General features: G+C 65.5%; 95 protein-coding genes and 1 tRNA gene (1 of these 96 running past the window's edge). 55 read left to right on the top strand and 41 right to left on the bottom strand.

Translation table 11 applies throughout. The annotated features are described in order from the left end of the window. Positions 1-79 carry the end of a helix-turn-helix domain-containing protein gene (locus H292_RS28495; protein ID WP_020110102.1) on the top strand. 167 nt of this gene lie to the left of the window's left edge, so 79 of the gene's 246 nt are visible here — the last part of the coding sequence; its start codon lies off the left edge, out of view; its stop codon occupies positions 77-79. A gap of 16 nt (positions 80-95) precedes the next feature. Here H292_RS28495 and H292_RS0100490 read toward each other — a convergent pair whose 3' ends face one another. Then, a complete protein-coding gene (locus H292_RS0100490; protein WP_026348001.1) occupies positions 96-671 on the bottom strand; it encodes a TetR/AcrR family transcriptional regulator in 576 nt (191 codons plus the stop codon). A gap of 182 nt (positions 672-853) precedes the next feature. Beyond that, entirely contained in the window at positions 854-3658 is a 2805-nt protein-coding gene (acnA, locus tag H292_RS0100485; protein ID WP_027498517.1) for an aconitate hydratase AcnA, read from the bottom strand. A gap of 391 nt (positions 3659-4049) precedes the next feature. Here acnA and H292_RS0100480 point away from each other — a divergent pair, with 391 nt between their 5' ends. The 8 genes from H292_RS0100480 (at position 4050) to H292_RS0100445 (ending at position 12847) form a co-directional block, all read left to right on the top strand. Beyond that, on the top strand, positions 4050-4583 hold the full coding sequence (locus H292_RS0100480; protein ID WP_020110100.1) for an Rv1476 family membrane protein: 534 nt from the start codon (positions 4050-4052) through the stop codon (positions 4581-4583). 392 nt (positions 4584-4975) lie between these two features. Continuing rightward, positions 4976-6466 carry an NlpC/P60 family protein gene (locus H292_RS0100475; RefSeq protein WP_020110099.1) on the top strand — a complete coding sequence of 497 codons (1491 nt, stop codon included), beginning with the start codon at positions 4976-4978 and terminating at the stop codon, positions 6464-6466. A gap of 136 nt (positions 6467-6602) precedes the next feature. Then, on the top strand, positions 6603-8045 hold the full coding sequence (locus H292_RS26645; protein ID WP_442978511.1) for an AAA family ATPase: 1443 nt from the start codon (positions 6603-6605) through the stop codon (positions 8043-8045). Then, positions 8042-9031 (top strand): DUF58 domain-containing protein, encoded by a 990-nt coding sequence (locus tag H292_RS0100465; protein WP_020110097.1) that lies wholly within the window; start codon positions 8042-8044, stop codon positions 9029-9031. The genes H292_RS26645 and H292_RS0100465 overlap by 4 nt, the downstream gene beginning before the upstream one ends. Beyond that, positions 9028-10020: a VWA domain-containing protein gene (locus H292_RS0100460; protein WP_019666325.1), complete on the top strand. Its 993-nt coding sequence runs from the start codon at positions 9028-9030 to the stop codon at positions 10018-10020. The genes H292_RS0100465 and H292_RS0100460 overlap by 4 nt, the downstream gene beginning before the upstream one ends. An 84-nt stretch (positions 10021-10104) precedes the next feature. Continuing rightward, entirely contained in the window at positions 10105-10827 is a 723-nt protein-coding gene (gene fabG1, locus H292_RS0100455; protein WP_019666324.1) for a 3-oxoacyl-ACP reductase FabG1, read from the top strand. Positions 10828-10872: 45 nt separating this feature from the next. After that, positions 10873-11697 carry an NADH-dependent enoyl-ACP reductase InhA gene (gene inhA, locus H292_RS0100450; protein WP_020110096.1) on the top strand — a complete coding sequence of 275 codons (825 nt, stop codon included), beginning with the start codon at positions 10873-10875 and terminating at the stop codon, positions 11695-11697. A gap of 67 nt (positions 11698-11764) precedes the next feature. Continuing rightward, the gene (locus H292_RS0100445) at positions 11765-12847 is read left to right on the top strand and encodes a ferrochelatase (protein ID WP_019666322.1); all 1083 of its coding nucleotides are present in this window, start codon (positions 11765-11767) and stop codon (positions 12845-12847) included. Between the two features lie 37 nt (positions 12848-12884). Here H292_RS0100445 and H292_RS0100440 read toward each other — a convergent pair whose 3' ends face one another. Further along, positions 12885-13730, bottom strand: coding sequence for a hypothetical protein (locus H292_RS0100440; RefSeq protein WP_196806144.1), 846 nt, complete (start codon positions 13728-13730; stop codon positions 12885-12887). Between the two features lie 194 nt (positions 13731-13924). Between H292_RS0100440 and H292_RS0100430 the strand changes: the two genes are divergently transcribed. From H292_RS0100430 to H292_RS0100420, 3 genes are all read left to right on the top strand, one after another. Beyond that, positions 13925-14737 (top strand): DUF3097 domain-containing protein, encoded by an 813-nt coding sequence (locus H292_RS0100430; protein ID WP_019666319.1) that lies wholly within the window; start codon positions 13925-13927, stop codon positions 14735-14737. Between the two features lie 117 nt (positions 14738-14854). Further along, positions 14855-15286, top strand: a complete 432-nt coding sequence (locus H292_RS0100425; RefSeq protein WP_026347998.1) for an NfeD family protein — start codon at positions 14855-14857, stop codon at positions 15284-15286. A gap of 6 nt (positions 15287-15292) precedes the next feature. Next, positions 15293-16498: an SPFH domain-containing protein gene (locus tag H292_RS0100420; protein ID WP_019666317.1), complete on the top strand. Its 1206-nt coding sequence runs from the start codon at positions 15293-15295 to the stop codon at positions 16496-16498. Positions 16499-16541: 43 nt separating this feature from the next. Here H292_RS0100420 and H292_RS0100415 read toward each other — a convergent pair whose 3' ends face one another. The 3 genes from H292_RS0100415 to H292_RS0100405 are packed head-to-tail and all read right to left on the bottom strand — an operon-like array spanning position 16542 to position 18499. Beyond that, positions 16542-17111, bottom strand: coding sequence for a hypothetical protein (locus H292_RS0100415; RefSeq protein ID WP_020110093.1), 570 nt, complete (start codon positions 17109-17111; stop codon positions 16542-16544). Positions 17112-17148: 37 nt separating this feature from the next. Continuing rightward, positions 17149-17766: a hypothetical protein gene (locus H292_RS0100410; protein ID WP_019666315.1), complete on the bottom strand. Its 618-nt coding sequence runs from the start codon at positions 17764-17766 to the stop codon at positions 17149-17151. A gap of 31 nt (positions 17767-17797) precedes the next feature. Beyond that, the gene (locus tag H292_RS0100405) at positions 17798-18499 is read right to left on the bottom strand and encodes a TVP38/TMEM64 family protein (protein ID WP_027498514.1); all 702 of its coding nucleotides are present in this window, start codon (positions 18497-18499) and stop codon (positions 17798-17800) included. Positions 18500-18663: 164 nt separating this feature from the next. Between H292_RS0100405 and H292_RS0100400 the strand changes: the two genes are divergently transcribed. The 3 genes from H292_RS0100400 to meaB are packed head-to-tail and all read left to right on the top strand — an operon-like array spanning position 18664 to position 23845. Then, complete coding sequence (locus H292_RS0100400) at positions 18664-20553, top strand: methylmalonyl-CoA mutase family protein (RefSeq protein WP_020110091.1); 1890 nt, start codon at positions 18664-18666, stop codon at positions 20551-20553. Between the two features lie 2 nt (positions 20554-20555). Next, positions 20556-22838 (top strand): methylmalonyl-CoA mutase, encoded by a 2283-nt coding sequence (gene scpA, locus H292_RS0100395; protein ID WP_020110090.1) that lies wholly within the window; start codon positions 20556-20558, stop codon positions 22836-22838. Positions 22839-22840: 2 nt separating this feature from the next. After that, positions 22841-23845: a methylmalonyl Co-A mutase-associated GTPase MeaB gene (gene meaB / locus H292_RS0100390; protein ID WP_020110089.1), complete on the top strand. Its 1005-nt coding sequence runs from the start codon at positions 22841-22843 to the stop codon at positions 23843-23845. An 8-nt stretch (positions 23846-23853) separates the two neighbouring features. Here meaB and H292_RS0100385 read toward each other — a convergent pair whose 3' ends face one another. Further along, positions 23854-24915: a nucleoside hydrolase gene (locus H292_RS0100385; protein WP_170947573.1), complete on the bottom strand. Its 1062-nt coding sequence runs from the start codon at positions 24913-24915 to the stop codon at positions 23854-23856. Positions 24916-25130: 215 nt separating this feature from the next. Between H292_RS0100385 and proP the strand changes: the two genes are divergently transcribed. Beyond that, positions 25131-26615, top strand: a complete 1485-nt coding sequence (gene proP / locus H292_RS0100380; RefSeq protein WP_019666309.1) for a glycine betaine/L-proline transporter ProP — start codon at positions 25131-25133, stop codon at positions 26613-26615. 25 nt (positions 26616-26640) lie between these two features. On the opposite strand, the gene H292_RS0100375 is transcribed toward proP, so the two are convergent. The 5 genes from H292_RS0100375 to H292_RS0100355 form a co-directional block, all read right to left on the bottom strand. Continuing rightward, positions 26641-27906, bottom strand: a complete 1266-nt coding sequence (locus tag H292_RS0100375; protein ID WP_020110087.1) for a saccharopine dehydrogenase family protein — start codon at positions 27904-27906, stop codon at positions 26641-26643. 20 nt (positions 27907-27926) lie between these two features. After that, positions 27927-28307 (bottom strand): DUF2784 domain-containing protein, encoded by a 381-nt coding sequence (locus H292_RS0100370; RefSeq protein WP_019666307.1) that lies wholly within the window; start codon positions 28305-28307, stop codon positions 27927-27929. A 16-nt stretch (positions 28308-28323) separates the two neighbouring features. Beyond that, positions 28324-29820 carry a glutamate-cysteine ligase family protein gene (locus tag H292_RS0100365; RefSeq protein ID WP_019666306.1) on the bottom strand — a complete coding sequence of 499 codons (1497 nt, stop codon included), beginning with the start codon at positions 29818-29820 and terminating at the stop codon, positions 28324-28326. 83 nt (positions 29821-29903) lie between these two features. Continuing rightward, the gene (locus H292_RS0100360) at positions 29904-31412 is read right to left on the bottom strand and encodes an SDR family NAD(P)-dependent oxidoreductase (RefSeq protein WP_230594247.1); all 1509 of its coding nucleotides are present in this window, start codon (positions 31410-31412) and stop codon (positions 29904-29906) included. A gap of 130 nt (positions 31413-31542) precedes the next feature. Further along, positions 31543-31631: transfer RNA gene (locus H292_RS0100355), tRNA-Leu, on the bottom strand. A 128-nt stretch (positions 31632-31759) separates the two neighbouring features. On the opposite strand from H292_RS0100355, the gene H292_RS0100350 reads away from it, so the two are divergent. Both H292_RS0100350 and H292_RS0100345 read left to right on the top strand, forming a co-directional pair. Then, entirely contained in the window at positions 31760-33121 is a 1362-nt protein-coding gene (locus H292_RS0100350) for a M20/M25/M40 family metallo-hydrolase (RefSeq protein ID WP_080733931.1), read from the top strand. Positions 33122-33148: 27 nt separating this feature from the next. After that, positions 33149-33676, top strand: coding sequence for a YbhB/YbcL family Raf kinase inhibitor-like protein (locus tag H292_RS0100345; RefSeq protein ID WP_019666303.1), 528 nt, complete (start codon positions 33149-33151; stop codon positions 33674-33676). Between the two features lie 90 nt (positions 33677-33766). Here the strand turns inward: H292_RS0100345 and H292_RS0100340 are convergent, their stop codons facing one another. From H292_RS0100340 to H292_RS0100330, 3 genes are all read right to left on the bottom strand, one after another. Continuing rightward, complete coding sequence (locus tag H292_RS0100340) at positions 33767-34834, bottom strand: quinone-dependent dihydroorotate dehydrogenase (protein ID WP_020110086.1); 1068 nt, start codon at positions 34832-34834, stop codon at positions 33767-33769. A gap of 15 nt (positions 34835-34849) precedes the next feature. Further along, positions 34850-35068: a DUF5703 family protein gene (locus H292_RS0100335; protein ID WP_051127716.1), complete on the bottom strand. Its 219-nt coding sequence runs from the start codon at positions 35066-35068 to the stop codon at positions 34850-34852. A 118-nt stretch (positions 35069-35186) separates the two neighbouring features. Next, positions 35187-36215, bottom strand: coding sequence for a YncE family protein (locus tag H292_RS0100330; protein WP_020110084.1), 1029 nt, complete (start codon positions 36213-36215; stop codon positions 35187-35189). A 194-nt stretch (positions 36216-36409) separates the two neighbouring features. Here H292_RS0100330 and H292_RS0100325 point away from each other — a divergent pair, with 194 nt between their 5' ends. Next, positions 36410-36787 (top strand): hypothetical protein, encoded by a 378-nt coding sequence (locus H292_RS0100325; protein WP_020110083.1) that lies wholly within the window; start codon positions 36410-36412, stop codon positions 36785-36787. Here the strand turns inward: H292_RS0100325 and H292_RS26640 are convergent. The 4 genes from H292_RS26640 to H292_RS0100305 form a co-directional block, all read right to left on the bottom strand. Next, a complete protein-coding gene (locus H292_RS26640; RefSeq protein WP_020110082.1) occupies positions 36784-37644 on the bottom strand; it encodes a heme ABC transporter ATP-binding protein in 861 nt (286 codons plus the stop codon). The genes H292_RS0100325 and H292_RS26640 overlap by 4 nt on opposite strands. Next, entirely contained in the window at positions 37635-38702 is a 1068-nt protein-coding gene (locus tag H292_RS0100315; RefSeq protein WP_019666297.1) for a FecCD family ABC transporter permease, read from the bottom strand. Before H292_RS0100315 ends, H292_RS26640 begins: the two co-directional genes overlap by 10 nt. Further along, a complete protein-coding gene (locus H292_RS0100310) occupies positions 38702-39670 on the bottom strand; it encodes a heme/hemin ABC transporter substrate-binding protein (RefSeq protein WP_230595727.1) in 969 nt (322 codons plus the stop codon). The genes H292_RS0100315 and H292_RS0100310 overlap by 1 nt, the downstream gene beginning before the upstream one ends. Before the next feature lie 97 nt (positions 39671-39767). Further along, a complete protein-coding gene (locus H292_RS0100305) occupies positions 39768-40700 on the bottom strand; it encodes an aldo/keto reductase (protein WP_019666295.1) in 933 nt (310 codons plus the stop codon). Between the two features lie 207 nt (positions 40701-40907). Between H292_RS0100305 and H292_RS0100300 the strand changes: the two genes are divergently transcribed. From H292_RS0100300 to mshC, 5 genes are all read left to right on the top strand, one after another. After that, positions 40908-41750, top strand: a complete 843-nt coding sequence (locus tag H292_RS0100300) for an undecaprenyl-diphosphate phosphatase (protein ID WP_170947582.1) — start codon at positions 40908-40910, stop codon at positions 41748-41750. A gap of 30 nt (positions 41751-41780) precedes the next feature. Then, a complete protein-coding gene (locus H292_RS0100295; protein ID WP_019666293.1) occupies positions 41781-42512 on the top strand; it encodes a histidine phosphatase family protein in 732 nt (243 codons plus the stop codon). A 200-nt stretch (positions 42513-42712) separates the two neighbouring features. Further along, the gene (locus H292_RS0100290) at positions 42713-43306 is read left to right on the top strand and encodes a DUF3090 domain-containing protein (protein ID WP_026347991.1); all 594 of its coding nucleotides are present in this window, start codon (positions 42713-42715) and stop codon (positions 43304-43306) included. Between the two features lie 35 nt (positions 43307-43341). After that, complete coding sequence (locus tag H292_RS0100285; protein WP_170947581.1) at positions 43342-44127, top strand: SCO1664 family protein; 786 nt, start codon at positions 43342-43344, stop codon at positions 44125-44127. Positions 44128-44170: 43 nt separating this feature from the next. Next, positions 44171-45412: a cysteine--1-D-myo-inosityl 2-amino-2-deoxy-alpha-D-glucopyranoside ligase gene (mshC, locus tag H292_RS0100280; protein ID WP_026347989.1), complete on the top strand. Its 1242-nt coding sequence runs from the start codon at positions 44171-44173 to the stop codon at positions 45410-45412. A gap of 33 nt (positions 45413-45445) precedes the next feature. Here the strand turns inward: mshC and H292_RS0100275 are convergent, their stop codons facing one another. The 9 genes from H292_RS0100275 to H292_RS0100235 all read right to left on the bottom strand — a co-directional run bounded on the left by H292_RS0100275 (position 45446) and on the right by H292_RS0100235 (position 59100). After that, entirely contained in the window at positions 45446-46672 is a 1227-nt protein-coding gene (locus H292_RS0100275; RefSeq protein WP_230621017.1) for a DUF2399 domain-containing protein, read from the bottom strand. Continuing rightward, the gene (locus H292_RS0100270; RefSeq protein WP_020110081.1) at positions 46662-50828 is read right to left on the bottom strand and encodes a TIGR02680 family protein; all 4167 of its coding nucleotides are present in this window, start codon (positions 50826-50828) and stop codon (positions 46662-46664) included. The genes H292_RS0100275 and H292_RS0100270 overlap by 11 nt, the downstream gene beginning before the upstream one ends. Continuing rightward, positions 50829-52235, bottom strand: a complete 1407-nt coding sequence (locus H292_RS0100265; protein WP_026347988.1) for a TIGR02678 family protein — start codon at positions 52233-52235, stop codon at positions 50829-50831. Beyond that, positions 52232-53692: a TIGR02677 family protein gene (locus H292_RS0100260; protein ID WP_027498511.1), complete on the bottom strand. Its 1461-nt coding sequence runs from the start codon at positions 53690-53692 to the stop codon at positions 52232-52234. Before H292_RS0100260 ends, H292_RS0100265 begins: the two co-directional genes overlap by 4 nt. 134 nt (positions 53693-53826) lie before the next feature. Next, the gene (locus H292_RS0100255; RefSeq protein ID WP_019666284.1) at positions 53827-54126 is read right to left on the bottom strand and encodes a Rieske (2Fe-2S) protein; all 300 of its coding nucleotides are present in this window, start codon (positions 54124-54126) and stop codon (positions 53827-53829) included. Then, entirely contained in the window at positions 54123-56618 is a 2496-nt protein-coding gene (gene nirB, locus H292_RS0100250) for a nitrite reductase large subunit NirB (RefSeq protein WP_020110079.1), read from the bottom strand. The genes H292_RS0100255 and nirB overlap by 4 nt, the downstream gene beginning before the upstream one ends. Next, entirely contained in the window at positions 56618-56965 is a 348-nt protein-coding gene (locus H292_RS0100245) for a hypothetical protein (RefSeq protein ID WP_019666282.1), read from the bottom strand. Before H292_RS0100245 ends, nirB begins: the two co-directional genes overlap by 1 nt. Positions 56966-57055: 90 nt before the next feature. Continuing rightward, a complete protein-coding gene (locus H292_RS0100240; protein WP_020110078.1) occupies positions 57056-58192 on the bottom strand; it encodes an MFS transporter in 1137 nt (378 codons plus the stop codon). Beyond that, the gene (locus tag H292_RS0100235; protein WP_051104939.1) at positions 58189-59100 is read right to left on the bottom strand and encodes a PAC2 family protein; all 912 of its coding nucleotides are present in this window, start codon (positions 59098-59100) and stop codon (positions 58189-58191) included. Before H292_RS0100235 ends, H292_RS0100240 begins: the two co-directional genes overlap by 4 nt. A gap of 172 nt (positions 59101-59272) precedes the next feature. On the opposite strand from H292_RS0100235, the gene metH reads away from it, so the two are divergent. From metH to hisG, 4 genes are read left to right on the top strand one after another with little or no spacing between them, the layout of a single operon-like run. Next, positions 59273-62842, top strand: a complete 3570-nt coding sequence (gene metH, locus H292_RS0100230; protein WP_027498510.1) for a methionine synthase — start codon at positions 59273-59275, stop codon at positions 62840-62842. Further along, on the top strand, positions 62835-63527 hold the full coding sequence (locus H292_RS0100225) for an HAD family hydrolase (protein WP_019666278.1): 693 nt from the start codon (positions 62835-62837) through the stop codon (positions 63525-63527). Before metH ends, H292_RS0100225 begins: the two co-directional genes overlap by 8 nt. Continuing rightward, on the top strand, positions 63524-63805 hold the full coding sequence (locus tag H292_RS0100220) for a phosphoribosyl-ATP diphosphatase (protein ID WP_094620656.1): 282 nt from the start codon (positions 63524-63526) through the stop codon (positions 63803-63805). The genes H292_RS0100225 and H292_RS0100220 overlap by 4 nt, the downstream gene beginning before the upstream one ends. Positions 63806-63855: 50 nt before the next feature. Further along, on the top strand, positions 63856-64707 hold the full coding sequence (hisG, locus tag H292_RS0100215; protein WP_020110075.1) for an ATP phosphoribosyltransferase: 852 nt from the start codon (positions 63856-63858) through the stop codon (positions 64705-64707). Positions 64708-64716: 9 nt separating this feature from the next. On the opposite strand, the gene H292_RS0100210 is transcribed toward hisG, so the two are convergent. Beyond that, positions 64717-65586 (bottom strand): thioesterase family protein, encoded by an 870-nt coding sequence (locus tag H292_RS0100210; RefSeq protein ID WP_020110074.1) that lies wholly within the window; start codon positions 65584-65586, stop codon positions 64717-64719. Next, positions 65565-66425 carry a RecB family exonuclease gene (locus tag H292_RS0100205; RefSeq protein WP_027498509.1) on the bottom strand — a complete coding sequence of 287 codons (861 nt, stop codon included), beginning with the start codon at positions 66423-66425 and terminating at the stop codon, positions 65565-65567. Before H292_RS0100205 ends, H292_RS0100210 begins: the two co-directional genes overlap by 22 nt. A 155-nt stretch (positions 66426-66580) precedes the next feature. Between H292_RS0100205 and H292_RS0100200 the strand changes: the two genes are divergently transcribed. Continuing rightward, positions 66581-67537, top strand: coding sequence for a tRNA (adenine-N1)-methyltransferase (locus tag H292_RS0100200; RefSeq protein WP_020110072.1), 957 nt, complete (start codon positions 66581-66583; stop codon positions 67535-67537). A gap of 4 nt (positions 67538-67541) precedes the next feature. Here the strand turns inward: H292_RS0100200 and H292_RS0100195 are convergent, their stop codons facing one another. After that, on the bottom strand, positions 67542-68042 hold the full coding sequence (locus H292_RS0100195) for a hypothetical protein (RefSeq protein ID WP_020110071.1): 501 nt from the start codon (positions 68040-68042) through the stop codon (positions 67542-67544). A 180-nt stretch (positions 68043-68222) separates the two neighbouring features. Here H292_RS0100195 and arc point away from each other — a divergent pair, with 180 nt between their 5' ends. The 5 genes from arc (at position 68223) to prcA (ending at position 73567) form a co-directional block, all read left to right on the top strand. Continuing rightward, positions 68223-69995 (top strand): proteasome ATPase, encoded by a 1773-nt coding sequence (gene arc / locus H292_RS0100190; protein WP_026347981.1) that lies wholly within the window; start codon positions 68223-68225, stop codon positions 69993-69995. Positions 69996-70091: 96 nt separating this feature from the next. Next, a complete protein-coding gene (dop, locus tag H292_RS0100185) occupies positions 70092-71591 on the top strand; it encodes a depupylase/deamidase Dop (protein ID WP_019666270.1) in 1500 nt (499 codons plus the stop codon). Positions 71592-71688: 97 nt separating this feature from the next. Next, positions 71689-71883, top strand: coding sequence for a ubiquitin-like protein Pup (locus tag H292_RS0100180; RefSeq protein WP_019666269.1), 195 nt, complete (start codon positions 71689-71691; stop codon positions 71881-71883). Continuing rightward, complete coding sequence (gene prcB, locus H292_RS0100175) at positions 71880-72779, top strand: proteasome subunit beta (protein ID WP_019666268.1); 900 nt, start codon at positions 71880-71882, stop codon at positions 72777-72779. The genes H292_RS0100180 and prcB overlap by 4 nt, the downstream gene beginning before the upstream one ends. Then, a complete protein-coding gene (prcA, locus tag H292_RS0100170) occupies positions 72776-73567 on the top strand; it encodes a proteasome subunit alpha (protein WP_020110070.1) in 792 nt (263 codons plus the stop codon). The genes prcB and prcA overlap by 4 nt, the downstream gene beginning before the upstream one ends. Before the next feature lie 118 nt (positions 73568-73685). Here the strand turns inward: prcA and H292_RS0100165 are convergent, their stop codons facing one another. Beyond that, on the bottom strand, positions 73686-75155 hold the full coding sequence (locus H292_RS0100165; protein WP_231383728.1) for a bifunctional phosphatase PAP2/diacylglycerol kinase family protein: 1470 nt from the start codon (positions 75153-75155) through the stop codon (positions 73686-73688). Between the two features lie 229 nt (positions 75156-75384). Between H292_RS0100165 and pafA the strand changes: the two genes are divergently transcribed. The 7 genes from pafA (at position 75385) to H292_RS0100125 (ending at position 83804) form a co-directional block, all read left to right on the top strand. Next, positions 75385-76743 (top strand): Pup--protein ligase, encoded by a 1359-nt coding sequence (pafA, locus tag H292_RS0100155; RefSeq protein WP_026347980.1) that lies wholly within the window; start codon positions 75385-75387, stop codon positions 76741-76743. A gap of 54 nt (positions 76744-76797) precedes the next feature. Then, a complete protein-coding gene (locus tag H292_RS0100150) occupies positions 76798-77787 on the top strand; it encodes a helix-turn-helix transcriptional regulator (RefSeq protein ID WP_020110068.1) in 990 nt (329 codons plus the stop codon). Beyond that, positions 77784-78779: a helix-turn-helix transcriptional regulator gene (locus H292_RS0100145; RefSeq protein ID WP_020110067.1), complete on the top strand. Its 996-nt coding sequence runs from the start codon at positions 77784-77786 to the stop codon at positions 78777-78779. The genes H292_RS0100150 and H292_RS0100145 overlap by 4 nt, the downstream gene beginning before the upstream one ends. 74 nt (positions 78780-78853) lie before the next feature. Further along, a complete protein-coding gene (gene tatA / locus H292_RS0100140; RefSeq protein ID WP_020110066.1) occupies positions 78854-79111 on the top strand; it encodes a Sec-independent protein translocase subunit TatA in 258 nt (85 codons plus the stop codon). A 65-nt stretch (positions 79112-79176) separates the two neighbouring features. Further along, positions 79177-80133 carry a twin-arginine translocase subunit TatC gene (gene tatC, locus H292_RS0100135; protein ID WP_019666260.1) on the top strand — a complete coding sequence of 319 codons (957 nt, stop codon included), beginning with the start codon at positions 79177-79179 and terminating at the stop codon, positions 80131-80133. Between the two features lie 9 nt (positions 80134-80142). Then, the gene (locus H292_RS0100130) at positions 80143-82872 is read left to right on the top strand and encodes a DEAD/DEAH box helicase (protein WP_020110065.1); all 2730 of its coding nucleotides are present in this window, start codon (positions 80143-80145) and stop codon (positions 82870-82872) included. A gap of 50 nt (positions 82873-82922) precedes the next feature. Next, positions 82923-83804 (top strand): DUF4333 domain-containing protein, encoded by an 882-nt coding sequence (locus H292_RS0100125; RefSeq protein ID WP_020110064.1) that lies wholly within the window; start codon positions 82923-82925, stop codon positions 83802-83804. Positions 83805-83844: 40 nt separating this feature from the next. Here H292_RS0100125 and H292_RS0100120 read toward each other — a convergent pair whose 3' ends face one another. Beyond that, on the bottom strand, positions 83845-84816 hold the full coding sequence (locus H292_RS0100120; protein ID WP_019666257.1) for a 5'-3' exonuclease: 972 nt from the start codon (positions 84814-84816) through the stop codon (positions 83845-83847). A 29-nt stretch (positions 84817-84845) separates the two neighbouring features. On the opposite strand from H292_RS0100120, the gene H292_RS0100115 reads away from it, so the two are divergent. Further along, a complete protein-coding gene (locus tag H292_RS0100115; protein ID WP_020110063.1) occupies positions 84846-85991 on the top strand; it encodes a M24 family metallopeptidase in 1146 nt (381 codons plus the stop codon). On the opposite strand, the gene H292_RS0100110 is transcribed toward H292_RS0100115, so the two are convergent. Then, on the bottom strand, positions 85969-86385 hold the full coding sequence (locus H292_RS0100110; protein ID WP_020110062.1) for a PPOX class F420-dependent oxidoreductase: 417 nt from the start codon (positions 86383-86385) through the stop codon (positions 85969-85971). The two genes, H292_RS0100115 and H292_RS0100110, sit on opposite strands and share 23 nt — an antisense overlap. A gap of 23 nt (positions 86386-86408) precedes the next feature. Between H292_RS0100110 and H292_RS0100105 the strand changes: the two genes are divergently transcribed. Genes H292_RS0100105 through H292_RS0100095 form a run of 3 tightly spaced genes read left to right on the top strand, consistent with a single transcriptional unit; the run spans position 86409 to position 89136 of the window. After that, complete coding sequence (locus H292_RS0100105; RefSeq protein ID WP_019666254.1) at positions 86409-87170, top strand: SDR family NAD(P)-dependent oxidoreductase; 762 nt, start codon at positions 86409-86411, stop codon at positions 87168-87170. Then, on the top strand, positions 87167-88390 hold the full coding sequence (locus tag H292_RS0100100) for a bifunctional cobalt-precorrin-7 (C(5))-methyltransferase/cobalt-precorrin-6B (C(15))-methyltransferase (protein WP_027498508.1): 1224 nt from the start codon (positions 87167-87169) through the stop codon (positions 88388-88390). Before H292_RS0100105 ends, H292_RS0100100 begins: the two co-directional genes overlap by 4 nt. Next, complete coding sequence (locus H292_RS0100095; RefSeq protein ID WP_020110060.1) at positions 88369-89136, top strand: cobalt-precorrin-6A reductase; 768 nt, start codon at positions 88369-88371, stop codon at positions 89134-89136. Before H292_RS0100100 ends, H292_RS0100095 begins: the two co-directional genes overlap by 22 nt. On the opposite strand, the gene cobJ is transcribed toward H292_RS0100095, so the two are convergent. Genes cobJ through H292_RS0100075 form a run of 4 tightly spaced genes read right to left on the bottom strand, consistent with a single transcriptional unit; the run spans position 89127 to position 93875 of the window. After that, positions 89127-90641: a precorrin-3B C(17)-methyltransferase gene (gene cobJ, locus H292_RS0100090; protein ID WP_020110059.1), complete on the bottom strand. Its 1515-nt coding sequence runs from the start codon at positions 90639-90641 to the stop codon at positions 89127-89129. The two genes, H292_RS0100095 and cobJ, sit on opposite strands and share 10 nt — an antisense overlap. Then, positions 90638-91264, bottom strand: a complete 627-nt coding sequence (locus H292_RS0100085) for a precorrin-8X methylmutase (RefSeq protein ID WP_020110058.1) — start codon at positions 91262-91264, stop codon at positions 90638-90640. Before H292_RS0100085 ends, cobJ begins: the two co-directional genes overlap by 4 nt. Positions 91265-91295: 31 nt before the next feature. Next, positions 91296-92468 (bottom strand): precorrin-3B synthase, encoded by a 1173-nt coding sequence (gene cobG / locus H292_RS0100080; RefSeq protein WP_027498507.1) that lies wholly within the window; start codon positions 92466-92468, stop codon positions 91296-91298. A 9-nt stretch (positions 92469-92477) separates the two neighbouring features. Further along, positions 92478-93875, bottom strand: coding sequence for an alanine--tRNA ligase-related protein (locus tag H292_RS0100075; RefSeq protein WP_020110057.1), 1398 nt, complete (start codon positions 93873-93875; stop codon positions 92478-92480). Positions 93876-94067: 192 nt separating this feature from the next. Between H292_RS0100075 and cobN the strand changes: the two genes are divergently transcribed. The 4 genes from cobN (at position 94068) to H292_RS0100055 (ending at position 100415) form a co-directional block, all read left to right on the top strand. Next, positions 94068-97742 (top strand): cobaltochelatase subunit CobN, encoded by a 3675-nt coding sequence (gene cobN, locus H292_RS0100070; protein ID WP_020110056.1) that lies wholly within the window; start codon positions 94068-94070, stop codon positions 97740-97742. 16 nt (positions 97743-97758) lie between these two features. Continuing rightward, entirely contained in the window at positions 97759-98136 is a 378-nt protein-coding gene (locus H292_RS0100065; protein ID WP_020110055.1) for a PPOX class F420-dependent oxidoreductase, read from the top strand. Positions 98137-98218: 82 nt separating this feature from the next. Beyond that, entirely contained in the window at positions 98219-99844 is a 1626-nt protein-coding gene (locus tag H292_RS0100060; protein WP_037187895.1) for an amidohydrolase, read from the top strand. A 145-nt stretch (positions 99845-99989) separates the two neighbouring features. Next, positions 99990-100415 carry a VOC family protein gene (locus H292_RS0100055; RefSeq protein ID WP_019666244.1) on the top strand — a complete coding sequence of 142 codons (426 nt, stop codon included), beginning with the start codon at positions 99990-99992 and terminating at the stop codon, positions 100413-100415. Between the two features lie 10 nt (positions 100416-100425). On the opposite strand, the gene H292_RS0100050 is transcribed toward H292_RS0100055, so the two are convergent. From H292_RS0100050 to H292_RS0100040, 3 genes are read right to left on the bottom strand one after another with little or no spacing between them, the layout of a single operon-like run. Then, a complete protein-coding gene (locus H292_RS0100050; protein WP_020110053.1) occupies positions 100426-101784 on the bottom strand; it encodes a metallopeptidase TldD-related protein in 1359 nt (452 codons plus the stop codon). Next, positions 101781-103346 (bottom strand): TldD/PmbA family protein, encoded by a 1566-nt coding sequence (locus H292_RS0100045; protein ID WP_051127714.1) that lies wholly within the window; start codon positions 103344-103346, stop codon positions 101781-101783. Before H292_RS0100045 ends, H292_RS0100050 begins: the two co-directional genes overlap by 4 nt. Further along, a complete protein-coding gene (locus H292_RS0100040) occupies positions 103328-104095 on the bottom strand; it encodes a TSUP family transporter (RefSeq protein WP_020110051.1) in 768 nt (255 codons plus the stop codon). The genes H292_RS0100045 and H292_RS0100040 overlap by 19 nt, the downstream gene beginning before the upstream one ends. A gap of 17 nt (positions 104096-104112) precedes the next feature. On the opposite strand from H292_RS0100040, the gene H292_RS0100035 reads away from it, so the two are divergent. From H292_RS0100035 to H292_RS26635, 6 genes are all read left to right on the top strand, one after another. Further along, positions 104113-105273 carry a sensor histidine kinase gene (locus H292_RS0100035; protein WP_020110050.1) on the top strand — a complete coding sequence of 387 codons (1161 nt, stop codon included), beginning with the start codon at positions 104113-104115 and terminating at the stop codon, positions 105271-105273. A 15-nt stretch (positions 105274-105288) separates the two neighbouring features. After that, entirely contained in the window at positions 105289-105948 is a 660-nt protein-coding gene (locus H292_RS0100030) for a response regulator (RefSeq protein ID WP_027498505.1), read from the top strand. A gap of 99 nt (positions 105949-106047) precedes the next feature. After that, positions 106048-106533, top strand: coding sequence for an FxsA family protein (locus H292_RS0100025; protein WP_179275334.1), 486 nt, complete (start codon positions 106048-106050; stop codon positions 106531-106533). A gap of 17 nt (positions 106534-106550) precedes the next feature. Beyond that, a complete protein-coding gene (locus tag H292_RS0100020) occupies positions 106551-108146 on the top strand; it encodes an amidohydrolase (protein ID WP_020110048.1) in 1596 nt (531 codons plus the stop codon). Continuing rightward, complete coding sequence (lnt, locus tag H292_RS0100015) at positions 108136-109737, top strand: apolipoprotein N-acyltransferase (RefSeq protein ID WP_020110047.1); 1602 nt, start codon at positions 108136-108138, stop codon at positions 109735-109737. Before H292_RS0100020 ends, lnt begins: the two co-directional genes overlap by 11 nt. Before the next feature lie 569 nt (positions 109738-110306). Then, positions 110307-115343: non-ribosomal peptide synthetase (locus H292_RS26635; protein WP_020110045.1), on the top strand; the 5037-nt coding region annotated here is incomplete at its 3' end.

Raw genomic sequence — 115343 nt, 5'->3', positions numbered from 1 at the left:
GCTGGGGGAGTCCGGCACCGTCCTCAGATCACGCGGCGGGCCCAACCGAAAACCCGCAGTGCGTCGTCTCCCGGGGTGAGTCGGGTAGCACTCGATCAGCCGGCGGTGTCGGGCTTACGAACGGATTCCTCGACGAGGTCGAGCACCGCAGCAAGATTGTGACCGTCCTGACCGGATGCGATTCGCGCGACCAGGCCGTCGAGCACCAGATCGAGGTACTCGACCATGACGTCCGGCGCGACGTCGTCCCGTAGGCGGCCGGCTGTCTTCTGCCGCTCCAAGCGGGCGAGCGTGGCGTCCGTCAGTTCGGCGGACTGTTGAGACCAGCTGTTCCTGAACTCGGGATCGGTGCGCAGGCGTCGGGCGATCTCGAGCCTCGTTCCCAGCCATTCGAATCGATCCGGCTCCTCCAGAATGTCGCGCATGACCTGGACCAGACCTTGGCCGGCGGCGACCTCGGCCATACGGCGAGCGTCTTCCCGCGCGAGAGCCAGGAACAGACCGTCCTTGTCCTTGAAGTGATGGAAGATCGCGCCGCGGGAGAGGCCGGTGGCCTCTTCGAGACGTCGAACGGTGGCACCTTCGTAGCCGAACTCACCGAAGCACCTGCGTGCGCCGTCGAGAATCTCGCTGCGCCGCGCGGCCAACTGGTCTTCACTGACCTTGGGCACGTGCACGCCTCCTTCGTCGGACTGCCGGTGCGCACGGACGGTGCGCACGGGGGACCTGCTGGCAAGCGCAGAACGCGCACGAGCACCGCAGTCGCCGGGCATGAGCCCGACGCGTGGTGGTCGTGCGCGTTCTGCTGTCCTGGTCGGTGATGGAACCTCCAGGGATCGAAATCCAGTGGCGTCTAGCCGCGGATCATGTTGCGCAGCACGTACTGCAGGATGCCACCGTTGCGGTAGTAGTCCGCCTCGCCGGGGGTATCGATGCGCACCACTGCGTCGAACTCGACCTTGGTTCCGTCGGTCTTGGTGGCTGTGACAGCCATGGTCTTCGGCGTCACGCCCTCGTTCAGCTTCTCGACGCCGACGATGTCGAACGTCTCGGTACCGTCGAGCTTCAGCGACTTCGCGCTTTCGCCTGCCGGGAACTGCAGCGGAACGACGCCCATACCGATGAGGTTGGAACGGTGGATTCGCTCGAACGACTCGGTGATCACGGCCTTGACACCGAGAAGCGAGGTGCCCTTGGCAGCCCAGTCACGCGACGAGCCCGAACCGTACTCCTTGCCGCCGAGGACGACGAGAGGAATGCCTGCAGCCTGGTAGTTCTGCGACGCGTCGTAGATGAACGCCTGCGGACCGTCTTCCTGCGTGAAGTCGCGGGTGTATCCGCCCGAGACGTCGTCGAGGAGCTGGTTCTTCAGGCGGATGTTCGCGAAGGTTCCGCGAATCATGACCTCGTGGTTACCGCGGCGCGATCCGAGCGAGTTGTAGTCCTTGCGCTCGACGCCGTGGGAGTCGAGGTACTGGGCTGCAGGTGTACCGGCCTTGATGGGACCTGCCGGGCTGATGTGGTCGGTGGTGACCGAGTCGCCGAGCAGTGCGAGGACGCGGGCGCCCTTGATGTCCTTGACCGGAGCCGGCTCCATCTCCATGCCGTCGAAGTACGGCGCCTTGCGAACGTAGGTGGAGTTCGGGTCCCACTCGAAGGTGTCGCCCTCGGGGGTCGACAGGTTCTGCCAGCGGCCGTCCCCGGCAAAGATCGTTTCGTAGGACTTGCTGAACATGTCCCGGCTGATCGCGGACTGGATGGTCTCCTCGATCTCCTGCGAGGACGGCCAGATGTCCTTCAGGTAGACGGGATTGCCCTCGTGGTCGGTGCCGAGCGAATCGGACTCGAAGTCGAAGTCCATGGTGCCCGCGAGGCCGTAGGCGATGACGAGAGGAGGCGACGCGAGGTAGTTCATCTTCACGTCGGGGGAGATGCGACCCTCGAAGTTGCGGTTGCCCGACAGCACAGCAGTGACCGAGAGGTCGTTGTCGTTGATGGCCTTGGAGATCGGCTCGAGCAGCGGGCCGGTGTTACCGATGCACGTGGTGCATCCGTATCCGCCGAGGTAGTACCCGAGCTTCTCGAGGTAGGGCCACAGCCCTGCCTTCTCGTAGTAGTCGGTGACGACCTGCGAACCGGGTGCCATGTTGGTCTTGACCCACGGCTTCGTGGACAGGCCCTTCTCGACGGCGTTGCGCGCGAGCAGTGCGGCGCCGAGCATGACGGACGGGTTCGAGGTGTTGGTGCAGGACGTGATGCCTGCGACGACGACCGCACCGTGATCGAGCACGAATTCGCCTGCTTCGTCGGTGACGACGCGCACGGGCTTGCTCGGGCGTCCCTCGGAGCCGTACGCGGCCGACTGGACGTCGACTGCTCCGTCGTCGGCGAAGGACAGCGTCGCCGGGTCGGACGCGGGGAAAGACTCCTCGATGGCCTCGTCGAGCTGGGTGTGGTCCGTCGGGTAGTTCTCCTCCACGTAGTTGTGGATGTCCTTGCGGAAGGCCACCTTCGAGTCCGACAGGAGGATGCGGTCCTGCGGGCGCTTCGGTCCGGCGATCGACGGAACGACGTCGCTCAGGTTCAGCTCGATGTATTCGGAGTACACCGGCTCCTTGTCCGGATCGTGCCACATGCCCTGTTCCTTGGCGTACGCCTCGACGAGTGCCAACTGCTCGTCGCTGCGGCCGGTGAGGCGCAGGTAGTTGATGGTTTCCTCGTCGATGGGGAAGATCGCCGCGGTGGAACCGAACTCGGGGCTCATGTTGCCCAGGGTCGCGCGGTTCGCCAGCGGAACCTCGGAGACGCCCTTGCCGTAGAACTCGACGAACTTGCCGACCACACCGTGCTTACGGAGCATCTCGGTTGCAGTGAGCACGACGTCGGTAGCGGTCACGCCTGGCTGGATCTCGCCGGAGAGCTTGAAGCCGACGACGCGGGGAATGAGCATGGAGACGGGCTGGCCCAGCATGGCCGCCTCGGCCTCGATGCCGCCGACGCCCCAACCGAGCACGCCGAGGCCGTTGACCATCGTGGTGTGCGAGTCCGTGCCGACACAGGTGTCGGGGTAGGCCTGGCCCTTGCGGGTCATGACGGTGGGGGCGAGGTACTCGATGTTGACCTGGTGGACGATGCCCATGCCGGGGGGGACGACCTTGAAGTCGTCGAACGCGCCCTGGCCCCAGCGAAGGAACTGGTAGCGCTCGCCGTTCCGCTCGTACTCGAGGTCGACGTTGCGCTCGAGCGCGTCGGCGCGACCGAAGACATCGAGGATGACCGAGTGGTCGATGACCATGTCGGCAGGCGAGAGCGGGTTGACCTTGTTCGGGTCGCCGCCGAGAGTGGTCACTGCTTCACGCATGGTTGCGAGGTCGACGACGCAAGGAACGCCGGTGAAGTCCTGCATGATGACGCGGGCGGGGGTGAACTGGATTTCGATGCTCGGGTCGGCCGAGGGGTCCCACGACGCGATCGAACGGATGTGGTCGGCGGTGATGTTGGCACCGTCTTCGGTGCGGAGGAGGTTCTCCGCGAGAACCTTCAGTGCGTAGGGCAACTTCTCGGCGCCAGGGAGGGCTGACAGGCGGAAGATCTCGTAGGAGTTGTCTCCGACTTCGAGGGTGCCCTTTGCACCGAACGAATCATTACTGGCGGTCACTTCAGCTCCACTCGTCTTGAGGCACACCGCCGACGGGGCTGTGTCGACGGTTGAAGCGAGACGCACCTCGCAGGCATGTGCCGCTGGCTTGTTCGTCTCGCGGTCGAGTCTAACAGTACGCTTGTCCTGTTGAAAACGAAGGGCAGCCTACATTGCTGGTCGACGGCCCTCGACAGTCGATCTTCGTCCAGCGAACCTGGCTACGCAATGCAGGGGAACCTCACTCGCAGGCGAGTCTCCCGGTAAGTCGCGAACCCGTCGGCCGGGGCGTCACGTAGTGTTCGTTCGTCGAGCGCGCTCCGATCACCCACAACGTCGGAAACGCTCGTGACCCCGAGTGTGACGGGGCGCTCGACCGTCCCGACGCAGCTAGTGAACTGGAACCTTTCTGATGCCTGTACCCGGTCTTGCCTTCACGCCGATGTCGGCCGACGTACCTCCCGGCGTCGACGTCGACACGATCGTCGCGGAAGTCGCGGCGACCGGCGTCAGTGCACCGGCTTCGATCGAGAGCCGACTCGAGTCCGCAGTGGACCGCGCCGAGGAACACGGCATCGATCTGTCCATCGTCGTGGTGGAGGACAACCCGCGGCACGACTCGCAATTGCGCGATCTCGCCACTGCCGTCGGCGCCGAGGACGGCGGGACAGTCTTGGTGCTGAGTCCGAATCAGGTGGGCTCGTTCAGTGACAGTGTCAGCCGAGTCGTTCTCGAAGCCGGTCAAGACCGCACGTACACCGGTGATCCTGTGGTCGCCGCGGACAACTTCGTCGACACCCTGATCGAGCCGAGTGCACCCTGGACCGCAATCACTGCCGTCATTCTCGTCGTGGTTGCCGGTGCGTCCGCGGCCACCGCCTGGGTCAAGATCAAGCGGCGGCGATCGGCGGCCGACACGCCCTCGTCGACGGCCCCTCAGGCCTGACGGTCACCCTCTCCGAGGGTTGCTCGCGCAGCGCGCGAAAAAGTCGAAAAAAATGTTTCGGGCGAACGCCCGAGTTCAGCGCGTTTTCACAGCTGAAATCACAAATGTGTCATTTGTGACTGGAGTTTCCTTAGTGCTCAAAGTGTCGTACGGTGCCTTTGGCACTGCTGGGGAAGGAGTGTCGCAGAGGGCAGAGGTGTATCCGAGTTGCCTCGGGTGGCCGATGCTTCGGGTGTGACCGGCGTGGTCTGCATCTGACGTGGTGCTGCGTGCTCTCTCCCTGCCCGGCGGAACGACGAGGACATCTGGGGAAGGCTGTCCAGCCGGTCCGTCCGGCGTCGGCTGCTTCCTCGTGAAGCGGTCGCGAGCGCCGGGACCGAGGGAGACTTTTTGTGAGGCGTCGAGCTGATCGCGGCATTCGCCGTGGAGCGTTCTCTGCCACTGCACGACTACTGGTCGGGTCCGGACTGGTGATAGCGCTGCTCGGTGCCGTGTCCGGCACTGCCGCGGCGGTGCCACCACCTCCGCCGAATCCGTCCGACTCGGACATCGCCGCTGCCGGCACACGGGTGGAGCAGCAGCTCGGTGCGGTCGGTGAACTGATCAACCAGGTAGCCGCAGCCAATCAGCAACTTGCTCAGCTCGACGCCGATGTCGCGATCAAACGCGAGGACGTGAACCGGGCGCTCGTCGACCTGCAGAATGCCCGTGATGCTGCCGACGTCGCCGCGCAACTGGTCGGCGTCGCACAGCAGGCACTCGCCGACGCAGGTACACAGATTCAAGCTGCTCAAACCAAGTTCAACGATTTCGCGGTGTCGAGCTACACGCAGGGCACGGGCGTGGCATCGATCTCGTCGTTCCTCGGGTCGACCGGGCCGGACGATGTACTCGACCGAGCGCAGGTCCTCAAGGTGTTGTCGTCCAGCCAGAATGCGGTTCTCGATGGCTTGCAACGTGCACGCACCGAGCAGGCGAACAAGGATTCCGCCGCCCGTGAGTCCAAGCAGGAGGCCGACGCCGCTGCCAGCGACGCGGAGAACAAGAAGGCCGCGGCGGAAGACGCCATTGCCACCGCGCGTGCAGCCCTCGCCGCCCAGGCCGAGCAGAAGACGGCGATCGAGGCTCAACGCGATTCCGCGCAGTCACAACTGGACTCCGCGCGATCCGAGGTCGCAGGATTGGAGGGCCAGCGCGACGCGTACTCCGCATGGGAGCAGCAGAAGGCGGCCGAGGACGCCGCGATCGCGGCAGCTGCAGCCGCCGCGCGCGACGCAGCCGTACAGGCCGCTGCACGCGTCGCCGCGAACCAGGCGGCTGCGGCAGCAGCGGCGGCCGCAGCCGCCGGCCAACGCTCGCACACCGACATCGACGATTCGGACTCAACCCCGTCGCCGTCCACGTCCACGACACCGAAGAAGCCGCGTAGCGGTGGGCAGAGCAATCCATCTCTGACCGGCAGTGCCGCAGTGGAACTGGTCATCGATCGCGGAATGTCGCAGTTGGGTGTGCCCTACTCGTGGGGAGGTGGAGACGAGAACGGGCCGACCAAGGGAATCCGTGACGGAGGTGTCGCCGACAGTTACGGCGACTACAACAAGGTCGGCTTCGACTGCTCCGGGTTGATGATCTACGCGTTCGCCGGTCTGGGGATCTCACTCCCGCACTACACCGGTTACCAGTACACCGCGGGCAAACAGGTTCCGTCCTCGGACATGAAGCGCGGAGACATGCTGTTCTACGGTCCGAACGCGAGCCAGCACGTCGCGCTGTATCTCGGTGACGGAAAGATGCTCGAGGCCCCTCAGTCCGGCAGCGTCGTGAAGGTCTCGCCGGTCCGGTACGACGGTATGACCCCGTACGCAGTGCGCATGGTCTCCTGAATCGGTGTGCATGGTCTCCTGACCGCAGTACCGATAGGCTCGCCCGTGCGCGCCGGTAGCCTGGGGCGGGACCGTCGGCGCATTCCGTCGTCACCTGCAATAGTTGGTGGCGGACATGGAGGAACGTGCCCGCGAAATGTCGAGTGGAAGCGGTGGATTGTTGGTGGCATCACGTGACGGCGTGTCGAACGGTGACGCATCGAAGGCCGACCTGTCGAAGGGCGACGGATCGAACGGGGGAGTGTCGAACGTAAGTGCTTCGCACGGCACCGAACCGAAGACCACGGAGCGGAACGCTTCGGTGGATGCCGTGAACGATCTGCAGCAGGACGTACGCATTCTCGAAAAGGCCGTGTACGAGGTCAAGCGCGTCATCGTCGGCCAGGATCGGCTTGTCGAGCGTATTCTCGTCGGGTTGCTCGCCCGCGGACACGTTCTGCTCGAGGGCGTTCCCGGAGTGGCCAAGACGCTCGCCGTGGAGACGTTCGCCAAGGTGGTCGGCGGTTCGTTCTCTCGTGTGCAGTTCACCCCGGACCTGGTGCCGACGGACTTGATCGGTACCCGCATCTACCGACAGGGACGCGAGGAGTTCGACACCGAACTGGGCCCTGTCGTCGCCAATTTCGTACTGGCGGACGAGATCAACCGTGCCCCGGCCAAGGTCCAGTCCGCGCTTCTCGAGGTGATGGCCGAACGGCACGTCTCCATCGGCGGCAAGACGTTCCCGATGCCTGATCCGTTCTTGGTGATGGCCACACAGAACCCGATCGAGAACGAAGGCGTGTACCCGCTTCCGGAAGCCCAGCGGGACCGATTCCTGTTCAAGATCGTGGTGGATTACCCGTCGGTCGAGGAGGAGCGGGAGATCGTCTACCGGATGGGAACCGCGGTCCCCACGCCGAAGCAGATACTCGACCCGGCTGAGCTCGTCCGCTTGCAGAAAGTCGCGAGCAACGTCTTCGTGCATCACGCTCTCGTCGATTACGTCGTCCGAGTCATCGCGGCAACTCGAACACCGGAGCAGCTCGGTCTCGACGACGTCGCCAGTTGGATCGCTTACGGTGCATCCCCTCGTGCGACGCTCGGCATCATCTCGGCGTCTCGTGCACTTGCACTGCTCCGCGGACGTGACTACGTCGTTCCGCAGGATGTCCTCGAGGTCATTCCCGACGTGCTCCGGCACCGGCTCGTCCTGTCCTACGACGCTCTCGCCGACGAGGTCACGCCGGAGGACGTCATCACTCGCGTCCTGCAGACCGTCGGGCTTCCGCAGGTCGCGCCGCAAGCCGTCGGAGGAGGGCCGCAGCCGACACCGCCGCCGGTTCCGAACCCGCAGCACAGCCCCAACTCCCAGCAGCCACCCTTTGCGCAGCAGCCGTCGTTCGCGCAGGCGCCGCAACCGCACCAGCCGCAACCGCCTCAGCAGCAACCGCATCCGCACGCAGGTCAGTTCCCGGCGCCGGGCGGGCAGGGACCAGGACCAGGTAACGGTGCACCCCAGGGTCAGCAGGTTCATCAGGGCCAGCAGGGGCAACAGCCGGCCGGCAACGAGTCGACCGCGGGTAACCAGAAGCAGTGAGTGGACCGGCCGAAGGTGCGGTACGGCGGCACGCGGCTCGCCCTCCGTCCTTCCGCAGCGGGGAGCTGCGGGACCCGTCGCTCGCCGCGGCGCTCCGGACGCTCGAACTGACGGTTCGGCGTCGGCTCGACGGTGTGCTGCACGGTGATCACCTCGGGTTGATCCCCGGTCCCGGGTCCGAGCCTGGGGATGCTCGCGAGTATCAGCCGGGCGACGACGTCCGTCAGATGGACTGGTCGGTGACGGCACGCACGACGCATCCGCACGTACGCCAGTCGGTGGCGGACCGGGAGCTGGAAACGTGGATGGTTCTCGACCTGTCGGCAAGCCTCGATTTCGGAACCACCGGATGCGAGAAGCGCGACCTCGCCGTTGCTGCCGCCGCTGCGATCACACATCTGACCGGGGGAGGCGGTAACCGGATCGGCGCGGTCGTTGCCACCGGCTCCACACTGACGCGAATTCCCGCGCGCGGTGGGCAGATTCACGCACAGTCGATGCTACGGACGATCGCGACCACTCCCAGTGCAGCGGACGGTGTCCGAGGCGATCTGGTGGGCGCGATCGAGTCGCTCCGGCGGCCGCAGCGCAGGCGCGGAATGGCGGTGATCATCAGCGATTTCCTCGGGCCGATCGACTGGGAACGGTCGCTGCGAGCCATCGCGGCGCGGCACGATGTCCTCGCCGTCGAAGTACTCGATCCGCGCGACCTCGAACTTCCCGACATAGGAGATGTGGTGCTGCACGACCCCGAATCAGGGCGCACCCGAGAGTTCAGCACCACCCCGCGATTGCGGGCGGATTTCGCGGAGGCCGCGGCAGCGCACCGGAGCGACGTCGAACGCGTGTTGCGCCGTTGTGGGGCGCCCCGCCTGACATTGCGGACCGACGGTGACTGGATCGCCGACGTGGTTCGCTTCGTGTCCTCGCGAAGGCACACGCTCGGGGCAAGTGCCGCCAACACTGCACGGGCGGGTCGCCGGTGAGCTTGTCCGACTTCACCTCTCCGTGGTGGCTGCTGTTTCTGTTGGTCGTCGGCGCTCTCGTCGCCGGATATGTCGTCGTGCAGCGTCGCCGTCAGAAGAACACGCTGCTTTTCTCCAACATGGAGTTGCTCGAGAAGGTAGCGCCGAACCGGCCCGGATACTGGCGGCACGTTCCGACGGCTCTGGTGCTGGTGGGCCTGCTTCTGCTCACCGTCGCGCTGGCCGGCCCGACGTCGGATCAACGGGTTCCGCGCAATCGCGCAACCGTCATGCTCGTGATCGACGTGTCGCTGTCCATGGAAGCGACCGACGTCGAACCGTCACGTCTGGCGGCAGCGCAGGAAGCCGGTAAATCGTTCGCCGACGGTTTGACTCCAGGCATCAATCTGGGATTGGTGGCGTTCGCCGGCACTGCTTCGGTTCTGGTGTCGCCCACCGCGAATCGCGAAGCGACCAAAGCGGCGATCGACAAACTTCAGCTCAGCGAGCGCACGGCCACCGGCGAAGCGATCTTCACATCGCTGCAATCGATCGACACTCTGGGCGCGGTACTCGGCGGCGGGGACGCTGCCCCACCTGCCCGCATCGTGCTTCTGTCGGACGGCAAGCAGACGGTGCCGGAAAACCCGGACGATCCGAGAGGCGGTTACACCGCGGCGCGTGCTGCTGCCGAGAAGGACGTACCGATATCGACCATCTCGTTCGGAACGAGTTACGGGACCGTCGACATCGAGAGCGAATCGGGTTCGGAGAGAGTGCCGGTGCCGGTCGACGACCCGTCGCTCAAGGAAATCGCCACTCTGTCCGGCGGCAGTTTCTTCACGGCCTCGTCTTTGGAGGAACTACGGGCCGTCTACGACACTCTCGAAGAGCAGATCGGCTTCGAGATGACTCGGGGCGACGCGAGTAGACCGTGGCTGATTCTCGGCGTCCTGTTCACAGCGGCGGGGCTCGGTACGGCTTTGGTACTTCGACAGCGTTTGCCCTGATTTACCGAATTCGTACCTATTCACTGTTATTACTCATGAGTAACACTGCTTTGTCATTCCAGCACGAACAGATAGGTTGCAGGCATGTCCACACCCGACTTCATCGCTCGTTCCGTACTTGTCACCGGAGGTAACAGAGGCATCGGCCTTGCCATCGCTCAGCGGCTCGCCGCGGACGGCCACAAGGTCGCCGTCACGCACCGCGGCTCGGGCGCGCCGGAAGGTCTGCTCGGCGTCGTGTGCGATGTCACCGATTCTGCATCCGTCGACGCTGCGTTCAAAGAGGTCGAGGAGAAGCAAGGGCCCGTCGAGGTACTGGTGGCCAACGCAGGGATCACCGACGACACACTGTTGATGCGCATGACGGAGGAGCAGTTCGAGAGAGTTCTCGACGCCAACCTCACCGGTGCATTCCGCGTTGCCAAGCGTGCCAACCGCGCAATGTTGCGCGCCCGGTGGGGCCGAATGGTGTTCCTCAGTTCCGTCGTCGCACTGGGTGGTGGACCCGGCCAGATCAACTACGCCGCGTCCAAGGCGGGCGTCATCGGTATGGCGCGGTCCATCACGCGTGAACTCGGGTCGCGGTCCATCACCGCCAACGTCGTCTCGCCCGGTTTCATCGAAACGGACATGACGGCCGAGCTTCCCGACGACCTTCGCAGCAAGGCGAAGGAGTTCATTCCGCTGCAGCGACTCGGTCAGCCGGAGGATGTGGCGGCCGTCGTGAGCTTCCTGGCCGGCCCCGACTCCGCGTACGTGTCGGGTGCGGTCATCCCGGTCGACGGTGGCATGGGCATGGGTCACTGATTTTCTTCGTTTTCTCTTTTTCGATTCGATCTGTAAGGAATACACATGGGCGGACTGCTCGAAGGCAAGACAATTCTCGTGACCGGCATCATCACCGATGCCTCGATCGCGTTCCACGCTGCCGCGATGGCGCAGAACCAGGGCGCGAAGGTCATCATCACCGGATTCGACAGGCTCCGCTTGATCGACCGCATCGCGCAGCGGCTCCCGCAGCCGGTGCCCCCGGCGATCGAACTCGACGCAACCAACGAGGAGCACCTGGCCGCTCTGGCCGACCGCGTTCGTGAACTCGCACCCGAGGGTGTCGACGGCGTACTGCACTCCATCGCTTTCGCGCCGCGCACTCTGATGGGACCGGACGCCAAGCCGTTCCTGGACGGGCCGGGCCCCGACGCCTCGCGTGCGTTCGAGATCTCCGCATGGAGTTACGCCTCGCTGGCCCGCGCTGTGCTCCCCGTCATGAACGAGGGAGGATCGATCGTCGGAATGGACTTCGATCCGCGCACCGCCATGCCGTACTACAACTGGATGGGCGTGGCCAAGGCCGCGCTCGAGTCGGTCAACCGGTACGTCGCTCGCGAGGTCGGTCAGGCCAAGCGTGTTCGCTCCAACCTCGTTGCCGCAGGCCCTATCCGGACTTTGGCCGCCAAGGCCATCGCCGGAACGGCTACGGGTGACGCCGCGAAGATGCAGCAGCTCAACGAGTACTGGGACGGTGCATCGCCCATCGGCTGGAACTACGACGACCCGACGGCAGTTGCCAAGTCGATCGTTGCGCTTCTGTCCGATTGGCTGCCGGGCACCACCGGCTCGATCATCTACGTGGACGGTGGCGCGAGCCACAACACGTACCTGCCGGACAACGTCTGATTTTTCTGTTCGTACGCCCGGGGAGGGGCGTGTTCGGTCACATCCTCCCCGGGCGCACAATGGACCGATGACCGACTCTCGTGGTGTCGATGGTTTCGACGCGCTGCTGTTCCTGTCCTTCGGTGGCCCAGAGGACCCGTCACATGTCCGGCCGTTCCTCGAGAACGTCACCCGTGGACGCGGGGTACCACCCGAGCGCCTCGACGCGGTGGTCGAGCACTACATGCATTTCGGTGGGGTCTCTCCCATCAATTCACTCAACCGCGACATCATCGCGGCGGTCGAATCCGAATTGGCATCGGCCTCTATCCCCCTACCGGTGTATTTCGGCAACCGGAACTGGCATCCGATGGTCGAGGACACGGTCGGCCGGATGACCGCGGACGGGGTCCGCCGCGCGCTGGTGTTTCCGACGTCCGCATGGGGCGGATATTCCGGGTGCAGGCAGTACCACGAGGACATCGCGCGTGCGCGTCGGTCGGTAGGGGGTAGCGCACCCGAGTTGGTCAAGATCCGGCAGTTCTACGATCATCCTCTGATGATCGACTCCTTCGCCGACGCGATCACCGTCGCGCTGGAACAGTTGCCGGCCGACAAACGTGCAGGCGCGAGACTCGTGTTCACCGCACATTCCATTCCCAGCGCCGCCGACGCGAACGCGGGGCCGCCCGAGGACGGCGGGCACCTGTACAGCAGGCAAGTCGCCGACGCCTCCCGACTGGCCGCCGAACGAGCAGGTTTCCAGGACTACGACCTGGTGTGGCAGTCGCGGTCCGGACCACCTCAGGTCCCGTGGCTCGAGCCGGACATCTGCGACCATCTCCAGACTCTGTCCGACAAGGGCGTCGACGCGGTTCTCGTGTGCCCGGTCGGCTTCGTGTCCGATCACCTCGAGGTGGTGTGGGATCTCGACACCGAGGCACGCGACAAGGCAGCCGAACTGTCGATGGCTTTCGCGCGCGTGGCCACGCCGGGCACGGATCCGCGGTTCGCGAAGATGGTCGTCGAGTTGGTGGGGGAGTACGTCGGCGATACCTCTCCCCGTGGGATCGGTAGCGTCCCCCGTTACGGCTCGACGGCGAACGGTGATCGATGCGCGCTCAACTGCTGCGAGCAACCCGCACGTCGTCCGGTCGGCGCACCTCGCTGACATAACGTTTGTTCAGGCGGCCCCGACTCCGCTCCGTTCAGGCCCGCGGCGCTCCTTCCTCGATGCTGCGCGCCACAGCGCTGAGTCGCGCAGCCCGCACTGCCGACCACAGCGGCCGTATCAGGTTCTCCCGTGCAGCCTCTGCGGCAGCGGTCGGTGCCTCGGTGGGTGAATCGTGCTGAGCGACGGACAGTATCGCGGACACTCGGTCGGCCGATTCCAGAACACGAAGCACTCGTTCAGGAGTGTCGATCGGGTAGCGATGGCGTGCAAGCGATTCCAATTCGGCGGCAATCCGGGTACGGGGGTCACCGTTCGGAGTGCGAGTCGGCAGTGCCGACATCGTTCCGAGAGCCTCGGCTGCGTCCCGCACGGCGTCGCGCATCGCGTATTCAGCTTCGCCCAGCGAGAAGTCGCGTACGAAGTGATCGGGAATCCGGACGGTGTGCACCGTCCAGCGCATCACGTCCGGTCCCTCGACCGCAGGTACCAGGCCGATTCCGTCGGCTCCGGGAGAGCCGACGAGAACAGCCTGACCGGAGACCAGAGCCGCACGGGAGAATGCGGTACCGGGTGTGAGATTCTGCGCCGATCCAGGCGAGGGGAGAAGCAGTTCGATTCCTGGGTTCCCGGGCTGTCCGGCCCCGGCTGCGCCCGGCGTGCGGCCCGACGTCGCGCGCACGAGCGTCAGCAACGCTGCGATGCCGTCGGCACGCGGGCTCGGCCACGCCAGCGACGTGGAGGCCGCGGTTGCCTTGTCCGCAGCCACGATCAGATGCATCGGCGCCCATTCGGCCATGGCGTCGATCACGTCGTCCGGTGCGCTCACGCCGGCCAACCACGAACTCGCCCATACGGCGAGGCTTGCACTGGGAGAACTCACGGCTCACCAGTTTAGGCCGGGAGTGGAGCCTGCAGAAATGACCAGGGAGGAGGCGGGAGTGGAGCCTGCAGAAATGACCAGGGAGGAGGCGGGAGTGGAGCCTGCAGACATGAGCCGTAGGTGAGGGCTTTCGAACGGCGTGGCGTGCGGCTCGAGTGATGTGGGTTGGGCTAGCGTGTTCGGCCGTGGCGGATATGTACGGGTCGGACATTCTTGCGGGGCACAGTCGGATGCGGAAGGTGCCTGCGCCGCAGGTTCCGGCCGAGCGTGGGCTCGTGGTCGAGGACGCGGCGACCGGGTACTGCGGTGCCGTCGTGGGGTTCGAGCGAACGTACGACGGTGATTTCGTGCGTTTGGAGGACGCTGCGCGAACGACACGTCTGTTCGCGTTGCGGGAGGCTGCGTTCCTGATCGACGGCAAGCGGGTGACGTTGGTACGCGCCGCCGCGGCTCCGAAGGCGGGCCCGTCTCGTTCGGCGTCGGGTTCCACCCGTGTCGAGGGGCTGCGTGCTCGTACGGCCCGTGCGAGCCGGATCTGGGTCGAGGGTGTCCACGATGCCGCTCTGGTCGAGCGGGTGTGGGGTCACGATCTGCGCGTCGAAGGTGTTGTGGTCGAGCACCTCGAGGGGCTCGACAACCTAGGTGAGCGTCTCGCGGAGTTCGGGCCAGGGCCTGGGCGCCGTGTCGGTGTGCTCGTCGACCATCTCGTGACGGGTTCCAAGGAGTCGAAGCTGACGACATCCTTGGGGCCGCATGTGCTCGTGACGGGCCATCCGTACATCGACGTGTGGGAAGCGGTGCGCCCGAAGGCAGTCGGTATTGCTGCGTGGCCGCGGATTCCGCGAGGCGAGGATTGGAAGACCGGTATCTGCCGGGAGCTGGGGTGGGGATCTCCGCGCGACGGTTGGCGACGTGTGTACGAATCGGTGTCCAGTTTCCGCGATCTCGAGGCGCCGTTGATCGGCGCGGTCGAGCAGCTCGTCGATTTCGTCACCGAACCCCAGTAACCGAGCCCCGGTCACCGAGTCTCGGAAATCGAATACCGGTAACCCGGACTCCGGTTACCGCGGTGAGTTGTCGTCTCGTCTCACCGGCAGATGTCCGATTTGTGGTTCACTGGGGGTGTGGCAGCGATTATCTGGCTCATCGCGGGCGTGCTCCTTGCGGCAGCCGAGGCACTGACGGGTGATTTCTTCCTGCTGATGATCGCCGGAGGGGCCCTGGCAACGGCCGGAGTGTCGTCTGTCACGGATTTTCCGGTGTGGGTCGATGCCGTGGTGTTCGCCGTCGTGTCGTTGGCCCTCGTTCTCGGGGTGCGTCCGATTCTGCTGCGCAAGTTCGCGAAACCGCCTGTCCTGCCGACCGGAATCGAGGCGTTGTCGGGCAAGAGCGCGCTGGTTCTCGAACAGGTGTCGGCCACCGAAGGTCAGGTGAAGATCGGCGGAGAGGTGTGGACGGCGCGTCCTCTCGATTCCACCGAGGTGTATGCGCCGGGGACCACAGTGACCGTGATGGAAATAGACGGCGCAACTGCGCTCGTGTGGAGAGGACCGTAGTCGACCATGACAGCACTCATCGTTCTGGGCGTGATCGTCCTTCTTGTCGTCGTTCTGGTGGCCAAATCGGTTGCGCTGGTGCCGCAGGCCGAGGCCGCGGTGATCGAACGGCTCGGTAGGTATTCGAAGACGGTGTCGGGGCAGTTGACGTTCCTCGTTCCGTTCGTCGATCGGGTTCGCGCGAAAGTCGATCTGCGAGAACGGGTTGTGTCCTTCCCGCCGCAGCCGGTAATCACGAAGGACAACTTGACGGTGTCGATCGACACGGTCGTGTACTTCCAGGTCACCAATCCTCAGGCCGCCGTCTACGAGATCAACAACTACATCGTGGGCGTGGAGCAGTTGACGACGACCACGCTGCGCAACGTCGTCGGTGGCATGACCTTGGAGGAGACGCTCACGTCTCGCGACTCCATCAACGGCCAGCTGCGGGGGGTTCTCGACGAGGCGACCGGGCGATGGGGCCTGCGCGTGGCACGTGTGGAACTGAAGAGCATCGATCCGCCGCCGTCGATCCAGGAGTCGATGGAGAAGCAGATGAAGGCCGACCGTGAGAAGCGAGCGACGATTCTGACGGCGGAGGGACACCGCGAGTCCGCTATCAAGACGGCCGAGGGTGACAAGCAGAGTCGGATCCTCGCAGCGGAAGGCGCCAAGCAGGCGTCGATTCTCACGGCCGAGGGTGAGCGTCAATCCAGAATCCTTCGGGCCCAGGGCGATCGGGCTGCGAAGTACCTTCAGGCGCAGGGTCAGGCCAAAGCGATCGAGAAAGTGTTCGCGGCCATCAAGGCAGGCAAGCCGACGCCCGAGCTCCTTGCGTACCAGTACATGCAGACGTTGCCCCAGATGGCGCAGGGTGACGCCAACAAGGTCTGGATGATCCCCAGCGACTTCGGGGATGCGTTGAAGGGATTCGCCAAGACTCTCGGCGCGCCAGGGGAAGATGGTGTGTTCAGGTTCCAGCCGAGTGACACCTCGGGTGCGGACACCAAACCCGAGGACGACTCGGAAGAAGTTGCGGATTGGTTCGAGACGAAGAGCGATCCAGCTGTCGCGGAAGCCGTGGCGGCTGCGGAAGCCGTCGCGCGCACGCCCGTCGACACCTCCCTTGCTCCCGACCCCAGTCTGACGAAAGGGCTCGACGTAGGCGAGCTGTCGGCGGGGCCGGCGCATCAGCAGTGGACTGCGCCTCAGGCTGAACCGGAGCGGTAAGAAGCGAGGCGGGTCGTCGCAGTTCGCGATGCCGGTCGGACGGTCAGGTGGTCAGGGCGAGGCCGACTCCGCAGACGGCGACGGCCCACATGACGCTCGCGAAGGTGCCGATGATGAACTGCTCGGAGGCCGACGTCGCGGCAGGCGACTGGGCGGACGGCTCGCTGGCACGCAGTTCCGGATAGCGGGCAAGCCCTTTGACGGCCAGGACGATCGCGATGCCCTCGGGCCAACCGGACAGGATGGATGCCGCGACCGCCGTGCGCTCGAGGATTCCGATGGTGCGTCCGCCGTGCAGTGGTCCCGGCGAATCGTCGGGTCCGGGCGTGCCGCTCCGCCGGGCAAGTGCGAAGACCGCCGGAACGATGCCGGAACCGCCTACGGCGGCTACGGCGACCGTGACCACGTACGTGGTGGCCAACATGAATCCGTGCACCGGGTCGGTCAGAGACGCGCAGACGGCAGCGACCGCGAGCAGACCCACGGACGTGGCTGCAGGCACCCACGTCGGCAGCCTGGTGGGCAGTCGGCCTGTCGACGGGGCGATCGACGCCGTGGCCGAGGCGACCAGAAGTACCGGCGTCATGACGGTCGTCAGTGCCGAAACGGACATCAGTTTCCCCCTCGATTGTGCCTGCCGTGCCGAGTCGTCACAGTCGGTCCTCGTGACCGGACAGGTCGCTCAGTAGATGTTCGGCCAATGTTCGCCCGCCCGATTCGATACTCCACCTCGCCACCGACAATCTCTGCGACATCGCTTGCTTGCTGATGCCGAGTATCTCGGCGGCGCTGGTCTGCGTGTGGCCGGCAGTCATGAGGTCCACTGCGGCGTGGCCTTGCTCGGTTCGGTCGGTGACGAGCAGTGCGACCAGTATCAGTGCTGTCTCGGCGTCCGCTGCGGCGGCGGCGAGATCGTCGCGCGCGCTGGCGACTGCGACGCCACCCGGTGCGTTCTTGGCTCGGGTCACGGCGTCACGGGCTGCTTCGAACGCGTGTCCTCGTCCGGCCCGGGTGGTGGTGGGGAGCGGGAGTTCGACGGCGCCGACTCCGATGCCGATACTCCAGTGCTGCTCGCGGACGAGGCGTAATGCGACGTCGACGACGGTGCGCGCTCCGGTGGGCGAGTTCTCCACGACGGCCTGAACCTCGTCGCCCGCCGTTCGATCGAACGGACGGAGAAGCGGCACGCCGTGCATGGACTCCAGTAGGTCTTCGACGCGATCGCGTTCGCGTCGGCTTCCACGCTGATCGATCGTCATGACGAACATTCGTCAAGGCTAATGCCTTGAAATATGCAAGTCAACGTTTTTGACTTGACTCCTGAATATCAAGTTCCACGGCTTGACGTGCCCGGGTTCGACCGCGCGTCGTCAGGCGCCAGTCCACGATCAGGCCCAGCACGCCCAGTGCAATGCACGACGCCGACAACGCGAGCATCACCGGATCGGCGTTGCCGCCCAGGGCATCGCCCAGCACCACGATGCCCACTGTTCCGGGCACGACCCCGACGGCAGTGGCCAACGCGAACGGGGCGATGCGAATCGACGACACCCCGCAGCAGTAGTTGACCACCGAGAACGGAACGGGCGCGATCAACCGCAGCGAGCCCACCGCGAGCCAGCCTCGGCGAGCCAGGCTGTCGTCGATGGCCCTGACCGCCGGGTGGGTCATTCTGGTTGCGAACCACTCCCGACCTACGGCCCGGACCATGAGCAGGGCGATCACCGCGCTGACCGTGGACGCGCCGACCGTGACGACGATGCCGGTCAGCGACCCGAACAGGACGCCCGCGGCGAGAGTGAACAGGGTACGAGGAATCGGTGCAACCGTGACCACCGCGTGTACGGCGAAAAACACGAGTGGGAACGCGGGACCGATCGAATGCGACCACTCGCGGATCTGAGCGACGGACGGATGTGGCGTGAACGCTGCGGCGAGAGCGAGGACCAGGAGAAGGAGAACGAGGCCGATGAGCCGGGGGTCTCGAAAGCGCCTCTTCACATTCGCCGACAGTACCGGCACCCGCTAAGCAGCGACGCTCGCCGAACCGATGCCCACGCAGACATGAGGTGATCCTCACGATAGTGTTCCAACAATCGCGGTTAACATCACAGAAGTCGCAATTTGTCGATCTGCGTGCCGATCGAGTCGAGGGAGCAGTCACTGTGTCCGTTGCTTCACCAGAAAGCGCTTCGCAAGAAGGCGCTTCCACCAGTGCGTACGCCGCGTGGCAGAAGGCCGTCGCGGGCGTCCTCGCGAAGTCGAGACGAGTGGACGTCGCGGACCTTCCGGTCGACGCGGAGCACCTGCTCGACGCAGTGACCTACGACGGAGTGACGGTCGCGCCGCTCTACGGTGTGCTCGACGAACAACCGGAACATCCGCTGCCGGGAGTTCACCCGTTCGTCCGCGGCCGTGACCGTACTCGCGATGTGAACGCCGGCTGGACCGTCAGTGCGAAGTTCGGTGCAGGGACCTCCGATCCGGAGTCCATCAACGAGTCCATCCTGGACGGGTTGAACAACGGAATCAGCGGAGTGTGGCTCTCGATCGGTGGATCCGGACTTCCGGTGACCGGGGTAGCGCGTGCGCTGGACGGTGTGTTGTTGGATCTTGCGCCGGTGGTCGTCGACGCCGGGTCGGACGTCGCCGCGGCAGCCGATGCGATCTTCGCAGTGGCGGATTCCTCGTCGGTCGAGGACCGTGCCGCTGTCGACATTCGCCTGGGCGCTGCACCGCTGACAGCCCGATTCGCCGGTGTCGGTTCCGTGAACGTGGACGAGACCGTCGCACTCGCCGTTCTCGCCGAGGCTCGGCCCGAGACCGTCCGCGCGATCACGGTGGACGGCACTGTCTTTCACAATGCCGGAGCGAGCGATACCCAGGAGGTCGGCGCATCCGTCGCGGCCGGGTTGGAGTATCTGCGCGTATTGACCGCCGCAGGTCTGACGGCCGAGCAGGCTCTGTCGCAGATCGAGTTCCGTTTCGCCGCCACGGACGACCAGTTCCAGACCATCGCGAAGTTCCGAGCAGCCCGCGTGGTCTGGGCACGGGTGGCTCAGGTCGTCGGTGCACCAGATGCGGGCGGTGCCCCGCAACACGCCGTCACGTCCGAGGCGATGATGAGTCAGCGTGATCCGTGGGTGAACATGCTGCGTACCACGTTGGCTGCGTTCGGTGCAGGCATCGGCGGGGCAGATGCAGTGACCGTGCTGCCCTTCGACGTTGCGCTCGACGGCGGCGCTGCCGGAGTGTCGAAGACGTTCGCGGCAAGGATCGCTCGCAACACTCAGCTGTTGTTGCTCGAGGAATCGCATCTGGGGAGGGTGCTGGATCCGGGTGCCGGGTCCTGGTACGTCGAGAAGCTCACCGGCGATCTCGCGGAGAAGGCGTGGGAATTCACCCGAACCATCGAGTCCGACGGAGGCTACCTCGCCGCGCTCGAGTCGGGTTCCACGGCAGCCGCGATCGCGAAGACGAAGGCGCAGCGCGATTCCGACGTTGCGCACCGGCGTACCCCGCTGACCGGAGTGAACGAGTTCCCGAACCTGGCCGAGGCGCCCATTCCGCCACAACCCGACGCCACCGTGGCCCGGTACGGCGCTGCGTTCGAGGCGTTGCGTGACCGGTCGGATGCCTACCTGCTCGAGCACGATGTGCGTCCGCTCGCGCTTCTGGCCCCGATCGGATCGGTGGCCGAGCACAACGTGCGTACGACCTTCGCGGCCAACCTCCTCGCGTCCGGTGGTATTCACACCGAGAACCCGGGGCCGCTGACCACCGAGTCGATCGCGGAGGCGGTGCGCAGTTCCGGGGCCCGGGTGGCTGTGCTGTGCGGCACCGACAAACGGTACGTCGACGACGCGAGGTCGGCGGTACTGGCGTTGCGGCAGGCGGGAATCGAGCGGGTTCTCCTCGCCGGTCCGGAGAAGATCTTCGGCCGCCTCGACGCTGATTCCGGTGTCGATGACGACAGCCGACCCGACGACTTCCTCACTGCCAAGGTCGACGCTGTTGCGGTCCTGACCGATCTTCTCGATTACCTGGGAGCCTGACGATGACCACTCACGACTCTCGTACGTCGCACGTCATCGGCAGTTTCGCCGATGTGCCGCTGAAGGATCCATCTACCCCCGCCGCCACCGCGCCGACGGCCGAGGACGCGGCAGCGCACATCGAGGCCGGTGCGGCAGCGAACAACTACACCGCCGAGCAGGTCGTGTGGTCCACACCCGAGGGCATCGACGTCAAACCGGTGTACACCAAGGCCGATCGCGACGAGGTGGAAGCGCAGGGATACCCGCTGGGTAGTTACCCGGGGACCCCACCGTTCGTGCGCGGGCCGTACCCGACGATGTACGTCAACCAGCCGTGGACCATCCGGCAGTACGCCGGTTTCTCGACGGCAGCGGAATCGAATGCGTTCTATCGCCGTAATCTCGCGGCCGGACAGAAGGGCCTGTCCGTCGCGTTCGACCTCGCGACGCACCGCGGGTACGACTCGGATCATCCACGCGTGCAGGGCGACGTCGGAATGGCCGGTGTCGCCATCGATTCCATCTACGACATGCGTCAGCTGTTCGACGGCATCGATCTCGGCAGCGTGTCGGTGTCGATGACGATGAACGGCGCGGTCCTGCCGATTCTGGCGTTGTACGTCGCCGCTGCCGAGGAACAGGGTGTGCCGCCGGAGAAGTTGGCCGGCACCATCCAGAACGACATCCTCAAAGAGTTCATGGTCCGCAACACCTACATCTATCCGCCGAAGCCGTCGATGCGAATCATCTCGGACATCTTCGCGTACACGAGCGCGAAGATGCCCAAGTACAACTCCATCTCCATCTCCGGCTACCACATCCAAGAGGCAGGCGCGACAGCAGATCTGGAGCTCGCCTACACCCTGGCCGACGGCGTCGAATACATCCGCGCCGGGCTCGACGCGGGGATGGACATCGACACGTTCGCGCCTCGTCTGTCGTTCTTCTGGGCCATCGGGATGAACTTCTTCATGGAGGTCGCCAAGCTCCGCGCGGGTCGTCTCCTGTGGTCGGAACTGGTGCAGAAGTTCGAACCGAAGAGTGCGAAATCGCGTTCCTTGCGCACACATTCGCAGACTTCGGGATGGTCGCTCACCGCTCAGGACGTGTTCAACAACGTCGCGCGCACCTGTGTGGAGGCGATGGCGGCGACACAGGGCCACACACAGTCGTTGCACACCAACGCACTCGACGAGGCGTTGGCGCTGCCGACGGACTTCTCCGCTCGAATCGCCCGCAACACGCAGTTGCTGATTCAGCAGGAATCCAACACCGTGCGTCCCATCGATCCGTGGGGTGGCTCGCACTACGTCGAATGGCTCACCCACCAGCTGGCCGATCGTGCGCGCGCACACATCGCGGAGGTCGAGGCCGCGGGCGGTATGGCTCGAGCCATCGGCGAGGGTATTCCGAAACTCCGCATCGAAGAGGCCGCGGCGCGGACGCAGGCTCGGATCGACTCCGGTCGGCAGCCGCTGGTGGGCGTCAACAAGTACGTCCCGGACGAGCTCGACACCATCGAAGTCCTCAAGGTCGAGAACTCGAAGGTCCGCAAGGAGCAGATCGAGAAGCTGACGCGTCTGCGCGCCGAGCGAGACAACGCGGCCGTCGAAGAGGCGCTGGCCAACCTGACCAGGGCGGCAGCGTCGTCGGAGAGTGGGCTCGAAAACAACCTTCTGCACCTGGCCATCGACGCAGCGCGCAAGATGGCCACCGTCGGGGAGATCTCCGACGCGCTGGAGAAGGTCTACGGGCGCCATCAGGCGGAAATCCGGACAATCAGTGGTGTGTATCGCGACGAAGCCGGCAAAGCGAAGAATTTGACCAAGGCCACCGAACTGGCCCGGCAGTTCGCCGAGGACGAGGGGCGCCGTCCGCGTGTCCTGGTCTGCAAGATGGGCCAGGACGGTCACGACCGCGGTCAGAAGGTCATCGCGACGGCGTTCGCGGACATCGGATTCGACGTCGACGTCGGCCCGCTGTTCCAGACTCCGGAGGAGGTCGCACGTCAGGCGGCCGACAACGATGTCCACGTCGTCGGAGTGTCCTCGTTGGCTGCAGGCCACCTGACGTTGGTTCCCGCGCTGCGGGAAGCGCTCGCGGCGGTGGACCGCCCCGACATCATGATCGTCGTCGGCGGTGTCATCCCTCCGGGTGACTTCGACGAGCTCTACGCGGCAGGCGCCGCGGCGATCTTCCCGCCGGGGACGGTCATCGCGGACGCCGCGATCGGGCTCGTGGAGAAACTGTCGGTGCAGCTGGGTCACACTCCGCCCGATGCGCCGCGCGAGGCATCTGCCTGAACATGAGTTCTCCCAACAGAGCTGGTCGCACGATCGACATCGATGCGGTCGCGAAGTCGGTACTGTCCGGCGAACGGTCGGGGTTGGCTCGTGCGATCACGCTGGTGGAGTCGACGCGAGACGACCATCGAGACCTGGCGCAGCAGCTGCTCCTGCAGTTGCTGCCCAAGGCCGGTGGCTCGCATCGCGTCGGGATCACCGGCGTTCCCGGGGTGGGCAAATCGACGTTCATCGACGCACTCGGGATGTACCTGATCGACAAGGGGCATCGAGTGGCGGTGTTGGCGGTGGATCCGTCGTCGACGAGGACCGGTGGGTCGATTCTCGGTGACAAGACTCGAATGGCGAACCTGGCGGTTCAGAAGGACGCGTACATCCGGCCGTCCCCGACGTCGGGGACGCTCGGAGGAGTGGCACGGGCGACACGCGAGACGATCGTGCTCCTCGAGGCGGCAGGTTTCGACGTCATCCTCGTCGAGACCGTCGGTGTCGGGCAGTCCGAGGTCACGGTGGCCAACATGGTGGACTGCTTCGCATTCTTGACTCTCGCGCGGACCGGCGATCAGCTGCAGGGGATCAAGAAGGGCGTTCTCGAGCTCGCCGACCTCGTGGCGGTCAACAAGGCCGACGGTAAACACGCGATCGAGGCGAAGAGTGCGGCGCGCGAGCTGTCGGGGGCGCTGCGGATGATCTACCCGCACGACGCGATCTGGCATCCACCGGTCCTGACGATGAGTGCCCTCGAGAAGATCGGCCTCGACGACTTCTGGAACACGGTGCTGAAACACCAGCAGGTGTTGTCGGACGCGGGCCAGTTCGCGGAGAAGCGCCGTACCCAGCAAGTCGACTGGACCTGGACCATGGTCAACGATCAGCTGCTGCGACGACTGGCGTCCAATCCGGCAGTCCGGGCGATACGAGGCGATGTCGAACGACAGGTTCGTGACGGTTCGCTCACGGCCGCCCTGGCGGCGAAGGAGATCGTCGACGCGTTCGACGGCGTCTGACCTGTCGGTCAGCGCGGGTACAGGCGTTCCGCAAGTGCGCCGACACGGTCGATCAACTGATCGAAGAAGGCCTTCGGGTCGGTGGACGTCGCGATCAGCGCATTGTTCGGTCTGCCCCACATCCCGCGTCGATCGGCCACGGTGGTTCCGCGAGTCAGCGTTCCGTTCAGTTCCACGTCCACGACGGCGGGAACGACGTCGACGATCGAGGGTTTCAGTGCCACGGCGGCTGCGAACGGATCGTGCATGTGGGCCAGGAATCCTTGATCGTGCTCTCGGTGGAATTGCATGTAGAAGCGGACGGCATCGGCGAAGTGACGCACGACGGGGTTCGACGCGGCCGATCTCGTGCAGGGCGCGTCCGATTCCGAGATGATCTCCTGCGGTGTGCTTCCGGCGCGTGCTGCGAGTCGCTCGACGTGCGAGGGATACATCTCGATGGTCTCGGTCACGTCGAGCGGGCAGACGATCGGGAGGCGATCTGCGGGTAGACCGGAGAACGCAGCGAACACCTCCGCAGCGGCTTCCGGGTCGACGGCGATGTTCCACTCACTTGTCGGTGTCGTGTTTCCCGGATGCCAGAAGGTCCCGCCCATCACGACCAGACGCTTCAGGAGCCGCGGCAGGTCGGGCTCGACACGAATGGCCGTTGCCAGGTTTGTCAGCGGTCCGGTGACCAGTCCGGTGATCTCACCCGGTCGGTCGCGCACGAGTTCCACCCAGGCCGTCGTGGCGTCTCTGTCGGAGAGAGACCGCGTCGACACGGGAAGCTCGGCGTATCCGATGCCCTGAGGTCCGTGCGTGTCCTCCGTGGTCATCAGCGGTGCGACGAGAGGCGCCTGCGCGCCCAGCGTCACCTCGATGTCCGTCGCGCGGCACAGGTCGAGCCATGCGAGGTTGTTCGCGGCAACCTGATCGACCGGGACGTTCCCTGCTGTGGACGCGATGGACAGAATGTCCGCTTCCGGGCTTGCCAATAGATAGAGCAGCGCGAGCGAATCGTCGATACCGGTGTCGACGTCGACGATCAGGGGAACGGTCGGGCGGATGTCGGGTTGGGATTCAGGCACGGTGTCATCGTGCCTTCCGCGCGTGCGAACCGGTCGAGCCGGGGTCGTCGACACGAGATCGGGCGATGTCCGATCTGCCCGATAGATCTCAATTGTCCCTGGCGGCAACAAAATTGGCGGAACCGGTCGTTGACCTGGCGATACGTGCGGAAATCGAGCCGAGGGCACGGTTCGCGGTTTGAAGACTGGTTGTTGCTCTGGCTAACGTTGTGTAAATGACAGTCGAGCATCCGCGGTGGGGACACGACCACATCCAACATCTCAGGCGCGGTGTGTTCGCCAAACTCATGCACCGTAAACCGAGACTGACCGAGGACGGGATCACCGTCGTCGACCAGCCGATGCTCAAGCGTGCGGTCTCCGCGGCGGCGCTCGGCAACACGATGGAATGGTTCGACTTCGGTGTCTACGGCTACCTCGCCGCCACGCTGGGCAAGGTGTTCTACCCGGACGCGTCGCCTGGAGTCCAGCTGATCAGCACGTTCGCGACCTTCGCCGCGGCGTTCGTGGTCCGTCCGCTCGGTGGCCTGTTCTTCGGGCCGTTGGGCGACAGGATCGGTCGCCAGAAGGTCCTCGCGGCGACCATGATCATGATGGCGATCGGCACACTCGCCGTCGGACTCATCCCGAGTTACGCGTCCATCGGCATCTGGGCTCCGATCCTGTTGCTCGTTGCTCGACTCGTTCAGGGTTTCTCGACGGGAGGCGAGTACGGGGGAGCGACGACGTTCATCGCCGAGTACTCGCCGGACAAGAGACGCGGATTCCTGGGCAGCTGGCTCGATTTCGGAACCTTCGTGGGATACGCGATGGGGTCGGGTCTGGTGACAATCCTCAACGCCGTCCTCGGCGACGCCACGATGGTCGAATGGGGTTGGCGCATACCGTTCTTCATCGCAGGTCCCATGGGAATCATCGGGCTGTACCTACGGCTGAAGCTGGAGGACACCCCGGCTTTCCGCAAGCAACTCGACGATCACGACAACAAGGTCAAGCAGCAGGAGAGTGGAGCGCGCGAAATCGGCAAGATCTTCACCAGGCACTGGCGTGCACTGCTGATCTGCATGGGAATCGTGTTGCTGTACAACGTCACCAACTACATGGTGACGAGCTACCTGCCGACCTACTTCACCGAGGTCGTCGGTCGCAGCCAACTCAGCGCCGACCTGCTCGTGCTGTCGGCGATGGTGATCGTGGTGTCGATCATCGTCGGCGTCGGTCGGCTGACGGACTGGATCGGCCGCAAACCGGTGTTCGTGTTCGGAGCGGTGGCCCAGATCGTCCTGGCGATACCGTGTTTCCTGCTCGTTCAGCAGACCGGGTGGTTCGGGCCGCTCGTGGGATGTCTCGTTCTCGGCGTCGTACTTGCGTGCTTCGCCGCGCCGAGTGCGTCGACGCTTCCTGCGCTCTTCCCGACGCGCGTCCGCTATGCGGCACTGTCCATCGGCTTCAATCTGTCGGTGTCGCTCTTCGGCGGCACCACACCGCTGGTGACCTCCGCGTTGGTGACCGCGACGGGAAACACGATGATTCCGGCGTTCTATCTGATCCTGACCGGCGTGATCGGTCTGGTCGCGGTCGGGTTCCTGAAGGAGTCCGCCACTCAACCTCTGGAAGGATCCCCGCCCCAGGTCGATTCGCCGAACGAGGCCAAGGAGCTGTACTCCGAGGCTTCCGCGCTGCCGGCGCCCGCCGCCTGAGGCGAACGCCGGCCACGCGGTCCCTCTAGACCTTCTTGGCCCAGATCTCGAATCCGGCAGCACGTAGCCGGTTCACCAGTGCGTCACCGAGGCCGGTCGCCGGGGTGAGAACGCCCCCGCCGCCGGGCAGGTCGGCCCTGTCGTGGACCAGCGCGAGAGCGGATTCGCCCAGCATCACCGAGGTTGCCTTGTATCCGGGGTCGCCCGAGGCCTTGACTCGCGACCGGTAGTGCGCGCCGGTGGTCGTGGTGGTGTAGACATCGATCGTGAAGTGACCGTTCTCCTGCGCGGAGGGGCTCGGCCCGTCACCCGGCTTGGGCAGAATGCGGTCGAGGACGGGCTTGGGTAGGAAGGTCATACCGAGCACCATCGCGCCGAGCCCGGCGGATACCGCGCCGGCGATGACGGGCGACGCGATGGAGGATCCGACCGACATGACCTCGCGGTATCGAAACGCGGTGCCGTAGGCCCAGTCCCGCAGTGCGTTGCTTCGTCGTACGACTCGTGTGTTGTACGACGCCATGACGAACGGCGCCTTCCATCCGCGTAGGCCCGGCGCGATGTCCTTGCCGTTGACCAGCACCACGTCGGACTGGCGGCCGAGGTCGGGTTCCGTCGATCGGTCGGGGCTCAGCGAGTACGGCCGTGCTGCGAGGCGCCGGAGTGAGCCGTCCTTCTTGACTTCCTCGATCTGTGTTCGCAGCGAATCCACGGTGCCACCGCTGACTCCACCGCGCATCGACGTGACGACCAGCGTGGTGTCGGTCAGGTCGCCTGCGTCATCCGCTGCGACGGCAGCGTGGAGCACGTGGACGCCGAGATCCGAAGGGACCGAATCGAACCCACAGGAGTGGACGATGCGTGCACCGGTGCGCCGCGCGATCTCGTGATTGGCATCGATGCTCTTGCGTGCGAACAACACCTCGCCGGTGAGGTCCACGTAGTCGGTCCCGGCCTCGGCGCACACCGTCGTCAGCGGTAGGCCGTACTTGGCGTACGGGCCGACAGTGGTTATCACGACACGGGTGCTCTCGGCGAGTGAGCGCAGCGCGTCGGTGTCGGTCGAGTCGGCTTCGACGAGCGGCCACTCGGTGGCGACACCCGGCAGTGACCGCCGTGTCGCTTCCAGCTTCTGCCGCGAACGTCCAGCGAGGGCGATTCTGGTGCCGCTCGGTGCGTGCTCGGCGAGGTACTTGGCGGTGAGGCGGCCGACGAATCCGGTGGCTCCGTAGACCACGATGTCGTAGGTGCGGTCGGTGGATGGTTGATCGGTCGGCTCGGTCGAGGTCATGTACTGGACAGTAACGCGTATCACTGACCGAGTCGAAGAACCGTCCGTGAGCGGGTGCGTAGCACCACGAACCCTGCCCAGGACGCCACCACGGTGACCGCGACCGCAACTCGGACCGCGGCGAGTGCGCTGTCCGGATAGATCACTCCGGTGAGGTACTGATCGATGAAACCGGTCGACACCAGCGCTGCGCCCCCGGAATGCACGCGCGCCCAGTTCTCCAGCGCGGTCAGCGGGCAGTCGATCCCGACGGCGACGGACGCCAGCCCCCAGGCCGCGGCGCAGGCGTGCAGCCATATCGTCCGCGGCCACTTCCAGGCGACGAATCCACCCACCACGACATAGGCGATGAAGGCAAGGTGGACCACCACGGTGACGTCGGCGATCGCCCGATACAACATGAGGGAATGGTATGCCTCAGAGCGGCCAGGTGTGGACGGGATCGCCCTCGCTCATCAGAGTCACGTAATCGGACAACATGCCCGCGAGTGCTGCCTCGCGCGTCTGTCCCGCCTTCTCGCGCGCGACGACGGCGTCGCGCTGCCAGACGGAGCCGGACCGTCGGCTCAGGCAGCGGGCTTCGACCACACCCAGATAGCGATCGCGTACGTCGGCCCCGACGCCGTATGCCGCAAGCCCGGCGTCGGCCATGGGGAGCAGCCGCCGCAGGATCAACTCCTGCGGGCTGACCCAGCCGACCTCGGGCCAGTACAGCCGAGAATCGAAGCCGCCACGCGCGGCCGAATGCAGGTTCTCGGCGGCGGCGTCGTACGACATCTGGCTCCACAGGGGGCGATCGGCGTCCGCGAGGGCGCGCACCGTGCCGTAGTAGAACGCAGCGTCGGCGAGGGTGTCGACTACGGACGGGCCGGCGGGCAGTACGCGGTTTTCGAGGCGAATGTGATGACCTCCACCGGATCGGTCGTAGATCGGCCGATTCCACCGGTACACGGTGCCGTTGTGCATGCGAAGCTCCGACAGCGACGGCGTACCACCGTCGGCAAGAACGGCTGTGGGGTCCTCGTCGCTGCAGACGGGGAGGAGAGCCGGAAAGTACCGCGAGTTCTCCTCGAACAGGTCGAAGATCGAGGTGATCCACCGTTCTCCGAACCAGACCCGGGGGCGTACGCCCTGATTCTTGAGCTCTTGCGGCCTGGTGTCGGTCGCCTGCTCGAACAGCGGAATCCGCGTTTCGTGCCACAATGCGCGTCCAGCCAGGAACGGTGAGTTGGCGGCGAGCGCTACCTGGACACCGGCCAGTGCCTGAGCGGCATTCCAGTAGGCGGCGAAGTTCTCGGGTGCAACCTGAAGATGGAGTTGGACGGACGTGCAGGCGGCTTCCGGCAGGATGGTGTCCGTGATCGCTCTGAGTTCCTCCGGCTCGTCCGCGCCCGGCAAGCGGACCCCACCGATGTGCAATTCGATGTCCTCGCCGCGGGCGGCGAAGATCTGCTGGTTCAGCAGGTCGTAGCGGGGGTTCGCGGACAGCCATCGATGCTCGAAGTGCTTCTCTGCCAACGTCGGCAGCATCCCGATCATGACCAGGCGGCTTCCCGATTCACGGGCACGTCGGTCCGCCTCGTTCAGTGAGCGGCGAAGATCCGCCTCGAGATCCGAGATGCTGCTGCCGGACAACGGCCTGGGAGCCACGTTGATCTCGATGTTGAACTGCCCGAGCTCGGTCTGATAATCGGGATCGGCGATGGCGTCGAGCACCTGGGCATTGGCCATCGACGGCGCCATGCTCTCGTCGACGAGGTTGAGTTCGACTTCCATGCCGATCTGTGGCTCGCCGACGTCGAACGTCTCGTCCGCGAGCATGATCGCGAGTGCGTCGAGGCAGTCCTGCACCTTCTGTCGGAATCGATGCCGGTCCTGCCGGGTGAACTTGCGCTGCTCGACATCGTCACCCATCGAAAGACCACCGTCCCGTCGTGTCGTACCCCGAGGATCTCGTATATCCGTGAGTACGGCCGGGCAAACGTCGGCGAACGGGACTACCAGGGCGACGGCTGGTAGTCCTTGAGGAACTTGCCGTAGAGGTCCACGCCGAGCTCGCCCTGCACGATCGGGTCGTAGACGCGAGCTGCGCCGTCGACGAGATCCAACGGTGCGTGGAAGCCTTCGTCGGCCAGACGCATCTTCGTCGGGTGGGGTCGTTCGTCGGTGATCCAGCCGGTGTCCACAGCACTCATCAGAATTCCGTGCTCGAGCATCTCCTTGGCGCTGGTGCGCGTCAGCATGTTCAGCGCAGCCTTCGCCATGTTGGTGTGCGGATGGCCGGGGCCCTTGTAGGCGCGGCTGAACTGGCCTTCCATCGCGGAGACGTTGACGATGTACTTGCGCCGGGCGGTCGATGCCTGCATCGACGCACGCAACCTCGACACCAGAATGAACGGCGCCACCGAATTGCACAGCTGCACTTCGAGCAACTCGACAGGGTCGACCTGCTCGACCGTGTGAATCCAGCTGTTGGTTCCCGCCAGATCCGGCACCAGGCCACCGGCATCGATCGCGATACCCTTCTCGATGCGCTCGGCGGTGGCCGAACCTGCAATCAGCGCAAGGGAACTGACCGCCTCGGCCGACAGCGCCTCGCCGGACACGGCGCCCTCGTCGCTGTGCGGCAATGATTTGGCGAGTGATGCCGGATGCGCTTCGCTGGTCTTACCGAACGAAATGGTCGCGACGTCGGAACCCGCGGGTAGGGCTTCGGATTCCGCGTCGATCAGTGCGCTGTAGGAACCAGGGGAGCGCTTCACCGTCTGCGCGGCGTTGTTGACGAGAATGTCCAACGGGCCCTCCGCGGCCACCGAATCCGCCAGTGCCACCACTTGGGCCGGATCGCGGAGATCGATGCCCACGACCCGAAGACGATGCAGCCAGTCTGCGCTGTCCTCCATCGCCGAGAATCGTCGAACCGCGTCGTTCGGGAAGCGGGTCGTGATGGTGGTGTGCGCGCCGTCGCGCAACAGTCGCAGAGCGATGTACATGCCGATTTTCGCGCGCCCGCCGGTGAGCAGTGCCCGTCGCCCCGTCAAATCGGTACGCGCATCACGCTTTCCGCGATTGAACGCCGCGCACTCCGGGCACAACTGGTGATAGAACGCGTCGACGAGGGTGTAGCGCTGCTTGCAGATGTAGCACGGCCGCGCGCGAATCAGCGTGCCCGCGTACTCGCCCGACGCGCGTGCCGTCAGCGACAGTCCGGCCGTCTCGTCGTCGATACGATCCGGCGAACCGGTCGCAGTCGAAGCGACGACGGCTCGGTCGGCCTCCGACTTCGCGTTGCGCGCGGCGATACGCCGCGAGCGCTTCAAGTCCTTGAAAAGCTGACCCGAGGCTCTTTGCACGACAATGGAATCAGGATGATTTTTATCCAACGATCCGGCCTGCCTCAACACCCGTAGACACGCCTCGAGATCAGCGGGATCGATTCCCTCCGCGGTGGTCGACACGGCGTCGGACTCGGTGTCGGACGGGGTGTCGAACTCGGGGTCGTTCATCGATCTGTCCTTTCGCGCTGCGCCCACACCGTCGTCAACGCAGGCCCACAACGACATAGACCCCGATTCCGCTGGAATCGGGGTCTATGTCGTCTGTCTCAACTCAGAAATCTTGGATCGTTGCGATCCCTGGTGTCCGAGGGGGGACTTGAACCCCCACGTCCGTTAATAGGACACTAGCACCTCAAGCTAGCGCGTCTGCCATTCCGCCACTCGGACCAGATGTTGTTCAATTGTTCGCACACCCGCTCGCTGCGTGCTCGACAAAGATATAGCAAGGGTGCCCGATCGCCCAAATCCGCACGTCAGTTCGCCCGAGGCCCGAAGACTGGTGGTAGGAAAGTGGTGTGTCTTCTTCCGATAATTCACCTGTCAGTTCTGTCCGCACCACCGCGCTCGACGAGGTCGTGGACCTCGTCAGTTCGCTGATCAGATTCGACACGTCGAACACCGGCGAACTGGCGACGACCAAGGGCGAGAAGGAATGCGCCGAGTGGGTGGCGCAGAAGCTTCGGGAAGTGGGATACGAGACCGAATACGTCGAATCCGGTGCACCCGGTCGAGGTAACGTCTTCGCGACACTTCCGGGCGCGGACCCGAACCGAGGGACGTTGCTGATTCACGGTCACCTCGACGTCGTCCCGGCGGAGCCGGCGGACTGGAGCGTCCACCCGTTCTCCGGCGCGGTCGAGGACGGGTACGTCTGGGGCCGCGGCGCCGTGGACATGAAGGACATGGTCGGTATGGCACTCGCGTTGGCGCGCCAGTTCAAATCCAACGGAACGGTGCCGCCGCGCAACATCATGTTCGCGTTTCTCGCCGACGAGGAGAACGGCGGTCGGTGGGGTTCGCAGTGGCTAGTCGAGCATCGTCCCGACCTGTTCGAAGGCGTCACCGAAGCTGTCGGTGAAGTAGGCGGGTTCTCGCTGACCGTCGCCCGGCCGGACGGTACCGAGAAGCGTCTCTACATGGTCGAGACGGCGGAGAAAGGCCTCGGGTGGATGAAACTGACTGCGAAGGCGAGGGCAGGCCACGGATCCTTCCTGCACGACGAGAACGCCGTCACCTATCTCGCGGAAGCTGTGGCGAAGTTGGGCAACCACACGTTCCCTCTCGTGATCTCCGACTCGGTCGCAGAATTCCTGTCCGCGGTCGCGGAGGAGACGGGCCTCGACTTCGACCCGACGTCGCCCGACCTCGACGGCACCCTGCAGAAGCTCGGAAGCATCGCCAGGATCGTCGGTGCCACGCTTCGGGACACCGCCAACCCGACGATGCTGAAGGCCGGGTACAAGGCCAACGTGATTCCGCAGACCGCGGAAGCCATGGTCGACTGCCGTGTGGTTCCCGGTAGGCAAGCCGAGTTCGAGCGCGAGGTCGACGAGTTGATCGGCCCGAACGTCGAGCGGGAATGGGTGACCAAGCTCGACTCCTACGAGACGACGTTCGACGGGCACCTCGTCGACGCGATGAACGATGCAGTCCTCGCGCACGACGAGAACGGTCGAACCGTTCCCTACATGCTGTCCGGCGGCACCGACGCGAAGGCCTTCGCGAAGCTGGGCATCAGGTGCTTCGGTTTCGCGCCACTGAAGCTGCCGCCCGAGCTGGATTTCGCGGCACTCTTCCACGGCGTCGACGAGCGGGTACCGGTCAGTTCGCTCGAGTTCGGTACACAGGTATTGGAACACTTCTTGCTCCACAGCTGACAAGCAATATTCGAGAGGGCTGATCACGTGACGTACGACCCCTATGCATCACTCCCGTCGCTTCCCACCTTCGAGCTGACGTCCGAGGACGTCACCGACGGTGGAACTCTGGCGACGCAACAGGTCAGCGGCATCATGGGTGCAGGTGGCCACGACAACTCACCGCAACTGTCCTGGTCGGGCTTCCCCGACGGGACCAAGAGCTTCGTCGTCACCGTGTACGACCCGGACGCGCCTACCGCCTCGGGCTTCTGGCATTGGGCAGTGGCCAACATCCCGGCATCGACGACGTCGCTCGTCTCCGGCGCAGGAGACGACGGTGGCACCGGAATCCCGAGCACCGCGGTGACGCTGAAGAACGACGCGGGGCTGTTCCGCTACATCGGCGCCGCACCCCCGGCCGGTCACGGGCCGCATCGCTACATCTTCGCGGTGCACGCCGTCGACGTGGAAAGACTGGAGGTCGACGAGACCGCGACGCCGGCGTACCTCGGGTTCAACCTGTTCTCGCACGCGATCGGCAGGGCGCTGCTGACCGCTACCTACGAAGCCTGATTCAGCGACTGCGCCCGCTCCGCCCGCTGTCGAGCGGGCGGAGCGGGCGCAGTTCGGCAGTGCAGCTGCCCGGCGGTGCCGTGGTTCGACTCACCTGTGCGCGGAGCCCACGGCGTCGGAGAGTGTGCTGAATCCTTCCGCGCGGAGCCGCTTCGCGATTCCTCGGTTGATCGACCGCATCCAGAACGGGCCGCCGTAGATGAAGCCGGTGTAGCCCTGAATCAACGACGCTCCGGCCGTGATGCGATCCCAGGCCTGATCGGGTGTCTCGATTCCTCCGACCGACACGAGTGTGATGGATCCTCCGACACGCGCGTACAGCCTCCGGAGGACATCCAAGGACCGGTCGGCCAACGGCGCGCCGGACAGCCCTCCTGCGCCGATGGTGTCCACCGCGTCGACGGGCGTCCGCAGACCGGACCGGCCGATCGTCGTGTTGGTCGCGACGATTCCGTCGAGACCGAGTTCGACGGCAAGGTCGGCGACCGCGTCGATGTCCTCGTCGAGCAGGTCCGGAGCGATCTTGACCAACACCGGCACCGATACGACGGATTGGACCGCCGACAGGATCGGGCGCAACGATTCCACCGCTTGAAGGTCGCGAAGACCAGGGGTGTTGGGGGAACTGACGTTCACGACGACGAAATCCGCGAGCGGCCCGAGGAGAGTCGCGCTTGCGGTGTAGTCCGCGGCGGCCTCGGACGCCGGGGTCACCTTCGTCTTGCCGATGTTGGCCCCGATGGGAATTCCTCCTCGGCGGTGGCGCAGCGCGTTCGCCGCATGACCGGAGCCGTGATTGTTGAAACCCATGCGGTTGATCAGTGCGCGGTCGGCGGGCAGCCTGAACAGTCGTGGCTGCGGATTGCCCGGCTGTCCCTGCGCGGTCACCGTGCCGATCTCGGCGAAGCCGAATCCGAGCGGCCCCCACACGTCGACTCCGTCGGCGTTCTTGTCGAATCCCGCGGCGAGCCCGAGTGGAGTGGGGAAGTCGACGCCGAAGGCGGTGCTCCTCAGCGCCGGATCGCTCACGACGAGGACCTTCGCCACGAGCGCGCGGATCGGTGACCACGCCGTTGCTGCGCGCATCGCGAAGAACGCGAGATGGTGAATGCGTTCCGGGGAGACAAGGAACATCAAGCGGAGCAGAGCGCGGTACACGAGCCTTCTTTCGACCTAGATTCCCGGATCCGGGATGTGGTGGGCAGTCTTCTTACGTTTGAGCAGTACTCTCCGGCTGCCGTCGGTGTAGAGGCGCACGCGAGAGAGCTCCCAACCACCGAATTCGGCTTGGATCGCCAGTCTCATGGATGCGGTCACTCGCGTGACATCGGGCGGCAGTCGCAACGGAATGTACTCCCAGTCGTCGGACCCGGACTCCCACTCCGTAGGCATCCTGCTGCGTGTGCTGTTGTTCTTCAAACGCTGCGCCCTTCCCTGCCGTGTGCCGTCGACCTGCGGTGTGCCCTCGACCTGCGGTGTGCCCTCGACCTGCTGTGAGCGTTGCGAGTGCTCAGCCCCGTTCGGCGGTGTCGATCCGTTGTAGACCGCCTCCGGTGGCCGACCCGACGTAGAGCGCACCCGAATCCGGGTCGACCGTGATCGAGTCCGGCTGCCTCACCGTGGAGAACCTGCCGGACTCGACGGGAATTCCTGTGTCGAGGGTGTAGCCGACCACCTCGTTGTCCGCGGGAGTGGTGACCCACACTGTGTCGGACTTGTCATCGTAGGTGACTGCCCACGGCTGCGCACCGACCGGAAAACGTTGCCGAAGAAGAAGGTCGTCGGACGAGTACACCAGCAGTTCGCCGCCTGCGGCGTCCGTGACGAGGATCCGGCCGTACTCGTCCGTGTCGAGGCGTGCGGCGCCTGTGCCCGCCCTGAGGGCCAGACCGAGGGATTCGTCGTCGACGTTCACCTGAGTCAGCGAAGTCTGGTGGCGGTCGAGGGCGGCCAGCCCGTGTTCGGTGGACGCAAGTGCGTCGACGGAGGTCAGCCCGCCGATGGACTGTGACCGATTCGCACCGAAGTCGACGATATGAATGCTGCCACTGTCGTCACCGGCGACGACAGTGCCGTCCGAGAGAGTGGCCGCGCTGAGAAGGTTTCCGCCGGTGTCCACGTTTCGAACCCCGGAGCTGCGGAGATCGACCTCGGCGAGGCTTCCGTTCATCGGAAGAAGCAGGGTGCCGTCGACGCCGGGAACGACGTCGGCTGCCGCACCGGGAAGCGGGACCGACCGCGGCGGTGCGGCCGCGTCGTCGGCGTCGAAGACCGTCAGGGCGGTGCGAGCATCGTCGAGCGCGACGATGCTGCGCGTCACCGGTTCGAATGTGGTGGAATGCAGTCCGGAGGGGGAGGGAACGACCGAGCCGCTCGGGGGAACCGATGTGTCGGGCGACGTTATGCCGGTGAGGGGTTCGAGGTCGACCGCATCCGGTTCGTCCGACGAGCCGGAGCCGGAGTCCGAGCATCCGGCCACCAGCAGACATGCGGATGCGGCCGCGGCGAATAGATGCCACGGGGTGTGTCGAACGTTCATCGATCCGCAAATCCTTCTCTCGGGGCGCTGTCAGCACCGTCGGTGCACCCGTTCACCTTGCCTGATGATCGATGACCGGTGTTCGCCGGACCTCCGGTGACCGGGCATGCACACATCGGCGGTACCGTGATTCGGCACCCTGTTCAGTCGAAGGCCAGGACCGTCAAGAGCCAGGACCGTCGAAAATACGAGGAGTGGAGTTGGCGACCGAACACGACAGTGACGCGTCGAGTGTCGCGACGTTCCAGGTGGAGCAGGTCAGCACCGGAGCTCAGGCAAGCGGGTTCGGCAGCACCGAGGACAACAGGCCCTTCGCGTTTCGCGTGTACAAGAGAACGCTGTACCTGGAGATCTATCGCGCGGATCTTCCGTCGCCGGTTCCGGACCGCTCCGACGTGACGGCTGTCGCGGAGCAGTCGGTCACGGAGATCGATCTGACCGACGAGCGAAGCATCGTGGCTGCGGTCAGAGATGCGGTCGGCTCCGCCGATTCGCTCGGCGCGGACGCCAAGGAATCCTCGGCCGTCCGATCCTTTCTCGGCCGTGTCGGCTCGGTGATGGCGTCCATCTAGAAACCGGCTCGCTGCGAACCTTTCGCTCGATCGCCGCGAACGGGCAGTACCAGCAGTCCGCCGGTACGTGGATGGTCGAACACCTCCACGCGGTGGCCGTACACGCGGGTCAGAAGCTCCTCGTTCAGAGTCGACCGCGGAGAACCGACCGCGACCAGAGCGCCGCGGTCGAGGATCGCGATTCTGTCGGAGTAGGCGGCTGCCAGGGCGAGATCGTGCAGGACCACGACGACTGCGTCTCCGCGGCGAGCTCGATCTCGTGCCACGGACATGACGGTTTCCTGATGGCCGATGTCCAGCGCGGCGGTCGGTTCGTCGAGCAGCAGCGTCGAGGTTCTCTGCGCCAGCACTCGCGCCAGTGAGACTCGGGCACGCTCGCCGCCGGACAGACCGGCGAACGGTCGATCCGCGAATTCCGTGACGTCGCAGTGCTTCATGGCGAGGGCGACCGCCGCATCGTCGTTCTCCGCCTCGTCCGTGCCCGCCCACGGCGCCCTGCCCATGCGGACGACCTGATGCGCGGTGAAGGAGAACCCGACGGTGTGCTGCTGAGGGAGCACCGAACGGCGTCTCGCGGCGTCGAGGTCCGACCAGTGCGCGAGCGGTCGTCCGTGCAGTTCGACCGAGCCTGCGGCAGGTCGGAGTTCGCCGGTGAGTACGGCCAGCAGTGTGGATTTGCCTGCGCCGTTCGGCCCGACAAGTGTCAGAACTTCGCCGGCGACGACATCGACGTCGACGCCTCGGAGTACTTCCCGACCGGAACGGACGGCGGTGACCCCGGCGGTGCTCATGGTCACGGTTCCGGCCGTCACGTCGTCGGGAAGGTCTCGGTTCCGTCGAAACAGCGTCATGCCCATCCGCCTTGCTCGGCGCGAGTTCTACGCAGCATCCAGAAGAAGAACGGTGCGCCGATCAGTGACGTGATCATGCCGAGGGGCATGTCCACGTTGTCGACGAGCGTTCGTGCGAGGAGATCCGACGCCAGGAGAACGACGGCACCGCACAGCGCGCTCGCCGGAACCAAGGTTCGGTGAGCCGGACCGAGAAGCATACGCATCAGGTGCGGGACGACGAGGCCGACGAACAGGATGATTCCGGTGAACGCGACGCCGGAGGCGACCAGTACGGCCACGATGACGATGGCGGTCTGTCGCAGCCGTTCCACGTTCACACCGAGGTGCCGGGCGACGTTCTCCCCGAGTGCGAGCAGGTCCAGTCGTCGTGACAGGGCGACGGACGCCCCGATTCCGACGACGGCGAGCGGCGCCACCACGCCGACGGCCTGCCAGGTGGCGCCCGAGAGTGATCCGAGTTGCCAGAAGACGATCTGATCGCGTGCTGCCGGTGAGGCGACGAAGGTGAAGAACGCGATGAGACCGCCGGCGAACGCATTGATGGCAACGCCGGTGAGGATCAGCGTGACGACTTCCGTCCGTCCACCGCCTCGGGCCAGTACGTAGACGAGCACCGTCGTGATCAGACCGCCGAGGAATGCGGCGGTGGCGACCGACCACACCCCGGCGAACGCTCCTCCGAGCACGAACACGGAGGACGCTCCGACAGCTGCGCCCGAGGACACGCCGATCACTCCTGGTTCGGCGAGCGGATTGGCGAACACTCCCTGCAACAGTGCACCGGCCGTGCCGAGACAGGCGCCGACGACGGCACCGAGAACGATGCGTGGAAAGCGAACCTGCCACAGGGTGACTTCCCCGCTGGGGTGGGCAGGCATGGGTCCGACGTCGAGGCCGATTCGATGCAGGACGCTGCCCATCACTTCGAGTGGCGTCGTCGGAACCTGGCCGACGCACGCCGAATACACGGCGAGTCCGACGGCGAGGATCGCCAGAACGGCGAAGACGACGGTGGTGCGGAGCCGAGCAGGTGTCGGCACGGCTGCAGTCGATGTGTCCATCAAGCGGGCGCGTAGACGGCCTCGGCCAGCGCACTCAGAACCTTGCCGGTGTTGGGGCCGAAGCTGAGAACGACGCCGTCGGCCATGTCGACGACGCGCTGGGACTGCCCTGCCGGTGTCTGTGCGATGCCGGGTACCTGCTCGAGGCCGTCGATCCCACCGATCGAGTCGAGTCCACCGGTCATCATGAGGATGACGTCCGGTGCGGCGGCGATGAGGGCTTCGCTGGTGATCGGGACGAACTGTTCGGTGAGACCCGATGCGGTGCCCGCGTCTTCCGCGCCCAGGCCGGCGATGAGCGCATCGGCTCCGGACCCGGGCCCGGCGAGCATCTTGATCGCCGGACCGCGCATGTAGAGGAACGCGATCTTCACCGGTTCGCCGTCGGTGGGTGCACTCGACGATGCCTCGGCGATCTCGGCCTCGGTGCGCTGCGCGAGAACTGATCCGCGCTCGGGCACCCCCAGAGCGTTCGCGACGGAGACGATCTGGTCCCCGACCGTGTTCATCGTTCGGGTCGGATCGAAGAAGACGACGGGGATCCCGGCGGCGCGGAGCTGATCCTGCACTCCGCGTGGGCCGACACTGGTGTCGGTGAGCACTACCGTCGGGGCGAGCGCGAGGATGGATTCGGCGCTGAGCGAATGGCCGTTCGGCGTGACGTCGGTGACATCGGCGACGGCCGGAAATTCTGCGGACGTGTCCCGACCGACGAGGTTGTCGCCGAGTCCGAGCGCGTAGACCGTGGTGGTGAGCGTTCCGTATTGATCGGCTGCGACGATGCGGCTGGCGTCGGTGATCGTGACGTCTGTTCCGTCGAAACCGCGGACCGTCACCGGCAGGGTCGGCTGCTGCCGGGAATCGACGGGTTCCGGATCGGGGTCGGCGATCACGGCGGTGCGCGGGCCGATGGAATCCGCCCCGGAGTGCGTCTGCTGGTCGGGGGCGGAGCACGCAACCGAGGCCAACACGGTAGCCGCCACGACAGCAACCACAGCCGAGCGACGCGAAGAGCGTTGCAGTGTCGACGAGAAGTTCACGCAGACAAGGTTAGCCTGAGTTGACTCAGCTGCTGACGTCGTCGAGTGCGGACGTGATGGCGCGAGGGAGTTCCAGGTCCTCGACGACCAGGATGCCGGTGAGCTGAGCGAGATCACGTGCACCGACGATCGCCGACGCCACCCCTGGCCGGTCGCGCGCCCAGGCTAGGGCCACGGTGAGCGGGGATGTCTTCAAGCCACTTGCAGCGGTGACTGCGGCTTCGACGACGTTGGCGGCGCTGTCGGTCAGGTACCCGGCGATCGACTCGGCGTAGGCGTCGTCGGCGCCGCGTGAATCGGCAGGTGTGCCGTGGCTGTACTTTCCGGTCAGTACACCGCCGGCGAGCGGAATCGCTGCCAGCACTCCGACACCGTGGTGCTGCGCGGCGGGCAGGAGTTCGTCCTCGATCCCGCGTGCGAGCAGCGAGTACTCGGCCTGCGTCGCGACGATTCGTCCTGCGTCTGCCGCGCCCGCCGCCGTCGCCAACTGCCAACCGAGGTAGCCGCGTGCGCCGACGTACCGCACCTTGCCGCTCGTCACCGCATAGTCCAACGTCGAGGCGATCTCGTCGACGGGGGTGTGCTCGTCCCAGGCGCCGACCTGCCACAGGTCCAGGTACTCGGTGCCGAGTTCGCGCAGCGTGTTGTCGAGTTGGTCGAGCAACGATCGGCGAGAGCAGTCGACGCGGTAGCGCCCACCGGTGGTGATCACTCCCGCTGCGCTGCTCACGATCAGTTCGCGCCGCGGGACGACGTCGTCGAGTACCTCGGCGAGTACGCGTTGGGCGCGGCCTTCGCCGTAGGACGGAGACGAGTCGACGAGTGTTCCACCGGCCTCGGCGAATGCCGACAACTGCGCGGCGGCGTCGTCGCCGTCCGTTCCGCTACCCCAGCCGAGAGTTCCGAGACCGAGTCGGGACACGCGCAGGCCACTGGATCCGACAGATCTCTGCTTCATGGTGTTCTCGAGATTCCTCACGTTGTGTCCGGCGCCAGATGAGCACAGTAGTGCGCCCGCACCGTCGATGCGAGCCTGCCGCGGGTCGTCCGCGTGTGTCGGCCTGTGCGGCAGTGCGCTGCCGGGTACCGTCGTGGCCGTGAAATGTGTAGAGGGCCCAGGTTTCGACGTGCTCGGGGAATCGGGTCGTGCGGGGGTGCGCCAGTGATCGGCGAGTCTATGACCTGGTTGCAGGCGATCATTCTCGGAGCTGTCCAGGGGCTGACCGAGTTCCTCCCGATCTCGTCGTCGGGGCACCTGAGGATCGTGTCGGAGGTGTTCTTCGGCGACGATGCAGGCGCGTCGTTCACCGCCGTGAGCCAGCTCGGCACGGAAGCTGCGGTGCTCCTCTTCTTCTGGCGCGACATCGTCCGCATCGTGAAAGCCTGGTTCGCCGGGTTGCTGGACAAGGCGAAGCGAGATCTCGATTACCGGCTCGGCTGGTACGTGATCATCGCGACCGTTCCCATCGGTGTCCTCGGCATTCTGTTCAAGGACCAGATTCGGACCGGCGCTCGAAACCTGTGGCTCATCGCCACCATGCTCATCGTGTTCGCGATCGTCATCGCGGTGGCCGAGTACGTCGGCACCAAGCGTCGCCCCATCGAGAAGATCACCACGCGTGACGGTCTCGTCATGGGTGCCGCTCAGTGCCTCGCGCTCATCCCGGGCGTGTCGCGTTCCGGAGCAACGACCAGCGCCGGGTTGTTCCTCGGTCTGGAGCGCGAGGCCGCCGTACGATTCTCGTTCCTGCTGGCGATCCCCGCCGTCACCGCATCCGGCCTGTTCTCGCTGCCCGACGCGTTCGAGCCGGCCGGGGAAGGACTGAACGCGTCGGGTGCGCAGTTGGTGGTGGCGACGATCATCGCGTTCGCGCTGGGGTACGCATCGATCGCGTGGTTGCTGAAGTTCGTGGCGAACCATTCGCTGTACTGGTTCGTCGGTTACCGCATCGTGCTCGGCGTCGGTGTCATGGCGTTGTTGTCGGCGGGCGTCGTCTCCGCGACCTGACGGCTCGCCGACGGATACTAGTGTGGTGCCATGACGGTGATCTTGTTGCGGCACGGCCGCTCGACTTCCAACACCGCAGGAACGCTTGCGGGTAGGTCACCCGGGATCGACCTGGACGACAAGGGGCGCGAGCAAGCGCAGCGCCTCGCCGAACGTCTTGGCGGACTACCCGTCGAAGAGGTCGTTCGCTCTCCGTTGCAGCGGTGCGCGCAGACTGTCGAGCCGCTGCTCGAGCGCAGAGGCCTGACTGCGGTCGTGGACGACCGTCTCGAAGAAGTCGATTACGGCACGTGGACCGGCCGCAGCATCAAGGAACTGCTCGCCGAGCCGCTCTGGAAGGTGGTGCAGCAGCATCCGTCGGCGGCGGTGTTCCCCGGCGGTGAGGGTTTGGCTCAGGTCCAGGCACGGGCGGTGACGGCGGTGCGTGAACACGACCGCAGGCTCGCCGCCGAGTACGGGCGCGACGTGCTGTGGGTGGCGTGCTCCCACGGCGACGTCATCAAGTCGATCCTGGCGGACGCGGTCGGCTGCCACCTCGACGCGTTTCAGCGCATCGTGGCCGATCCGGCGTCGATCAGCGTCATCCGGTACACCGAGACCCGTGCTTTCGTCCTTCGAACCAACGACACGGGAGCCGATCTGTCGGGCCTCGTCGTCGCGGCCGAGAAGGCGCCGCACGCCGAGTCCGCAGCCGGTTCGCCGTCGGATTCCGATGCTGTCCCCGGTGGCGGCTCCGGGCCCGCGGCCCACAGTGGCGGATAGGTTCGGGGTCTTCGCCCCCTCGATAGCGGAGAGGTTCGGGGTCTTCGCCCCCTCGGCGGCGGAGAGGTTCGGGGTCTTCGCCCCCTCGGCGGCGGATAATGGGCACTGCCCGCAGGGGCGGATAATGGAGAGCTGTGATCCTTCGTCGGTGAAGAATCACGAGACAGGATTGTCGACAATATCTAGACGCAGGAGGTGCAATGCCACGCGCAATACATGTTTTCCGCACCCCTGATCGATTCGTCGCCGGAACCGTGGGTGAACCGGGCGACCGATCGTTCTTTCTTCAGGCCGTGCACGAGCACCGCGTGGTGTCCGTTGCACTGGAGAAGCAGCAGGTGCAGGTCCTGGCGGACCGTATGGGATTGCTGCTCGACGAAGTGCATCGTCGTTTCGGCGCCGAGATCCCGCCCGAGGAAACCGAGGTCGGGGACACCAGCCCGCTCCTGACACCGATCGACACCGAGTTCCGAGTCGGGACCATGGGACTGGGGTGGGATGCGGATGCAGGCGCTGTCGTCGTGGAACTCCTCGCCGTGAGCGAATCGGAGATCGACGAGTCCGTCGTGCTCGACGACACCGAGGACGGTCCCGACGCCGTCCGCGTGTTTCTCACTCCGGTGCAGGCGCGAGAATTCGCCCTTCGATCCGAGCGCGTGATCGCCGCCGGACGTGCTCCGTGCCCCCTGTGCGGACAACCACTCACGCAGGAGGGCCACATCTGCATCCGGACGAACGGGTACCGACGCGACGCCACCTTCGGATCCGCGTCGGAACTCGGTGACGAGCTTTGACCGACACTCGGCCGCCGTTCGATGGCCTGCAGTCCATGACCGTCGGCGAGCTCACCGTCGTCGGACGGGTCGTCACGGCCAGCAACGCGACATTGGTGTGCGACGCAGCCGACGCTGCGGGCGGTGAACCCGTGCGGTGCGTCTACAAGCCGATTCGTGGCGAAGTTCCGTTGTGGGACTTCCCCGACGGGACCCTCGCCGGACGCGAGGTCGCCTCGTTCGAGATATCCGACGCCCTCGGCTGGGACGTCGTGCCCCCGACCGTGCTGCGGGACGGTCCCTTCGGGCCCGGCATGGTGCAACGCTGGATCGACACCCCCGAACCGCACGGAGACCGGGGCGACCGAGTGGATCTGATCGACATCTGCAGGCCCGATCTGGTCCCGTCCGGGTGGATACCGGTGCTGCAGGCATACGACGGTGAGGGGGAGGAGGTCGCGTTGATTCACGCGGACGACCCTCGCCTCCAGCGGATGGCCGTTCTGGACGTACTGCTCAACAACGCGGACCGCAAGGGCGGTCACGCGCTCGAAGGACTCGACGGTTATGTCTACGGCGTCGACCACGGAATCTGCCTGCACTCGGAGGACAAACTGCGGACCGTGCTGTGGGGTTGGGCGGGCACAACCGTCGACGACGCGTTGATGGCCGACGTGGTGACCTTCGTCGACACCTTCGCCGACGCGGTGGAACCCCGCATTCGCGGGAAGATCACCGAGGCCGAGGTCGATGCTCTGCTGGCCCGCGCGTGCGCGTTGGTGGCCGACCCGGTCATGCCGGAGCCGCGCTCGAGCAGGCCGATACCCTGGCCGGCCTTCTGACGCCCTGCCCGCGCTCCAATCCGTCTCGGATAGGCTTGTACGCATGCAATCTTGGTCCGATACTGCCGTACCGTCGATCCCTGGTCAGGGGCCGCCGCTTCGGTTGTACGACACGGCGGATCGTCAGGTCCGGCCGGTCACACCGGGTTCCGAAGCAAAGATGTACGTCTGTGGAATCACCCCGTACGATGCCACACACCTCGGGCACGCCGCGACGTATCTCACATTCGATCTGGTGAACCGCATCTGGCGGGACGCCGGACACGACGTGCACTACGTCCAGAACGTGACCGACGTGGACGATCCGCTGTTCGAGCGTGCGGACCGAGACGGTGAGAACTGGATCGACCTGGGCACCCGCGAGATTCAGCTCTTCCGTGAGGACATGGAGGCGCTCAGGGTTCTTCCGCCCCGCGACTACATCGGAGCCGTCGAGTCCATCGACGAGGTCATCGAGTTGGTGGAGAAGCTGGTGGCTTCGGGTGCGGCGTACGTCGTGGACGATTCCGAGTTCCCCGACGTCTACTTCCGAGCAGACGCGACCACGGAGTTCGGATACGAGTCGGGCTACGACCGGGCAACGATGGACCGATTCTTCGCCGAACGTGGCGGCGACCCGGACCGTGTGGGCAAGCGTGACCCGCTCGACGCTCTGTTGTGGCGCGCCCACCGCGAAGGCGAGCCGTTCTGGCCGTCCCCGTTCGGACCTGGACGTCCGGGATGGCACATCGAGTGCGCCGCAATCGCACTGAACCGCATCGGGACCGGTTTCGACATCCAGGGCGGTGGAAGCGATCTGATCTTCCCGCACCACGAGTTCTCGGCCGCGCACGGTGAAGCAGCCGTCGGAGGCGGTCGGTTCGCCCGGCACTACGTGCACACCGGCATGATCGGTCTGGACGGTGAGAAGATGTCCAAGAGCCGCGGCAATCTCGTGTTCGTGTCCAAACTGCGTCTCGCCGGCGTCGACCCGGCGGCAATCCGCCTCGGCCTGCTGTCCGGTCACTACCGGCAGGACAGGGCCTGGACGGACGAGGTGCTGGGGCGTGCGACAACTCGTCTCGCGTTGTGGCGCGCGGCGGCCGCTCTCGAATCTGCCACGAGCGCAGACGATGTCATCGTTCGGCTGCGTCAGCACATCGCCGACGACCTCGATACCCCCAAGGCGCTCGACGCGCTCGACGCCTGGGCGAGCTTTGCCGTGGAACGCGGGGGAGCGGACACGTCCGCTCCGGCTGCATTCGCGGACGCAGTCGATGCATTGCTCGGGGTTTCGTTGCGCTGAGCCCTCCGGCCGTTCTTGTCGGGGACGCTCGGCTCAGCTCAGGTCGCGCAGAAGATCGGGGATGGTCCGTTCCTCCATCACTGCCCGGCCGGACCGGTGCATCGCGTGTGCCAATTCGGGGTCCCACGGGCTCTCCGCGGGAAAACCTTTGAGGGGCTCCGAGTTTCTCGCATCCAGCGCCTGCTCGTAGGACTGCAGGTCCATCCGCCAGGGGACGGCGTCGTAGCGGGCGACAGCGCGACCGGTCATGCGCAACCCTGCCCAGTCGAAGTCGTTGCGCCAGTGGATCTCGGTCCCCGACCGGCGCCCGGCGAGCAGTTTGTGCACCGCAGCGGACGGTTGCCCGTCGGTACAGACGATCGCCCCGGACTCACCACCCAATGTTCGCGCTGCAGCGGCGATCACGGCGATGTTCTCGCACACGAAGATTCGGTCCGCGGTGTTGGTCAGTGGTCCCCGAGTGATCATGTCGAGCGTCAGAGGAAAGGGAATGCCCGCGTCCGCGGCTTCGTTCGACCACCGGGCCACCACGTGGTCCTCGGAGACCCGATACCCCAGCACGACGACACGGCTGGACAGTGCATCGACCGAGACGCCCGCGGTTTCCCACAGCAGACGAATGCCGACAGGATCGACCGGCCGCGGAATACCCTCCTTGAGAGACAACGCTTCCAGGACCAGCTTGGGTGCACCGCCGGACGAGAGAGCCTTCGTGTCGCCGCAGGCCAGCTCGGCCACTTCCGTCAAGGAAAGACCGTCCGCGGGAAGCACTGCGAGGACCTTGGTCGCGACAGCCAGAGCATCGACGGCAACGCGGCCGCCGAGGGTTCCGTCCTGATTCAACAGAGACGAGAGCCAGCGATCCAACCACTCGCCGTGATCGGTTGTCGCGAGCAGCGAGCGAGCGTTGTCGAGCGCCCGCGCCTTGACGTCGGCCTTGTCCGCGGCGATGCGCTTCTTGTCCTGCAGCGGTGCACGCTCTCGCAGTGTGTCCAGCAATCCGACACCGCCGTTGACGGAGTGGCCGAGCCAGGCGTCGAACCGGGCAAGATCGAGTCGTGACGACCTCGCTCGGCTCAGTTGAGACGACGATCCGTTCACTGCGCTCATGAGCCTCGACAGGTCCGGCGCGGCATCGAGCTGTACGGTGACGCTGCCCTCGACCTTCAGCCAGTTGGACTCCAGCTTCTTGCGTGCAGCGGCCAACAGCACGTCGAGTTCCGGTGTGCCGCGCCACCCGGCGCCGTGATCATCGGACAAAGTCGAGCCCACCTTCCGCTCGGGTCGGAACGCGCCTCGTCAGCGGCGACCCGAGTGCGGACGCCAGGTCACCTCCGTCGTGTTCCTGGAGCAGCTCGCCGTTCGCCCACACCATCAATGCTGCGCTGACGGTGTTCTCGGCCGCTGAATGCGCCAGGTCGTAGTGCGCACAGCCCGGCACGTCGGCGTAGGTGATCCAGAGGTCGAATCCGGTCATGAACAGGTCGAGATCGAACTGAACGCTCAGGCCGAGCAACTCGCTGCGACCGTTGTCGTCGACGCCTGCGAACGCTTCGTCGAGCGCCAGCAGCCGTGGGCAGTGAGGATCCGCGGAGGACAGCATCACATGCGCTGCGGCGAACAACGGCAGGTGAAGCGACACCGACTGTTCGCCTCCGGACAACGCACTGTGCTTGGCGACGGTGAGCCGATCCTCGGTGCCGTCGCCTCGAATCAGACTGAACGAGAACACACGCCAGCGTCGGTAATCCAGCGTCGATGCCAGGATCTCGGGATACGAGCGCTCGGGATGCGCAGCTCGGGCAATTCTGATCTCGGATGCGAAGTGCGCGCGCATCTTCGCGAGGTCGTCCGAGCTCAATGCCGACGCGTCCCGGTCGAGCAGCTTGGAGATCTCGCGGGCACCGTCGTCGAGATTGTCCGCCAGAACCCAATGCACACCGATGGTGTTGCCGGAGGACATCTTTCGCTGCTTCATCTCACTGGCCATCTGTCCGATGAGCTCACGAGCGTCGACGGTGCGTTCGTGGATCTGCTGTGCAAGCCCGGTCAGGAGAGCATCCTCGAGGATCCTGCGTTCGTGCTCGGTGAGGAGCGTCTCCTGGTTGGATCGTGCGTCGCCGATGCGGTCGGCGAAGTCGCCGATCGAGGAGTAGCCCTGTTCGTCCTGGACGCGAACCACTGTCAACCCGTCCGGGGCGTCCCACTGAAGTCGGTAGTCCTGACCGGACAACGCGAGCTGCGAGTCGAACTCCTGCAGCGCGGTCGTCAGCGACGTGCGCGTGCTCTTGCGGTAGGACTCACCGGCTTTCACCGATGCCGTGGCCTCGTCGAGCGCCGCGTGCAGTCCGGCGACTGCGACCGGGAGCACCTGGAAGTCGTCGTCCGGCGCCGCCGCATGCTGGATGCGGTAGAGGATCTGCTCGACGCCGAGCCACGCGGAGTCGCTCGACGGCCACGCGTACGGATCGTGCACACCGAGAATGGCGAGCAGGTCCTTGCGTGCGTAGGGAGCGAGACGCTTGGCGTCGTCGATTCCTTCGGTGAGTGCAGCGCGCAGACTCTCCTGTGCGGTGTTGCACGCACCCTCGGCCTTACCGATGGCCTCGCCTGCGTCCTTGTCGGCCTTGCGGGCGGCGCGCTGCTCGACCTTGCACGCCTCGATCTTCTCGCGCGCACGTTCCAGATCGGCGTTGATCGAAACGGCCGTCGACCCGAGTTTCTCGCTGAGAATCTCCAGCTTCTGGACCTGTTGAAGATGACTCTCCTCGGCGATGGCCGCTTCCTCCGCGAGTTCCTCGGCCAGGCCGGTCTGCTCCTCCAACCTGTTCAACGCTTCGCGACCGCGTTCGGCCTCGCGCACGCGGTCACCGCGTCGGCGCAGGACCAGCTCGCCTTGATTCTGGAAATGTCGAATGGCCGCGGCCAGCGAGTCGATCTCCCGCGCGGTGTGCGGTGTGCGGTGCGCGACCGCCGTGGAACGTAGATGCTTTTCTCGGGCGGACAGTTCCGCGATGGCCTGGTCGAGTTCGGCGTCCGCAGCAGCTGCCCCGGCCTGTGACGTCCGCAAAGCCCCGGCGGATTCCGTCACGGCCTTCTGCGACTTGATGATCGCCGACGCCTTGGGCAGCTGCTTGGCTGCCGCGGCGAGTCCGCGAAGAAGGTCGGCGGCCGAGCGTTCCTCTTCTCGGGTGGCGTTCAGCGACGCCTCGGAACCGGCGATGGATTTGTCGAGCTCGGCGATACGGGTACCGCGGCGGGCTGCGCGGGCCGTCGCTCCGATGTACTCGGCGTCCTGCTTCCGGTGCCGTCCCCGCTGAAGTCCCTGACGGAACCGGCCGTCGACACCGACACACGTCACGCCGTCGACCAGTCCCAACGAGATCGAGGACAGGATGTCTCGAATCAGTTCCTCCGGCACGTCCGTCCCCGACTCGGGAACGAGGACGTCCACCAAGGTGGGACCGGTCGGGCGGGACTCCACGGGAGCGGGAACGAGGTACTGCTCGGACTCGAGCGAGTCGGGGACGGCTGTCGGCGAGACCCAGCCGTCGAGCAGGTTCGCGGCCTGCAGTGCGGATTCGACACCTGCCGCCTCGGACGGATCGACGCCCTCGGCGAACCGCACGAGCTGCCACAGCGGCGCACCGAGCAGACCGTCACGCGAGGACGTGCGTGCCGCGAAGGGTGGAGGTGCGTCGTCGTGTTCGGCGCTGACGAGGTCCCGCTCGGCCCGCATCGAGGACAGTTCCTCGGTCAGCGCGGCAGCACCGAGCTGTGCGTGCGTTCGCCGAGCCCGGACGGTATCGAGTCCGTCGGCCGAGGCGTCGGCGAGCACGGTGTCCAAGCTCGGCCCGTCGTCCTCGCCGATACGCGGAACGGCGGCATCGAGAGCCTCGAACGCCGACGACGTGATGCCGGCGAGTTGGTAGGTGGACGAATGTTCGGACCACCACGCCCGCAGCGCCGACGTGTACTGCGCCCGTGCGAGTTCCACCGATGCCTCGGCTCCCGTCACGGCCGCGCGTGCGGCGTCCAGCAACTCGTGCGCCCTGGTGGCACTGCGGTCCGCGCGCGCACGTTCGGTGCTCGCCTTCTCCGCTGTTCCGAGCGCTTCCCGCACGGCGCGCACGTCGCCGTCACGTTCCTCGGCGTGACCACGCACAGCGGTGCTGAACTGGTCGGTGCGCGCGCCCGCGGGCATCGACGCCCACGCGATACCTGCGTCCTCGGCAGCGGCCTGCAACTCCTCCTCGGCGCGAGCGAGCGCTGTCGTCGCATCCTTCAGCGCAGTGTCCGCCCTCGCGGATTCGGTGGTGCGCTTCTCGAGTTCGGCCTGCGCACCCCGTGCACGCTCGGACTGTTGGGCGGCCGAGACCTTCAGTTTCGCAGCCGATTCCGCCAAGTCGTCGAGTTGCTGCTTGCCCTCGTACGCGCTCGAACGCTGCAGCGTCTCGCGATCGGCAAGGGCCTGGTCGAGGGCGCGTTCGGCGTCGTCGAATCGCTTCTCCGCCGCCAGACGCTCCTGCAACCGACGTTCCTTCAGTGCGGCTGCGGCGAAGTGCGCCGTTGTCGCATGGGTCACCGCTTCGAGCCTGCGGGAGACCTGTTCGACATCCGAGCGAGCCTGCACACGGAGATACTTCGAGTAGACCCCGACGAAATTCTTCGCCGCCTGGTCCGCCTGGGCAAGACCTTCGAGGGCCCGCCCGACCTCTTCCATGTCGCTGAACGAGCGCGCAGCTTCGAGCACCAACTGATCGTCGAGGGGACGCAGCCCGTCGGTCAGCGCCTGCGACAACCCCTTCGGATCCAGGTTCTTCGCGAGCTGCGGACGGCGAAGCGTCAGAATGAGATTGATCAGCTGGTCGTACCGCTCCGCGCCGAGTCCGAACATGCGAGCGTCGATAGCAGCCCGATAGTCCACGGGACGATCGGCCAAAGCGTCGGTGCCCAACTGCTCGACGAGTTGCTTCTTGGTGAGCGGGCGGTCGTCGGAGCCCAGCAACGAGAAATCCACCCCGGCGCGACCGTCGGCGACGAAGTACCAGCGAGTGACCTTGTCGTTCTGTCTGCTGGCACGCATTCCGATTCCGACGGTGACCGACTCCGGGTCCTCGTGAGTGCCGCGCGAGAACTCCATCCAGACGTAGGAGTGCGCGCTCTCCTGACCGCGATAGAGCAGGTTGGACTTCATCGTCCGTTCCTCACCCGCGAACGGGTTGAGCCGGCGCGGTTCGATGCGCCCGTCGAGGACGAAGGGGAACAGAACTTCGAGGGCTTTGGTCTTACCCGAACCGTTCGGACCACGGAGGACGAGCCGCCCGTCGGCGAACGAGAACTCCTGGTCACGGTAGTCCCACAGGTTGACGATTCCTGCTCGCGTCGGGCGGAAGCGCTCGGAGTGTGCGGTCATCTACTGCGCCTCGATTTCTGTGTCCGTGGAACGGCTGTCGAACAAGGAGTCCTGCGGTACCCGGTCTCGCACGCTCACCATCACATCGCGATACCGGGCGATGACGGGAAGCACGAGAACTCCGCCGGACATGATGTGCACCAACCGAAGTCGATGCAGCATCTGCACCGCTCGTTCACGCAGGCCGTCGGGGTCGGCTTGCCACTGGGCGGCGAACGTGCGGCCGAAACGTTCGACCAGATCGGCGACGGTGTGCGCGAGCCAACTGTTCTCCACGAACGGATAGGTGGCCGGTGGGGTGCCGGTATCGGGGACAGGGCCCGTCGGCGACCCGAATTCGGCCAGGTCGTCGAAGATTCCGCCGCCGGGGATGGCCGCATCCAGCCGCGTCACCAAGTCGTCGTCCGCGACGATCGCGTGGTGCGCGAGCGCATGGTGTGCGAGGGCGTCGGCGTCCGGGTCGACGACACGGTCGGATATCTCGCCGGCCAGGAGCAGTGCGACCTGGGCGATGGTGCCGGTACTCGGGAACCGTACGTCGGACATCCTGCCCGCGGTGTCGATCAGCGTGACACCCTCGGCGCGGCGTTCGGACACCAAGCCGGTGAGCAGTTCCACGTCGGCGACGGTTCTGTCCGCCGCGAGTGCGGTGCGTCCGTCCTGATCCAGATCCTCGAAGTACACGACGGGGCGTTCGACCAGAGCGCGTCTGACCTTGCGCAACGTCTCTTTCGGATCCGTGGGGCGCGCGGCGTCGTCGTCCGAATCCTCGTCGACCGGGGAGTCGGATCCCACGAGTAGGCCGGTGACCGAACGCAGATGCTGCACTGCTCGCGGCGGCCGGAACAACGCGACGACCACCGAACGCTCGATGTCGTACAACGCCTCGCCCGAGGACGGATTGCTCGCCCAGCCCGACGCGTCCCCGTCGGCGAGAGAGATGGCACCGCGAGCTGCCAACCAGCCGACCGCGTCGACGAACGCATCCCGGTCGGACGCTCGATCCGCTTCCAACTCGACGCCGTCGACCTGCCCGGCCTCGGCGGCGACGTGGTCGGCGAGCTCGGACAGAGTGATCTGGTTGCCTGCTCGTCCCAACGCGGCCATGGCCAGTGCCAGGTAGGCGTATCGGCGTCGATCGAAGATGCGGTCCGAGGCCGTGCGGGCGGGTTGGCTCGGATCGAGCGAGTCGATCACCGGGTACACGCGGGCCGTCGTCTCGGTGACCTCGAGTCGATACCCGAAGAGTTCGAGAAGGTCCTCGCGCAGTTCCGTCGCCCACCTGCGCAGAAGTGGCAGCGCGATGCGGTCCGGATAGTCTCGGGTGACCAGGTGGTTCGCCAATGCCACTCTCGCGGCGCGCTGGTAGGAATCGAGTGCGAGAGAAGGTATTTCACGTGCTCTCATCGACCGGCCACCTCGGCCACGTCCAGCTGCAGACGGTCCAGGTGCAGTCGGCCGCGCGCCGTGCGCACGACGGTCGAGGTCTCGGATGTGGTCAACGTGAGCTTCACCCCGCTGTCGGATCCGGTGGATCCCGACGTTCGTCCACTGACCCGAACTCGCGCGGTCAGTGCGGCGTTCAGTAGGCCGAGCAGCACCTCGGTTTCCTCCTCGTCGAGGGTCCGTTCGTAGACGCCGTCGGACGCCAGTGAACGTGCGGCTGCACTGCGGACTCGCTGGGCTTCGAGTTGCTGCTCGCGGAGCCTCCTGATTCCGCCGTCGTTGCGTTGCACCCGGCCGGGAAGCCCGGGCGACGGCGCCCGACCGGTCTCCGCCAGCGTCCGTGAGATCTCCACCGGTGGTGCCTCCCACCAGGAGCGGGAGGTGGGGATGATGTCGGCGTCCGGGTGCACCATCGACAGATGGCGCGGACGGCCGAGCCCGAACACGGCGTGGAACAGGGCATGCGCACTGTCTTCGCTGGACGTGTTCGCAAACCATCCCGCCAGGTGACGGAGCTGACTTTCACGGCTGACGCCGCCCTTCCGGGTCTCCGTGACGCGTCGGAGCAGCGACAGCACGGCCGCGATCGCGCTCATGGTGCCCTCGCGGAGGCGTTCGGACTCGCTGAGCTCGGCGTCTGCTGCGACGAACCAGTGCGACAGGCCGGACCACCGTGCCCGCCAGTCCGCCGTGCGTTCCTCGACGGTGAGGAACACGCGCTCGTCGCTGACCGCCGCCCGGTGGATCAGTTCCGATATTCCGGTCGACTCGACCACCGCGATGGCTTCGGCGAGCTTGGGTGCGTACCGCGTCAGATCCGAGCTGAACTCGCGCATGTGCGTCAACAGCGCATCCTTGTGCACCAGAAACGTCTCGGGGGTGATTTCCGTGGTACGCACCAGGTCGCCGAGAACGAGGTAGAAATGTGCTGCGCGCGTTGCCATTTCGGACAGCGTGGAGTCCAGGCGGCTAAGCTTGCGGTAGATGCGATCGCCGTCCGCTTGCCGATTGGCCTCGGCGAGCTCGTGCATGTCGGCGAGAAGTTCGGGCAGAACGAGCCGGGACAGAGAGGCGTCGTCGAGCCGTGCGCCCAGCACGTCCTCGACGGCGCGGAATGCCTTGTACCCGGCGCCGCTGAACTGATACACGAAATGACGGTTCCGATACTCCGCGAGTGTCGCCGCGCGAGATCCGTCGTAGCTCCGCTCGAGTAGTTCCCACGCGTGCAGTTGTTCGAGCAGGGGCGCGATCTCCGCCGCTCCGAGCCGAAGATTCTCCGGCGCATTCCTCGCCAGTGTGTCCGCGACATCGGCGGCGTGCAGCAACACGACGTAGTTGGCGCGTGCGATGTCGAACGCGCGCAACACCCAGAGGTACTCGGCCCGCTTCTCTGCCACCGTGAACGCGAACAGTTTCAGCCGTTCTTCCTGCAGAAAAGCAGTCGCAGTACTGTGCCGGATGTCGTCGACCACCGGCTCCGCTCCTGATTCGCTCACTGCAACAGGGTAGGCGTCCACTGCCCAGGAGCGAAAAACACGCCGAAGGGTGCGATTCAGACGTCGACGGTGACCTTCCCGTCCACCACCGCTGCCGGGTATGTCCTGACGGAATCGATGCCACTGGGGCACACACCCGTGTCGAGCGAGAACGTGTACTGGTGCAGCGGGCACATCACCACGGAGCCGTCGATCTGGCCGTCCGCGAGCGGGCCTCCCTTGTGAGGACAGACGGCGTCCATGGCGCGTACGGTGCCGTCACCGAGCAGGAAGACGGCAACCTGCTTGCCGTCGACCACATAGGCGCGGCCTTCCCCAGGTGTCAGGTCCTCCACGGCACCGACGGGGATGCTCATCGGACCGGGACCCGAGGCAGCGGAAGCAGGGGGAGCGACGGTGCGAACTGGGCGGGCGACTTCTGCTCGACCCGGTCCTGCCACGGGTCGCGGTAGCCGTCGACGGACGTCTGCATTCGTTTCTCCAATCCCGCGACGATCCCGTCGGCGTCCTCGATCAAGATCCGCTGGAGTGCTTCCAGGCCGATACGGGGAACCCAGGCGTAGGTCCGCTCGAGCCAGTGGGCCGTCTCCCGATAGTGCTGGATGAAGATTCCCGCGACACGGATCACTTCATCGGCGCCGACCACGGTGGCGAGCAGATCGCCCTTCCTGATGTGCGCTCCCGCTGCACCGCCCACGTAGATCTCCCACTTGTCCTCGCCGACGGACACGACACCGAGGTCCTTGCACAGTGCCTCGGAACAGTTGCGGGGGCAGCCGGCGACGGCGAGTTTCAGCTTCGCCGGGGTCTCCAAGCCCTGGAACCGGTCCTCGAGCGCGATGCCCAGTGCGGTCGAATCGCCGAGACCGAACCGGCAGAAGTCGCTGCCGACGCAGGTTTTGACGGTCCGCATGCTCTTGCCGTAGGCGAAACCGGACGGCATGTCGAGATCGCCCCACACCTTGGGGAGGTCTTCCTTCTTGATGCCGAGCAGATCGATGCGTTGTCCGCCGGTGACTTTGACGAGCGGCACCTGGTACTTGTCCGCGACGTCGGCGATCCTGCGCAGTTGGTCCGGGGTGGTGACGCCGCCTTTCATCTGGGGAACCACCGAGAACGTGCCGTCGCGTTGGATGTTGGCGTGGACGCGGTCGTTGATGAACAGTGCTCCGCGCTCGTCCACCCAGTCCGGTCCCCACACGGTGCGGAGCAAGGACGCCAACGGCATCTTCGACGGCACGTCCTCGCGGCCGCCGGTCGCCAGTTCGGTGAACACCTGCGACACCGACCTCAGATCACGCTCGCGGATCACCTCGATGAGGGCGGGCTTGGACAACGGGATGCACGGGACGTACCAGTCCGCAGCCGGGTCGGCTTCGACCGCGCCGCCTGCGGCACAGGCCAGGATGTCGGCGACCAACCCCTTGCACGATCCGCATCCTTTCCCGGCGCGGGTCGCGGCCGTGACGTCGCCCATCGACTTGGCACCCGCGTGGACACAGGCGACGATCGTGCCCTTCGTGACTCCGTTGCAGTTGCACACCTGAACGTCGTCGGCCAGTTCGGCAGCCCCGGTCGCCGCGGTAGGGGTGCCCATGTCGAAGAGCATGCTGATCCGCTCGTCGGGCAGCGGTACCTTCTCGTCGAACGCCTGCGTCAAGAAGTTCGCTTTGCTGATGTCACCCAGAAGCGTTGCGCCGATCAACTTTCCGTCGCGGACGACCACGCTCTTGTAGGTACCGCTTCTGGGCTCGTAGAACTGGACGAACTCGTCGTCCTCACGCTCGGGTCCCTTCACGCCCATTGCGGCGACGTCCACCCCGGCGACCTTGAGCTTGGTCGTCAGCCTCGAACCGTGGTACGCGGCAGCGGGATCCGTGCCGGTCAGGTGCTCGGCAAGTACCACGGCCTGCTCCCACAGCGGTGCGACGAGGCCGTACACCTCGCCTCGGTGCTGGCAGCATTCACCGACCGCGAAGATCGACCCTTCGTCCTCGCAGCGCAACTGGTCGTCGACGACGATTCCGCGCTCGATGACGAGGCCGCCCCCTCGTGCGAACTCGACATTCGGGCGGATTCCCGCGGTGACGACGATCATGTCCGCGGGCAGCGACGTGCCGTCGCCGAAACCGACACCGGCCACTGCGCCGGTCTCGGTGCGCAGAACGGAGGTCGTGCGTTTGGACGTGTGCACTCCCACGCCCAGCGATTCGATCTTGTTCCGCAGCAGCTTGCCGCCGCGTTCGTCGAGCTGCTGGTTCATGAGATGACCGGGGGAGTGCACGACGTCCACATCGAGGCCCTGCGTGCGTAGACCGTACGCTGCTTCGAGTCCCAGCAGGCCACCGCCGATGACCACTGCGCGCAGGTCGTCCTGCGATGCCGCCATCTGCAGCATCCCGTTGGTGTCCTCGATGGTCCGAAACCCGAACACGCCGCGGGCAAGTCGGCCGTCGGGTTCACGGAGTCCGTCCATGTTGGGGAAGAAGGTGTTGCTTCCCGTCGCGATGATCAAGATGTCGTAGGCCACGTCGCGACCGCTCTCGCATCGCACCGATTTCGCGAACCGATCGAGGGACACTGCTCGGTCGCCCGCGTACAGAGTCACGCCGTTCTCCCGGTACCAACTCATCGGGTTCAGGAGGAGATCCTCGTCGTCGACGCCGGTCTCCCCGGCAAGCACGTGCGAGAGCATGATGCGGTTGTAGTTGCCGTACGGTTCGTCGCCGATCATCGTGACGTCGAACCGATCGGCGCTCCGTTTCAGAATTTCCTCGACCGTTCTGGCGCCTGCCATTCCGTTGCCGACCACGAGCAGGCGGGTCCTGTTCGATTCGGACCCCGACATCAGATCAACACCAGACCGAAGTCGACGACGACCTCGCCCGTCGTTCCCTCGGGAGCTGCGACGACCAGCTCCAGGACCGAGTCCGGGTCGACGTCCTCGACCACACGCAACGGGATGTTGACCCCGCTCTTGGCTCCCATGGGGAACAGACGCATCGGCTGCCCGTCCCGGAGCAACGAAACCACGACGAGTTCGTCGCTGGAGTTTCCGCCCCTGAAGTACAGCGGCTGCGCGATCGATCCCGACGGTACGACGAAGGTGGTGGACGGGTCGACGTTCTCCGGCTTGTCGAGTCCGTGTCCGGTGAACGGGAAGACGCCCTGCAGAAACCGCGGTGTGCTTGCCATGCCACGACTGTCGCGCCGAACGGTGACGCGGTGGAGGCGTGCGGGTTACGGCAGGGTCAGAATGTGCTCACACGACGTCGTGCGCGGATGTCAGGGCGCGGAGGTTCGGGGCATGGCGAGGGGCGCGACCACGGCGAGAAGCACTGCGGGTACGAGGAATCCCGCCGACGGATGTGCGAGATACAACGGAGTGAGAGCGAGCGGCGCAACCGCCGCGCCGGAGAATCTGAACGCCTGCACCACCGACACTGCGCCGCCTCGGCTGGACCCGCCTGCCAGTACCGCGGCGTTGACGCCGACGAGAACGAACTGCGACGCGATTCCGGCGACCGCCCAGGCAGCTGCGACCGCCCACAGCACGGGCACGGTGCCCGCAACCGCCACGAGCGCCGCACCGGCGACGGCACCGATCAGCACGGTCCGCTGTGCGCCGAGGCGATCGATGAGGCGTCCGACGCTGCGCGCGGTCAGGATGCCGGTGAGCCCGAACACGGTCAGGAGCAGTCCGCGTTGGGACGCCGTCAGTCCGAACTGATCTTCCGCGCGATACGCGAGGAGGAAGTTCACCCCGCCGAGTGCTCCCCATCCCAGGAGCGCCACCACGCCGACTCTCAGAACGTAGGGCCGCAGGGCGTCGCGCAGACGTTCGCGGGGAGGTGCTGTCTGCTCTGCAGTGGTGGTTCTCGGGAGACCGACGACGCCGAGAACCGCGGACACACAGGCGAGAACGACGAACGCGTATCGCCAGTCGAACTCGGCCGAAAGACCCCCGACGAGCGGGGCGCTCGTCTGTCCGGCCGCCTGCAGGGCACCGAACGTTCCGAGCACCCTGCCCAGCCGCGCTCGTGGGGTGGCCTCGGCGAGAGTCACGAGCAACAGTGGGGTCGTGAACGCGTTGCCGCATCCCTGCACTGCGCGAGCAGCGAGCAACACCTCGAGGCTCGGTGCGAACACGCACACGATCGACGCGGCCGTGTACACCGCATAGGCGATGCGGACGGTGCGAAGGCGTCCCCAGCGTGCGCCGAGCGTTCCGGACACCAGCATCACCGCGGCGAACGGAAGCAGGTACGCAGCCAGGGATGCCGACGCCGATCCTGTCGACACGCCGAGCGAGGCACCCATCTCGGGAAGCATCGAGGCCACGAGGGCGCCGCCGAACGGACCGAGAAATCCCCCGAAATAGAGCGCCGCAACACGCAGGCGCCCGGGGTCGGAACCGATCACAGCCCGAAGTTGCCCGGCCCTCGTCGACGCAGGTAGCGCTCGAACTCGGCAGCGATGGCGTCCCCGTCGATCTTGGAGATGGCCTCGGAGATGTCGACCTCGGCGTCGCCGCGCTCCTCCAGGGTGCGGACGTATTCGCTGATCTCCTCGTCTTCCTTCGTCATGTCGGTGACGGCTTCCTCCCATTCCTCGGCCTGAGTGGGGAGTTCGCCGAGCGGAACCTCGATGTCGAGAACGTCCTCGACACGCTGAAGCAGCGCAACGGTTGCCTTCGGATTCGGCGGTTGCGAGACGTAGTGGGGCACGGCCGCCCAGAACGAGACCGCCGGAACACCTGCTTTGACGCACTCGTCCTGCAACACGCCGGTGATGCCCGTCGGACCCTCGTAGCGCGTCTGCTCCAGGTTGAAGCGTTCCGCCGCTTCGACGCTGTACGCACTGCCCGTCACCGGAACAGGACGGGTGTGCGGGGTGTCCGCGAGCAAGGCACCCAGGATCACGACGGTGTCGACACCGAGTTGGTCGACGAACTCCAGCAGATCGTCGCAGAAACTTCTCCACCGCATGTTCGGTTCGATACCCCGAAGCAACACCACATCCCTGGCGCTTCCCGGCGGTGAGCACACCGACAACCTCGTCGACGGCCACTGAATCTCTCTGGTCACACCGTCCACCTGCCGAATGGTCGGCCTGTTGACCTGATAGTCGTAGTAGTCCTCCGAGTCGAGCTCGGCGAGAGGCGTCGCATCCCAGATCAACTCCAGATGCTCGACGGCTCCGCTCGCGGCGTCGCCTGCGTCGTTCCACCCCTCGAACGCGGCGACGAGTATCGGGTCACGGAGGGTCGGGAGCGGAAGATCGTCGTCGTCGAGTTCGGAGGCCGTCGGCACCGGTGTTGCGTTCGACACAGCCGAGGACACCGCTTCCAGCAGTGCTTCGGCCGCACTGTCCGGATTGTCGTGTTCTGTATCGTCGTTGTCGGCGGGTTGGTTGCCGTCGAGGTTTCGGGGACTCACCACGACAGCCTACGACCAGGCTGCGCCGTGAGGGGCACAGCCACGCGCCCATTACTCTGTAGGGATGCCTGCGCTACACAGAACCAGCCTGCTCGATGCGATTCGCAGTCGCGTTGTCATCGGTGACGGGGCAATGGGCACGATGCTGCAGGATGCGAACCTGACGCTGGACGATTTCCTCGGACTCGAGGGCTGCAACGAAATCCTCAACGACACGCGCCCGGATGTCCTACGGGAGATACACCGCGCGTACTTCGATGCCGGTGCAGACGCGGTCGAGACCAACACGTTCGGGTGCAACCTCCCCAACCTCGCCGACTACGACATCTCGGATCGGATCCGCGAGTTGGCCGAGAAGGGAACGCGCCTCGCCCGCGAAACGGCCGACGAGATGGGACCCGGACGCGACGGGATGGAGCGGTTCGTCCTGGGATCGATGGGTCCGGGAACGAAGCTTCCGACGTTGGGGCATGCGCCGTTCTCAGTGTTGCGGGACGCGTACGTCGAGGCAGCGCTCGGCATGATCGACGGCGGCGCCGACGCCATCCTGGTCGAGACGTGCCAGGACCTGCTTCAGGTCAAAGCCGCGATCATCGGCAGTCAGCGCGCGATGGACAAACTCGGCGTGCGTATTCCGATCATCACGCACGTGACCGTCGAGACGACCGGGGCGATGCTTCTCGGTAGCGAAATCGGTGCTGCGTTGACGGCGCTGGAGCCACTGGGGATCGACATGATCGGTCTGAACTGCGCGACGGGTCCTGCCGAGATGAGCGAGCATCTGCGCCACCTGTCGAAGCATTCGACGCTCCCGGTGTCGGTCATGCCGAATGCCGGTTTGCCGACGCTCGGTCCTCGCGGAGCCGAGTATCCGTTGACGGCGCCGGAACTCGCCGACGCGCTCGGTGGTTTCGTGTCCGAGTACGGCCTGTCTCTCGTCGGTGGGTGCTGCGGAACCACGCCGGAGCACATCCGTCAGGTCGCGGACCTCGTCCACGGTGTCGCGAAGGCCGACCGGGCGCCTGCACCCGAGCCCGGCGTGGCATCGCTCTACTCGGCTGTGCCGTTCGAGCAGGACGCCAGCATCCTGATGATCGGCGAGCGGACGAACTCCAACGGGTCCAAGGCATTTCGCGATGCGATGATCGCCGAGGACTACGAGAAGTGCCTCGACATCGCCAAGGATCAGACGCGCGACGGTGCACACATGCTCGACCTCAACGTCGACTACGTCGGACGCGACGGTGCGGCCGACATGTCCGCGCTCGCATCACGATTGGCGACGGCGTCGACACTTCCGATCATGCTGGACTCCACCGAACCTGCAGTTCTGGAGGCAGGTCTCGAACACCTCGGCGGCCGCAGCGCCGTCAACTCCGTCAACTACGAGGACGGCGACGGACCGGATTCGCGCTTCCAGAAGATCATGAAGCTCGTCAAGGAGCACGGCGCGGCAGTCGTCGCATTGACGATCGACGAGGAAGGTCAGGCCCGCACGGCCGAGTGGAAGGTGCGCGTCGCCGATCGGTTGATCGAGGACATCACCACCAACTGGGGCCTGTCCCACGAGGACATCATCGTCGACACGTTGACGTTCCCCATCTCCACCGGTCAGGAGGAGGTCCGGCGAGACGGCATCGAGACCATCGAGGCAATTCGGCAGCTCAAGGCCAAGTACCCCAAGGTGCACACCACACTCGGTCTGTCCAACATCTCGTTCGGTCTCAACCCGGCAGCGCGTCAGGTCCTGAATTCGGTGTTCCTGCACGAGTGCACCGAGGCCGGACTGGACACTGCGATCGTCCACGCGTCGAAGATCCTGCCGATGAACAAGATTCCGGACGAGCAACGCGAAACCGCGCTCGATCTCGTGTACGACCGCAGGTCCGAGGGGTACGACCCGCTGCAGAAGCTGATGCAGCTGTTCGAGGGGGTCTCGGCGGCGTCTGCGCGCGAGTCCCGGGCCGAGGAGCTGGCGCGGCTGCCACTGTTCGAGCGACTCGAGCGCCGCATCGTCGACGGTGAGAGAAACGGCCTCGACGTCGATCTCGATGCCGCGATGGGCGAGAAGCCACCGCTCGAGATCATCAACGAGACGCTGCTGTCCGGCATGAAGACCGTGGGTGAGCTGTTCGGATCGGGTCAGATGCAGTTGCCGTTCGTCCTCGCCTCCGCCGAGGTGATGAAAGCCGCTGTGGCATACCTGGAACCACACATGGAGGCCACCGACGACGACGGCAAGGGGCGCATCGTGCTCGGAACCGTCAAGGGCGACGTCCACGACATCGGCAAGAACCTGGTCGACATCATCCTGAGCAACAACGGATACGAGGTCGTCAATCTCGGTATCAAACAACCGATTGCCACCATTCTGGAAGCGGCGATCGACAAGCGCGCCGACGTCATCGGCATGTCCGGGTTGCTCGTGAAGTCCACGGTCGTCATGAAGGACAACCTGATCGAGCTCAACAACAAGGGTGTTGCCGAGCAGTTCCCGGTTCTGCTCGGTGGGGCCGCGTTGACGCGGTCCTACGTCGAGAACGATCTTCAGGACGTCTATCAGGGCGATGTCCACTACGCCCGCGACGCGTTCGAGGGTCTACGGCTGATGGACACCATCATGACCACCAAACGAGGCGGGGGACCGGCCCCGGACAGTCCGGAGGCGCTCGAAGCCAAGGCGAAGGCCGAGGAACGGAAGGCGCGTCACGAGCGCTCGCGCCGAATCGCCGAGCAGCGGAAGGCGGCCGAGGTTCCCGTCGTCGTTCCGGAACGGTCCGACGTGGCGATCGATGTCGAGACTCCTGTGCCGCCGTTCTGGGGCACCCGCATCGTCAAGGGCGTGTCGTTGTCGGAGTACTCGGGTCTGCTCGACGAGCGCGCGCTCTTCCTCGGGCAGTGGGGTCTGCGCGGCGCTCGCAAGGGTGAGGGAGCGACGTACGAGGATCTCGTCGAGTCGGAGGGCAAGCCGCGGCTGCGGTACTGGCTGGACCGCCTCAGTACGGACGGCATTCTCGCCCACGCGGCGCTGGTGTACGGCTACTTTCCTGCGGTGTCCGAGGGCGACGACGTGATCGTCCTCACCGAGCCGAATCCTGATGCGCCCGAACGCTTCCGATTCACCTTCCCGAGGCAGCAGCGGGACCGTTTCCTGTGCATCGCGGACTTCGTTCGGTCGCGAGAGCGTGCTCGCGACACCGGTCAGGTCGACGTGTTGCCGATGAACCTGGTGACGATGGGCCAGCCCATCGCGGACTTCGCCAACGAACTGTTCGCGGCGGATTCCTACCGCGACTACCTCGAGGTGCACGGTATCGGTGTGCAGCTGACCGAGGCGCTCGCCGAGTACTGGCATCGCCGCGTCCGCGAGGAGCTGAAACTCACGGGTGGTCGAAGCGTCGCCGAGGACGATCCCGAGGACGCGGAAGGCTTCTTCAAGCTCGAATATCGCGGCGCTCGTTACTCGTTCGGCTACGGTGCGTGCCCGGACCTCGAGGATCGCGTCAAGCTCGCGGCACTGCTCGAACCGGAACGTATCGGCGTGAAGCTGTCGGAAGAACTGCAGCTGCATCCCGAGCAATCCACCGACGCATTCGTTCTTCACCACCCGGAGGCCAAGTACTTCAATGTCTGACAACTCGTCTCTGCAGGGCGTCCTGTGGGACATGGACGGCACACTGCTCGACTCGGAGAAGATCTGGGACGTTGCAGTTGCGGAACTGTCCGTGACCCACGGGCGTGAGCTCACCCCCGAGGTTCGCGAGAGCACGCTCGGCAACTCCATGCGCGGCGCGCTGACCAAGGTCTTCGTGCACACCGGCACCGACGTCACCGAGGAATCGCTCGCCGCTGGACGCGACTGGCTGACCGCCCGTGTGTCCGAACTGTTCGCCGAAGGCATCCCGTGGCGTCCCGGCGCCAAGGACGCGCTGGCGCTCGCCCGCGACATCGGGCTGAGGACCGCACTGGTCACCAACACCGAACGCGGACTCGTCGAGAACGCGTTGGACACCATCGGGCGTGAGTACTTCGACTTCACCGTCAGTGGCGACGAAGTCGACGAAGGCAAGCCGCATCCGGCGCCCTATCTGAAGGGCGCTGCACTGCTCGGCCTCGACCCGTCGCAGTGCCTCGCGGTCGAGGACTCTCCGACCGGGTCGCTGTCGGCTCACCGAGCAGGATGCTCCGTACTCCTCGTGCCGTCGGAGGTTGCTGTGGCGGCGTCTCCGGGCTACGTCGTACGCGAATCGCTCGTCGGTCTCACGGCCGACGACCTCCGCTCGGCATGGTGCGATGCACGGCGTCCCGCGTCGTCATGAAAGAATCTTTCACCGTGAAGACCTTCGATTCCCTGTTCGCCGAGCTGACCGACCGCGCTGCCACCCGCCCCGAGGGCTCCGGCACCGTCGCTGCGTTGGATGCAGGCGTGCATGCGCAGGGCAAGAAGATCATCGAAGAAGCGGGTGAGGTCTGGATCGCCGCCGAGCACGAAGGCGACGAAGCGCTCGCCGAGGAGATCTCGCAGCTGCTGTACTGGGTCCAGGTGCTGATGGTGGGTCGGGGCCTGACGCTCGACGATGTCTACCGACATCTGTGAACAGTGTGCACACGTTCACCGTCTGACTTTCCCGATCTAAGGACCTCGCAATGTTGCGTGTAGCAGTTCCCAACAAGGGCGCCCTCTCCGAGTCCGCAGCCGAAATTCTCAAGGAGGCCGGCTATCGTCGCCGCAGCGACTCGAAGGACCTGACCGTCCTCGACAACGCGAACGGCGTCGAATTCTTCTTTCTCCGTCCCAAGGACATCGCGATCTACGTCGGTTCGGGTCAACTCGACCTGGGCATCACCGGCCGCGACCTCGCACTCGATTCCGGGGCGCCGGTGGAGGAGTTGCTCGGTCTCGGCTTCGGTCGCTCCACCTTTCGGTACGCGGGACCTCAGGGCAAGGAGTGGTCGACGGCAGACCTGAACGGGCTGCGAATCGCCACGTCCTATCCGAACCTCGTCAAGGCCGACCTGGCGGCTCGAGGGTTGGAAGCAACGGTCATCCGTCTCGACGGTGCTGTGGAGATCTCCATCCAACTCGGTGTCGCCGACGCCATCGCCGATGTCGTGGAATCCGGCCGCTCACTACGTCAGAACAACCTGGTGGCATTCGGCGAGTCGCTGTGCGATTCCGAGGGAGTGCTCATCGAACGTGAGGGCAGCGATCGCTCCGACAGGACTCGCAAGCAGCTCATCGCTCGCGTCCAGGGCGTCGTGTTCGCGCAGCAGTATCTGATGCTGGACTACGACTGCCCCAAGGCCATTCTCGACGAGGCCGTCAAGATCACGCCCGGAATCGAGTCCCCGACGCTGTCGCCGATGGCCGACGAGAACTGGATCGCCGTGCGTGCCATGGTCTCTCGCAAGGTTCACAACACCGTCATGGACGATCTCGCCGACCTCGGCGCGAAAGCTATTCTCGCGTCGGACATTCGGTCCTGCCGGGCGTTCTGACCGGTTCGGTCAGGAACGGGGACGGACCAGCACGGTCTGGGCGATACGCCCGACCGGTCCGTGCTCGTCGTGGAGTACGCCGGCGGACATGGCCACTCCGTCCGGACCCACGGAGGTCTCGGCCGCGACACCTACCCACTCGCCGTCCGGGATCCGGAACACATGCACGGTGAGGTCCGTGTTCAGGAACGTCCAATGGTCGAGGTCCAGAGATGCACCGACCCCGTTGGCGATGTCGGCGATGGAGAACAGACGCTCGAGCGGGGTCATGGTTTCACCGAGGACCAGAGCGGTCTTCGGGCGCGCCCAGACGAGGCCCGGTCCGTCGGCGTCGATGCTTCCGAGTGCCTGGACCTCGATGTTGTCGAGGTACCCGGACTTCCACCGCCCTCCCCACGAATGCAACGACGCGTCCGTCAGCGGCGCGAGTTGCCGATCCGCGGCATGGGCAACGGCCGCGGTGTCTTCCGTCGTCATCCGCCACGCGGTTCCGCGAGCGACAGCACGGTCCACCCCGGTCGCAGTGGTCGCCCACAACTCGGCCGCGACGAGTTCGATGTTCTTGCCCGGACGCTCCACCCAGGACCTCACCACGATGTCCGCGATGGGAACCGGTCCGAGCAGTTCGACGACCACCCGCGTCACCCGAACGTCGGATCGGGCTTCCACACGTTCGAGAGCACGGAGCAGCAGTGCCGACGGCGGAGCACCGTGCTGCATGGTCGGCGCCCAGAGGCTCGTCGTCCGCTCTGTACTCGAGAACTGCTCTGTACTCGAGAACCGCTCTGTACTCGAGAACCGTTCGGTACCCGGTTCCGCTCGTCCGAGCGGTACGAAGAATGCGTCGGGAATGCCGGTCACGACCGCGCCTCCGGCCAACCCGGATACGCCGGGGGAGTGCCGCCGAACTCGGGACACAGCGCCTGGTGATCGCACCAACCGCAAAGCTTTCCACGTTTGGGCTGAAAATCGCCCGACTTGCCTGCGGCGACGATGGCTTTCCAGATCGCCGAGAGCATCCGCTCGAATCTGATCAACTCACCCTCGTCCGGGGTGTAGGTGAGTGATTGCTTGTCCGCCAGATACATCAGCTTCAGTTGTGCCGGAACGATTCCGCGTAGACGCATGACCACGAGCGCATAGAACTTCATCTGGAACAGCGCCTTCGCCTCGGTGAACTCCCGCGGGGCCTTACCTGTTTTGTAGTCCACGACGCGGACCATTCCGTTGGGCGCGACGTCGATTCGGTCGATGAAACCTCGAAGCGGAGTACCGTCCTCCAGGTCGATCTCGACCCGTTGCTCGCAGGACTCCGGATCGAATCGAGTGGGATCCTCCATCTCGTAATACCCGGCGACCAGGTCCCGAGCCTGGTCCAGCAGAACGGTGCGCTCGTCACCGACGAGCGTGTCCGCGACTTCAGGAGATTCGGCGCACACCCGATCCCACGCGGCATCGACGAGACCGACAGCCGTCTCCGAATGTCTGCTCTCGCTGGGCATTCCGTAGAGCGCCTCCAGTGCGGCGTGCACCACAGTCCCCTTGACCTGCGCCTTCGTCGATTTCTCCGGTATCCGATCTATCGCACGGAAGCGGTACAGCAGCGGGCACTGCTTGTAGTCACCCGCGCGGGACGGAGAAAGGGCCGGTGCGCTCCGCCGGGTCGAGCTGGTGGAGCCGGTTCGGACGGGTGGTGCAGGCACATCGGTGATACTCACGCTCTGCAGACTAAGCCCGTGGACCGACAGATTCACGCAAGGCCGTAGTCTTAGGCGGCCGAGTGTCGGCCCGCCGGGCCCACCGGATCTGTTCTGCAAAGCGAAAGAGGTAGTCGGCTGTGTCTTCCGGGTTTTCGGAGTCTTCGGACGAAACCGTGTTCGGGACTGCTGAACCGTCGGCACAGGCTCCCGAGATGCAGTCGGAGACAGAGACGCAGTCGGAGACAGAGGCGCAGTCGGAGACGGACGACACCCAGGCGCTGTCCACGGGGCCGGCGCGCAGTGGTCCGTTCCGCGTCGGCGACCGCGTCCAGCTCACCGACGGCAAGGGCAGGCACTACACCGTCGTTCTCGACGCGGGCAAGGAGTTCCACACGCACCGCGGTGGAATCACCCACGACGCGCTCATCGGTGCGGACGAGGGAAGCGTCGTCACCTCGGTCAACGGCACCCCGTACCTGGCGCTGCGACCGCTGCTCACCGATTACGTCCTGTCGATGCCACGCGGCGCGCAGGTGATCTATCCGAAGGACGCCGCGCAGATAGTGCACGAGGGAGACGTGTTCCCCGGTGCACGAGTGCTCGAGGCGGGGGCCGGTTCCGGTGCGCTGACGTGCTCGCTGCTGCGCGCCGTCGGTTCGGAGGGCAAGGTCATCTCCTACGAGATCCGTCAGGACCACGCCGACTACGCGGTGAAGAACGTCGAAACCTTCTTCGGTGAGCGTCCGCCCAACTGGGAACTGACCGTCGCGGACATCGACCGTTTCGGGGCGGACCACCCCGGGGAGACGGTCGACCGGGTCGTTCTGGACATGCTCGCGCCATGGGATGCGCTCCCTGCCGTCGCCGAGGCGCTCGTGCCCGGGGGAGTACTGATCGTGTACGTCGCGACAGTCACGCAGTTGTCGAAGGTCGTCGAGACTCTCCGCGGGCAGGAATGCTGGACCGAGCCCAGATCGTGGGAGTCGATCGTGCGCGGGTGGCACGTCGTCGGCTTGGCGGTGCGCCCCGAACATCGGATGCAGGGGCACACCGCGTTTCTCGTCAGTGCACGCAAACTTGCGGCGGGCACAGTGACTCCGAAGCCTCAGCGTCGCTCCGGCAAGGGCTGACGCTCTAGACGCAGGGCGCCTGTCCCATGGCGAGCAACGCGCACGCGGACGCGTCGGAAACCTTCCACTTGCCGTCGATCAGGACCCAGGTGTTGGGCGACGGTGCCGCTGTTCCTCGCGGCGTCGCGATGGCAACGTCCGCGGTGGCAGTTTCGCCCTCCACCGTCGGCTCGGACACGTCGAACGTGATCTCGCCGTAGTTCGCGAGCGCAGCCGTCATCTGTTCCAGGTTCGCGATCCGCGCCTGGCCGTTCTCGATCTCCGCGGCCTTGGTGGCGGCGTCGACATCGGGAGCGACGATGAGGGTCAACGAGTCGGTGAGTTCCGCCGTCGTCGGTGCAGCAACCGCGGCGTCGGCCGTCGTCGTTGCCGCTTCGGTGGTCGACGCAGCGGCGGATTCCGAACTGTGATCGGCGTGATCGGAATCATCGCTTCCACCGCAGCCGGTGACGAGCAGCGCGGTGGCAGCAGCAGCCGCGAACGCCGAGGTGATGCGCTTGTTCACTGGTGAAGCCCCATTTCGAGATAGCGTCGGACCGTGTCGGTCAGGTGAGGCTAACATGGCCGATCCGCCTGTCCGGGGTGCGACCGATCGGTCACAAGTGCGCGGTGCTCGAACGTGTCCACACGCACATTCGTGAAACTGCCGGTAGCGTTGACTGATCTTCACTGGGAGGAGTCGCTCATGAGCTCAACAGACAATCCGGATTCGGCTGCGGCCCGGGCGGAACTCGAGGAGCTACGTGCCGAGGCGGCGTCGCTGAGGCGTCAGCTCGGTGGGCTCGGAGAATCGCCGGAGCGTGTCCGTGAACTGGAGTCCCGCATCGACTCGCTGTCGTTGCGCAACTCCAAATTGATGGACACGCTCAAGGAAGCTCGTCAGCAGTTGATCGCACTGCGCGAGGAAGTGGACCGGCTGGGTCAACCGCCCAGCGGCTACGGCATTCTCATGGCCGTCCACGAGGACGACACCGTCGACGTCTTCACGTCCGGTCGCAAGATGCGCCTCGCGTGCTCACCCAACGTCGAGTCCTCGTCGTTGGCTGCGGGTCAGACGGTACGGCTCAACGAGGCACTCACCATCGTCGAGGCCGGTTCCTTCGAACAGGTCGGCGAGATCAGCACGCTCCGTGAACTTCTCGGAGACGGTTCGCGGGCACTGGTCGTCGGCCATGCCGACGAGGAACGCGTGGTGTGGCTCGCCAAGCCGCTCGTCGACATGGCGAACGACGAGGGCATCGACGACCCGGACGAGCCGTCGCGCAAGCTGCGTCCCGGTGACTCGCTGCTCGTCGACACGAAGGCCGGCTACGCCTTCGAGCGGGTCCCCAAGGCCGAGGTCGAGGACTTGGTGCTCGAGGAAGTTCCGGACGTCGGCTACGAGGACATCGGCGGTCTCGGTCGCCAGATCGAGCAGATCCGAGACGCCGTCGAATTGCCGTTTCTGCACAAGGACCTCTTCCGCGAGTACTCGCTCAGGCCTCCGAAAGGTGTTCTGCTGTACGGGCCGCCCGGCTGCGGCAAGACTCTGATCGCCAAGGCCGTCGCCAACTCGCTCGCCAAGAAGATCGCCGAGGCGCGCGGCCAGGATGCCAAGGAAGCCAAGTCGTTCTTCCTCAACATCAAGGGCCCCGAGCTGCTCAACAAGTTCGTCGGCGAGACCGAACGGCACATTCGGTTGATCTTCCAGCGTGCGCGCGAGAAGGCCTCCGAGGGCACGCCGGTGATCGTGTTCTTCGACGAGATGGACTCGATCTTCCGTACGCGTGGTTCCGGTGTGTCCTCGGACGTCGAGACGACGGTCGTTCCGCAGCTTCTCGCCGAGATCGACGGTGTGGAAGGGCTGGAGAACGTCATCGTGATCGGTGCGTCCAATCGCGAGGACATGATCGATCCCGCGATCCTTCGCCCGGGGCGCCTCGACGTCAAGATCAAGATCGAACGTCCGGACGCCGAGTCTGCGCAGGACATCTTCTCCAAGTACCTGACGGATTCGTTGCCGGTCAACGCGGACGATCTCGCCGAGTTCGGCGGCGACCGGACCTCGTGCGTCCGCGCGATGATCGAACGTGTCGTGGACCGCATGTACGCCGAGAGCGAGGACAACAGGTTCCTCGAGGTCACCTACGCCAACGGGGACAAGGAAGTTCTGTACTTCAAGGACTTCAACTCGGGTGCAATGATCCAGAACATCGTCGACCGCTCCAAGAAGTACGCGATCAAATCGGTTCTGGAGTCCGGTAATCCGGGTTTGCGGGTCCAGCACCTCTTCGACTCCATCGTCGACGAGTTCGCGGAGAACGAGGACCTGCCCAACACGACCAATCCGGACGACTGGGCGCGAATCTCGGGCAAGAAGGGCGAGCGCATCGTCTACATCCGGACGCTGGTCACAGGCAAGAACGCCAGTGCGTCGCGTGCCATCGACACCGAGTCGAACACCGGCCAGTACCTGTAAGGATTCGAGGAGTTCGACGCTGCCCGCGACCGCTGTGACGGTCGCGGGCAGCGTCGGTTCCACGGGCGAACGGCGCGATCACCTAGGCTCGGGGCCATGGAGCGCATCATCGGTATCGAGGTCGAGTACGGAATCTCGTCCCCGACCGAACCCACGGCCAACCCGATCCTCACCTCGACCCAGGCGGTGCTCGCGTACGCGGCGGCTGCGGGAGTTCCGCGGGCGAAGCGAACCCGGTGGGACTACGAGGTCGAGTCGCCGCTTCGTGATGCGCGCGGATTCGACCTGGGTCGTTTCAGTGGGCCCGCTCCCGTCATCGACGCCGACGAGGTCGGCGCCGCGAACATGATCCTCACCAACGGCGCCCGTCTGTACGTAGATCACGCGCATCCCGAGTACTCGGCTCCCGAGGTTCGAGACCCGCTCGACGCGGTGATCTGGGACAAGGCAGGCGAGCGCGTGATGGAGGCCGCGGCGCGTCACGCGTCGAGTGTTCCCGGTGCACCGCGCTTGCAGTTGTACAAGAACAACGTGGACGGCAAGGGCGCGTCCTACGGCACCCACGAGAACTACCTCATGTCCCGCGCGACTCCGTTCTCGGCCGTCATCGCCGGGCTGTCACCGTTCTTCGCCTCCCGCCAGGTCATCACCGGCTCCGGTCGCGTCGGCATCGGCCAGTCCGGTGACGAGTCCGGGTTCCAGTTGTCTCAACGAGCGGACTACATCGAGGTCGAGGTCGGTCTGGAGACGACGCTGAAGCGCGGGATCATCAACACCCGTGACGAGCCGCACGCGGACGCAGACAAGTACCGCAGGCTGCATTGCATCATCGGCGACGCCAACCTCGCGGAGATGGCCACGTATCTCAAGGTGGGTACGACGGCGCTGGTTCTCGACATCATCGAAGCAGGCGTCGATCTGTCCGACCTGCAGCTCGCTCGGCCGGTCACCGCGGTTCACCAGATCAGCCACGACCCGACGCTTCGTCAGACGGTCGCACTGACGGACGGGCGGGAGCTGACCGCCCTCGCGTTGCAGCGGATCTATCACCAGAGGGTGGCGAAGTTCGTTGCAGGCGAGGGCAAGAACGATCCTCGTGTCGCGGACATTCTGGACAAGTGGGCCATGGTTCTCGACCTTCTCGAACGCGATCCGATGGAGTGCGCGAACCTGCTGGACTGGCCGGCCAAACTGCGTCTGCTCGAAGGGTTCCGTCAGCGCGAAGGCCTCGGGTGGTCGGCGCCGCGACTGCATCTGGTCGACCTCCAGTACTCGGACGTTCGGTTGGACAAGGGGCTCTACAACCGGCTCGTCGCGCGCGGGTCGATGGAACGGCTGGTCACCGAACAGCAGGTGCTCGACGCCGTCTCCACTCCGCCGTCCGACACGCGCGCGTACTTCCGAGGCGAGGTGTTGCGTAAGTTCGGCGCCGATATCGCGGCTGCGAGTTGGGATTCGGTGATCTTCGATCTCGGCGGCGACTCGCTGGTGCGTATTCCGACGTTGGAACCGCTGCGTGGAAGCAAATCTCATGTCGGCGAACTGCTGGAAAGCGTGAACACCGCGGCGGAACTGGTGGACCAACTCACGTCCTGAGTCGATTGCCGTCGCGTCTTGACGCCCCATGACGCTCTGTGATCGGTAGGGTGAAGGTCCGAGCAGGTACTGCGATGACGTAAGGAGGTCGACGACTATGGCTCAGGAGCAGACACGACGCTCTGGCGGTGGTGACGGCGACGACGAGGTTCCCGGCGAGGCCGGTGGCGGTCAGGAACGACGCGAGAAGTTGGCCGAAGAGACCGACGACCTCCTCGACGAGATCGACGACGTGCTCGAGGAAAACGCCGAGGACTTCGTCCGCGCCTACGTTCAGAAGGGCGGCCAGTGACGGTGGATCGCAGCGCGAACCCCTCGGCGGCCGATTTTCTGCCGGCGTTCGGCTCGCATCACTCCTCGTTCACCGACCATCTGCGTGATCACGCCCCGCACCTCCTCCCCGAGAGCCGGATGCAGTTTTCCGGCGGTCTGGACGAGCGGGGCCTCACGAGCGACCGCGGAGGAAACCCGGTGCACTCGGACCTGGCACCGCACGGCACGACGATCGTGGCGGTGACGTACGCCGGTGGCGTGCTCATCGCCGGTGATCGCCGTGCCACGCAGGGCAATCTGATTGCCAACAGAGACATGCAGAAGGTGTTCGTCACGGATGAGTTCTCGGCGGCCGGCATCGCCGGAACGGCGGGTATCGCCATCGAACTCGTTCGTCTGTTCGCGGTCGAACTCGAGCATTACGAGAAGATCGAGGGCGTGCCGCTGACGTTCAACGGCAAGGCGAACAAGCTGTCGTCGATGGTGCGGAGCAACCTCGGTGCGGCAATGCAGGGTCTGGCCGCGGTGCCGTTGCTCGTCGGTTTCGACGTGGACATCGCAGATCCCGATCGCGCCGGTCGCATCGTGTCCTACGACGTCGTCGGCGGACGTTACGAAGAACGGTCGGGGTATCACGCGGTCGGGTCGGGTTCGCTGTTCGCGAAGTCGGCACTCAAGAAGCTCTACGCCCCCGGGCTGAGCGAGGACGACGCGTTGCGGGCGGCCGTGGAGTCGCTGTTCGACGCGGCGGACGACGACTCCGCGACGGGTGGACCTGACGTGACCCGCGGGATCTACCCGACCGCGGTGACCATCACCAGTGTCGGCGCCGACGAAGTGGCCGAGGATCGCATCTCGGCCGCAGCTCGCGCCGTCATCGCCGACCGCACGATCGAAGGGGGGACTGCGTCATGACCATGCCGTACTACGCGTCGGCCGAGCAGATCATGCGCGATCGCTCCGAGCTCGCGCGCAAGGGTATCGCCCGCGGTAGAAGCGTCATCGTGCTGTCCTTCGCGGACGGGGTGCTGTTCGTGGCGGAGAACCGGTCGTCGGCGCTGCACAAGGTGAGCGAACTCTACGACCGCCTCGGGTTCGCCGCGGTGGGGAAGTACAACGAGTTCGAGAACCTGCGCAAGGCAGGCATCCTCCACGCGGACACCAAGGGTTACACCTACGACAGGCGCGACGTGACGGGTCGATCTCTGGCGAAGACGTACGCTCAGGCGCTCGGAACCATCTTCACCGAACAGCTCAAGCCGTACGAGGTGGAGATCTGCGTCGCCGAGGTGTCCCATTCCGACGAACCGGTCGCCAGCCAGCTCTACCGGATCACCTACGACGGATCGATCGTCGACGAGCAGGACTTCGTCGTCATGGGTGGCACCACCGAGCCGATCGTCACCGCCCTCAAGGAGTCCTACCGCACCGGGCTCGACTTGGCCTCGGCTGTGAAGATCTCGGTTGCCGCACTCGAGGCGGGCGCAGCACCGGCTGCGTCGCCGGCGGGACAGGGCGGCACGGAGCCGGAGAAGAAGGTGCTCGAGGTCAGCGCTCTCGAGGTCGCCGTGCTGGATCAGGGACGGCCCCGGCGGGCGTTCAGGCGCATCGCCGGAGCTGCGCTGCAGGACATGCTTCCTCGGCGCGACGCCGCCGACCAGGAACCCACGCCCGGGCAGCCGGGAGCGGAGCCCGCGGAATGACCTGAGTAGAGCCGGGAGTGGAGCCAGCGGAATGACCTGGGTAATCCCGGGAGTGGAGCCCGAGGAATGACCTGAGTAGCGCCCTGCCTTCATCTTCGGGAGCCTGCGGCCTCGTGTTCTATCGATCTCGGTAGAGCGCGAGGCCGTTCTCGTCGACGCCGAATTCGAATGTGCGACCGTCTGCGGTGACTTCGCCGTCGGTGGCGAGCGCGACTTCGGGGCCTTCGACGGCGACCTTCAGCGAGTGAACCGACGAGTGGACGTAGGTCGACGACGATCCGAGCGTTCCGGTGAGTGCCGCCAGAACGAGCCGGGTACGAGACAGGAACGGAGTCGACGGCAGATACCTCAGGTCCAGCGTGCCGGAACCTATCGAGGGCCTGGACATCGGAACCCGGTCCGTGGGCGCGTACTGGCCGTTCCCGACGAACAGCATCCACACTGCCTGCCGACGGCCGTCCAACTCGATCTGCATCGGCTGGGCGCGGCCGAGTACTCGTACCATCGCGACGGCAGCAGCAGGCCATTTACCGATGCGGTCCTGCAGCTTCTCCCGCAGCCGCACGGAGTCCGGGTATCCGCCGAACGTCGCAGTGTTGACGAACGAGATCCGATCCCGGCCGTCGACGACGACGTGGGCGAGATCGACACGATCGGCGGTTCCGTTCTCGATGCTGCGTGCGGTGGCGGCGACATCGGCGACCCCGGCGTCGTGAGCGAAATGGTTGAGAGTACCTCCCGGGAACACCGCGAGTGGGAGGTCGTGCCGCACGGCGGATTCCGCGACGCTGACGATTGTCCCGTCCCCGCCGCACACGCCGAGTGCCGTGGGCGACGTCGCGGCGATACGCTCCTTGAGCTGCGTGGTGAAGTCCCCGTCGGTGTCGGGCCGGAACAGGTCGGCGTCCGGCAACATGCGTCGGATGTCGTCCTCTATCGTGTCGTCGGAACCGGATCCGGGGTTGATCATGATCAGCATGTTCTTGCCGCGCGGAAGCTGCGGCGCCGCAACGGATCTGCCGAGCTCGGCAGGTTCTTCCGTGCGTACGGCCCACCACCGCCGCGTCGACAACGCAATTCCGGCACCGAGAGCGGCACCGGCGACCACATCCGTCGGCCAGTGAACCCCGGTGTGCACCCGTGAATAGCACACCGCCGCGGCCACCGGCGCCAAAGCAGCTGCAGCGAGCGGAGATTCGAGCGCCACGCCGGTGACGAACGCAGCCGCCGACGCCGAATGGCCGGAAGGGAAAGAAGACGACACAGGCGGTGACAACACTCGACGGACGAAAGGGGTCCGCTCGAAACCAGGACGGCTACGGGGAAACGCAGGCTTGAGGACACCGTTCGCCAATGCACTCGCTGCCGCCACGGCCAACAACCCGCGTACCGCGCCGCGACGAGTCGGACCCCGCTTGCTCGCCAACACTCCCGACGCGGCGATCCACAAGCCACTGTGGTTCGCCGCAGTGCTGAGGTTTCGGAGAATCGGATCGGCGACGGATGCACGACTGGCTGCGGTTCGGTCGAACAATCTGACATCCCAGGCGTGGATGCGATCGGGCAAGGAGGGGGATGTCTCGGTCACCACCCCAGCCTAGAGCCGGTCGTTCCTGCCGGCTCCACTCCCGGCTCACTGGGTCGTTCCTGCCGGCTCCACTCCCGCCCTGCCAGGTCGTTCCTGCCGGCTCCACTCCCGCCCTGCCAGGTTGTTCCTGCCGGCTCCACTCCTGCCAGACAGCCCGCGGAAACCGACACAATTTCACCGTGCGTCGTTCGGACGCTCCATCGGCGCGTCTGCGTTGTACTGTCGAAGTGTGCAGCGACGAATCATGGGCATCGAGACCGAGTTCGGTGTCACCTGTACCTTTCACGGGCACAGGCGGCTGAGCCCGGACGAGGTGGCCCGCTACCTCTTCCGCCGGGTCGTGTCGTGGGGCCGTAGCTCCAACGTGTTCCTCCGCAACGGTGCGCGCCTGTACCTCGATGTCGGGTCGCATCCCGAGTACGCGACGGCCGAGTGCGACAGTCTGCTGCAGTTGGTCACTCACGACAGGGCCGGTGAACGAGTCCTCGAGGACCTGCTGATCGACGCCGAGCAGCGGCTCGCCGAGGAAGGTATCGGCGGGGACATCTATCTGTTCAAGAACAACACCGACTCGGCCGGCAATTCCTACGGCTGCCACGAGAACTACCTGGTCCAGCGAGCGGGAGAGTTCTCGCGGATTTCGGATGTGCTGCTGCCGTTCCTCGTCACTCGCCAGCTCATCTGCGGCGCCGGGAAGATTCTGCAGACGCCCAAAGCCGCCACCTTCTGCCTGTCGCAGCGCGCCGAACACATCTGGGAAGGTGTGTCGTCGGCGACCACCCGGTCACGTCCCATCATCAACACGCGCGACGAACCGCATGCGGACGCCGAGAAGTACCGCCGGTTGCACGTCATCGTCGGTGATTCCAACATGGCCGAGACAACCACGATGCTCAAGGTCGGTACGGCCGCTCTCGTGCTCGAGATGATCGAGGCCGGGGTCTCCTTCAGGGACTTCGCGCTGGACAACCCCATCCGCGCGATCCGCGAGGTCAGTCACGATCTGACCGGTCGACGGCCGGTTCGCCTCGCCGGCGGACGGCAGGCCAGTGCACTCGAGATTCAGCGTGAGTACTACGCCAGGGCGGTGGAACATCTGAAGACGCGCGAGCCCAACACTCAGATCGAGCAGGTCGTGGACCTGTGGGGTAGGACTCTGGACGCGGTCGAAGCCCAGGATTTCGCCAAAGTGGACACCGAGATCGACTGGGTCATCAAGCGAAAGTTGTTCCAGCGCTACCAGGATCGATACTCGATGGAGTTGTCCGACCCGAAGATCGCGCAGCTCGATCTGGCCTATCACGACATCAAACGGGGTCGCGGGGTGTTCGACCTGCTCCAGCGCAAGGGTCTTGCGAAGAGGTTGACCGAGGACGAGCAGATCGACGAGGCTGTCGATCTGCCTCCCCAGACGACACGCGCAAAGCTCCGCGGGGAATTCATCACCGCCGCGCAGGATGCAGGCCGCGATTTCACGGTCGACTGGGTTCACCTGAAGCTCAACGACCAGGCTCAACGCACCGTTCTGTGCAAGGACCCGTTCCGCTCCGTCGACGAGCGAGTGGAGCGGTTGATCGCGTCGATGTAGTGGTCGCAGGCGCGCGATGCGACCGAAGCGACTCGGACGGTTAGGGTTCTTGGGGTGGCGATCACCAAAGTCGAACGATTGATGAATCTCGTCATCTGTCTGTTGTCGACACGTCAGTTCGTGACGGCCGAACGGATCAGGGACAGCGTCGCGGGTTACGGAGACTCGGGCAGCGACGAAGCCTTCAGTCGGATGTTCGAGCGTGACAAGAACGAACTCCGTGACCTCGGCGTACCCCTCGAGACCGGGATCTCTGCCGGGACGTTCGGCGTCGAAGGCTATCGAATCAACCGTGATGCCTACGAGCTCCCGGAGATAGATCTCTCGCGCGAGGAAGCGGCTGCGGTCGCGGTCGCGGTGCAGTTGTGGGAATCTCCGGAATTGACCTCCGCGGCGCAGAGCGCGTTGGTCAAGCTGCGCGCCGCGGGAATCCAGGTCGATCAGGAAGACTCGGCGGCGTCGGTGACGGCGGTTCCGGCTCGTACCCGCGGATCTGAACCTGCCCTCGGCGCTCTGCTCGCGGCAATCGACGCGGGCCGGTCGGTGAAGTTCCAGCACCGCAGCTCGGCAACGGATCCGTACACGACCCGCACCGTCGAACCGTGGGGCGTGGTCACGTTTCGGGGCCGGTGGTATCTGGTCGGACACGACGTCGATCGCAACGACACCAGGACGTTCAGGTTGTCGCGTATCGGCGACGACGTCACGACGTTCGGTCGGGCGGGAAGTATCCGCAAACCCGACGACGTGGACGTTCAGTCCATTGTCGCGCGCGTGGCCGGAACCGCCGAGGTCAACGGAACTGCGACGGTGTGGGTAGCCGAGGGTGGAGCGGTGGAGCTCCGCCGGATGGGGACGGCAATGGAGGATCGCATGATCGGTGGACGTCCCGGGTCGGTGATCCGGATTCCCGTCCGTTCGTGGGAGTGGGTCGCCCGGTCGATCGCCGGACACGGGTCCGACGCGGTGGTGCTCGAACCCGCCGAGCTTCGATCGGATGTCATCGCGACCCTGCGTTCGGTTGTTCCGGCGGTCGGGCGATGAGCGCGAGACTGTCGGTCCGGCTGGCGCGGCTGCTGAACATGGTTCCGTTCTTCCTTGCCAATCCAGGCCTGAGCGCCGAGGAAGCTGCGCGCGAGCTCGGGGTGTCCACGTCGACGCTGATGACCGATCTGAACCAGCTCTGGATGTGCGGGCTGCCCGGTTACGGGCCGGGTGATCTGATCGATCTGTCGTTCTCCGAGGAGAGCATCGAAGTCACGTTCTCGGCGGGTATCGACCGCCCTTTGCGACTGACGTCCACCGAGGCGACGGCGTTGCTCGTGGCGTTGCGGTCGCTCACGTCGATGCCGGGCATGGTCGACCCGAGCGCGGCCCAGAGCGCCATCGCCAAGATCGAGCAGGCCGCCGGTTCGGCGAGCGCGAACGTTCCGGGAAACGTCAGCGCCGAACCCGCGGACGACCGTCCCGAGAGCCCGATCGCGACCGCTGTCCGCTCCGCTCTGCGCAGCAAGCACGCTCTGGAACTGACGTATTACTCCGCGTCGCGTGACGCCGTGTCCGAGCGCGTCGTGGATCCGATCCGAACGGTGTCGATCGACGATCACAGTTACCTGCAGGCGTGGTGCCGCAGCGCGGAAGGTGTGCGTCTGTTCCGGTTGGACCGCATCGATCGGGCCGTGGAACTCGAGGTGCCGTCGACACCGCCGGAGGGAGCGAACGAGGACGACAGCTTCGAGATATTCAACGACGACGCGTCCCTGCCTCAGGCGCGACTGCGCGTACTGCCGAGTCACGCGTGGATTCTGGACTATTACCCGATGACTCTGGTGGACACCGAGGACGACGGATCGCTCGTGGTGACGATGAGATTTGCGACACCCGCGTGGATGACGCGTCTTACGCTGGGGTTCGGCGAAGGCGTGCAGGTCCTGGGTCCGCCGGAACTTCGGCGTAGCGTCGAGAACAGGGCAGCCGAGGCGTTGGCGGCGTACGACGACGTCATGTCGGGAAAGTCCGGTGTGAACGCACCGTAAACGTACGGCGACGAGGGAGTCCACGTGGCGAAACGTCGGGTAGGCTCGAGTCATCTGATCTTGGGAGGTAGAACATGGGAGCCATGAGCCCGTGGCACTGGGCCATCGTTGCTTTGGTGGTCGTCATTCTGTTCGGTTCGAAGAAGCTGCCCGACGCAGCACGCGGTCTCGGTCGCTCGCTCCGGATCTTCAAGAGTGAAGTCAAGGAAATGCAGAACGACGGCAAGTCCGATACGCCGGCAACACCAGCGCCGAATCGGATCGACTCGCAGGCCAGCGATATTCACGCCACAGGCAGCGTGACGTCGCAGCCGGACTCCAAGTCCGCCTGACGCGACATCGTGGTAAACCGGGGTGCTGACCAGCACCCCGGTTCACTGCTGAGCGAAGACAGAGTATGCGAATTCCGTTCGATCCGAGGCGCAGCAAGCGCCGTTTGAATCCCGACGGCACCATGTCGTTGGTCGATCATCTCTACGAGTTGCGCACGCGACTCATGTGGTCGCTTCTCGCCATGGCAGTCACCACGGCCTTCGGCTTCTTCTGGTACTCCCACACGATTCTCGGTATCGAGAGTCTCGGCGATCTTCTTCGCGGCCCGTACTGCTCGCTCGATCCGAGTCTTCGAGCGGACCTCAGCGGCAACACGAGCGGTGTCGACGAGTGTCGGTTGCTCGCGACCGGTCCGTTCGACCAGTTCCTGTTGCGGTTCAAAGTCGCATTCACGGCGGGCGTCGTGCTCGCTTGCCCCGTCTGGCTGTATCAGATCTGGGCGTTCGTCACGCCTGGCCTCTACAAGCAGGAGCGTCGCTACGCGGTCTCGTTCGTGACCTCCGCTGCCATCCTGTTCGTCGGCGGAGCCGTGCTGGCGTACTTCATCGTCTCCAAGGGCCTGCACTTCTTGCTGTCCATCGGTGACAACGTGCAGATAACGGCGCTGAGCGGCGCCCAGTACTTCGGCTTCGTCATCAATCTGCTGATCATCTTCGGCGTGAGCTTCGAAATCCCGTTGCTCGTCGTGGCCTTGAATTTCGTCGGTGTACTCACGTACGAGCGCCTCAAGGCGTGGCGACGCGGACTCATCATGGGTCTGTTCGTGTTCGCGGCGATCGCGACACCCGGCCAGGATCCGTTCTCGATGCTTGCCCTGGCTCTTGCACTCACGCTGCTGTTCGAGATGGCGGTGCAAGTAGCGCGCATTCACGACAAGCGTAAATTGCGGAAGAGAAAAGATGATTGGGGTGATGTATCCGATGACGAAGCATCGTCGATCGAGTCCGCTGGTCCGCTTGCATCCCCGATTTCGGTCACTCCTCCGAAGCAACCCGAGCGGGATTTCACCGACACGATCTGACGTGATCGTGTGACGGTGTCGACGTCCGAACTGCAGCGATTCGCGGGGCACCTCGATTTTCCGTTGGATCGTTTCCAGGTGGACGCGTGCACCGCGCTGGAATCCGGGCACGGGGTCCTGGTCTGTGCTCCGACGGGCGCGGGCAAGACGATCATCGGCGAGTTCGCCGTCCACCTTGCGCTTGCCGCAGGTCGAAAGTGCTTCTACACCACACCGATCAAGGCGCTGAGCAACCAGAAGTTCGCCGAACTCACTGCCCGCTACGGACGTGACACGGTCGGTCTGCTCACGGGCGACTCCAGTGTGAACGCCGATGCCCCCATCGTGGTGATGACCACCGAGGTCCTGCGGAACATGCTGTACGCGTCGTCGGATGCGTTGCGTGGCCTCTCGCACGTCGTGATGGACGAAGTTCATTACCTCGCCGACCGTTTTCGTGGCGCAGTGTGGGAGGAAGTGATCCTGCACCTGTCGCAGGATGTACGGCTGGTCAGTCTGTCCGCGACCGTCAGCAACGCCGAGGAGTTCGGCGCGTGGATGGAGACCGTCCGCGGCGACACCACCGTGGTGGTCGACGAGAACAGGCCGGTTCCGCTGTCTCAGCACATCATGGTGGGGAGGCGGCTGTTCGATCTGTTCGACAGCCGGGCCCAGAGCGGAGAAGGATCGGCACGGCTCGTCGTCGACAAGGACCTCGTTCGCTACGTGAAACAGCGTCAATCGCTCGACCACGTCGATCGATGGCAACCACCGCACGGCAGGGGACGAGGCCGTGGCCGCGCCGGCGGTTCCAGCATGGCCAATCGTCCGCTCCCGCGTCCGGAGGTCATCTCCAAGCTCGACGAGGAAGGACTTCTGCCTGCGATCACGTTCATCTTCAGCCGGGCCGGATGCGACGGTGCGTTGACGCAGTGCCTTCGGTCCCGGTTGGTGTTGACCACGCCTGAGCAGGCCGAGGAGATTCGCTACATCGTCGACAAACACACCGCCGAGCTGCCGAGGGAGGATCTCGAGGTTCTCGGATACTGGGAGTGGCGTGAAGCACTCGAGCGCGGCCTCGCGGCCCATCACGCGGGCATGCTGCCGGTGTTCCGCCACACGGTGGAGGAACTGTTCGTCAAGGGCCTGGTTCGCGCCGTGTTCGCGACCGAGACCCTTGCCCTCGGCATCAACATGCCTGCGCGCACCGTGGTCCTCGAGAAACTGGTCAAGTACAACGGTGAATCTCACGCGGAGTTGACCCCGGGGGAGTACACCCAGCTCACCGGCCGTGCCGGTCGACGCGGAATCGACGTGGAAGGACACGCTGTCGTGCTGTGGCAGCCGGGAACCGAGCCGACGGAGGTCGCCGGTCTCGCATCCACCCGTACGTTCCCGCTGCGCAGTTCGTTCCGCCCGGGATACAACATGTCGATCAATCTGATCGAGCAGTTCGGTGCCGCCGAATCGCGGACGCTGCTGGAACGGTCGTTCGCACAGTTCCAGGCAGATCGATCGGTCGTCGGTCTGGTCCGTGGGATCGACCGCAACGGCAAGACCCTCGCAGGACTGTTGGAACGGCTCGGCGGCGTCGACGGCGAGTATTTCGAGTACGCGAAACTGCGGGAGCGACTCACCGAGCGTGAGCGGCTGCTCGAGCGTCAGGGCAGGCAGGACCGGCGAGATCAGGCGGTCGAGTCACTGCTCGAGCTCAAACGAGGCGACGTCGTCTCGGTTCCCAGCGGTAAGCGCGCCGGATTGGCCGTGGTGTTGGAATCCGACGACGACCGGGTCGATCCCCGACCGCTGGTGTTGACCGAAGATGCGTGGGCCGGACGATTGTCGGCGGCGGACTTCCCGTCAGCCGCGTACGCACTCGGTCGTATGCGCCTGCCGAAGTTCATCGACCACCGCACTGCTCGCACGCGGCGCGACCTGTCGGCGGCATTGCGGTCGACAGGCATCTCGGCTCCGTCGGATCGGCGTCGGCGCAAGTCGACGGCAGCAGACGACAGTGAACTCGCCACGCTCCGTAGAAGTCTTCGATCGCATCCGGTTCACTCGCGCTCGGACCGGGACGAGCTCGGCCGCGTCGGTGAGCGCTACAACAAGCTGGCTCGTGACACCGAATCGATGCGTCAGAAAGTCTCCGCAACAACCAATTCGCTCGCGCGAACCTTCGACCGCATTCTGGCTCTCCTCGCGGAGCGCGACTACATCACCTCCGGTGCGGCGCCCACGGTGACCGAACACGGGGCGCGGCTCGGCCGTATCTACTCCGAGTCGGACCTGCTGGTGTCCGAGTGTCTGAGACAGGGTCTCTGGACTGGGCTCGCGCCGGCCGAACTGGCTGCGGTGGTGTCGGCCGTGGTGTTCGAGTCCCGTCAGGAGGTCGGCGACACCGTTCCTCAGGGCCCGACCGGGCCGATCCGTCATGCGCTGGGCGAGACGGTCCGCGTGTGGGGCGAGTTGCGGTCCGACGAGATTCGGCACAAGCTGCCGCAGACCCGCGAACCGGACATGGGATTCGTGAAGGCGGTCTACCGCTGGGCAAGCAATCACACGCTCGCCGACGCGTTGATGGCTGCGGGCGATCGCGGAAAAGCACTGTCGGGCGGCGACTTCGTTCGGTGGTGTCGACAGGTGATCGACCTGCTGGATCAGGTCCGGCTGGCGTCGCCGGATCCCGCGTTGTCGAAGGCGGCGGCGCGGGCGATCGCGGCGTTGCGCCGAGGAGTCGTAGCAGTCGACGCTGCGTAACCGTGTCCGATATGGTTGCGGCCGGTCAATCGAATTCACGTGGAGGCGAGATGAGCGGCCCGTACGGTCCGAACAACCCCGATGATCAGTGGTCGCGCGATCAAGGAAAGCCGGAGAGTGCCACCCCGGACACCGAGCAGTGGGGCCGGTCCCAGGACGGCGGAGCCACGTCGGCGTACCCAACTCAGGCTTATCCGGACGCGTCGGGCTCGAATCAACAGGGTTCGCAGGGACAGTATCCGCAGCAGGCGTACGGGCAGTACGGATACCCGCAGGGGCAGTACCCGGGCCAGCCGTACGCCCAGCAGCCGGGGCAGCAGCCAGGGTATCCCGGTCAGCCTGCTCAGCCGGGCCAGTATCCAGGCCAGACCAACACCCAGTACCCAGGCCAGCAGTACGGCCAGCCGGGGCAGCCGGGGCAGTCCGGTCCGCAGCCGGGGCAGTATCCAGGCCAGCCGTACGGTCAGCCGAATGCCCAATATCCGGGCCAACCGTACGGTCAGCAGCCTGGCCAGCAGGCCGGTCAGTATCCGGGACAGCCGCAGTGGGGGCAGGGGCAATACCCCGGTCAGCCGCAGGGACCGGGCAATCAGTGGAATTCTGCCCAGCAGACACCCGGCGGTACCAAGTCGAAAACGCCGTACTTCGTGATCGGTGGTCTGGTCGCTGCCATCGTCGTGATCGGTGGAGCCGCGTTGGCATTCGGAGGTTCCAAGAATCTCGATCCCGCAGCTGCCGAATCCGGTGTCGAGGACATCGTGACCGGTACCTACGGTGCATCGTCCGTCAGCAACGTCTCGTGCCCCGACGGCAAGAAGATCGAGGAGGGAGCATCGTTCGAATGCTCTCTTCAGGTGGACGGTTTCGAGCGCACGGTGACCTTGACGTTCACCGATAACGACGGCACATACGAGGTCTCCCGCCCGCGTTGACGTCGAACGCCCGTCACGACCCGTGGGCCGGCCGCCGCATTCAGGACCCGTGGACCGACAGGGCTGCGGTGAGTCGGCCCACGGCGTTCTCGATTCCCAGTCGAGCGGCGAGTTCGGCCAGCTTGTCCGCGTCGGCGGGGACGGCCGGTATGACGTCGGACCTGGAGAGCACCACATCGGCGTCGCGGACGACACGGACCACCGGTAGCGCCGCATCGAGGTAGTCGGCAGCCGCGGCGAGTTTGGCCCGCACGCCCTGCGCCATGTCCGACGACGGGTCGAGAGCAGCGTCGCGCAGCGCAGCCACCGAGCCGTACCGGAGCATGAGCGTGGACGCAGTTTTCTCGCCGACACCTTTGACTCCGGGCAGACCGTCCGAGCTGTCCCCGCGCAGCAGAGCAAGCTCGGCGTAGGCGTCGCCTGCTCGATCCGCGGGCACTCCGTACTTCTCGGCCACCTCGGCGGGACCGAACAGTTCGGCTTTCGCCAGACCACGTCCCACGTAGAGGACTTTCACCTGATTGGGTTCGTCGGCTGCGACCTGAAGTAGATCCCGGTCTCCGCTGACGACCACGACAGGGTCGGTGCGCTCGCGCGCGGCGAGGGTACCCAGGACATCGTCCGCCTCCAGGCCCTCAGCGCCTGCAGTCGCAATGCCTGCTGCAGCGAGCACCTCCATGATCAGATCCACCTGGGGCGACAGGCTGTCCGGCACTTCCTCGCTCTCCGGTGTGCCCGGTGCAGCCTCGGCGACGCGATGAGCTTTGTACGACGGCACGAGGTCGACGCGGAACTGCGGTCGCCAATTCAGATCGAGGCAGACCGCGAGGCGACTCGGCTCGGTGCGGGCCATCAGCGCCGACACCATGTCGACGAATCCACGCACGGCGTTCACCGGTGTGCCGTCGGGTGCTGTAATCGATTCGGGCAGAGCGTAGTAAGCGCGAAACCACAGGCTGGCTCCGTCGAGAAGGAGCAGCGGCGACGATCCAGGGGCGGTCATGTGGATCATCTTGCCAAAACGTCGATAGCCTGTAGATCATGAGTTCCACTTCCGCACAGTCCCCAGCCAGATTCCCGTCGGAGACCTACGCGTCGCGACTTGCACGTGCCGCCGAATTCGCCTCCGAGGCCGGACTCGACGCACTGCTGATCTCGCCGGGGCCGGACCTTCGGTACCTGCTCGGCTCACAGGCGAGTTCGTTCGAGCGTCTGCTCTGCCTCGTCGTGCCGTCGAGTGGTGCTAAGCCGACGGTGGTGGTTCCGAGGATGGAGCTCGCCGCACTGAAGGACTCGGCCGTGGCCGACCTCGGGCTCGAACTCGCCGATTGGGTGGACGGGACGAGTCCGTACGACATCATCGCGGCGGCACTGCCCGAGGGCGCCACCACCGCAGTCGACGACGCGATGCCGGCGCTGCACTTCGTGCCCGTCGCCAACCGACTCGGTGTCGTACCCGTTCTGGCCACGGACGTTCTGCGTCGACTCCGGATGGTCAAGGACGAGGCGGAGATCGACGCATTACGTCGAGCAGGCCAGGCCATCGACCGAGTCCATGCACGGATGGGGGATTTCCTGAAGGTCGGCCGAACCGAAGCCGACATCGCGGAGGATATCGCCGCCGCCATCCTGGAGGAGGGCCACACCGAAGCGGCCTTCATCATCGTCGGGTCCGGTCCGCACGGCGCCGATCCGCATCACGAGGTGTCCGATCGCGTGATCGAGGCAGGCGACGTCGTGGTCATCGACATCGGCGGGCCCGTGGCGCCGGGATACAACTCCGACTCGACTCGCACCTACGTCCTCGGCGATCCCCCCGCGGACGTCGCGGCGCAGTACGCCGTACTCGAGCGAGCACAACAGGCCGCCGTGGATCGGGTGCGTCCCGGTGTCTCGGCCGAGTCCGTCGATGCCGCAGCCCGGGAAGTCCTGACCGCGGAGGGCCTGGGCGAGGCGTTCCTGCACCGCACCGGTCACGGAATCGGCTTGTCCGTGCACGAGGAGCCCTACATCGTGTCCGGCAACGACATCGAACTCACCGAGGGAATGGCGTTCAGTGTCGAACCGGGAATCTACTTTCGCGGACAGTGGGGAGCCCGGATCGAGGACATCGTGATCGTCACCGCCGACGGGTGCGAGTCGGTCAACCTCCGCCCGCACGGACTCACGGTGCTGCCGGTGTCGTGAGCAGCGACCGCGACCCGAGCACACGTCGAACCGAAATTCGAATGACCACGCGTTCGGGATTCTCCCGGGGAACCCGGTACCGCACCGCGTAGCGGTTCTCGGCGTCGACCACGTCGTCGCGGTCGGTCAACACCTCCGAGGTGCCCTCCAGTGTCAACCACCGAGGGCCGTCGATCTGACTGACGGCCGCGTATCCGCCGCGGGAGGCGTTCAGTGCTTTCTGCGTCGCGCGTCCGGTGATGACTCGGGCGAACCCGCCGTCGGGATCCCAGGTGAATCCGACGGCGACCACGTGCGGAGTGCCGTCGCTGCGCAAGGTGGTCAGCGTCGCGAGATGGCGTTCGGTGAGGAACTCCACGGCGTCGGGTGTCAAGGATGCGGGGGTGGTGACCATGATGCACACGGTAATCGGCCACAATGACCGTCGTGACGACCACTGCACCCGAAGGCACGGTTCTCGTTCTCGGCGGACGTAGCGAGATCGGACTCGAGCTCGCCACGCGTCTGGCGTCCGGCCGGACCGTCGTGCTTGCCGCACGCCGGAGCAACGACCTGACCGAACAGGTGGACGCGGTCGTGGCCGCAGGTGCGACCACCGTGGCGACGGTCGAGTTCGACGCCGACGACCTCGGGTCGCACGGCGCCGTGCTCGAGTCGGTCGTTGCCGAGCACGGGCCCCTGTCCACCGTCGTGTTGGCGTTCGGCATCCTCGGCGATCAAGCACGTGCCGAGAAGGATGCTGCTCATGCAGCGGCGATTCTGCACACCGACTTCGTTGCACAGGCCGCCGTGTTGACCCGGATCGCCACTGTCCTGCGCGCTCAGGGCACCGGCCGGATCGTCGTGTTTTCCTCCGTCGCGGGAGTGCGTGTGCGCAAGGCGAACTACGTGTACGGATCGGCCAAAGCCGGTCTCGACGGATTCGCGACGGGCTTGTCCGACGCTCTTCGAGGGTCGGGTGTCAGCCTGCTGCTCGTTCGCCCCGGTTTCGTCGTCGGTTCGATGACGAAGGGTATGACTCCCGCCCCGTTCTCGAGCTCACCTGCACAGGTCGCCGACGCGGTGGCCGCGGCTCTGGGTGCCGGGAAGTCGAGGGTGTGGATTCCCGGCATCCTCGCGCCGATCTACTTCGCCGTCCGATTCGTTCCACAGTGGTTGTGGCGGAAGGCCCCTCGATGACCTCGCCGCAGGCGCAGCCCATCTCCGTCGTCGGAATCGGGGCCGACGGGTGGGCCGGACTCTCCGAGTCGGCACGGGTGATCGTCACGGAGGCCGATGTCGTGTTCGGATCGAGGCGCCAGCTCGACTCGACTCCGGTTCCGCCCGAGAAGGCGCGCCGGTGGCCGACTCCGCTCGTCCCGAGTCTGCGTACCTCGTTCGCGGAGTGGCACGGCCGAAGAATCTGCGTGCTCGCGAGCGGCGACCCGATGTTCCACGGAATCGGGGTGACGCTCGCCCGCGAATTCGGGGCCGCGAGATTGCATGTCGTTCCCGCTCCGTCCTCGGTGTCGCTCGCCTGCGCCAGGCTCGGTTGGGCGATGCACGAGGTGGTCACCGTCAATCTCGTCAACACGGCGCCGAGCACTCTCGTCGCGGCGCTGGCGGACCGTGCACGCATCGTCGTCCTGTCGCGCGATCAGGACACGCCGGCAGCCGTGGCCGAAAAGCTGTGTGAGGCCGGCTATCCTGCGTCGTCGATGACCGTACTCGAGCAACTGGGTGGGCCGTCCGAGCACTCGGTGGCGGGTGAGGCCGGCTCGTGGAACCACCCGGCCGGAGATCCGCTGAACGTCGTCGCGATCGACTGCGTCGCCGACGACCGGTCGGGCCGGCTCACCCGAGTTCCGGGTCTGCCCGACGACGCCTACTCCGGCGACGGCCAGCTGACCAAAGCCGAGGTCCGAGCCTTGACCGTGAGTGCACTCGCGCCCGCGCCCGGTGAGCTGCTGTGGGACGTCGGGGGCGGCTCGGGTTCCATCTCCATCGAGTGGATGCGGACGCACCCGCGTTGTCGAGCAACGACTTTCGAATCCATTGACGCCAGACGAGCGCAGATCGACGCCAACGCGTCGGCGTTGGGAGTGCCGAGCCTTCGAGTACTCGGACGTGCACCTGCTGCGTTCGAAGAGGTACCCGACGACGTACCCGACGCCGTGTTCATCGGTGGCGGCCTGACCAGCGACGCCATGGTCGACGTCTGTTGGGAGCGACTTCGCGTGGGCGGGCGACTGGTTGTCAATGCGGTCACCGCCGAGTCGGAATCGCTGGTTCTTCACTGTGTTTCGAAGTTCGGCGGCTCCCTGCGCAGATTCCAGATCTACCGGGCCGAGGCGCTGGGATCGTTCACCGGCTGGAGGCCCCACATGCCCGTCACGCAATGGACAGCCGTCAAACGGTGAAGATCCTTCTGCTGGGCGGAACTTCGGAGGCTCGTTCGCTCGCCGCTGAGGTCCACGGCGATCCGTGCCTCGACGTCGTCTCGTCCTTGGCGGGACGTGTGCACGAGCCACAGCTGCCGGTCGGTTCGGCTCGGGTCGGAGGTTTCGGAGGTCCGGCAGGATTGACGCAGTGGCTCGAACACGAATGCGTCGACGTCGTCGTGGACGCGACGCACCCGTTCGCGACGTCGATGTCGTCCAACGCGCGCGAGGCCTCGCGCGCCACCGGTACACCGCTCGTCCGGCTCGTGCGCCCTGCCTGGACGCCGTCGGCGGACGACCGGTGGATTCGTGTCGGATCGATCTCGGAGGCTGCCGAGGCAGTCGAACGCTTGTCCCGTCGGTCGTTTCTGACGATCGGACGACAGAACGTCGATGCGTTCGCGTGGATCGAGCGCACCTGGTTCCTCGTCCGGAGCATCGATCCGCCCATCGGCGCACTACCGCCGCATCACGAGGTGCTGCTCGCGCGCGGACCCTTCGCGGAGGCCGACGAAATCGAGTTGATGAGGGCGCATCGCATCGACACGATGGTCACGAAGAACAGCGGTGGAGCGATGACGGACGCAAAGTTGGCCGCAGCCCGTCGCCTGGCTGTCCCCGTCGTGATGATCGACCGACCTCGGGAAGCGGGGGCGGATTTCACTGCAGACTCCGTCGGAGCCGTCGTGGAGTGGCTTCGGGGCCACCACGTACGTCAGGGGTAACGACGAGAGGTGAACACCTGCCGGCCCGCGCCGGTCTCGACGACGTGCGTCTGCGAGGAGCCGACGATGAGCAGGCATCTCATGTCGACCTCGCTCGGGTCGAGGTCGACCAGTTCGACGACGCGAACCGACTCTTCGTCGCTGCCTACCGCACGCCCGATGACGACGGGAGTCTGCGGGCTGCGGTGTTCCAACAGCAGGTCTCGCATCTTCTCGACCTGCCACGTCCTGGACTTCGACGCCGGGTTGTAGACGGCGATGACCATGTCGGCGGCCGCTGCAGCAGTGATCCTGTTCGCGACCACGTCCCACGGTTTGAGGCGGTTGGACAGCGAGATGACCGCATAGTCGTGTCCGAGCGGCGCGCCCACCCGGCTCGCGACTGCATTCGCCGCTGTCATGCCGGGGACCACCCGTACCGGAACATCGGCCCACTGCGGTTCGGCCGCTACTTCGATCACCGCCGACGCCATGGCGAACACCCCGGGGTCACCGGACGAGACGACCACCACGCGCTTGCCTCGCTTGGCGAGATCGAGCGCGAACGCGGCACGCTCGGACTCCACTTTGTTGTCACTCGCGTGCCGAATCTGACCGGGTCCGAGCCTTACTCGGTTCAAGTACGTGACGTATCCGACGAGGTCGGTGGCGCGGGCGAGTTCTCGACGCACCTCCTCGGTCGTCCAGCAGTCTGCGCCCGGACCGAGTCCGACCACGGTTACCTCACCGACTGCACCGACCTCGACCTTCCCGTCCGCGGGTGTGGGGAACACGGCGTTGTTGGCCGGGCTCGGCACGACGACCATCGAGAAGTAGGGAACTGCCGACGGGTCGACGTCCGCGGCGTTCGAGACGCGTTGGCCCTCCGTGCTCGCGCGTTCGACGTATCTTGCTTCGTCCAACCTGCCCGCGTCCGTCAGCGCCTGCACGACAGTGGGGAAGGTGCGGCCGAGCTTCATGATCGCTGCGGCGTCGGTGGCCGCCAACCGCCGCGTCAATTCGTCCACGGGCAAGGTTCCGGGTAGAACCGTGAACACCTCGTCACGTTCGACGAGGGGAGTCTTGAGCGCTGCAGATGCCGCACTGACCGACGTCACGCCGGGTATCACCTCGACGTCGAAACGGCCGACGAGTCGTTTGTGCATGTGCATGTAGGAGCTGTAGAACAGCGGATCGCCTTCGGCGAGCAACGCGACGTCGCGACCGGCAGCGAGGTGGGCTGCCAATCGAGCCGCGGCCTCCTCGTAGAACTCGTCGATCGCACCCTGATATCCGCCCGGATGATCGGTGGTCTCCGTCGTGACCGGGTACACCAGGTGCTCCTCGATCTGACCGTCACGCATGTAGGGCGCCGCGACGCCTCGTGAAATGCTTCGGCCGTGACGCGCGCTGTGGAACGCGATCACGTCGGCCGCCTCGATGATGCGGGCTGCTTTGACGGTGACGAGTTCCGAGTCGCCCGGGCCGATTCCGACACCCCACAGCTTGCCTGCAGCGACGCTCATTCTTCCTCGCTCGCAATGGCATTGACCGCTGCAGCGGTGATCGCACTTCCTCCGCGGCGGCCACGAACGACGAGATACTCCACACCCAGTCCGGATGCGATGAGGTCCTCTTTCGATTCGGCTGCGCCGATGAAACCGACCGGGCCTCCGACGATGGCGGCGGGCGAGGGGGCACCGGCGGCGAGCAGTTCCATCAGATGGAACAGTGCGGTCGGGGCGTTGCCGATCGCGACGACGGCGCCGTCGAGTCGGTCGCCCCACAACTCCAGTGCCGCTGCGGTCCTGGTAGTCCCCAGCCTGTCCGCGAGGTCGCGAACCCGCGGGTCGGACAGCGTGCAGAGGACCTCGTTGTCCGCGGGCAACCTCCGACGGGTGACACCCGCGGCGACCATGTTGGCATCGCACAGAATCGGGGCGCCGGAGTTCAACGCTGCGCGCGCGTCGCGGACGACGTTCGGCGTGGCGCCGATGACCTCGGTCAGATCGACCTCGCCGCTCGCGTGGATCATCCGCACGACGACCTGCGCGATGTCCGCGGAGAACGCCGACAGATCCGCCTCGGCCCTGATGGTTGCAAAGGACTGTCGGTAGATCTCCGCGCCGTCGCGGATGTAGTCGTGCATGGCGTTCACGATAGGTCAGGCCGGTGAGCGGTCAGGACACCCGGTATCCGGTCGGTCCGGCGACGACGTTCAGTACATCTCCCTTCGGCGCCCCGCACCGGCGGTCGCATCCGGACCAGTGCTGTCGGCGTCCGCGAAGGACCGTGCCTGCGCCGATCGCGTCGGTGAGATCTGCGCGTACGTCGGCATTCGACTTCTCGCACCCGGGGGAGCCGGTGCAGGCACTGGCGTCGATCCAGGGTGAGTTCTCGTCGAAGATCAGACCCATGGGTGCGAGAACACGCACCACGGTGTCGGCCACGTCCTCGTCCAGATCGCACACCACCACGCTGCGCCACGGGGTGAGTACCAACGGTCTGTCGATCGCCGCCAGGAACTCGGCGAGTCGGCCGTCCAACAGACCGAGGGCGAGCACTCCGCCGAGAGCTACCCGGCCGTCGTTCTGCGGTAGCCAGCCGACGGGGGGAGTCGACGACGTCCCCACCTCGAGGCGGCTCTCCGTGGTCGGAGTCGAGCCGAGGGCCGCAAGCACTCGTTCGGGTCCGTCGTAGAGCTCGCTCAGCCGCCATTCGGAGGTTCGCAGGTCCACGAACGCCTGAGCGGACGCCAGCAGTACGTCGACGACATCGCTTTCGGCAATGCGAACACCCGTGTCCCGACCCGCAAGAACCAGCGCGTACCGAGTCCTCTCGTCGGCTGGATCGTCGGAAAGGTGATGTTCGGGGGATACGGCCGTTGCCGCGAAATCCGGGCGCGCCGTCAGAACGTCGCCTCGGCCGTCGTCCAGCGCGAACAGTGTGCGGCCCGGAAGTTCGGCCAGTGCCGGCCGCGCACACAGGGCGGCGTCGAGTCGGCCGATCGAGTCGCGTACGTCTGCGATTCCCCCGACTCGACCGGTCAGTGGCGATGCGAGGATGTTGCGTACTCGTTCGTGCGTCGGTGACGGCAACAGGCCTGCGTCGGACAGCCGACGTGCAAGCTCGTCTCCGTCGGACACAGCGCGAAATTGAACATTGCCTCTCGACGTCAACTCCATCGAACCGTTGCCCAGCTCGGTCGCAGCGCCGGAGAGAACGAGCATCTGCGCCGGAGTGACCACTCCGCCCGGTAGACGCACGCGAGCCAGCGAGCCGTCGGCAGCCTGGTGCATGGACAGGGCGCCCGGGCACTTGTCCGGGACGGGTCGGGGATCGGTCGAACTCACTTCTTCAGGCTACAAGTGCATCTTGTTGGCGGCGCGGGAGCGTTCGCGCTGCTCGCGCATCTTCGCGTCGAACTCCGTACGCCACCGGGCACTGACGGTGAGCCCACGCGTTCTGGCTTCCTCGACGCTGAGCTCGACCGGAAACCCGTAGGTGTCGTAGAGGACGAACAGTTCGTCCCCGGTGATGGGTCCGTCGGCCATTCTGGCCAGCTCTCGCAGCCCCCGCCGCAAAGTCTGCCGAAAGACCTTCTCCTCCTTGACGAGGACGGCGACGACTTCGTCGTGCAGCCGGTCCACCTCGGGATACGCACTGCGGTACAACCCGGCGATCGTCGGGACCACGTCCTGCACGAAGTTCTGCTCCACGCCGAGGTCGAATGCGAATCGAACGGCGCGCCGAATCAACCGGCGCATCACGTACCCCTGTTCCTTGTTGCCGGGACGCACTCCGTCCACCGCGAGAAACACCGCACCGCGCAGGTGATCGGCCACCACCCGCATGGCCGCGGTGTGCGAGGCGTACGTCGCACCGGTCAGAGCTTCCAACTGTTCGACTATCGGCCACAGCAGCGAGCTGCGGAACACGTCGGGACTGTCGATCGCCGCGGCCGCGATGCGTTCGAGTCCGCCTCCGTAATCGACGTTGCGCCGCGGCAGCGTGTCGAATCCGTCTGCGGTCCGCACGTACTGCATGAACACCGAGTTGCCGAGTTCGATGTAGCGCCCGCAATCGCAGTTCTGGTGGCAGAACTCGCCGTACGCCGTGTCGTGAGGAACGTGGGGATAGAGGTAGAACACCTCGGAATCCGGACCGCCGGGTTCCCCGACCGGCATCGCATCGGCCGAGCCCGCGCGGCACCACCAGTTCTTCGCGCCGTAGAACGCGATCCTGGCCCCGTTGCTACCGACTCGGCCGCCGTGTTCCTCCGTACCGAGATCGACACGGTCCGCGTCGATGCCCGCTGCGGCGAACATCGACGCCCACACATCGGCGCTCTCGGTGTCCTTCGGTATCGAATGCCGCTCGTCGCCGGCAAAACACGACACGAAGATCCGGGCGGGATCGAGACCGACGACACCGGTGAGGAACTCCCAGAACCACGGAATCTGCTGATCCTTGAAGTAGTCGCCCAGACTCCAGTTGCCGAGCATCTCGAAGAACGTCGTGTGCCGGTTGTCGCCGACCTCCTCGATGTCCTGCACGCGAACGCACGGCTGACTGTCGGTCAGACGCGTCCCCTCGGGGTGTTGGGCACCCAGTAGATAGGGGAGTAGCTGCTGCATACCGCTGCCGTTGAACAGGGTCGTCGGATCGCCCACGGGCACCAGTGACGCTCGTTCGATCAGCCGATGGCCACGGTCGGCGAAGAACTGCAGGTACGCGCTGCGTATGTCCCGAGCATCCATCCGTCGATGCTACGAGCGAACGGGTGGACACGGCAGCGGATTCACTTGGGTAGCATTCCCCACCAGAAGGCTTCGGCCGAGAGGAAATCCGGTGCAAGTCCGGTGCGGTCGCGCCACTGTCACAGCCAGACCCTCTCCGAAGCCGCCACGTAGAACGACCAGGGGCGCGAAAACCCCAGGAGGGTGTTACCCGTGATCTTGCTGCTGTCCACCTCGGATACCGATCTGCTGTCCGCGCGCGCCAGCGGTGCCGACTATCGGTGGGGCAACCCCTCGCGGCTCCTCGCCGCCGACGTCCCGTCCCTGGCCGACGGCGCCGATCTGATCGTGCTCCGCATCCTCGGATCGAAGAGATCGTGGGAAGCAGGCGTGGACGCAGTCCTCGCGACCGGACTCCCCGTCGTCGTTCTCGGCGGAGAACAGGCACCCGACGCCGAACTCATGGAACTGTCCACCGTTCCCGGCAACGTCGCCGCGCAGGCCCACAACTACCTCGCCGAAGGCGGGCCGGACAACCTCGCCCAGCTCTTCGCATTCCTCTCCGACACCGTGCTGCTGACCGGACACGGATTCGCGGCGCCGATGCACACCCCCACCTGGGGCACCCTCGACCGTCAACCCAGCCGCGACACAAATTCCGCTCCTGTCTCTACTGGTCACTCCGCAGGCTCCGCTCCTGCCTTGTCCGGTCACTCCGCAGGCTCCGCTCCTGTCGTTGCGATTCTGTACTACCGCGCCCAGCATCTCGCCGGGAACACGGCGTACATCGAAGCTCTGAGCGCTGCCGTCGAAGCCAAGGGTGCCCGCGCGCTTCCCATCTTCTGCGCGTCGTTGCGCACCGCCGAACCCGCGCTGCTCGACACTCTGAAGTCCGCCGACGCGATGATCGTGACCGTGTTGGCGGCCGGGGGCACCAAACCCGCAGGTGCGTCGGCAGGCGGAGACGACGAGGCGTGGGACGTCGCCGAACTCGCCGCCCTCGACGTTCCCATTCTGCAAGGACTGTGTCTGACGAGCAGTCGCGCGACGTGGGAGGAGAACGACGACGGCCTTTCGCCGCTCGACGTCGCCACCCAGGTGGCCGTTCCCGAGTTCGACGGCCGACTCATCACCGTTCCGTTCTCGTTCAAGGAGATCGACGACGACGGACTCACCACGTACGTTCCCGATCACGAACGAGCGGCGCGCGTCGCGGGTATCGCCGTACGTCACGCACGGCTTCGGCACATTCCGGCGGCGGACCGGCGGATCGCGCTGATGTTCTCGGCGTACCCGACCAAGCATGCCCGGATCGGCAATGCCGTCGGCCTCGACACTCCGGCCAGTGCGATCGCCTTGATGTCCGAGATGCGCACCGCAGGTTACGATCTGGGTCCACTGGACGGTCCCGACGCCATTCCGGGTCTCGCAGCGCGTGACGGTGACGCTTTGATCCACGCGCTGATCGCGCGCGGCGGTCAGGATCCGGACTGGCTCACCTCCGAGCAGCTCGAGGGCAACCCCATCCGTATCTCGGCCGCGCAGTACCGGAACTGGTTCGAGGAACTACCCGAGGATCTCACGTCGGCAGTCGAGGAACATTGGGGTCCCGCTCCGGGCGATATGTACGTGGACCGGTCGGTCGATCCCGAAGGCGAGATCGTCATCGCCGCAATGCAGTTCGGCAACGTCGTCATCATGGTTCAGCCGCCGCGTGGATTCGGCGAGAAGCCGGTCGCGATCTACCACGACCCGGATCTGCCTCCGAGCCACCACTATCTGGCGGCGTATCGCTGGATTCAGGCGTCCGCGGAGAACGGCGGTTTCGGAGCCGACGCGATGGTGCACCTCGGCAAGCACGGCAACCTCGAATGGCTGCCGGGTAAGACTCTCGGCATGTCCGCCTCGTGTGGAACCGACGCAGCTCTCGGTGACCTGCCGCTCATCTATCCGTTCCTCGTCAACGATCCGGGCGAGGGCACCCAGGCGAAGCGGCGCGCACACGCGACTCTCGTCGATCATCTGATTCCTCCGATGGCGCGCGCGGAGAGCTACGGCGACATCTCACGTCTCGAGCAACTGCTCGACGAGCACGCGAACATCTCGGCGCTCGATCCAGCGAAGCTGCCTGCTATCCGCCAGCAGATCTGGACGCTCATGACGGCTGCTCAGATGCACCACGATCTGGGGCTCGAGGAACGGCCCGACGAAGAAGTGTTCGACGACATGCTTCTGCACGTCGATGGTTGGCTGTGCGAGATCAAGGACGTACAGATCCGTGACGGTCTCCACGTGCTGGGGTCCGAACCCGTCGGCGACGCCGAGGTCGAGCTCGTTCTGGCGATGCTCCGGGCTCGTCAGATGTGGGGCGGCGAGCAGTCGGTTCCCGGCTTGCGCGAGGCTCTCGGGCTCAGTGAGGACGGCGACGAGGAGCGCGTCCGAGTCGACGAGGTCGAGTCGATCGCTCACGGTCTGGTTTCGGCGATGCAGCTCACGCAGTGGGATCCGTCCCGAGCCGAGGAAGTCGCCGGGGACCACGGCCCCACCGTTGCCGAGATTCTGAAGTTCGCCGCGGCCGAGGTGGTCCCGCGTCTGCGCGGTACCTCGCGCGAGATCGAGCAGGTTCTGCACGCCCTCGACGGTGGATTCATCCCTGCGGGCCCCAGCGGTTCGCCGTTGCGCGGCTTGATCAACGTGCTCCCCACCGGGCGCAACTTCTATTCGGTCGACCCCAAGGCCGTGCCGTCGAAGCTGGCCTGGGAAACCGGGCAGGCGATGGCGGAGTCGCTGCTGGCTCGGTACCGGAAGGATCACGGCGAGTGGCCGAAATCGGTCGGGTTGTCGGTGTGGGGCACGTCGGCGATGCGCACGTCGGGAGACGATGTGGCCGAGGTCTTCGCGCTCCTCGGTGTGTCGCCGGTGTGGGACGAAGCGTCGCGCCGTGTCACCACGCTTGCGGTCATCGACCTCGAAGAACTCGGTAGGCCGCGCATCGACGTGACCGTTCGCATCAGTGGGTTCTTCCGTGACGCCTTCCCACACGTTCTGGCGTTGCTCGACGACGCGGTTCGTCTGGTAGCTGCGTTGGACGAGCCGGCGGAGCAGAACTACGTGCGTGCGCACGCGCAGGCGGACCTCGCCGAGCACGGTGACGAACGTCGTTCCACGACGCGCATTTTCGGTTCGAAGCCGGGCACCTACGGTGCGGGTCTGCTTCAGCTGATCGACAGCAAGACGTGGCGGAGCGACGAGGATCTGGCCCAAGTCTACACGACCTGGGGTGGGTTCGCGTACGGACGCGGACTCGACGGCGTTCCTGCGTCGGACGACATGCGCACGGCGTACAAACGAATTGCCGTGGCTGCCAAGAACACCGACACGCGTGAGCACGACATCGCCGATTCCGACGACTACTTCCAGTACCACGGCGGCATGGTCGCCACCGTCCGCGCTCTGACGGGGAAGTCGCCCGAGGCATACATCGGCGACAGCACGCGACCGGAGTCGGTGCGGACCCGCACGTTGTCGGAGGAGACCGCACGCGTGTTCCGTGCACGCGTCGTCAACCCGCGGTGGCTGGAGGCGATGCGTCGGCACGGATACAAGGGCGCATTCGAAATGGCGGCGACCGTCGATTATCTGTTCGGGTACGACGCCACCACCGACGTCGTCGCGGACTGGATGTACGAGAAGCTGGCCGAGACGTACGTGTTGGACGAGCAGAATCAGAAGTTCATGCAGCAGTCCAACCCGTGGGCGCTGCACGGCATCGCCGAAAGGCTGCTCGAGGCCGTCGAACGCAAGATGTGGGCGGAACCGGACCAGCACATCCTCGATGGGTTGCGCCAGGTCTACCTGGAAACGGAAGGCGACCTCGAGGGTGAATAGCCGTATCCTGGTCGGCATGGCCACGTTCCAGGAGATCGCCGACGGCAAGTACGTTTCGCTCACCACGTTCAAGAAGGACGGCACGCCCGTCGCGACGCCGCTGTGGGGGGCGCGCGACGGCGACCGGCTGCTGGTGTGGACGACGACGGACTCGTGGAAGGTCAAGCGGATCAAGCGAAACGCGAAGGTGACGGTTGCGCCGTGCACTGCGCGTGGCAAGGTCGAAGGCGCGGCGGTGGACGGCGTCGCCGAGATCCTCGATGCGGCAGGTACCGAGCAGGCACGTGCGGCGATCGCGTCGAAGTACGGCATCCTCGGATGGCTGACGGTGAAGGGCAGTTCACTGCGTCGTGGCAAATCGGGGACGGTCGGCATTTCCGTCGTCCCATCATGATCGGGTGAGATCCGGCGGTCACGGCGCGTAGTCGCTTCGAATCCGGCGGTGATTGCCCGCGCCGGGCGCCATACTGGCGCTCATGTCGGACTTCGGTGACGCAGACCTGGTACTTCTCGGCCGCATTCTGACGGTCGATCCATCCTTTCCCACCGCCGAAGCCGTCGGTGTGAGAGGCGGCCGAATCGTGGCCGTCGGCTCTCGGGCCGAAACAGAACCTCTCGTCGGTCCCGCCACCCGGGTGATCGACGTCGGCGACGGATGCGTGCTGCCGGGGCTCGTCGAGGCCCACGGTCATCCGCTCATGGAAGCGTTGGTGCTCTCGGATCGGATGGTCGACATCCGCCCGGTGACGATGACCGATCCGACGCAAATCCTGGACGCGATACGGAGCGAAGTCGCCAGACGCGGTGACGACGGAGCGTTCCTCAGCGGCTGGGATGCACTGTTGCAGCACGGACTTCCCGATCCGACACTGGACTGGCTGGACTCGATCGCGCCGGCAACACCCCTGGTCGTTCTGCACAATTCCGGGCATCTCGCGTTCTTCAATTCGGCAGCAGCACGGAGCCTGGGTCTGGATCGAGACACCCCCGACCCCAAAGGCGCGGCGTACGGCCGAGACGTCGACGGCGAGCTGGACGGGACCGCGCGGGAAACCGGAGCGGTGTTTCCGCTCGTCGCGGGTGCGATGACCGCAGGGGGTTATCCGGCCATGCTTGCCGCTGAATGTGCACGGCTGAACCGTGCCGGCCTGACGACGTGTTCCGAGATGGCGTACGACCCGAAATTCGGGCCGCTGGTGGCCGGGTTCGAGGAGTCCGAAGCGTTGACCGTCCGGCTCCGGACCTACGAGATGTCGAGTCCGGCGATGACGGCGAGCACCGATCCCGGGGCTGGGGACGACATGATCAGGCACACCGGAATCAAGATCTGGGTGGACGGCTCGCCGTGGATCGGCAACATAGATCTGTCGTTCCCGTACCTGGACACCGACGCGACCCGCAGCATCGGCGTCGAACCCGGGTCCTGCGGACACGCCAACTACACCCACGAACAACTGACCGAGATCGTCGACGCCTACTTCCCGCGCGGCTGGCCGATCGCGTGTCACGTGATGGGAGACAACGGGATCGACACGATTCTCGATGTCTACGACAGTGTGCTTCGCCGTCATCCTCGTTCCGATCACCGGCTTCGGCTCGAACACGTCGGCGCGATCCGGCAGGATCAGTTGAGGCGTGCTGTGGCTCTCGGTGTCACGTGCAGTCTGTTCGTCGATCAGATCCACTACTGGGGAGACGTCCTGGTGGACGGACTGTTCGGTCCCGAGCACGGTAGCCGTTGGATGCCTGCCGGGTCTGCCGTCGCAGCAGGCATGAGGATTTCGCTGCACAACGACCCGCCGGTCACACCCGAGGAACCGCTGCGCAACATCGCCGTGGCGGTGACCAGAACGACGCCCAGCGGATCGGTGTCCGCCCCGGAAGAGTGCCTGACGGTCGATCAGGCCATCCGCGCGCAGACCATCGATGCCGCCTGGCAGTTGTTCTCCGACGACGTCATCGGATCGATCGAGGTCGGCAAGTACGCGGACTTCGTCGTTCTGTCCGCCGACCCCCGTGACGTCCCACCGGAGACCATCGCGGACCTGGACGTTCTCGCGACCTATCTGGGCGGAGTTCAGGTGTACGACGGGTCCGCGTGACGCGGTGTCACCTGATCCCGTTCGGTCTGATTCCGATATGCGCAAGTGGGTACATGTACGTCGGCGGCCTGCGGACGACAGGCAGGGCGGTGTCGGATAGAGGACCAACAACGGGTGGCAGAGACCACCAGAGCGGAGAAGCACCGTGCCGATTGCAGCTACGGATTTCCATCATGTCCGGCTCACGGTCAGCGACATCGACGTGTCGCGAAAGTTCTACGACGACGTGTTCGGTTTCGATGTGGCGTTCGAGTACGACCCGAATGCCGATGAGGAGACCAAGAAATCCCTGTGGTTTCTGTTCGGTGGAGTCATCTATCAGTTCCCCGGCGGATTGTTCGGTCTCCGTCCGGTCGCACCGGACGACGACAACTTCGACGCGGACCGTGCGGGGCTCGATCACCTGAGTTTCGGCGTGGACAGTCGGCAGGCGCTGCAGGATGCGGTGGACACTCTCGACCGATTGGGTATCGCGCACGAGGGAATCAAGAGCGGAGGCCCCGGCCTCGCGATCCTCGAGTTCCGCGACCCCGACAACATCGCACTCGAGGTGTCGGGACCGGCCGAGTAGGTGTCGACGACTACTGGGCCGCGCTGACCGAGGACATGTGAAAGTCTGGAATGCGCAACGGCGGCATCGCTGTTCGCGTGAACCAGTCCTTCCATTCCCGAGGTAGTGTCGGCGAACTGATGCCCGCTTGGCTTGCTCGTCGGAGCAGGTCGAGCGGGCTTTCGTTGAAACGGAAGTTGTTCGTCGATCCGACGACCTCGCCGTCCTCGACCAGGTAGACGCCGTCTCGTGTCAAGCCGGTCAGCAGCAGCGTCGCGGGATCGACCTCGCGGATGTACCACAGCGTGGTCAGAAGCAGACCACGTTCGGTCCTGGCGATCATGTCCTCGATGGACGTGTCGCCACCGGTGAGGATCAGGTTGTCCCCAGGCACGGTCACGGGAGTCGCGTACTCCTCGGCTGCGAAGCGGGGATAGGAGAGGGCATTGATCACGCCGTCGGCGATCCAGTCGACGCGTGAGGTCGGCAGCCCGTTGTCGAACAGTGACACCGAGTCGTTGGACGATCCCGTCGCCAGAAACGGCGAGTACTCGAGGCCGGGTGCCGCGGGATCGGAGAACAATGTCAGGTCGAGAGTGCCGAGTTTCTCTCCGATGCGAGTTCCACCGGCGCGCGACAATGCGGTGCGTCCTTCCTGGGCGCCCCGACCCTCCATCGTCCACATGAGATAGATCATCAGATCGGCGACTGCCGACGGAGGCAGTATCGTCTCGTACCGTCCTGCCGGGAGGTCGACGCGTGTGTCGGCCCAGTCCAGGCGCGTGGACAGATCGGCCAGCAGTGAGTCCACCGCGACGTCGTCGAACCGCGTGGTCCCGGTGCCGACCCACGCGCTGGCGTCACCGCGTTTGCCGTTGATCTCCACCGATCCTGTCGGTTGGGTGTATCGCTTGCGGATCCCGGTCGAACTTCCCAGCCACACCGTCTCCACCTGGTGGTGTGCGAATCCGTAGAGCTGGTCGGTGCCGTCGAACCCCGACGACAGGCCACCGGTGAGCGAACCGAACACGTCGATGTTCGTTCGCTGCGACGGTGTCTCCCAGCCGTCCGGCACGCTGGTGCCCGTCAGAAGCGGCATCGCATCCTCGGCGACACCGGCCGCGCGCGCTGCTCGTTCCGCTGCGGCGACGACGCCCGCGATGTCCGCGGGGTCCACCGACGTGGAGGACACGGTCGCGGCGCGTGCCCCTGCGTCGGTGCGGACGATCGACATCACCGTCCAGCGTCGAAGCGTCGAGATGCCGTTGGTGGTCATCGAGTTGCCGGCCCAGCGGAGCGAGGCCTCGCTGGAATCGGTGACGATCACGATCGTCTCGTCGACCGTCGCCGCGGACAGTGCACGTTCGATCACCTCGTGTCCGGCGATCATCGGCCTGCCTCCGATCGAGTGTTGAGCACGTTGACACCGCGGAACAGTGCAGCCGGGCATCCGTGGCTGACCGCCGCGACCTGCCCGGGTTGTGCCTTGCCGCAGTTGAACGCACCACCGAGCCGCCTCGTGGACTTGCCGCCGACGAGGTCCATCGAACCCCAGAAATCGGTTGTCGTCGCCTGATACGCGACGTCGCGAACCTGGCCGTCGAGCCGGCCGTTCCTGATCCTGAAGAAGCGTTGGCCGGTGAACTGGAAGTTGTACCGCTGCATGTCGATGGACCAGGACTTGTCGCCGACGATGTAGATGCCGTCCTCGACTTCGGCCACGAGATCGTCGACGGTACGGTCGGTGTCGGGGTCCGGTCGAAGCGACACGTTGGCCATGCGCTGGATCGGTACGTGGTGGGGTGAGTCGGCGTACGAGCAGCCGTTGGAACGAGGCAGGCCGAGTCTGGGGGCGAACACGCGGTCGAGCTGGTAGCCGACGAGTACGCCGTCCTTGACCAGGTCCCACTGCTGCGCGGCGACGCCGTCGTCGTCGTATCCGATGCTCGCGAGTCCGTGCTGTTCGGTGCGATCCGCAGTGACGTGCATGTGGTCACTGCCGTATTTCAGCGTCCCCAACTTGTCGGGCGTGGCGAACGACGTGCCCGCGTAGGCGGCCTCGTATCCGATGGCACGATCGTATTCGGTTGCGTGGCCGATCGATTCGTGGATGGTGAGCCACAGGTTGGTCGGGTCGATGACCAGGTCCAGAGTGCCGGGGGTGACCGTCGGAGACTTCACTTTCTCCGACAGCCAGTATGGAATCCGCTCCAGTTCGTCGGACCAGTCCCAGGTGCTGCCGGCGCCGAGATACTCCCATCCGCGACTGGTGGGAGGTGCCAACGTGCGCATCGTCTCGAACGCGCCTGCCTCGTGGTCGACGGTGGTGGCCTCGAACTGTGGGTGCAGGCGAACCCGCTGCTGGGTGATCGAGCTGCCGGCGAGATCGGCGTAGAACGTCTGTTCCTTGACCTGCAGGACGGACGCAGTGACGTGGTCGATGCCCTCGGCGGTGCGGAGGGAATCCGAGTAGGCGGCGAGAAGCTCTACTTTCTCCGTCGTCGGGACCGAGAACGGATCGACGGTGTAGGGGGACACCCACGTCGCGTCGCGGTACACGGGTTCGTCGGCCAGTTCGACGGATTCGCGGTTGAGCGATCGCAGTGCCCGGGCGACTGCAACAGCGGACTGCGCTGCCTTCGACGCAGACGCTTCCGACAGTTCGGATTCGGACGCGAACCCCCACGTTCCGTCGACGACGACACGGACCGCGAGACCGATCTCCGAACTGTCCACCGCCGATTGGACGATGCTGTCGCGCATGTTCAGTGACTGGGTGACCGATCGGTGGACTCGGAAGTCCGCGTGGGATGCCCCGGCTCGCTTCGCCGCGTCCAGTGCGGCACCGGCCAGTGCTTTCAGAGGGAGTTCGAGAAAATCCGCATCGACGGTGCGTGTGTGCGTGTGCGGAGGCAGGGTCACAGGGATGGAGATTAGCCGAACTGTTGCCATCCCAGGCGGACAACCATGCCGATCACGACCACCAACAGCACGATTCGGACGAACCCCGATCCCCTCGACAGTGCGGTCCTCGACCCGAGCAGCGCGCCGATCACATTGCACACGGCCATCGCAGCACCCAATTGCCACAGCACGTGGCCAGTGATCGCGAAGAAGGCCAAAGCGCCTACGTTGGAACCGAGGTTCAGCACTTTCGCCATCGCCGCACTGCGGACGAACTCGGTACCGAGCAGGGTGGCGAACGCGATGATGAAGAACGTGCCGGTGCCCGGTCCGAGGATTCCGTCGTAGAAGCCGAATGCACCCGCCGCCAGGAAGACCACCACGAGAAACTTGCGTCGACTCGGTGGATTGTGGGCTGCCACAGTGCCGATCGTCGGCCGCGCCGTCACCAGGATGGCGACTCCCACGAGGACGACCATGATGATCGGAATGAACAGGTCGCGGTCGATGAGAGAGACTGCGGCCGCACCGCATGCCGACGTGACGGCTGCGGCAAGGCCTGCAGGCGCCATCACTCGCCATTCGATCTTTATCTTGCGAGCGAAGGTGACGACGGCTGCGCACGTTCCGAACACCGCGGTCATCTTGTTCGTCGCCAAAGCGGCTTGTGCGGACAATCCAGGGGCCACGACGAGCAGTGCCGGAAGCAGGATGAGGCCGCCGCCTCCGACGACGGCATCGACCCACCCGGCGCTGAACGCGGCAACCATGAGCAATCCCCAGTCGGCAGCCGTCATACGGCAAACTCAATCACATGCGCAGATTCAGCCTGTGGCTCAGGGGCAAGCCCTTCGTCGCGGATTCTCTCCTGGCCTGCGCGTTGTTCCTGACCGACGCCATAGTGTTCATCGGCTCGGCCACGGATGTGCTGTGGCCGTTGTTCGTACTTGTCGCCGTGGCTGTGTCGGCTCCGGTCGCGTGGCGCAGGCGACACCCGCGAACAGTGTCCGGAGCGGTACTGATCGTGTCCATCCTGAGTGTTCTCACCGGACATGCGCTGGGGGACACTACCAGTCTGCATCCGTCGCTGCTCGCGCTTCCGATCATGCTGTACACGCTGGTGGCGTACGTCGGTCGGCGCGAGGGTGCGATCTACCTCGTGGCCGTGGCCGTCGACGGGATGGTGTCGTTGGTCTTCCTCGATCAGGATCCGTTCACGTCGATTCTGTTCACGGTGCTGATGTACGCGCTGGCCTGGCTGGCGGCGGAGTTCCTCGGCGCACGTCGTGCCTACGACGAGGCGGTCGAGGCACGGCTCGCCGTCGCGGAGTACGACCGTGATCGGCGGGCGGAGGATGCGGTGGCGATGGAGCGCACCCGCATCGCACGAGAGCTGCACGACGTGATCGCCCACGGAGTGAGCGTGATGGTCGTCCAGGCGGACGGTGCGTCCTACGCGATCCGGAAGGATCCCGAACGTGCCGAGCAGGCCGTGGCGAACATTTCCGCAACGGGACGCGCGGCTCTCGCCGAACTACGGCGCACGGTTGCGCTTCTGCGCACCAACCCGCACGCGGACGACATGCCGATGTACGGCACCGCCGGCCTCGCGAAGGTGGTGGACATGATGTCGAGGGCCGGATTGAACGTGGAGCTGGAGCAGACCGGCAATCTCGACGACATCAGTCCGGCGATCAGCCTGGGTGTCCACCGGCTGGTACAGGAATCGCTGACGAACGTGCTTCGGCACGGTGGACACGCCCCGAAAGCGTCGGTGTCGGTGATCCGTCGCGACGAGGACGTGCTCGTCGAGATTCTCAACAGCGGTGTCGGTGCCCCGCCCATCGCCGTCGAAGGGACGGGAAACGGCTTGCTGGGTATGCGGGAGCGGGTCGCAGTTCTGCAGGGAACGTTGGACGCGGGCAGGATGTCGGACGGTCGGTGGCGAGTACGAGCAGAGCTACCGCTCGAGTGAAGATAGGTTGTGCAGGTGCCGATATCCGTTCTCATCGTCGACGACCAGGAACTCATGCGTATGGGACTGACGATGGTGCTCGACGCGCAGGAGGACATCGACGTCGTCGGTGAGGCCGCCGACGGCAAAGCGGCGTTGGAGGCGGTGGCCGACCTGCAGCCCGACGTCGTTCTGATGGACGTACGGATGCCCGGCATCGACGGCGTGGAGGCGACCGAGCAGATCACGTCCTCGGCGTCGCACTCGCGGGTGCTGGTGATGACGACCTTCGATCTGGACGAGCATGTGCTTGGCGCGATCCGCGCCGGTGCGAGCGGGTTCCTCCTCAAGGACACTCCACCGGACGATCTGGTGTCCGCCATCCGCAGCATCGCTGGGGGAGATGCCGTCGTCTCGCCCAAGGTCACCAAGCGATTGCTGACGAGAATGGTCGCGGACGAGGCCACCCCGTTGCGTGATCCAGCGATGCTCGACGCTTTGACCGATCGCGAACGCGAAGTCCTCGAGCTGCTGGCGACGGGATTGTCGAACGCCGAGATCGCGCAACGGCTCGGTTTGTCCGAGGCGACGGTCAAAACCCACGTCGGTCGCATGTTCACGAAGCTCGGTCTACGTGACCGAGTGCAGGCTGTGGTGCTCGCCTACGAGACCGGACTCGTTCGTCCTGGGTCGTAGGGCGCCTCGGTTCCTGATAAAAAACGAAGACCTCTCGGGGGTCGGGAGTATTCCAGACCACTTCGTTCGTTGTCGCTACAGGCAACGAAAGGAACGACGGTGTTTGCTCTCTTTCTTCTTTACGTGATCGTCGAGGTAGCTGCCCTGGTCGCAGTAGGAAGCGCCATCGGTGTGCTGTGGACCGTGCTGCTGTTGCTGGCGGGGTCGGCTGTCGGCTTGATCCTGGTCCGCTCTCAGGGACGCCGGGTGATGGACGGCTTGCGCGCCGCCGGACGTGGTGAGCGTGCGCCCGGTGTCGCAGTCGCGGACGGTGTGCTGTTCGCCATAGGCGCGGTGGCGATGTTCGTGCCCGGCTTGGTGACGTCGCTCTTCGGCATCCTGCTCCTGCTGCCGTTCACGAGGTGGGCGTTGCGTCCGTTGGTCCTGCTCGCCGCAGCGCGGTGGATGCCCACTGTCGCCGCGACCACGGCGCGGATGCGGCCGACGGTCATCGACGGCGAGGTCGTCCCGGATTCGACGGGCCCGCGGCTGTCCGGGGCCATCATCGAAGCTCAGCCTCAGGATTTCCAGAAGCCCACTCGCTGAGGGCAGACTGGTCTGTCGTGAGTACCCAACTGCTCCTCGGTGGACGGATCTACAGCCCGACGGCACCCGACGCAACGGCGATGGCCGTCACCGACGGTGTCGTGACATGGACCGGCGAGGATCGCACGGGCAGAGCCCTGCATCCGGGCGCCGAGGAAATCGATCTCGCAGGCGCATTCGTCGCGCCTGCGTTCGTCGATTCGCACGTGCACACGACGGCACTCGGGTTGTCCGTCTTCGGACTGGATCTGACGGGAGCTGCGACTCGGGCCGACTGCCTGGACCGAATCCGGCGGCACGTCGAGCAGACATCCGACGATGTGGTGTGGGGACAAGGTTGGGACGATTCGACGTGGGGCGATGGCGGGGCGCTGACCACTGCCGATCTGGACGCGATTGCGCCCGGCCGAAACGTGTACCTGTCGCGGATCGACGCACATTCGGCCGCCTGCTCGTCGCCCCTTCGGATTGCCAGCGGAATCACGAGCTCCCAGTTGGGGTTCGACCCGCAGGAGCCGGTCACGGCCGACGCCCATCACGCGGTCCGGTCCACTGCTCGGGCATTGATCGGCCCGCGGCTGCGCACGCGGGCCCGGCTCGCGGCACTGGATCTGTTTGCAGCCCAGGGTATTTGCGCGGTTCACGAGTGCGCGGGCCCGGACATCTCGGGCTCCACCGACTTCGCCGAGTTGTCGGCGACGCAGCACGGTGTCGAGGTCCGCGGCTATTGGGGCGAACTGGCCACCAGCGCTGAGCACGCCCGCGAGCTGCTCTCGTCGACGGGTGCGGCCGCGCTGGGCGGGGACCTGTTCGTCGATGGATCCATCGGCTCCCACACGGCGTGGCTGACCGAGCCGTACGCCGACCATGACGGCACCGGCATCGCCTTCCAGGACGTCGAGTCCATCGCCGCTCATCTGTCCGCGTGTACCGAAGCCGGCATCCAGGCGGGATTTCATGCAATCGGGGACGGTGCCGTCGGCGCTGTCACCGCGGCGCTGCTCCGGACCGCCGAGGTGTTCGGCGGTCCGGCGGTAGCTGCGCTCGGGCACCGGATAGAGCACCTGGAGATGGTGTCGGACGCGCAGGCGGACGTTCTTGCGTCTCTCGGGGTGATCGCCAGCATGCAACCGGCCTTCGACGGGTTGTGGGGTGGTGACGACGCCCTCTACGCATCCAGACTCGGCGTGGAGCGGGCGCGGGAGCTGAACCCGTTCGCCTCGCTCGCATCGAGAGGTGTGTCCCTTGCATTCGGATCGGACGCCCCGGTGACGGCGGTCGATCCATGGGGCGTTCTGCGATACGCAGTCGGACACCGCACTCCAGGAAGCGCGGTGTCACCTCGGGCGGCGTTCTCGGCTGCCACCAGAGGTGCGTGGCGAGCGGGCGGTGTGCGCGACGGTCTGGCAGGTACGTTGCTTCCCGGTGCCCCCGCGAGCTACGCAGTCTGGGATGCCGACGAGCTGGTCGTGCGCGCACCCGCCGATTCGGTTGCACGGTGGTCGACCGATCCGAGGGCCGGAGTACCCCCGCTGCCCGCCCTCGATCCGCAGTCTCCGAGCCCTCGTTGCCTGCGCACGGTGCACCGCGGACGAGTGATCCATGAAGCGTGATCCGCGCGCGTTCCTGCGCGTCGGTGTTTCCACCGTCCTCGCTGCTGTCGCCGGTCTCTTGCTGTTCGCGAGCTTCCCGCCTCGGCACCTGTGGTTCCTCGCCCCGGTCGGTGTCGCGATCCTCGTCGGGGTCGTGTCGGGTATCGGGTCTTCGAACCGCCCGTCGAAGAAAGCAGGCTTCGGGTACGGATTCGTGGCGGGCCTCGGCTTCTTCGTCCCGCTGCTTCCCTGGATCGGCGTCTACGTCGGGCCGTTGCCCTGGTTGGCCCTGGCGGCCGCCGAGTCCGTGTTCATCGGTGTCTTCGGCGTCCTTGCAGCCGTCCTCGGGAGGTCTCGGTGGTGGCCACTGTCGATTGCCCTGGCATGGAGTCTCGTCGAGTGGGCGCGGTCGTCGTTTCCGTTCGGGGGCTTTCCGTGGGGCAGACTCGCATTCGGCCAGCCGGACGGGTTTCTACTGCCGTTGGCGAGTGTCGGAGGAGCGCCGCTGCTGAGTTTCGGTGTGGCGTTGACAGGATGCGGAATCGCAGCGCTCGTGGCGTGCATCCTCGGGCCACGTTCGCGTGGCCGATGGGCAACAGCCACCGCTACCACCGTGGTCGCGTCCGTTGCCGCGCTCGCACTGTTGCCGACCCTCGCGCCCGCGCAGGCGTCCGGGGACGAACCATCCATCACCGTGGCGGCCGTGCAGGGGAGTGTTCCTCGGTTGGGCCTCGACTTCAACGCGCAACGACGTGCGGTGTTGGACAACCACGTCCGCGAGACGCTGCGCCTGGCCGACGACGTGGCGGCGGGCCGAGTGGCCGAACCGGACATCGTCGTGTGGCCGGAAAATGCGTCGGACATAGACCCGTTGCGAAACGCGGACGCGGCGGCACTGATCACCGAGGCGTCGGAGGCCGTCGGTGCTCCGATTCTGGTCGGTTCCGTTCTGGTCAACGACGACAGGACCACCACCAATTCGGTGATCGCCTGGAACGGTGCCGACGGTCCGGGTGAACGACACGACAAGAAGATCATTCAACCCTTCGGTGAGTACTTGCCCTACCGAAGTTTTTTCCGGTTGTTCTCCGAGTATGCCGATCGTGCCGGGTATTTCGTGCCAGGCACGGGCAACGGTGTCGTCCACGCCGCGGGCGTGGCAGTCGGAATCGCAACCTGTTACGAGGTGGCGTTCGACCGAGCGTTGACCGAGTCCGTTCGATCGGGTGCCGAGTTCATCGCGATCCCCACGAACAACGCGACCTTCGGGGACACCGAGATGACGTACCAGCAGTTGGCCATGTCCCGTGTTCGCGCGGTCGAGCACGGCCGCGACGTCGTTGTCGCCGCAACGAGCGGAATCAGCGCGACGGTGTCGCCGCGGGGCGACGTCGAGCAGGCGAGCGATCTGTTCGTGCCGGAGGTTCTCGTTCAACGTGTCGCTCTTCGCACCGATACGACGATTGCCACCGCAGTGGGTCCGTGGCCGGAGTATCTGCTGTGTGTGCTGGCCGGGGCGTTCGTGATCGGCACCGCAGTGATCGGCAGAAGAACAAACTCGAAGTCCGAAAAAGCGCAGGAAAAGGGTTTCGAATCCGATATTCGACCGTGAGCGGTTCTCGGGAATGTCGAGCTGTCATTCGGACGGAGGATTCCTGGTCGGCCTGTTCGAGAGCGCGATTCGTGTAACGAATCGTGACGTAGGCTCGATTCTTCAATAGTGATCCGCTACAAAACCGGCGGGTTCTTATTGTATGTTTGTAGACCGCTGTGGTCCCTGGATCGCAACTGATCGTTGGCGCGCAATTTCCCGCAATTGCGCGGTCGGTGACGTGTACGTACGGGAGGGGTCGTCGATGATGTGTGCGCTGCTCGGTTGTCGAATTCAACCAATTTTTCCGAATGAATCCCCAAGTCCATCGAATGTATCGAAAACCGGCATCGAGCCTTTTTCGGCATTCTTTTCGAACCCAATCCCGACCGCAGCGCGCAACGAACCAACTGTGAACGGTCGGGTAGGCGGATAGCCGTACCGATAGACCTGTACTCGACCAGGGCCCAGTTGCTGAACCACGCTCGGAACGGAAATGACTGTTGACTGCACGTACCTCGGCAACTGTCCCTGACAATTCTTCGCTGCGTTCGTCGTCTCTTTCGACGTCGACTCGGAAAGGTGTCTGAATGCGCGCCGCGGTCTCAGGCGAGTCCCATGGATCACTTCCTCCCGAGGGAGGTGCATCGGAGCCGTTCCCGTTGTCGTCGGCTCAGCGTGGAATGTGGTTCGCGCAGCAGTTGGCGCCGTCGGTTCCTGTCTGCATCGCGCAGTACGTGGACTTGCGGGGCGACCTCGACCTGGAGTTGTTGAGGAAGTCGACGCGTCAAGCCGGCCATGAGTTCCAGTCCGCCTTCATCCGTCTGTTCGAGGTCGACGGCGAACCGATGCAGGTGATCGATCACAGCATCGACGACTCGGTCGACTACCTCGATCTGCGGTCCGAGGACGACCCCATGGCCGCGGCGAAGACGTGGATCGATCGCAACTACACCGCTCCGGTCGACGTGACCACCGATCGCCTGGTGGACGTCTGGATTCTTCACGTCGAGGACGACCGGTACCTCTGGTACAGCAAGATCCACCACGTTGCGCTCGACGGCTACGGAGCCATGACGATGGTGAATCGGACGGCGGAGCTCTACACCGCGGAGCAGGAAGGCACACAGCCGCCACCGGCCAAAGCCGCCGAACTGCAGAAGCTGTACCAGCTGGACCAGGAGTACCGCTCCTCCGGTCGATTCGAATCGGACCGCGACTACTGGGTCGAACACGTCGGCCACGCGCGTGGTGGTGCTTCCCTCGCGAACACACCCGGCGCGACCGTCGCGGCAAGCACACTGTCGAGCGAAGCGTTGCGCACCGAGATCGTCGATGCGCTCGAAGCATCGGACGCGACCAAGGGCGCGACGTCCGCGGCCGTCGTCATCGCCGCGTTCGCGTGCTACCTCGCCAGGGTCACCGGGCGCGACGAGGTGCTGATCAACATTCCAGTGTCGGCAAGAACCACCGCGTTGCTCCGTCGTTCGGGTGGCATGCTCGTCAACGTCGCTCCGCTGTCGATCCGTGTGGATCCCGACGGCACCGTGGGCGACCTCGTACAGCAGGTGCAGCTGGAACTCATGGGTGCGTTGCGTCACCAGAGGTTCAGCCTCGAAGACATTCGGCGCGAACTCGCGACGCGCGGCCGGGACGCCGACCTCACGGGTCCGATGGTCAACGTGATGCTGTTCCACCAGCAGATCCAACTCGGTTCCATTGCAGGCGAATTCAACATCGTCACTTCCGGTCCGGTCGAGGACCTGCTGGTCAACATCTACCAGAGTGGTAGCCCTGCACGAACGTTCGTGGACTTCCGCGGAAACCCGAATCGCTACGTCGACGAGGACCTCGTCCGTCACCACCGCACGTTCGTCGAGGTCGTCGACGCGTTCGTCGAAGCGAGCCCGCACGACGCGGTCGATACCGTTCATCGCCCGAGTGCGGACGTGGGAAGGATTCGGCGCGCCGAGCGTTCCGAACTCGACTACTGGACCTCGGTGCTCTCCGACGCGCCCAGCCCCGTCGGTTTCGCCGGGTTCGCCAGCGCAGGATCCAAGGGGGAACGGACGGGCGCTCCGACTCCGAGGACAGCCTCCGCGTCGATCGACGCCGCCACCCACCGCGGCCTGTTGTCGGCGGCCAACCACCAGAACGCCAGCGTGCTGGTGTCCGTCCACTCGGCATTGGCCGTGCTGCTGTCACGACTGGCCGACGAAACCGACATCTCGATCGGCGTGCGTACGCGATCGACCGACGGCAACGTCGTCGTCCTCCGGTCGTCGGTCGACGCAGCGGAGTCGTTCTCCGATCTCGGTGCTCGGCTGCGTGACATCGATTCGGCTGCACTGGCTCACGCGGGCGCATCGCTGGAGTCGGTCGGTGCGACGGTCAACTCGGCGGGGTCCACGAAAGCGGACTTGATCCGCGTGCTTCTGTCGTTCGGAGTCGAGGACCTGGGCGACGATCTCGATGTGGTCGACGTCGTGGTCACCGTGCACGAGACGTTCGATGCGCTCGGCGTTCCCGCCGGTATGTCGATTCGGTTCGTCCATGACTCGGAAGCGGACGACGGCCGAGCGCAGGCGCATCTCGACAGGCTCGTGACGTTGCTGCGCAGCGCGGCCACCGATCCGGCCCGTCCGGTCGGCGACGTCGATGTTCTGACGTCCGCCGAGCGGGCTGCCCTGGTCCCGGTTCGCGGTGCGTCGTCGGTGGGCGGACAGTTGTTGCCGGAGATCTTCGCCTCCGCGGTGAAGGCCGCGGGGGCGAGTGCCGAGGCATTGATGGTTGCGGGTTCGGGTGCACCGGTGACCTACGGAGAGCTGGATTCTCGGTCGACTGCAGTGGCCGAGCTGTTGGTCGCACGCGGCGTCGGTGTCGGTTCGTTCGTGGCAGTCGGATTGCGTCGCTCGGTGGAGTACGTGATTGCCGTGTGGGCAGTGGCCAAGGCCGGCGGTGCATTCGTACCGGTCGACCCGTCGTACCCGGCGGATCGCCTTGCGCACATGCTGTCGGATTCCGGTGTCGCGGTAGGGGTGTCGACGTCGGAGTACATCGACGTACTGGCCGAGTCCGGGCCCTCGGTGGATTGGGTCTCGCTCGACGAATCGAACCTCGTCGCTGCCGAGACTGTGTCGAGTCCTGAAACACCGAGTCCTGAAACACCGAGTCCTGAAACACCGAGTCCGGTGCCGGCGCTGGACGATGCGGCGTATCTGATCTACACCTCGGGATCGACAGGTGTGCCGAAGGGCGTGGTGGTCACGCACCGCGGACTCGGCGACTTCGTGGAGGAGGAGCGGGCTCGCTTCCGGGTCACCACCGACTCGCGTGTGCTCGCGTTCGCGTCGACGAGCTTCGATGCGTCGGTGCTCGAAGTGCTGCTGGCCTTCGGCGGCGCCGGCACACTGGTGATCGCGCCGACGGATGTGTACGGCGGTTCCGAGTTGGCTGCAGTGTTGTCGGGCGAGTCGGTGACCCATGCGTTCGTGACGCCTGCTGCGTTGGCGTCGGTGGATCCGTCGGGTCTGGATGATCTGAAGGTCGTGGTGACCGGTGGTGATGCAGCGAGTGCGGAGCTGGTCGAGCGGTGGGGTGCAGGGCGGTCGCTGTTCAACGCGTACGGTCCGACCGAGGCCACGGTGTTCTCATCGGTCAGCGAGCCACTGACGGTCGATCGTGGTGTCGACATCGGCGCTCCCATCTCGGGTTCGGAACAGCTCGTCCTGGACTCGCGCCTGCAGCCAGTTCCGGTGGGTGTGGTGGGTGAGTTGTATTTGTCGGGTCCTGGTGTGGCTCGTGGTTATCATGATCGTTTTTCGTTGACGGCGGAGCGGTTCGTTGCGGCGCCGTTCGGTGGTGGTGTGCGGATGTATCGCACGGGTGATGTGGTGCGGTGGTCCGGTTCGGGTGTGTTGGAGTATGTGGGTCGTAGTGATTTTCAGGTGAAGGTGCGTGGTTTCCGGATCGAGTTGGGTGAGATCGATTCGGTGGTGGTGGGTCATGGTGATGTGGATTTCGTGACGACGGTGGGTGTGGATGGTCCGTCTGGTGCGACGGTGTTGGTGTCGTATGTGTTGCCGGTGGTGGGTGCGGTTGTGGATGTGGAGGGTTTGCGGGAGTTCGTGGCGGGTGTGTTGCCGTCGCATATGGTCCCGTCGGCGTTCGTTGTGTTGGAGTCGATTCCGTTGACTCCGGCGGGCAAGTTGGACCGACGCGCGCTACCCGTCCCCGACCTGTCGCGTGGGGCAGAGCATCGCGATCCGACGACGGATACCGAGCGAGCGATAGCGGACGTGTTCGCCGAGGTTCTCGGGCTGGACTCCGTCGGTGTCGACGACAACTTCTTCGATCTCGGTGGTGACTCGCTCAGTGCCACCAGGGTCACTTCGCGGGTGAACTCTGCCCTGGGCAGTTCGGTGACTGTGCGTGCGCTCTTCGAATCACCCACCGTCGCAACGTTGTCGCTGCGAGCGCAGTCCGACGAATCCGCCGCGGATCGACCCCCGTTGGTGCCTGCGGTGCGCCCGGAGATCGTGCCGTTGTCGCAAGCACAGCAGCGGATGTGGTTCATCAACCAGTTCGACACGCAATCGGCTGCCTACAACATCCCACTCGCGGTGCGCTTGACCGGACACCTCGATGTCGAAGCGCTCGGGGCAGCGGTCTCGGATGTGGTTGCGCGGCACGAGAGTCTGCGTACGACGTTCCCGATGGCGGGTGAGCGGCCGAGGCAGCACATCCACTCGGTCCCCGACGACCGTTTCGTCCTCGATGTCCTCGATGTCCTCGATGTCGTCGACGTGGACGCGGGCGATCTGACGGCACGGATCATGGCGGATGCATCCCACGGGTTCGACGTCACGACCGACATGCCGTTCCGTGCCTCGCTGTACCGGCTCGACGGTCGTGAAGACCAGCATGTGTTGGCCATCGTCGTGCATCACATCGCGGCCGACGGTGCCTCCATGGCGCCGCTCGCCTCGGATGTGATGATCGCGTACTCGGCGCGGGTGGCAGGTTCTGCCCCTGTCCGCGAACCTCTCGCGGTGCAGTACGCCGACTACGCACTGTGGCAACAGGCTCTTCTGGGTGACGAGTCCGACTCGGCGTCACTGGCCGCACGCCAACTGGCCTTCTGGGCGCGCACGCTGGCGGACGTACCCGAGGTTCTGCCGCTGCCGATCGACAGGCCACGGCCGAACCAGCAGTCGCTTCGCGGTGCCTCGGTACCGTTCCATCTCTCGTCCGACACCCACGCCGCGCTGACCGAGATCAGCCGGCGCAGTGGGGCAACGATGTTCATGACCGTCCACGCAGTCTGGTCCGCTCTGTTGGCCAGGTTGAGTGGTACCGAGGACATCGTGGTGGGTACGCCGATCGCGGGTCGTGGTGAGGCCGGGTTGGATGCGTTGGTCGGTATGTTCGTGGGGACGTTGGTGTTGCGGACGGAGGTGTCGGCGCACCTGTCGTTCGTGGAGTTGTTGGCGGCGACGCGGGCGGCAGATCTGGCTGCGTTCGACAACACCGATGTGCCGTTCGAGCGGTTGGTGGACGAGTTCGCGCCGTCGCGGTCGACGGATCATTCTCCGTTGTTCCAGGTGTTGTTGGAGTTCCAGAACAAT

It is taken from the genome of Rhodococcus sp. 114MFTsu3.1 (assembly GCF_000383555.1).
Classification (GTDB): domain Bacteria; phylum Actinomycetota; class Actinomycetes; order Mycobacteriales; family Mycobacteriaceae; genus Rhodococcoides; species Rhodococcoides fascians_E.
This window is presented reverse-complemented; position numbering and strand designations above follow the sequence as displayed.

Bases quoted from the DNA above. Each gene is read 5' to 3' on its own strand.
- H292_RS0100480 (WP_020110100.1), top strand. From the start codon at position 4,050: ATGCCTGTACCCGGTCTTGCCTTCACGCCGATGTCGGCCGACGTACCT.
- H292_RS26645 (WP_442978511.1), top strand. From the start codon at position 6,603: ATGTCGAGTGGAAGCGGTGGATTGTTGGTGGCATCACGTGACGGCGTG.
- fabG1 (WP_019666324.1), top strand. From the start codon at position 10,105: ATGTCCACACCCGACTTCATCGCTCGTTCCGTACTTGTCACCGGAGGT.
- inhA (WP_020110096.1), top strand. From the start codon at position 10,873: ATGGGCGGACTGCTCGAAGGCAAGACAATTCTCGTGACCGGCATCATC.
- H292_RS0100445 (WP_019666322.1), top strand. From the start codon at position 11,765: ATGACCGACTCTCGTGGTGTCGATGGTTTCGACGCGCTGCTGTTCCTG.
- H292_RS0100430 (WP_019666319.1), top strand. From the start codon at position 13,925: ATGTACGGGTCGGACATTCTTGCGGGGCACAGTCGGATGCGGAAGGTG.
- H292_RS0100420 (WP_019666317.1), top strand. From the start codon at position 15,293: ATGACAGCACTCATCGTTCTGGGCGTGATCGTCCTTCTTGTCGTCGTT.
- H292_RS0100415 (WP_020110093.1), bottom strand. From the start codon at position 17,111: ATGTCCGTTTCGGCACTGACGACCGTCATGACGCCGGTACTTCTGGTC.
- H292_RS0100410 (WP_019666315.1), bottom strand. From the start codon at position 17,766: ATGTTCGTCATGACGATCGATCAGCGTGGAAGCCGACGCGAACGCGAT.
- scpA (WP_020110090.1), top strand. From the start codon at position 20,556: ATGACCACTCACGACTCTCGTACGTCGCACGTCATCGGCAGTTTCGCC.
- meaB (WP_020110089.1), top strand. From the start codon at position 22,841: ATGAGTTCTCCCAACAGAGCTGGTCGCACGATCGACATCGATGCGGTC.
- proP (WP_019666309.1), top strand. From the start codon at position 25,131: ATGACAGTCGAGCATCCGCGGTGGGGACACGACCACATCCAACATCTC.
- H292_RS0100375 (WP_020110087.1), bottom strand. From the start codon at position 27,906: ATGACCTCGACCGAGCCGACCGATCAACCATCCACCGACCGCACCTAC.
- H292_RS0100370 (WP_019666307.1), bottom strand. From the start codon at position 28,307: ATGTTGTATCGGGCGATCGCCGACGTCACCGTGGTGGTCCACCTTGCC.
- H292_RS0100365 (WP_019666306.1), bottom strand. From the start codon at position 29,820: ATGGGTGACGATGTCGAGCAGCGCAAGTTCACCCGGCAGGACCGGCAT.
- H292_RS0100360 (WP_230594247.1), bottom strand. From the start codon at position 31,412: ATGAACGACCCCGAGTTCGACACCCCGTCCGACACCGAGTCCGACGCC.
- H292_RS0100335 (WP_051127716.1), bottom strand. From the start codon at position 35,068: ATGCCTACGGAGTGGGAGTCCGGGTCCGACGACTGGGAGTACATTCCG.
- H292_RS0100330 (WP_020110084.1), bottom strand. From the start codon at position 36,215: ATGAACGTTCGACACACCCCGTGGCATCTATTCGCCGCGGCCGCATCC.
- H292_RS26640 (WP_020110082.1), bottom strand. From the start codon at position 37,644: ATGGGCATGACGCTGTTTCGACGGAACCGAGACCTTCCCGACGACGTG.
- H292_RS0100315 (WP_019666297.1), bottom strand. From the start codon at position 38,702: ATGGACACATCGACTGCAGCCGTGCCGACACCTGCTCGGCTCCGCACC.
- H292_RS0100305 (WP_019666295.1), bottom strand. From the start codon at position 40,700: ATGAAGCAGAGATCTGTCGGATCCAGTGGCCTGCGCGTGTCCCGACTC.
- H292_RS0100295 (WP_019666293.1), top strand. From the start codon at position 41,781: ATGACGGTGATCTTGTTGCGGCACGGCCGCTCGACTTCCAACACCGCA.
- H292_RS0100290 (WP_026347991.1), top strand. From the start codon at position 42,713: ATGCCACGCGCAATACATGTTTTCCGCACCCCTGATCGATTCGTCGCC.
- H292_RS0100285 (WP_170947581.1), top strand. From the start codon at position 43,342: ATGACCGTCGGCGAGCTCACCGTCGTCGGACGGGTCGTCACGGCCAGC.
- mshC (WP_026347989.1), top strand. From the start codon at position 44,171: ATGCAATCTTGGTCCGATACTGCCGTACCGTCGATCCCTGGTCAGGGG.
- H292_RS0100270 (WP_020110081.1), bottom strand. From the start codon at position 50,828: ATGACCGCACACTCCGAGCGCTTCCGCCCGACGCGAGCAGGAATCGTC.
- H292_RS0100265 (WP_026347988.1), bottom strand. From the start codon at position 52,235: ATGAGAGCACGTGAAATACCTTCTCTCGCACTCGATTCCTACCAGCGC.
- H292_RS0100255 (WP_019666284.1), bottom strand. From the start codon at position 54,126: ATGAGCATCCCCGTCGGTGCCGTGGAGGACCTGACACCTGGGGAAGGC.
- nirB (WP_020110079.1), bottom strand. From the start codon at position 56,618: ATGTCGGGGTCCGAATCGAACAGGACCCGCCTGCTCGTGGTCGGCAAC.
- H292_RS0100245 (WP_019666282.1), bottom strand. From the start codon at position 56,965: ATGGCAAGCACACCGCGGTTTCTGCAGGGCGTCTTCCCGTTCACCGGA.
- metH (WP_027498510.1), top strand. From the start codon at position 59,273: ATGCCTGCGCTACACAGAACCAGCCTGCTCGATGCGATTCGCAGTCGC.
- H292_RS0100225 (WP_019666278.1), top strand. From the start codon at position 62,835: ATGTCTGACAACTCGTCTCTGCAGGGCGTCCTGTGGGACATGGACGGC.
- H292_RS0100220 (WP_094620656.1), top strand. From the start codon at position 63,524: ATGAAAGAATCTTTCACCGTGAAGACCTTCGATTCCCTGTTCGCCGAG.
- hisG (WP_020110075.1), top strand. From the start codon at position 63,856: ATGTTGCGTGTAGCAGTTCCCAACAAGGGCGCCCTCTCCGAGTCCGCA.
- arc (WP_026347981.1), top strand. From the start codon at position 68,223: ATGAGCTCAACAGACAATCCGGATTCGGCTGCGGCCCGGGCGGAACTC.
- dop (WP_019666270.1), top strand. From the start codon at position 70,092: ATGGAGCGCATCATCGGTATCGAGGTCGAGTACGGAATCTCGTCCCCG.
- H292_RS0100180 (WP_019666269.1), top strand. From the start codon at position 71,689: ATGGCTCAGGAGCAGACACGACGCTCTGGCGGTGGTGACGGCGACGAC.
- prcA (WP_020110070.1), top strand. From the start codon at position 72,776: ATGACCATGCCGTACTACGCGTCGGCCGAGCAGATCATGCGCGATCGC.
- H292_RS0100145 (WP_020110067.1), top strand. From the start codon at position 77,784: ATGAGCGCGAGACTGTCGGTCCGGCTGGCGCGGCTGCTGAACATGGTT.
- tatA (WP_020110066.1), top strand. From the start codon at position 78,854: ATGGGAGCCATGAGCCCGTGGCACTGGGCCATCGTTGCTTTGGTGGTC.
- tatC (WP_019666260.1), top strand. From the start codon at position 79,177: ATGCGAATTCCGTTCGATCCGAGGCGCAGCAAGCGCCGTTTGAATCCC.
- H292_RS0100125 (WP_020110064.1), top strand. From the start codon at position 82,923: ATGAGCGGCCCGTACGGTCCGAACAACCCCGATGATCAGTGGTCGCGC.
- H292_RS0100120 (WP_019666257.1), bottom strand. From the start codon at position 84,816: ATGATCCACATGACCGCCCCTGGATCGTCGCCGCTGCTCCTTCTCGAC.
- H292_RS0100115 (WP_020110063.1), top strand. From the start codon at position 84,846: ATGAGTTCCACTTCCGCACAGTCCCCAGCCAGATTCCCGTCGGAGACC.
- H292_RS0100110 (WP_020110062.1), bottom strand. From the start codon at position 86,385: ATGGTCACCACCCCCGCATCCTTGACACCCGACGCCGTGGAGTTCCTC.
- H292_RS0100105 (WP_019666254.1), top strand. From the start codon at position 86,409: ATGACCGTCGTGACGACCACTGCACCCGAAGGCACGGTTCTCGTTCTC.
- H292_RS0100100 (WP_027498508.1), top strand. From the start codon at position 87,167: ATGACCTCGCCGCAGGCGCAGCCCATCTCCGTCGTCGGAATCGGGGCC.
- H292_RS0100095 (WP_020110060.1), top strand. From the start codon at position 88,369: ATGGACAGCCGTCAAACGGTGAAGATCCTTCTGCTGGGCGGAACTTCG.
- cobJ (WP_020110059.1), bottom strand. From the start codon at position 90,641: ATGAGCGTCGCTGCAGGCAAGCTGTGGGGTGTCGGAATCGGCCCGGGC.
- H292_RS0100085 (WP_020110058.1), bottom strand. From the start codon at position 91,264: ATGCACGACTACATCCGCGACGGCGCGGAGATCTACCGACAGTCCTTT.
- H292_RS0100075 (WP_020110057.1), bottom strand. From the start codon at position 93,875: ATGGATGCTCGGGACATACGCAGCGCGTACCTGCAGTTCTTCGCCGAC.
- H292_RS0100065 (WP_020110055.1), top strand. From the start codon at position 97,759: ATGGCCACGTTCCAGGAGATCGCCGACGGCAAGTACGTTTCGCTCACC.
- H292_RS0100060 (WP_037187895.1), top strand. From the start codon at position 98,219: ATGTCGGACTTCGGTGACGCAGACCTGGTACTTCTCGGCCGCATTCTG.
- H292_RS0100050 (WP_020110053.1), bottom strand. From the start codon at position 101,784: ATGATCGCCGGACACGAGGTGATCGAACGTGCACTGTCCGCGGCGACG.
- H292_RS0100045 (WP_051127714.1), bottom strand. From the start codon at position 103,346: ATGGCAACAGTTCGGCTAATCTCCATCCCTGTGACCCTGCCTCCGCAC.
- H292_RS0100040 (WP_020110051.1), bottom strand. From the start codon at position 104,095: ATGACGGCTGCCGACTGGGGATTGCTCATGGTTGCCGCGTTCAGCGCC.
- H292_RS0100035 (WP_020110050.1), top strand. From the start codon at position 104,113: ATGCGCAGATTCAGCCTGTGGCTCAGGGGCAAGCCCTTCGTCGCGGAT.
- lnt (WP_020110047.1), top strand. From the start codon at position 108,136: ATGAAGCGTGATCCGCGCGCGTTCCTGCGCGTCGGTGTTTCCACCGTC.